The organism is Corynebacterium appendicis CIP 107643 (assembly GCF_030408415.1).
GTDB lineage: Bacteria > Actinomycetota > Actinomycetes > Mycobacteriales > Mycobacteriaceae > Corynebacterium > Corynebacterium appendicis.
Map to the genome: position 1 here is coordinate 960,220 of NZ_CP046976.1, position 114,644 is coordinate 1,074,863.

At 65.2% G+C, this 114,644-nt stretch carries 103 protein-coding genes, 3 tRNA genes and 3 pseudogenes (2 of these 109 only partly in view); 76 read left to right on the forward strand and 33 right to left on the reverse strand.

What is annotated here, in order from left to right; all coding sequences use genetic code 11:
• Window positions 1-946: the 5' portion of a long-chain fatty-acid--CoA ligase gene (locus CAPP_RS04810; protein ID WP_076598377.1), read on the reverse strand. Its footprint begins 827 nt before the window's first position; 946 of the gene's 1,773 nt are visible here — the first part of the coding sequence; it begins with the start codon at window positions 944-946; the stop codon falls past the left edge of the window.
• A 270-nt stretch (window positions 947-1,216) separates the two neighbouring features.
• Between CAPP_RS04810 and rho the strand changes: the two genes are divergently transcribed.
• The 17 genes from rho to CAPP_RS04895 all read left to right on the forward strand — a co-directional run bounded on the left by rho (window position 1,217) and on the right by CAPP_RS04895 (window position 16,579).
• The gene (rho, locus tag CAPP_RS04815) at window positions 1,217-3,088 is read left to right on the forward strand and encodes a transcription termination factor Rho (RefSeq protein ID WP_076598378.1); all 1,872 of its coding nucleotides are present in this window, start codon (window positions 1,217-1,219) and stop codon (window positions 3,086-3,088) included.
• Complete coding sequence (prfA, locus tag CAPP_RS04820; protein WP_076598379.1) at window positions 3,088-4,167, forward strand: peptide chain release factor 1; 1,080 nt, start codon at window positions 3,088-3,090, stop codon at window positions 4,165-4,167. The genes rho and prfA overlap by 1 nt, the downstream gene beginning before the upstream one ends.
• Window positions 4,154-5,008: a N5-glutamine methyltransferase family protein gene (locus CAPP_RS04825; protein ID WP_076598380.1), complete on the forward strand. Its 855-nt coding sequence runs from the start codon at window positions 4,154-4,156 to the stop codon at window positions 5,006-5,008. The genes prfA and CAPP_RS04825 overlap by 14 nt, the downstream gene beginning before the upstream one ends.
• 28 nt (window positions 5,009-5,036) lie before the next feature.
• Window positions 5,037-5,702: an L-threonylcarbamoyladenylate synthase gene (locus tag CAPP_RS04830; RefSeq protein ID WP_076598381.1), complete on the forward strand. Its 666-nt coding sequence runs from the start codon at window positions 5,037-5,039 to the stop codon at window positions 5,700-5,702.
• 7 nt (window positions 5,703-5,709) lie between these two features.
• The gene (locus CAPP_RS04835; protein WP_076598382.1) at window positions 5,710-6,849 is read left to right on the forward strand and encodes a glycosyltransferase family 4 protein; all 1,140 of its coding nucleotides are present in this window, start codon (window positions 5,710-5,712) and stop codon (window positions 6,847-6,849) included.
• An 8-nt stretch (window positions 6,850-6,857) separates the two neighbouring features.
• Window positions 6,858-7,289, forward strand: coding sequence for a Cg1360 family ATP-synthase-associated protein (locus CAPP_RS04840; protein WP_076598383.1), 432 nt, complete (start codon window positions 6,858-6,860; stop codon window positions 7,287-7,289).
• 341 nt (window positions 7,290-7,630) lie between these two features.
• Window positions 7,631-8,428 carry a F0F1 ATP synthase subunit A gene (gene atpB / locus CAPP_RS04845; RefSeq protein WP_076598384.1) on the forward strand — a complete coding sequence of 266 codons (798 nt, stop codon included), beginning with the start codon at window positions 7,631-7,633 and terminating at the stop codon, window positions 8,426-8,428.
• A 100-nt stretch (window positions 8,429-8,528) separates the two neighbouring features.
• Window positions 8,529-8,771: an ATP synthase F0 subunit C gene (locus CAPP_RS04850; RefSeq protein ID WP_076598385.1), complete on the forward strand. Its 243-nt coding sequence runs from the start codon at window positions 8,529-8,531 to the stop codon at window positions 8,769-8,771.
• A 47-nt stretch (window positions 8,772-8,818) separates the two neighbouring features.
• Window positions 8,819-9,400: a F0F1 ATP synthase subunit B gene (locus tag CAPP_RS04855; protein WP_076598386.1), complete on the forward strand. Its 582-nt coding sequence runs from the start codon at window positions 8,819-8,821 to the stop codon at window positions 9,398-9,400.
• A gap of 8 nt (window positions 9,401-9,408) precedes the next feature.
• Complete coding sequence (locus CAPP_RS04860; protein ID WP_076598387.1) at window positions 9,409-10,242, forward strand: F0F1 ATP synthase subunit delta; 834 nt, start codon at window positions 9,409-9,411, stop codon at window positions 10,240-10,242.
• 9 nt (window positions 10,243-10,251) lie between these two features.
• Entirely contained in the window at window positions 10,252-11,931 is a 1,680-nt protein-coding gene (gene atpA, locus CAPP_RS04865; RefSeq protein WP_076598388.1) for a F0F1 ATP synthase subunit alpha, read from the forward strand.
• Between the two features lie 70 nt (window positions 11,932-12,001).
• Window positions 12,002-12,976 carry a F0F1 ATP synthase subunit gamma gene (locus tag CAPP_RS04870; RefSeq protein ID WP_076598389.1) on the forward strand — a complete coding sequence of 325 codons (975 nt, stop codon included), beginning with the start codon at window positions 12,002-12,004 and terminating at the stop codon, window positions 12,974-12,976.
• Window positions 12,977-12,979: 3 nt separating this feature from the next.
• On the forward strand, window positions 12,980-14,530 hold the full coding sequence (gene atpD, locus CAPP_RS04875; protein WP_234958702.1) for a F0F1 ATP synthase subunit beta: 1,551 nt from the start codon (window positions 12,980-12,982) through the stop codon (window positions 14,528-14,530).
• A gap of 9 nt (window positions 14,531-14,539) precedes the next feature.
• Entirely contained in the window at window positions 14,540-14,902 is a 363-nt protein-coding gene (locus tag CAPP_RS04880; RefSeq protein ID WP_076598390.1) for a F0F1 ATP synthase subunit epsilon, read from the forward strand.
• A 177-nt stretch (window positions 14,903-15,079) separates the two neighbouring features.
• Window positions 15,080-15,547: a DUF2550 domain-containing protein gene (locus tag CAPP_RS04885; RefSeq protein ID WP_076598603.1), complete on the forward strand. Its 468-nt coding sequence runs from the start codon at window positions 15,080-15,082 to the stop codon at window positions 15,545-15,547.
• Window positions 15,548-15,600: 53 nt separating this feature from the next.
• Window positions 15,601-16,293, forward strand: coding sequence for an endonuclease NucS (gene nucS, locus CAPP_RS04890; protein ID WP_076598391.1), 693 nt, complete (start codon window positions 15,601-15,603; stop codon window positions 16,291-16,293).
• 10 nt (window positions 16,294-16,303) lie between these two features.
• Complete coding sequence (locus CAPP_RS04895) at window positions 16,304-16,579, forward strand: Rv1322 family protein (protein ID WP_076598392.1); 276 nt, start codon at window positions 16,304-16,306, stop codon at window positions 16,577-16,579.
• On the opposite strand, the gene CAPP_RS04900 is transcribed toward CAPP_RS04895, so the two are convergent.
• From CAPP_RS04900 to CAPP_RS04910, 3 genes are all read right to left on the reverse strand, one after another.
• Window positions 16,576-17,649, reverse strand: coding sequence for an HNH endonuclease signature motif containing protein (locus CAPP_RS04900; RefSeq protein ID WP_234958703.1), 1,074 nt, complete (start codon window positions 17,647-17,649; stop codon window positions 16,576-16,578). The two genes, CAPP_RS04895 and CAPP_RS04900, sit on opposite strands and share 4 nt — an antisense overlap.
• A gap of 316 nt (window positions 17,650-17,965) precedes the next feature.
• On the reverse strand, window positions 17,966-20,182 hold the full coding sequence (gene glgB / locus CAPP_RS04905) for a 1,4-alpha-glucan branching protein GlgB (RefSeq protein ID WP_076598394.1): 2,217 nt from the start codon (window positions 20,180-20,182) through the stop codon (window positions 17,966-17,968).
• Between the two features lie 106 nt (window positions 20,183-20,288).
• Window positions 20,289-22,316: a maltotransferase domain-containing protein gene (locus tag CAPP_RS04910; RefSeq protein ID WP_076598395.1), complete on the reverse strand. Its 2,028-nt coding sequence runs from the start codon at window positions 22,314-22,316 to the stop codon at window positions 20,289-20,291.
• Between the two features lie 152 nt (window positions 22,317-22,468).
• Between CAPP_RS04910 and CAPP_RS04915 the strand changes: the two genes are divergently transcribed.
• From CAPP_RS04915 to CAPP_RS04945, 7 genes are read left to right on the forward strand one after another with little or no spacing between them, the layout of a single operon-like run.
• Window positions 22,469-23,320 (forward strand): ABC transporter ATP-binding protein, encoded by an 852-nt coding sequence (locus CAPP_RS04915; protein ID WP_076598396.1) that lies wholly within the window; start codon window positions 22,469-22,471, stop codon window positions 23,318-23,320.
• Between the two features lie 18 nt (window positions 23,321-23,338).
• On the forward strand, window positions 23,339-24,166 hold the full coding sequence (locus CAPP_RS04920) for an NUDIX hydrolase (RefSeq protein ID WP_076598397.1): 828 nt from the start codon (window positions 23,339-23,341) through the stop codon (window positions 24,164-24,166).
• Window positions 24,156-25,469 carry a THUMP-like domain-containing protein gene (locus tag CAPP_RS04925; RefSeq protein ID WP_076598398.1) on the forward strand — a complete coding sequence of 438 codons (1,314 nt, stop codon included), beginning with the start codon at window positions 24,156-24,158 and terminating at the stop codon, window positions 25,467-25,469. The genes CAPP_RS04920 and CAPP_RS04925 overlap by 11 nt, the downstream gene beginning before the upstream one ends.
• A gap of 40 nt (window positions 25,470-25,509) precedes the next feature.
• Window positions 25,510-26,301: an electron transfer flavoprotein subunit beta/FixA family protein gene (locus tag CAPP_RS04930; protein WP_076598399.1), complete on the forward strand. Its 792-nt coding sequence runs from the start codon at window positions 25,510-25,512 to the stop codon at window positions 26,299-26,301.
• Window positions 26,302-26,312: 11 nt separating this feature from the next.
• Window positions 26,313-27,263 (forward strand): electron transfer flavoprotein subunit alpha/FixB family protein, encoded by a 951-nt coding sequence (locus tag CAPP_RS04935; RefSeq protein ID WP_076598604.1) that lies wholly within the window; start codon window positions 26,313-26,315, stop codon window positions 27,261-27,263.
• Window positions 27,260-28,405 (forward strand): cysteine desulfurase family protein, encoded by a 1,146-nt coding sequence (locus CAPP_RS04940; protein ID WP_268753087.1) that lies wholly within the window; start codon window positions 27,260-27,262, stop codon window positions 28,403-28,405. Before CAPP_RS04935 ends, CAPP_RS04940 begins: the two co-directional genes overlap by 4 nt.
• A 48-nt stretch (window positions 28,406-28,453) precedes the next feature.
• Window positions 28,454-29,545, forward strand: a complete 1,092-nt coding sequence (locus tag CAPP_RS04945; protein ID WP_076598401.1) for a glycoside hydrolase family 25 protein — start codon at window positions 28,454-28,456, stop codon at window positions 29,543-29,545.
• A gap of 3 nt (window positions 29,546-29,548) precedes the next feature.
• Here the strand turns inward: CAPP_RS04945 and CAPP_RS04950 are convergent, their stop codons facing one another.
• The gene (locus CAPP_RS04950; RefSeq protein WP_076598402.1) at window positions 29,549-30,370 is read right to left on the reverse strand and encodes a spermidine synthase; all 822 of its coding nucleotides are present in this window, start codon (window positions 30,368-30,370) and stop codon (window positions 29,549-29,551) included.
• A gap of 20 nt (window positions 30,371-30,390) precedes the next feature.
• Here CAPP_RS04950 and mnmA point away from each other — a divergent pair, with 20 nt between their 5' ends.
• Window positions 30,391-31,503 (forward strand): tRNA 2-thiouridine(34) synthase MnmA, encoded by a 1,113-nt coding sequence (gene mnmA / locus CAPP_RS04955; RefSeq protein WP_076598403.1) that lies wholly within the window; start codon window positions 30,391-30,393, stop codon window positions 31,501-31,503.
• A gap of 29 nt (window positions 31,504-31,532) precedes the next feature.
• On the opposite strand, the gene CAPP_RS04960 is transcribed toward mnmA, so the two are convergent.
• A complete protein-coding gene (locus CAPP_RS04960; RefSeq protein WP_076598605.1) occupies window positions 31,533-31,904 on the reverse strand; it encodes a PH domain-containing protein in 372 nt (123 codons plus the stop codon).
• A gap of 50 nt (window positions 31,905-31,954) precedes the next feature.
• Here CAPP_RS04960 and CAPP_RS04965 point away from each other — a divergent pair, with 50 nt between their 5' ends.
• The gene (locus tag CAPP_RS04965; RefSeq protein ID WP_084560490.1) at window positions 31,955-32,857 is read left to right on the forward strand and encodes a uroporphyrinogen decarboxylase/cobalamine-independent methonine synthase family protein; all 903 of its coding nucleotides are present in this window, start codon (window positions 31,955-31,957) and stop codon (window positions 32,855-32,857) included.
• A gap of 30 nt (window positions 32,858-32,887) precedes the next feature.
• Entirely contained in the window at window positions 32,888-33,058 is a 171-nt protein-coding gene (locus CAPP_RS04970; RefSeq protein WP_159437722.1) for a hypothetical protein, read from the forward strand.
• Here the strand turns inward: CAPP_RS04970 and CAPP_RS04975 are convergent.
• Window positions 33,055-33,732: a 3'-5' exonuclease gene (locus CAPP_RS04975; RefSeq protein ID WP_076598607.1), complete on the reverse strand. Its 678-nt coding sequence runs from the start codon at window positions 33,730-33,732 to the stop codon at window positions 33,055-33,057. The genes CAPP_RS04970 and CAPP_RS04975 overlap by 4 nt on opposite strands.
• Window positions 33,733-33,814: 82 nt before the next feature.
• Between CAPP_RS04975 and CAPP_RS04980 the strand changes: the two genes are divergently transcribed.
• Window positions 33,815-34,576 (forward strand): MerR family transcriptional regulator, encoded by a 762-nt coding sequence (locus CAPP_RS04980; protein ID WP_076598608.1) that lies wholly within the window; start codon window positions 33,815-33,817, stop codon window positions 34,574-34,576.
• Between the two features lie 22 nt (window positions 34,577-34,598).
• Window positions 34,599-36,644, forward strand: coding sequence for an NAD-dependent DNA ligase LigA (gene ligA / locus CAPP_RS04985; RefSeq protein ID WP_412459483.1), 2,046 nt, complete (start codon window positions 34,599-34,601; stop codon window positions 36,642-36,644).
• On the opposite strand, the gene CAPP_RS04990 is transcribed toward ligA, so the two are convergent.
• The 4 genes from CAPP_RS04990 to CAPP_RS05005 all read right to left on the reverse strand — a co-directional run bounded on the left by CAPP_RS04990 (window position 36,641) and on the right by CAPP_RS05005 (window position 39,194).
• Entirely contained in the window at window positions 36,641-36,883 is a 243-nt protein-coding gene (locus CAPP_RS04990; protein WP_076598404.1) for a hypothetical protein, read from the reverse strand. The genes ligA and CAPP_RS04990 overlap by 4 nt on opposite strands.
• Window positions 36,884-36,885: 2 nt before the next feature.
• Window positions 36,886-37,902: a serine hydrolase domain-containing protein gene (locus CAPP_RS04995; RefSeq protein ID WP_076598405.1), complete on the reverse strand. Its 1,017-nt coding sequence runs from the start codon at window positions 37,900-37,902 to the stop codon at window positions 36,886-36,888.
• Window positions 37,902-38,429: an ArsR/SmtB family transcription factor gene (locus CAPP_RS05000; RefSeq protein ID WP_076598406.1), complete on the reverse strand. Its 528-nt coding sequence runs from the start codon at window positions 38,427-38,429 to the stop codon at window positions 37,902-37,904. The genes CAPP_RS04995 and CAPP_RS05000 overlap by 1 nt, the downstream gene beginning before the upstream one ends.
• 90 nt (window positions 38,430-38,519) lie before the next feature.
• On the reverse strand, window positions 38,520-39,194 hold the full coding sequence (locus CAPP_RS05005) for an ACT domain-containing protein (protein ID WP_076598407.1): 675 nt from the start codon (window positions 39,192-39,194) through the stop codon (window positions 38,520-38,522).
• An 83-nt stretch (window positions 39,195-39,277) separates the two neighbouring features.
• On the opposite strand from CAPP_RS05005, the gene CAPP_RS05010 reads away from it, so the two are divergent.
• The 7 genes from CAPP_RS05010 (at window position 39,278) to CAPP_RS05040 (ending at window position 46,190) form a co-directional block, all read left to right on the forward strand.
• Window positions 39,278-40,417 carry a cytochrome P450 gene (locus CAPP_RS05010; protein ID WP_076598408.1) on the forward strand — a complete coding sequence of 380 codons (1,140 nt, stop codon included), beginning with the start codon at window positions 39,278-39,280 and terminating at the stop codon, window positions 40,415-40,417.
• 68 nt (window positions 40,418-40,485) lie between these two features.
• Window positions 40,486-40,794, forward strand: coding sequence for an Asp-tRNA(Asn)/Glu-tRNA(Gln) amidotransferase subunit GatC (gatC, locus tag CAPP_RS05015; RefSeq protein ID WP_076598409.1), 309 nt, complete (start codon window positions 40,486-40,488; stop codon window positions 40,792-40,794).
• The gene (gatA, locus tag CAPP_RS05020; RefSeq protein ID WP_076598410.1) at window positions 40,794-42,275 is read left to right on the forward strand and encodes an Asp-tRNA(Asn)/Glu-tRNA(Gln) amidotransferase subunit GatA; all 1,482 of its coding nucleotides are present in this window, start codon (window positions 40,794-40,796) and stop codon (window positions 42,273-42,275) included. Before gatC ends, gatA begins: the two co-directional genes overlap by 1 nt.
• Window positions 42,229-43,599 carry an MFS transporter gene (locus CAPP_RS05025; protein WP_076598411.1) on the forward strand — a complete coding sequence of 457 codons (1,371 nt, stop codon included), beginning with the start codon at window positions 42,229-42,231 and terminating at the stop codon, window positions 43,597-43,599. The genes gatA and CAPP_RS05025 overlap by 47 nt, the downstream gene beginning before the upstream one ends.
• A gap of 19 nt (window positions 43,600-43,618) precedes the next feature.
• Complete coding sequence (locus CAPP_RS05030; RefSeq protein WP_076598412.1) at window positions 43,619-44,650, forward strand: 6-phosphofructokinase; 1,032 nt, start codon at window positions 43,619-43,621, stop codon at window positions 44,648-44,650.
• 20 nt (window positions 44,651-44,670) lie between these two features.
• Window positions 44,671-45,600: an NAD-dependent epimerase/dehydratase family protein gene (locus CAPP_RS05035; RefSeq protein WP_076598413.1), complete on the forward strand. Its 930-nt coding sequence runs from the start codon at window positions 44,671-44,673 to the stop codon at window positions 45,598-45,600.
• Window positions 45,597-46,190: a GNAT family N-acetyltransferase gene (locus tag CAPP_RS05040; RefSeq protein WP_076598414.1), complete on the forward strand. Its 594-nt coding sequence runs from the start codon at window positions 45,597-45,599 to the stop codon at window positions 46,188-46,190. Before CAPP_RS05035 ends, CAPP_RS05040 begins: the two co-directional genes overlap by 4 nt.
• On the opposite strand, the gene CAPP_RS05045 is transcribed toward CAPP_RS05040, so the two are convergent.
• Genes CAPP_RS05045 through nadA form a run of 4 tightly spaced genes read right to left on the reverse strand, consistent with a single transcriptional unit; the run spans window position 46,187 to window position 49,508 of the window.
• Entirely contained in the window at window positions 46,187-47,101 is a 915-nt protein-coding gene (locus tag CAPP_RS05045; RefSeq protein WP_076598415.1) for a PrsW family glutamic-type intramembrane protease, read from the reverse strand. The genes CAPP_RS05040 and CAPP_RS05045 overlap by 4 nt on opposite strands.
• A complete protein-coding gene (locus tag CAPP_RS05050; RefSeq protein WP_143313820.1) occupies window positions 47,101-47,661 on the reverse strand; it encodes a hypothetical protein in 561 nt (186 codons plus the stop codon). The genes CAPP_RS05045 and CAPP_RS05050 overlap by 1 nt, the downstream gene beginning before the upstream one ends.
• Before the next feature lie 30 nt (window positions 47,662-47,691).
• Window positions 47,692-48,549, reverse strand: a complete 858-nt coding sequence (gene nadC / locus CAPP_RS05055) for a carboxylating nicotinate-nucleotide diphosphorylase (RefSeq protein ID WP_076598417.1) — start codon at window positions 48,547-48,549, stop codon at window positions 47,692-47,694.
• A gap of 5 nt (window positions 48,550-48,554) precedes the next feature.
• A complete protein-coding gene (gene nadA / locus CAPP_RS05060) occupies window positions 48,555-49,508 on the reverse strand; it encodes a quinolinate synthase NadA (RefSeq protein WP_143313821.1) in 954 nt (317 codons plus the stop codon).
• 62 nt (window positions 49,509-49,570) lie between these two features.
• Between nadA and CAPP_RS05065 the strand changes: the two genes are divergently transcribed.
• The 3 genes from CAPP_RS05065 to gatB are packed head-to-tail and all read left to right on the forward strand — an operon-like array spanning window position 49,571 to window position 52,675.
• Window positions 49,571-50,083 carry a mismatch-specific DNA-glycosylase gene (locus CAPP_RS05065; protein ID WP_084560468.1) on the forward strand — a complete coding sequence of 171 codons (513 nt, stop codon included), beginning with the start codon at window positions 49,571-49,573 and terminating at the stop codon, window positions 50,081-50,083.
• A 44-nt stretch (window positions 50,084-50,127) separates the two neighbouring features.
• Window positions 50,128-51,123, forward strand: coding sequence for a bile acid:sodium symporter family protein (locus CAPP_RS05070; RefSeq protein ID WP_076598420.1), 996 nt, complete (start codon window positions 50,128-50,130; stop codon window positions 51,121-51,123).
• Window positions 51,124-51,172: 49 nt separating this feature from the next.
• On the forward strand, window positions 51,173-52,675 hold the full coding sequence (gatB, locus tag CAPP_RS05075) for an Asp-tRNA(Asn)/Glu-tRNA(Gln) amidotransferase subunit GatB (protein WP_076598610.1): 1,503 nt from the start codon (window positions 51,173-51,175) through the stop codon (window positions 52,673-52,675).
• A 74-nt stretch (window positions 52,676-52,749) separates the two neighbouring features.
• On the opposite strand, the gene CAPP_RS05080 is transcribed toward gatB, so the two are convergent.
• The gene (locus CAPP_RS05080) at window positions 52,750-54,150 is read right to left on the reverse strand and encodes a YkvI family membrane protein (protein WP_076598421.1); all 1,401 of its coding nucleotides are present in this window, start codon (window positions 54,148-54,150) and stop codon (window positions 52,750-52,752) included.
• A 79-nt stretch (window positions 54,151-54,229) separates the two neighbouring features.
• Here CAPP_RS05080 and CAPP_RS05085 point away from each other — a divergent pair, with 79 nt between their 5' ends.
• Together CAPP_RS05085 and CAPP_RS05090 are read left to right on the forward strand one after the other, a co-directional pair.
• Complete coding sequence (locus CAPP_RS05085; protein ID WP_076598422.1) at window positions 54,230-55,306, forward strand: aldo/keto reductase; 1,077 nt, start codon at window positions 54,230-54,232, stop codon at window positions 55,304-55,306.
• Between the two features lie 84 nt (window positions 55,307-55,390).
• Window positions 55,391-56,299, forward strand: coding sequence for a DoxX family protein (locus CAPP_RS05090; RefSeq protein WP_084560469.1), 909 nt, complete (start codon window positions 55,391-55,393; stop codon window positions 56,297-56,299).
• A 294-nt stretch (window positions 56,300-56,593) separates the two neighbouring features.
• Here CAPP_RS05090 and CAPP_RS05095 read toward each other — a convergent pair.
• The 4 genes and pseudogenes from CAPP_RS05095 to CAPP_RS05110 all read right to left on the reverse strand — a co-directional run.
• Window positions 56,594-57,430: pseudogene (locus CAPP_RS05095) on the reverse strand (glycosyltransferase 87 family protein); the annotation flags it as partial.
• Between the two features lie 44 nt (window positions 57,431-57,474).
• The gene (gene ilvD / locus CAPP_RS05100; protein ID WP_076598424.1) at window positions 57,475-59,328 is read right to left on the reverse strand and encodes a dihydroxy-acid dehydratase; all 1,854 of its coding nucleotides are present in this window, start codon (window positions 59,326-59,328) and stop codon (window positions 57,475-57,477) included.
• Window positions 59,329-59,334: 6 nt separating this feature from the next.
• Window positions 59,335-59,868 carry a PH domain-containing protein gene (locus CAPP_RS05105; protein WP_076598425.1) on the reverse strand — a complete coding sequence of 178 codons (534 nt, stop codon included), beginning with the start codon at window positions 59,866-59,868 and terminating at the stop codon, window positions 59,335-59,337.
• 4 nt (window positions 59,869-59,872) lie between these two features.
• Window positions 59,873-61,498: a mechanosensitive ion channel family protein gene (locus CAPP_RS05110; RefSeq protein WP_076598426.1), complete on the reverse strand. Its 1,626-nt coding sequence runs from the start codon at window positions 61,496-61,498 to the stop codon at window positions 59,873-59,875.
• A gap of 233 nt (window positions 61,499-61,731) precedes the next feature.
• On the opposite strand from CAPP_RS05110, the gene CAPP_RS05115 reads away from it, so the two are divergent.
• From CAPP_RS05115 to ilvC, 3 genes are all read left to right on the forward strand, one after another.
• Window positions 61,732-63,591: an acetolactate synthase large subunit gene (locus CAPP_RS05115; protein ID WP_076598427.1), complete on the forward strand. Its 1,860-nt coding sequence runs from the start codon at window positions 61,732-61,734 to the stop codon at window positions 63,589-63,591.
• A gap of 2 nt (window positions 63,592-63,593) precedes the next feature.
• Complete coding sequence (ilvN, locus tag CAPP_RS05120; RefSeq protein WP_076598612.1) at window positions 63,594-64,121, forward strand: acetolactate synthase small subunit; 528 nt, start codon at window positions 63,594-63,596, stop codon at window positions 64,119-64,121.
• Between the two features lie 154 nt (window positions 64,122-64,275).
• A complete protein-coding gene (ilvC, locus tag CAPP_RS05125; RefSeq protein ID WP_076598428.1) occupies window positions 64,276-65,292 on the forward strand; it encodes a ketol-acid reductoisomerase in 1,017 nt (338 codons plus the stop codon).
• Between the two features lie 551 nt (window positions 65,293-65,843).
• Here ilvC and CAPP_RS05130 read toward each other — a convergent pair.
• Entirely contained in the window at window positions 65,844-66,446 is a 603-nt protein-coding gene (locus tag CAPP_RS05130) for a hypothetical protein (protein WP_076598429.1), read from the reverse strand.
• A gap of 235 nt (window positions 66,447-66,681) precedes the next feature.
• On the opposite strand from CAPP_RS05130, the gene CAPP_RS05135 reads away from it, so the two are divergent.
• The 9 genes from CAPP_RS05135 (at window position 66,682) to CAPP_RS05175 (ending at window position 78,200) form a co-directional block, all read left to right on the forward strand.
• Window positions 66,682-67,680 (forward strand): cation diffusion facilitator family transporter, encoded by a 999-nt coding sequence (locus tag CAPP_RS05135; RefSeq protein WP_084560470.1) that lies wholly within the window; start codon window positions 66,682-66,684, stop codon window positions 67,678-67,680.
• A gap of 15 nt (window positions 67,681-67,695) precedes the next feature.
• On the forward strand, window positions 67,696-69,468 hold the full coding sequence (locus CAPP_RS05140; protein ID WP_076598430.1) for a DUF262 domain-containing protein: 1,773 nt from the start codon (window positions 67,696-67,698) through the stop codon (window positions 69,466-69,468).
• Entirely contained in the window at window positions 69,465-70,403 is a 939-nt protein-coding gene (locus CAPP_RS05145; RefSeq protein ID WP_076598431.1) for a hypothetical protein, read from the forward strand. The genes CAPP_RS05140 and CAPP_RS05145 overlap by 4 nt, the downstream gene beginning before the upstream one ends.
• 45 nt (window positions 70,404-70,448) lie before the next feature.
• Window positions 70,449-72,065: a phosphoglycerate dehydrogenase gene (gene serA, locus CAPP_RS05150; RefSeq protein ID WP_076598432.1), complete on the forward strand. Its 1,617-nt coding sequence runs from the start codon at window positions 70,449-70,451 to the stop codon at window positions 72,063-72,065.
• A 212-nt stretch (window positions 72,066-72,277) separates the two neighbouring features.
• On the forward strand, window positions 72,278-74,533 hold the full coding sequence (locus tag CAPP_RS05155; RefSeq protein ID WP_412459486.1) for a carbon starvation CstA family protein: 2,256 nt from the start codon (window positions 72,278-72,280) through the stop codon (window positions 74,531-74,533).
• Window positions 74,533-74,736, forward strand: a complete 204-nt coding sequence (locus CAPP_RS05160; protein ID WP_076598434.1) for a YbdD/YjiX family protein — start codon at window positions 74,533-74,535, stop codon at window positions 74,734-74,736. Before CAPP_RS05155 ends, CAPP_RS05160 begins: the two co-directional genes overlap by 1 nt.
• 10 nt (window positions 74,737-74,746) lie before the next feature.
• Complete coding sequence (locus CAPP_RS05165) at window positions 74,747-75,796, forward strand: 3-isopropylmalate dehydrogenase (protein WP_076598435.1); 1,050 nt, start codon at window positions 74,747-74,749, stop codon at window positions 75,794-75,796.
• A 10-nt stretch (window positions 75,797-75,806) separates the two neighbouring features.
• Window positions 75,807-77,348, forward strand: a complete 1,542-nt coding sequence (locus CAPP_RS05170) for a cell wall-binding repeat 2 family protein (RefSeq protein WP_076598436.1) — start codon at window positions 75,807-75,809, stop codon at window positions 77,346-77,348.
• 60 nt (window positions 77,349-77,408) lie between these two features.
• Window positions 77,409-78,200, forward strand: a complete 792-nt coding sequence (locus CAPP_RS05175) for a fumarylacetoacetate hydrolase family protein (RefSeq protein WP_076598614.1) — start codon at window positions 77,409-77,411, stop codon at window positions 78,198-78,200.
• A gap of 15 nt (window positions 78,201-78,215) precedes the next feature.
• Here the strand turns inward: CAPP_RS05175 and CAPP_RS05180 are convergent, their stop codons facing one another.
• A complete protein-coding gene (locus CAPP_RS05180) occupies window positions 78,216-79,331 on the reverse strand; it encodes an isochorismate synthase (protein ID WP_076598437.1) in 1,116 nt (371 codons plus the stop codon).
• Window positions 79,332-79,557: 226 nt separating this feature from the next.
• On the opposite strand from CAPP_RS05180, the gene CAPP_RS05185 reads away from it, so the two are divergent.
• The 9 genes from CAPP_RS05185 (at window position 79,558) to CAPP_RS05225 (ending at window position 87,237) form a co-directional block, all read left to right on the forward strand.
• Window positions 79,558-80,661, forward strand: a complete 1,104-nt coding sequence (locus CAPP_RS05185) for a CE1 family esterase (RefSeq protein WP_084560471.1) — start codon at window positions 79,558-79,560, stop codon at window positions 80,659-80,661.
• A 45-nt stretch (window positions 80,662-80,706) separates the two neighbouring features.
• Window positions 80,707-82,200, forward strand: a complete 1,494-nt coding sequence (gene gltX, locus CAPP_RS05190; RefSeq protein WP_076598438.1) for a glutamate--tRNA ligase — start codon at window positions 80,707-80,709, stop codon at window positions 82,198-82,200.
• Window positions 82,201-82,367: 167 nt separating this feature from the next.
• Window positions 82,368-82,439: transfer RNA gene (locus tag CAPP_RS05195), tRNA-Gln, on the forward strand.
• 53 nt (window positions 82,440-82,492) lie between these two features.
• Window positions 82,493-82,565: transfer RNA gene (locus CAPP_RS05200), tRNA-Glu, on the forward strand.
• A gap of 76 nt (window positions 82,566-82,641) precedes the next feature.
• A complete protein-coding gene (locus CAPP_RS05205) occupies window positions 82,642-83,199 on the forward strand; it encodes an LURP-one-related/scramblase family protein (protein ID WP_159437723.1) in 558 nt (185 codons plus the stop codon).
• Between the two features lie 92 nt (window positions 83,200-83,291).
• A complete protein-coding gene (locus CAPP_RS05210) occupies window positions 83,292-84,350 on the forward strand; it encodes an ABC transporter substrate-binding protein (protein WP_076598440.1) in 1,059 nt (352 codons plus the stop codon).
• Window positions 84,351-84,512: 162 nt separating this feature from the next.
• Window positions 84,513-86,036 carry an ABC transporter permease gene (locus CAPP_RS05215; RefSeq protein WP_234958721.1) on the forward strand — a complete coding sequence of 508 codons (1,524 nt, stop codon included), beginning with the start codon at window positions 84,513-84,515 and terminating at the stop codon, window positions 86,034-86,036.
• Window positions 86,036-87,088 carry an ABC transporter ATP-binding protein gene (locus tag CAPP_RS05220; RefSeq protein WP_076598442.1) on the forward strand — a complete coding sequence of 351 codons (1,053 nt, stop codon included), beginning with the start codon at window positions 86,036-86,038 and terminating at the stop codon, window positions 87,086-87,088. Before CAPP_RS05215 ends, CAPP_RS05220 begins: the two co-directional genes overlap by 1 nt.
• Before the next feature lie 76 nt (window positions 87,089-87,164).
• Window positions 87,165-87,237, forward strand: a tRNA-Glu gene (locus tag CAPP_RS05225).
• A 147-nt stretch (window positions 87,238-87,384) separates the two neighbouring features.
• Here CAPP_RS05225 and CAPP_RS05230 read toward each other — a convergent pair.
• From CAPP_RS05230 to CAPP_RS11290, 3 genes and pseudogenes are all read right to left on the reverse strand, one after another.
• Window positions 87,385-87,777: a hypothetical protein gene (locus CAPP_RS05230; RefSeq protein ID WP_076598443.1), complete on the reverse strand. Its 393-nt coding sequence runs from the start codon at window positions 87,775-87,777 to the stop codon at window positions 87,385-87,387.
• Complete coding sequence (locus CAPP_RS05235; RefSeq protein WP_234958709.1) at window positions 87,704-88,099, reverse strand: hypothetical protein; 396 nt, start codon at window positions 88,097-88,099, stop codon at window positions 87,704-87,706. The genes CAPP_RS05230 and CAPP_RS05235 overlap by 74 nt, the downstream gene beginning before the upstream one ends.
• A gap of 2 nt (window positions 88,100-88,101) precedes the next feature.
• Window positions 88,102-88,176: pseudogene (locus CAPP_RS11290) on the reverse strand (hypothetical protein); the annotation flags it as partial.
• A gap of 59 nt (window positions 88,177-88,235) precedes the next feature.
• On the opposite strand from CAPP_RS11290, the pseudogene CAPP_RS05245 reads away from it, so the two are divergent.
• Window positions 88,236-88,803: pseudogene (locus tag CAPP_RS05245) on the forward strand (oleate hydratase); the annotation flags it as partial.
• 322 nt (window positions 88,804-89,125) lie between these two features.
• Here the strand turns inward: CAPP_RS05245 and CAPP_RS05250 are convergent.
• Complete coding sequence (locus CAPP_RS05250; RefSeq protein ID WP_076598446.1) at window positions 89,126-91,315, reverse strand: YhgE/Pip domain-containing protein; 2,190 nt, start codon at window positions 91,313-91,315, stop codon at window positions 89,126-89,128.
• Window positions 91,312-93,903, reverse strand: a complete 2,592-nt coding sequence (locus tag CAPP_RS05255; RefSeq protein WP_084560472.1) for a YhgE/Pip domain-containing protein — start codon at window positions 93,901-93,903, stop codon at window positions 91,312-91,314. Before CAPP_RS05255 ends, CAPP_RS05250 begins: the two co-directional genes overlap by 4 nt.
• A gap of 82 nt (window positions 93,904-93,985) precedes the next feature.
• On the opposite strand from CAPP_RS05255, the gene CAPP_RS05260 reads away from it, so the two are divergent.
• Complete coding sequence (locus CAPP_RS05260; protein ID WP_076598447.1) at window positions 93,986-94,936, forward strand: pyridoxal-phosphate dependent enzyme; 951 nt, start codon at window positions 93,986-93,988, stop codon at window positions 94,934-94,936.
• A complete protein-coding gene (locus tag CAPP_RS05265) occupies window positions 94,936-97,689 on the forward strand; it encodes an FAD/NAD(P)-binding protein (RefSeq protein ID WP_076598448.1) in 2,754 nt (917 codons plus the stop codon). The genes CAPP_RS05260 and CAPP_RS05265 overlap by 1 nt, the downstream gene beginning before the upstream one ends.
• Here the strand turns inward: CAPP_RS05265 and CAPP_RS05270 are convergent.
• Window positions 97,686-98,399, reverse strand: a complete 714-nt coding sequence (locus CAPP_RS05270; RefSeq protein ID WP_076598449.1) for an IclR family transcriptional regulator — start codon at window positions 98,397-98,399, stop codon at window positions 97,686-97,688. The genes CAPP_RS05265 and CAPP_RS05270 overlap by 4 nt on opposite strands.
• Window positions 98,400-98,435: 36 nt before the next feature.
• Between CAPP_RS05270 and leuC the strand changes: the two genes are divergently transcribed.
• Together leuC and leuD are read left to right on the forward strand one after the other, a co-directional pair.
• Window positions 98,436-99,857 (forward strand): 3-isopropylmalate dehydratase large subunit, encoded by a 1,422-nt coding sequence (gene leuC, locus CAPP_RS05275; RefSeq protein ID WP_076598450.1) that lies wholly within the window; start codon window positions 98,436-98,438, stop codon window positions 99,855-99,857.
• A 25-nt stretch (window positions 99,858-99,882) separates the two neighbouring features.
• Window positions 99,883-100,473, forward strand: a complete 591-nt coding sequence (leuD, locus tag CAPP_RS05280) for a 3-isopropylmalate dehydratase small subunit (RefSeq protein WP_076598451.1) — start codon at window positions 99,883-99,885, stop codon at window positions 100,471-100,473.
• 53 nt (window positions 100,474-100,526) lie between these two features.
• Here leuD and CAPP_RS05285 read toward each other — a convergent pair whose 3' ends face one another.
• Entirely contained in the window at window positions 100,527-101,534 is a 1,008-nt protein-coding gene (locus CAPP_RS05285) for an NUDIX hydrolase (protein ID WP_076598452.1), read from the reverse strand.
• A gap of 157 nt (window positions 101,535-101,691) precedes the next feature.
• On the opposite strand from CAPP_RS05285, the gene CAPP_RS05290 reads away from it, so the two are divergent.
• Window positions 101,692-102,690 (forward strand): NAD(P)H-dependent glycerol-3-phosphate dehydrogenase, encoded by a 999-nt coding sequence (locus tag CAPP_RS05290; RefSeq protein ID WP_076598453.1) that lies wholly within the window; start codon window positions 101,692-101,694, stop codon window positions 102,688-102,690.
• A 20-nt stretch (window positions 102,691-102,710) separates the two neighbouring features.
• Window positions 102,711-103,775 (forward strand): D-alanine--D-alanine ligase family protein, encoded by a 1,065-nt coding sequence (locus tag CAPP_RS05295; protein ID WP_076598617.1) that lies wholly within the window; start codon window positions 102,711-102,713, stop codon window positions 103,773-103,775.
• Here CAPP_RS05295 and CAPP_RS05300 read toward each other — a convergent pair.
• On the reverse strand, window positions 103,747-104,742 hold the full coding sequence (locus tag CAPP_RS05300; RefSeq protein WP_234958710.1) for a DUF3515 domain-containing protein: 996 nt from the start codon (window positions 104,740-104,742) through the stop codon (window positions 103,747-103,749). The two genes, CAPP_RS05295 and CAPP_RS05300, sit on opposite strands and share 29 nt — an antisense overlap.
• Window positions 104,743-104,822: 80 nt before the next feature.
• Between CAPP_RS05300 and CAPP_RS05305 the strand changes: the two genes are divergently transcribed.
• The 7 genes from CAPP_RS05305 to CAPP_RS05335 are packed head-to-tail and all read left to right on the forward strand — an operon-like array spanning window position 104,823 to window position 111,996.
• Window positions 104,823-105,803 (forward strand): thiamine-phosphate kinase, encoded by a 981-nt coding sequence (locus CAPP_RS05305; protein ID WP_076598454.1) that lies wholly within the window; start codon window positions 104,823-104,825, stop codon window positions 105,801-105,803.
• Complete coding sequence (locus tag CAPP_RS05310; protein ID WP_076598455.1) at window positions 105,800-106,444, forward strand: uracil-DNA glycosylase; 645 nt, start codon at window positions 105,800-105,802, stop codon at window positions 106,442-106,444. The genes CAPP_RS05305 and CAPP_RS05310 overlap by 4 nt, the downstream gene beginning before the upstream one ends.
• Before the next feature lie 11 nt (window positions 106,445-106,455).
• Window positions 106,456-108,018, forward strand: a complete 1,563-nt coding sequence (locus CAPP_RS05315; RefSeq protein ID WP_084560473.1) for a DAK2 domain-containing protein — start codon at window positions 106,456-106,458, stop codon at window positions 108,016-108,018.
• A gap of 3 nt (window positions 108,019-108,021) precedes the next feature.
• On the forward strand, window positions 108,022-110,151 hold the full coding sequence (locus CAPP_RS05320; protein ID WP_076598456.1) for an ATP-dependent DNA helicase RecG: 2,130 nt from the start codon (window positions 108,022-108,024) through the stop codon (window positions 110,149-110,151).
• Window positions 110,152-110,177: 26 nt separating this feature from the next.
• Complete coding sequence (locus CAPP_RS05325) at window positions 110,178-110,762, forward strand: RsmD family RNA methyltransferase (RefSeq protein ID WP_076598457.1); 585 nt, start codon at window positions 110,178-110,180, stop codon at window positions 110,760-110,762.
• Between the two features lie 2 nt (window positions 110,763-110,764).
• Window positions 110,765-111,244 (forward strand): pantetheine-phosphate adenylyltransferase, encoded by a 480-nt coding sequence (coaD, locus tag CAPP_RS05330; RefSeq protein WP_076598458.1) that lies wholly within the window; start codon window positions 110,765-110,767, stop codon window positions 111,242-111,244.
• Window positions 111,241-111,996, forward strand: a complete 756-nt coding sequence (locus CAPP_RS05335) for a sulfite exporter TauE/SafE family protein (RefSeq protein ID WP_076598459.1) — start codon at window positions 111,241-111,243, stop codon at window positions 111,994-111,996. Before coaD ends, CAPP_RS05335 begins: the two co-directional genes overlap by 4 nt.
• A gap of 48 nt (window positions 111,997-112,044) precedes the next feature.
• Here CAPP_RS05335 and CAPP_RS05340 read toward each other — a convergent pair whose 3' ends face one another.
• The 3 genes in view from CAPP_RS05340 to CAPP_RS05350 are tightly spaced (at most 2 nt apart) and all read right to left on the reverse strand, a layout consistent with a single transcriptional unit that may run on beyond the window.
• On the reverse strand, window positions 112,045-112,830 hold the full coding sequence (locus CAPP_RS05340; protein ID WP_076598460.1) for an amino acid ABC transporter ATP-binding protein: 786 nt from the start codon (window positions 112,828-112,830) through the stop codon (window positions 112,045-112,047).
• 2 nt (window positions 112,831-112,832) lie between these two features.
• The gene (locus CAPP_RS05345) at window positions 112,833-113,771 is read right to left on the reverse strand and encodes an amino acid ABC transporter permease (protein ID WP_076598461.1); all 939 of its coding nucleotides are present in this window, start codon (window positions 113,769-113,771) and stop codon (window positions 112,833-112,835) included.
• A gap of 2 nt (window positions 113,772-113,773) precedes the next feature.
• Window positions 113,774-114,644, reverse strand: the 3' portion of a protein-coding gene (locus CAPP_RS05350) for an ABC transporter substrate-binding protein (protein WP_076598620.1). The gene runs 29 nt beyond the window's last position; 871 of the gene's 900 nt are visible here — the last part of the coding sequence; the start codon falls outside the window, past its right edge; its stop codon occupies window positions 113,774-113,776.

Sequence of the window (114,644 nt, forward strand, 5' to 3'; positions counted from 1 at the left end):
TGATCAGCGCAGGCGGGGCGGGGGAGCCGCCGACGTAGATCTCCGTCAGCGACATGCGCTCCGGCGGATTGTGCAGGTAGTGCACCATCAGCTGGATCCACAAGGTGGGCACGCCGTGCGCCACGCGCGGGTGGGTGCCGGCGATCAGCTTCGCCAGGGTCGGCGCGGACACGTCCGAATCCGGCAGCACTAGGGGAGTGCCCGCCAAAAACGCGCTGAACGGCACGTTCCAGCTCAGCACGTGGTAGATCGGGATGCAGCACAGAAACGACTCGCCGTGCGTGATCGCCAGCGAGTCCGTGGCGCGCAGACTCATCGCCGTCAACCACAGCGACCGGTGAGAGTACGCGATGCCCTTCGGCGGGCCGCTCGTCGCGGTGGAATAGCAGATCGCCGCGGCAGTGTTCTCGGGGAGCTCGGGCCAGGGGTAGAGGGTGGACGAGCCGTCGAGAAGCGACTCGTACGAGAAAACCTCGACCTCGTCCGGGACCGCGGCGCGCTCGGCGCTCAAATCTGTCAGCCCCGTGAAACACACGGCACGCACCGTCGGGCACGACTGCACAATGCGGCCCACCTTCGGTGCGAGACGCGGATCCGCGATGAGCACCTCGACTTCCGCGTGGTTCACGATGTAGGCGATCTGGTCCTCCATCAACTGCAGGTTCAGCGGCACGAATACCGAGCCCTTCGCCGACGCCGCGAACATCACCTCGAGGTGCTCCGCGCAGTTGTACATCAACGTGCCCACGCGCTGGTCCCCGTCGATGCCCAGGTGGTCCTCCAACGCATGCGCGAACGCCGCCGCGCGTGCACCGACCGCCGCGAACGTCGTCTCCTCCGCCTCGCCGTTGCGCCACGTGGTCACCTTCGTGGTCCCGTGCACCGACGCCCCGTACTCGAGAATGCGGCCGACCGAAAACGGCACTTCCTGCATGGTGGAAAGCATGCAGCTCACTCTACCGTGGGCTGTTTCGTGCGGGTTGGTGAACCGCATTGTGCGCCCGTCCGCTACACTGTCGGACAAGATCGTGAGCTGAGGCGCTTCTCGCCTCCAGATTCCGCCCATGCCTTTAGATTTTCAGCATGCAGCGCGACTCCGATCTAGCGTGCACCACCTCCGCCCCTTCAATATTGCGGGCTTTGAGCGCCTGTCGGCCGAGAGTGGGGACAACCGCGTGAAAACACAGCGTCGCACGAATATGACGAAAGGACATCCGTGACCGAAACGGGTAACGCCACGAGCCAGGACCTCGCATCGCTGAAGCTTCCGGAGCTGCGCAAGATCGCCGCCGAAAAAGGCCTGCGCGGCACGTCCGCCCTGCGCAAGGGCGAGCTGATCCAAGCCATCACCACGGGCACCGTCCCGCAGCGCGCACGTCAGCGCGCCAGCGAGCAAGCAGCCGTCGAAAACGCCGGTGCCGAGAACGCCGGTGCCGAGTCCTCCAAGGGCGACGAGAAGAAGAGCGAAAAGAAGGACGACAACACAGGCGACGAGCAGCGCTACGAGTCCCGCTCGGCCGCCCGCCGCGCGCGCCGCAACCGCGCCAAGCACGAACAGAAGCTTGACGACGCCTCCGCTGGCCCCGACAACCGCGACGACCAGTCCGGCCGCGGCAGCGACGACAAGGGCGAGCGCGGCGACAACCGCGACGAGCGGGACGACCGCGACGGGGACGACCGCAACAATGACCGCGGCGACCGCAACAACCGCGACGACCGCAACAACCGTGGCGGCAACCGCGGCAACCGCGGCGGCGGAAACAACCGCGACAACAACCATGACAGCGGAAACGGAAACGGCGGCGGGGGCCGTCGCGGGCGCCGCAACCGCCGGAACCGCCGCAACCGCGACAACCACAACGGCGGCGGCAACAACCAGAACAACCACAACAACGGCCAGGACCTGGATCCGGAGGAGCTGCAGGAGGTCGCGGGCATCGTCGACATCGTCGATAACAACGCGGCGTTCGTACGCACGACGGGGTACCGGGCGAACCAGGCGGACGTGTTCATCAACAACAACCTGGTGCGCCGCTGCGGCCTGCGCTCGGGCGACGCGGTGATCGGCCAGGTCCGCGCGAACGGCCAGGGTCACACGCACGGCAACGGCCGCAACCGCCACCGCTACAACCAGTTGGTACGCGTGGACACGGTCAACGGGATGACGGTGGACGAGGCGAAGCAGCGCGCGGAATTCCACAAGCTCACCCCGCTGTACCCGAACCAGCGCCTGCGCCTGGAAACGGAGCCGAATATCCTGACCACGCGCGTGATCGACCTGGTCATGCCGATCGGCAAGGGCCAGCGCGCGCTGATCGTCTCCCCGCCGAAGGCAGGCAAGACGACGATCCTGCAGAACATCGCCAACGCGATCGCGCACAATAACCCGGAGTGCTACCTCATGGTCGTGCTTGTCGACGAGCGCCCAGAGGAAGTCACCGACATGCAGCGCTCCGTCAAGGGTGAGGTCATCGCCTCCACCTTCGACCGTCCGCCGAGCGAGCACACAGCCGTGGCGGAGCTGGCGATCGAGCGTGCGAAGCGCCTCGTCGAGATGGGCCAGGACGTTGTGGTCCTGCTCGATTCCATCACCCGTCTCGGCCGCGCGTACAACAACTCCTCGCCGGCGTCGGGCCGCATCCTGTCCGGCGGCGTCGACTCCAACGCGCTGTACCCGCCGAAGCGCTTCCTGGGAGCCGCCCGCAATATCGAGGAGGGCGGCTCGCTGACCATCATCGCGACCGCCATGGTGGAGACCGGTTCGGCCGGTGACACCGTCATCTTCGAGGAGTTCAAGGGCACCGGCAACGCCGAACTCAAGCTCGACCGCAAGATCGCGGAGCGCCGCGTCTTCCCGGCCGTGGACGTCAACCCGTCCGGCACTCGCAAGGACGAGCTGCTCATGAGCCCGGAGGAGACCCGCATCATGCACAAGCTGCGCCGCATCCTCTCCGCGCTCGATCCGCAGCAGTCAATCGACATGCTCATCAAGCAGCTGAAGAAGACGAAGAACAACGGCGAATTCCTCGTTGGCGTGGCGCAATCCGCACCGATGGCGGCAGACCAGGAGACGGAGGACTACCAGTAATGACAGAGAAATCGCAGGTTTCGCTTGTCGACGACTACGTCTCCGAGTACCAGGGCATCCAAGCCCAGATGAGTGACCCGGAAGTGGTCGGCGACCAGGATCTGTTCCGCAAGCTGTCGAAGCGCTACGCGCAACTGCAGCCGATCATCAACGTCAATAACGACCTGAACCAGGCGCGCGAGGACCACGAGGCAGCAGCTGAGATGGCAAGCGAGGACAAGGAATTCGCGGAAGAGGCCACGCGCCTCGAAGGCGAGATCGTCCGTCTGGAAGAAGAGCTCGCCGACCTGCTCGCCCCGCGCGACGAGCACGATGCCGACGACGTGATCATGGAAATCAAGGCCGGTGCCGGCGGCGAGGAAGCCGCGCTGTTCGCCGGCGACCTGGCCCGCATGTACCAGAAGTACGCCGAAAAGCACGGTCTCGGCTGGGACATCCTCGACGTCGCCGAGTCGGACCTGGGCGGCGTCAAGGACATGACGGTGTCGGTCACCATGAAGAACCCGTCGCGCGACGGCGCGTGGTCGATGCTCAAATTCGAGGGCGGAGTCCACCGCGTGCAGCGCATTCCGGTGACGGAATCGCAGGGCCGCATCCAGACGTCGGCAGCTGGCGTGTACGTCTTCCCGGAGACCGAGGAAGTCGGCGATGTCGAGATCGACGAGAAGGACATCCGCGTCGACGTGTACCGCTCCTCGGGCAAGGGCGGCCAGGGCGTCAACACGACGGACTCGGCCGTGCGCATCACGCACCTTCCCACCGGCATCATCGTGACCTGCCAGAAGGAGCGTTCGCAGATCCAGAACCGCGCGCGTGCGATGCAGGTTCTCCAGGCGCGCCTCGAGCAGATCGAGCGCGAAAAGGCCGAAGCGGAGGCCGCGGAGGGCCGCGCGTCCCAGGTCCGCACGATGGACCGTTCCGAGCGAATCCGCACCTACAACTGGCCGGAGAACCGCATCTCGGATCACCGCATCGGGTTCAAGGCGAACAACCTCGATTCGGTGCTTGACGGCAACATGGACGACCTGATCACGGCGCTCCAGGCCCACGAGCGCCAGGAGCGACTTGAAGCAGAGTAGCCTGCGCGCGGCAATCGCGGACGCAACGCAATCGCTTATCGACGCCGGCGTTGCCTCCCCCCGCGTCGACTCCCGCCTCATCGCCGCCCACCTTCTCGGCGTGCCCCCGACCCAGCTCGTTCTGGCTGAGCCGGGGGTGGGATTCTTCGACGACTACGCAGCACTTATTGCCCGCCGAGCACAGCGCGAGCCGCTGCAGCACATCATCGGGACCGCTCCGTTCGGCGCCCACGACCTGAAAGTCGGCCCGGGTGTGTTCATTCCGCGCCCGGAAACCGAGGTGCTCGCCGAGTGGGCGGTGGGGCAGAAGCCGACCGGCACCGTCGTTGACCTGGGTACCGGTTCCGGCGCGTTGGCCGTCTACATTGCCGAGCGCGCGAAGCTCGAACTCGTCATCGGTGTGGAGAAATCCCACGTCGCCGCAGCGGCTGCCCGCGACAACGCAGCAGCGTTCCCGAATGTGCGGATCATTGAGGGCGACATGACCGACCCGGACCTGCTTGCCGATCTCTCCGGCACCGTCGACCTCATCGTCGCCAACCCTCCCTACGTCCCGTTCGTTCCGGAGGAGTCCGGCGAGCTCGAGCCGGAGGTCTACCGCGATCCCCTCGACGCAGTCTTTTCCGGCGACGACGGCATGGATGCCATCCGCGGCCTCATTCCCGTCGTCGCGCGGCTTCTGGCACCGGGCGGAAAACTCGGCATCGAGCACGACGATTCCACCGCCGTGCTCACCCGAGAACTGGTCGAAGCGAACGGATCATTCACCGATGTCGGCAACATGCCCGACCTGACGGGACGCGACCGTTTTGTCACGGCGAGTAAGATTTCGAGCAACTGACCGCGTCAATCATTGAAGGAGCATCTCGATGCCTAGCAGAATCTACGACTGCCTCGACCCCCAGGGGCGCACAGACGGCATTGACGCTGCCGCGAAGGCTGTCCGGGCGGGGCAGTGCGTGGTGATGCCGACCGACACGGTCTACGGGATCGGGGCGGACGCGTTCAATCCGGATGCCGTCGCAAAGCTTCTTGCCACGAAGCGGCGTGGTCCGGACATGCCCGTTCCTGTGCTCGTGGGATCGTGGACTACGATCCAGGGGCTCGTGCGCGAGTTCACCGATACCGCGAAGACCCTCGTGGAGGCGTTCTGGCCCGGCGGGCTGTCGCTCGTCGTGCCCGAGGCGCCGTCGCTGCCGTGGAACCTCGGCGACACCCGCGGCACCGTCCTGTTGCGCATGCCGCTGCAGTCCGTGGCGATCGAGCTGCTCCGCGAGGTCGGCCCGATGGCTGTCTCCAGCGCCAATATCTCCGGGCAGGCGCCGCCCGTGTCCGCTGTCGGCGCGCGCGACCAGTTTGGTGAAGCGGTGCAGACCTACCTCGACGGGGGGACGTCCCAGGTGGGCACCCCGTCGACCATCCTGGACATTTCCGGGCCTACGCCGGTGATTCTGCGCGAAGGCGCCGTCACGCCGCAGCAGATTGGTGAGGTCTTGAACCTTGACCCCGAAGAACTGAGGCGGAAAGACAGGTAGATCCACCATGACCGGATCAGGTGTTCCGCTCCGGGAGCTGGGGCTGGTCATCCTCGTTGCCGCGGTTCTGAGCTATCTCGCGACAGGCCCCATCCGCTCCCTGCTCGTGCGCACCGGCCGCATCGCCGAAATCCGCGAGCGCGACGTGCACACCCAGCCGACCCCGAGCCTCGGCGGCGTCGCCATGTTCACCGGCTTCCTGTCCGCCGTGTATCTCGCAATGCAGCTGCCAGCGCTCACCCGCGGCTTCGCCCCCGTCACTCCAGAGATGACGGCCGTGGTGATCGGGGCGTTCCTCATCGTCGTCGTCGGCATTATCGACGACCTTTACGAGCTCGGCGCCCTCTCCAAGTTCTTCGGCCAAGTCGTCGCGGCCGTGACCATGTCAGTCATGGGCCTGACCTTCAACGTCTTCTATCTTCCGTTCGACGGCGGGACGACACTGGTCCTTGACCAGACACAGGGCATTGTGGTGTCGTCGCTGATCATTGTGATGCTCATCAACGCCTTCAACTTTGTCGACGGCATCGACGGGCTCGCCGCCGGGCTCGGCATGATCTCGGGCGCCGCGATCCTGGTGTTCTCCCTGACCGTGCTCCACGACCAGGGCGGCGCCGTCTCGGCGTACCCGCCCGCGATCATTTGCGCGGCGGTGGTAGGCATGTGCGCCGGCTTCCTCCCGCACAATTACGAGCCCGCGCGCATCTTCATGGGGGATTCGGGCGCCATGCTAATCGGGCTGTTGCTGGCTGCCGCGTCGATCTCCGCGTCCGGCAAGATCAATATGTCGCTCTACGGCACCGCCGACTTCGTGGCGTTGATCAGCCCCTTCATCGTCGTCGTGGCGGCGGTGGCGCTCCCGGTGGTCGACCTCGTCATGGCCGTTTTCCGCCGCGTTTCCCAGGGCAAGAGCCCGTTCGCCGCCGACCGGCAGCACATCCATCACCGGTTGCTTGCGCTCGGGCACACACACCGGCGCACCGTGCTGGTGCTGTACATATGGGTCTCCGCGATCGCGTTCGGCGCAGTGAGCTTCTCCGTCATCCCGCCGCGCTACGCCGCGGGCCTGCTCATCGCCGCGATCCTCCTCGCGGCCGGGGCCACCGCTGTGCCCGCGATGAAGGGGAAGATCGGGCCCGCCCGGTAGCATGAGCGATTGTGAATGCAGAAGCTAAAGACGTCCCCGAGTACGAAGACCCCCAAGCGCCGCTCAAGCGCGCCCTGAAACTGGGCACCGGGGCGCTTGTCGCCCTCACGATCGTCTCCCTTGCAGCCTGGGGCGCCGCGCGCGATCTGCCCGGCATCTGGGGGGTGCTCCTCGGCGCCGCCATCGGCGGCAGCTTCGTCCTTCTTACCGTCGTCTCGGTGCTGGCCACGGCGAACACCACGCCGTCAACGACCATGGCCGTCGTGCTCGGTAGCTGGCTGGTCAAGCTATTAGTCTTGATTGGCCTTCTCATGTGGCTGCGCACCATGGATTTCTACGACACGCCAGCCCTCGCGGTCACCATGATCGCCGCACTCGTCGTGGTGCTCGCCACCGAAGTGTGGGGAATCATGACGACGCAGGCGATGTACGTGGGGTAGCAGGGGAGACGTCGATAAGCGTGCCTTGCCCCCTGTGACTCAGCTAACAGGCCCCTGAATGGTGCCCGCACCTGCTCATACGCGGATCCTGAATAAACCCCCGCGACAACCTCCCCCCAACGTGCCCGATTCGGCACATCTGCTGATAGGCTGTTCGCGGGTTAGAAGAGGAGAGCTACGCCATATTTGGGGTAACCACCTCTATAAGTCCCCTGCACCGCGGTAGCTGATGTGCGACGGAGTCCGCCGCGGAAGGCAGAAATGAAGACGTCCATCGCACCGCACTTCCAAAAAGTGCGGCCCGAGAACGGGAGAGAACGCTGAGCGTTACAACTTTGGCCATGAGGGGCAGCTTCCACGCACCCGAATTGGACCCAGAATTTTTCCCGGGGCAATACTACGGCCACATCATCGGGGAAGACTTCCTCGGTGGTTGGTTCGCGCTGGATCGCATCATGATCGTCCGCCTGTTCATGGCGGCCGTCCTGATCATCCTTTTCCTGCTGGCCTTCCGGAAACCGCAGCTGGTTCCCAAGGGTCTGCAGAACTTCGGTGAGCTCGCAGTGGACTTCGTCCGGGTGCAGATCGCCGAAGACATCTTGGGCAAGAAAGAAGGCCGCCGATTCTTGCCGGTAATCGCGACCATCTTCTTCACGGTCCTCTTCATGAACGTTGCCACGATCATTCCGGGGTTGAACATCTCGCCGAGCTCGCGAATCGGTCTTCCGATCGTGCTCGCGCTGGTGGGCTACATCACGATGATCTACGCAGGCGCATCGCGCTACGGATTCGGCAAATACGTGAAGCACTCGCTCGTGATCCCCAACTTGCCACCCGTGCTCCACCTCCTGGTGGTGCCGATCGAGTTCTTCTCGACATTCATTCTGCGTCCGGTCACCCTGGCTCTTCGTCTCATGGCGAACTTCCTGGCCGGCCACATCATTCTCGTCCTGCTGTACTCCGCCACGAACTTCTTCTTCTGGCAGCTCAACGGCTGGACGGCGATGAGCGGTCTCACACTGGTCGCAGCGGTCCTGTTCACCCTGTACGAGTTGATTGTCATCTTCCTGCAGGCGTACATCTTCGCCCTTCTGGTCGCGGTGTACATCGAACTGTCGCTGCACGCAGATTCGCACTAGTCAGGCGCGAACTGACAAATGGTCAACTGAATAACCCCACTCACCTCGTCATCGCCCGGGCCGCAGACGGCACGGGCACCAAGAAAGGGAACGACTTTCCATGAACGACATCATCCTTGCGCAGGCAGCAGAAGCTACTGAGTACACCGGTCTCGGCGCCATCGGCTACGGCATCGCCACCATCGGCCCGGGCCTGGGCATCGGCATCCTCGTCGGCAAGACCGTCGAGGGCATGGCACGTCAGCCGGAGATGGCTGGCCAGCTGCGCACCACGATGTTCCTTGGTATCGCCTTCGTTGAGGCTCTTGCCCTGATCGGCCTCGTCGCCGGCTTCCTGTTCTAAAAGAACACGCACATTAACTCGTAAACCTTTTAGTACAGGAGCAACCAATGACGAACGTCATCTACCTACTTGCGGCCGAGGAGGCCGAGGACTTTCCGCTCGAGGGCGGAAACTCCATCCTCCTGCCCAAGAACTACGACCTCGTCTGGTCCCTCGTTGTCTTCATCATCATCTTCCTGCTCTTCTGGAAGTTCGTTCTTCCGAAGTTCCAGGAAGTCCTCGCAGAGCGCGAAGACAGGATCAAGGGCGGCATTGAGCGCGCCGAGTCCGCTCAAGCACAGGCCAAGGCTGCTCTTGAGAAGAACAACGCACAGCTCGCTGAAGCACGCGCCGAAGCCGCCGAGATCCGCGAAGCAGCCCGCCAGAAGGGCAAGGAGATCGAGGCAGAAGCCCGCGCCAACGCAGAGGCAGAGTCCCGCCGCATCGTCGAAAACGGCGAGAAGCAGCTCCAGGCCTCCCGCGAGCAGGTCATCGCCGAACTGCGCAACGATCTGGGCCAGAACTCCATCACGCTGGCAGAGGAACTCCTCGGTGAAGAGCTGTCGGACACCACCCGACGCTCCAACACCATCGATTCTTTCCTGAGCCAGCTGGATACCGTCTCCGCCCGCTCGGCGACGCGGAAGTGAGGTAGTCCATGAGAGCAGCTAGCCGCGAATCCCAGACTCGGGTTGCCGAGAAACTGGACGCATTTCTGCGCAACGTCGGCGACACCGTCTCCATCGCCGCGCAGGTGGGCACCGAACTGTTCCTCGTTGTGGACCAGCTCGAAGACCACCGTCCTCTGCGCGTCGCAGTGGCAGACACCTCCCTCAAGCCGGAGCAGCGCTCGGGCATGATCAGCGACGTCTTCGGCGGCAAGGTGGCCGACGCCACGCTCACCGTCCTGAAGCAGGCCGCTGAGCAGGACTGGTCGACCCCGCGCGAATTCCGCGAGGGCCTCGTCCACCTGGGTCGCCGGGCACTCCTTCGTGGCGCCGAGAGCGAGAACAAGCTTGAGCTCGTTGAAAACGAGCTCTTCGCGCTGTCCCGCCTTCTCGAGCGCGAAGGTGAGCTGACCCAGCTGCTGTCCGACCGCCGCGCAACCGCAGACCAGAAGCGCCAGCTTCTGGCGAGTGTCCTGTACGGCAAGGTGACCATGTACACCGAGGCGCTCGCGCTGCAGGTGATTGGCCGCCCCGAGCACAACCCGGTCGACGACATCGCCGCAGTCTCGCGCGAGTCCGCCGAGCTGACGGGAAAGACGGTTGCGGAGGTCGCATCCGCGACAGAGCTGACCGATGCGCAGCGTGACGCACTGGCAGACAAGCTAGGCAAGATTTACGGCCGCGAGATGGCCATCCACTCCGAGGTTGACCCCAGCCTCCTCGGCGGTGTGACCATCCGCGTTGGCGACGAGCTTATCGACGGCTCCACGCGCGGCAAACTGCAGCGCCTGCGTGCCGACATGGCCGCCAACACGGCTTACTAACGACGAACAATGCTGGAACAATCTACCGAGAGCAGGAAGAACATGGCGGAGCTGACGATCTCCTCCGATGAGATCCGTAGCGCGATAGCGAACTACACCTCGAGCTACTCCGCGGAGGCCTCCCGTGAGGAGGTCGGCGTGGTGACGTCGGCTGCAGATGGCATTGCCCAGGTTTCCGGGCTGCCGGGCTGCATGACCAACGAGCTGCTTGAGTTCCCGAACGGCGTCATCGGCGTCGCACAGAACCTCGACACCGACACGATCGGCGTGGTGGTCCTGGGTAATTTCGAGACCCTCACCGAGGGCGACAAAGTTGTACGGACCGGAGAGGTCCTGTCCATTCCGGTCGGGGAACAGTTCCTCGGCCGCGTGATCAATCCCCTGGGTCAGCCCATCGACGGCCTGGGCCCGATCGAGGCTGAAGAAGAGCGCGTGCTCGAGCTTCAGGCCGCGAGTGTCCTCGACCGCCAGCCGGTCGAGGAGCCGATGCAGACGGGCATCAAGGCGATCGACGCAATGACGCCGATCGGCCGTGGTCAGCGCCAGCTGATCATTGGTGACCGCAAGACCGGTAAGACCGCGGTCTGCATCGACACCATCCTCAACCAGAAGGCCTACTGGGAGACGGGCGACAAGACGAAGCAGGTCCGCTGCATCTACGTCGCCATCGGCCAGAAGGGCTCGACCATCGCAGGTGTGCGCCGCACCCTCGAGGAGAACGGTGCCCTGGAGTACACCACCATCGTGGCTGCTCCGGCTTCCGACTCCGCGGGCTTCAAGTGGCTCGCTCCGTTCGCTGGCGCCGCGCTCGGTCAGCATTGGATGTACCAGGGCAACCACGTCTTGGTCATCTACGACGATCTGACCAAGCAGGCTGAGGCCTACCGCGCGATTTCCCTTCTGCTCCGCCGCCCGCCGGGCCGCGAGGCATACCCGGGCGACGTGTTCTACCTGCACTCCCGCCTGCTCGAGCGCGCAGCCAAGCTTAACGACGAGCTCGGCGCCGGCTCCCTGACCGCTCTCCCGATCATTGAGACGAAGGCGAACGACGTGGGCGCCTTCATTCCGACGAACGTCATCTCGATTACCGACGGTCAGTGCTTCCTGCAGTCCGACCTGTTCAACCAGGGCGTCCGCCCGGCTATCGACGTCGGTATCTCCGTGTCCCGTGTCGGTGGCGCAGCGCAGACCAAGGGCATGAAAAAGGTCGCCGGTAACCTCCGTCTGGACCTGGCCGCGTACCGCGACCTCGAGTCCTTCGCGGCTTTCGCCTCCGACCTGGACGACGCTTCCAAGCGCCAGCTCGAGCGCGGCCAGCGCCTCGTCGAGCTGCTGAAGCAGTCCGAGAACTCGCCGCAGCCGGTCGAATACCAGATCATCTCGATCTACCTCGCCAACGAAGGTGCCTTCGACTCCGTTCCCGTCGAAGACGTCCGCCGTTACGAGGCAGAGCTGCACGAGACGGTCCGCGCCGAGGCCCCGGAGGTCTACGACCAGATTGAAGGCGGTGTCGCGCTTTCCGACGAGTCCAAGGAGACTCTCAAGTCGGTCAACGAGCGTTTCGCCCGCGCCTTCCAGCCGACCGATGAGGAGCACGTCGTCCGCGAGCCGGAGGCGAAGCCCCTCGACGAGTCGGATGTGTCGAAGCACCAGATCAACGTTTCTCGTAAGTCGCAGAAGCGCGACTAGTTCAAAAATCAACGGACTAGACGAGCGAATACGACTCACTACGACTTAAGAGAAAGGAGGAGCACACACCATGGCTACACTTCGCGAACTGCGCGACCGAATCAGGTCAGTCAATTCCACGAAGAAAATCACCAAGGCCCAGGAGCTGATCGCGACATCGCGCATCACCAAAGCCCAGCAGCGCGTTGAGGCGGCGCAGCCGTACGCCAACGAGATGCAGGACATGATGGAGCGTCTCGTGTCCGCGACAAACCTGGACCACCCGATGCTTCGTGAACGCGAAAACGGCAAGGTGGCGGCGATGCTCGTGGTCACGTCCGACCGTGGCATGGCCGGTGGCTACAACCACAACGTGCTCAAAAAGGCTGGCGAACTGGAGCGCATGCTCCGGGACAACGGCTACGACGTGGTCCGCTATATCACCGGCGGCAAAGGCGTCAGTCACTACGACTTCCGCGATCAGGAGATCGCGGGAGAGTGGACCGGCTGGTCCCAGGACCCGTCGTGGGAGTCCACCCACGACGTACGCCAGCACATGATCCAGGGCTTCGAAGCCAGCTCCGACGGTGAAGCGAAATGGCGTGACGGCCTACGCGGCACCGAGGGGCAGGCGGTCCGGGGCTTTGACCAGGTGCACGTTGTGTACACAGAGTTCGTGTCCATGCTGTCGCAGGAGGCGACTGTTCACCAGTTGCTCCCCATCGAGCCCGTCTTCGAAGATGTCGAGTTCGAGCAGCAGGATCTGCTGAACACGTCGGGCAACGCGTTGCCGGACATGGATTTCGAGCCGGATGCAGATTCCCTGATGGATAAGCTGCTTCCCGCGTACGTCTCCAGGTCGCTCTACTCGATCTTCCTGGAGGCGTCGGCAGCGGAGTCCGCGTCTCGACGCACCGCGATGAAGAACGCGACGGACAACGCAACCGAACTGGCCGGCGAGCTTTCGCGTGAAGCGAACCAGCTCCGTCAGGCGAAGATTACCCAGGAAATCACCGAGATTATCGGCGGCGCTGGCGCGTTGTCCGGTAGCGGAGAAAGTGACTAGAACATGACTACAGCTCAATCTTTTGATGGGCGTAACGACGAGCCGACCGGGGCTGAGGACAACGTCGCAGCCTCCGGTGCCGTCGAGAACGCCGCTGATAATGCCACCCAGGCTCGTAGCGCTGAGAGCACGCAGAACCCGCAGGGTTCCGAGAACGGCCGCGTCGTGCGCGTCATCGGCGCCGTCGTTGACGTGGAGTTCCCGCGCGGCGAGCTGCCGGAGCTCTACAACGCTCTGCACACCAGCATCGAGCTCGAGGCAGTGGCTAAGACCATTACGCTCGAGGTAGCTCAGTTCCTGAGCGACGGCCTCGTCCGCACCATCGCCATGGCTCCGACTGACGGCTTGGTCCGCGGCGCCAAGGTCGTCGACTCCGGCAACCCGATCTCGGTGCCGGTCGGCGACCAGGTCAAGGGCCACGTCTTCAACGCGCTGGGCGACTGCCTGGACGACCCGTCGGTTGGCCAGGACGGCGAGCGCTGGGGCATCCACCGCGAGCCCCCGGCCTTCAAGGACCTCGAGGGCAAGACCGAGATTCTCGAGACCGGTATCAAGGTCATCGACCTCCTCACCCCGTACGTCAAGGGCGGCAAGATCGGCTTGTTCGGCGGCGCTGGTGTGGGCAAGACCGTTCTCATCCAGGAGATGATCACCCGTATCGCCCGCGAGTTCTCCGGTACGTCGGTCTTCGCCGGCGTCGGCGAGCGCACGCGTGAGGGTACGGACCTCTTCCTCGAGATGGAGGACATGGGCGTTCTTCCCGATACCGCCCTTGTCTTCGGCCAGATGGACGAGCCGCCCGGGGTCCGTATGCGTGTAGCCCTGTCCGGCCTGACCATGGCGGAGTACTTCCGCGATGTCCAGAACCAGGACGTGCTGCTGTTCATCGACAACATCTTCCGTTTCACCCAGGCAGGTTCTGAGGTGTCCACGCTGCTCGGCCGCATGCCGTCCGCTGTGGGTTACCAGCCGACCCTGGCTGACGAGATGGGTGTCCTCCAGGAGCGCATTACCTCGACCAAGGGCCGTTCGATTACGTCTCTGCAGGCCGTCTACGTGCCGGCGGACGACTACACCGACCCGGCCCCGGCCACGACCTTCGCCCACCTGGATGCGACCACCGAGCTCTCCCGTTCCATTGCCTCGAAGGGTATTTACCCGGCTGTGGATCCGTTGACCTCGACCTCCCGCATCCTGGAGCCGGGCATCGTCGGCGAGCGCCACTACGCGGTCGCTCAGAAGGTGATCAACATCCTGCAGAAGAACAAGGAGCTGCAGGACATCATCGCCATCCTCGGTATGGACGAGCTGTCCGAAGAGGACAAGATCACCGTCATGCGCGCCCGTAAGATCCAGCGCTTCTTGGGCCAGAACTTCTTCGTCGCGAAGAAGTTCACGGGTGACGAGGGTTCCTACGTGCCGCTCGAGGAGACGATCGACGCATTCGACCGTCTCGCGTCCGGCGAGTTCGACCACTACCCGGAGCAGGCCTTCAACAACCTCGGCGGTCTGGACGACGTCGAGGCTGCGTACAAGAAGCTGCAAGAGAAGTAGGAGTAGCTCATGGCTGAAATCACCGCGCACCTCGTTTCGGTTGAGCGCATGTTGTGGTCTGGCGAGGCGAAGATCGTCACCGCCCAGACCTCCGAAGGTGAGATCGGCGTGCTGCCCGGCCACGAGCCGTTCTTGGGCCAGCTCAAGGAAAACGGTGTCGTGACCATCACCCCGGTCGACGGCGACAAGATCGTCGCGGCCGTTCAGGGTGGGTTCGTCTCGGTGACTGGCGATAAGGTCACCATCTTGGCGGATTACGCAATTTTCGCCGATGAGGTCGATTCCAATCAGGAGTTCGACGAGGAGGATCCCACGTCGAAGGCACGCCACGACGCAGAGCAAGCAGCTTTGCGACGAAGCGGCAACGCCTAGTTCTCCCTTTCCGCCCGGACTATGCCATTGGCTGGTCCGGGCGGTTTCTTTGTGTCCGTTTGCCCCGGCGCCCAACACCCGATTCGCGAGCCGTCGCGGACACTCATGAACCGTCTGGGGGGGAGTAGAACTTTCGACGGTTAAATGAGCCTGGGGAACCATCTAGACTGGCTCGTTATGAAGCTTCTCGGGTTCCTCTTCGGCGCGGTACTGATAGTGCTGATCGCCGGTGCGCTGTGGAGGTTCCTGACGGTCCGCAACAACGGCACTCCAGCGCTGCTTCGCAAGTTGCCGGCGACCGGCACACACGGTTGGCGCCACGGAATCGCCGCGTACAAAGGCGAAACCGTGCGCTTTTTCAAGTTGCGCTCGTTTTCGTTTTCGGCGGATATGGAGCTGAACCGCTCCATACTGTCGATCACTGGCAATAGGCAGGCCACTGAGACGGAACGGCATTTCATGCCGGGCGTCGAGGTGGTCGTTTCGTTTTCTTCAGCAGGCGAGGATTATGAGTTCGCCACTGACCGCCATGCCGGCATGGCGCTGGTGTCGTGGGTGGAGTCAGCCCCGGACAGGCGGAAGGTGCGCCCGGATATGCACAGGCTCCGCAGCCGGGTCTTCAAAGGCGGTCTGGGGAGTTTGTAACGGCATTGGGGCTGTGATCCGACTTCCTCGGGCCGACGCTAGGGTAGTGGACTATGCGTCTTGTTATCGCTCGTTGCTCAGTGGACTACGTCGGCCGACTGGATGCGCATCTGCCGCTCGCGGACCGGCTGATCATGGTCAAGGCCGACGGCTCGCTGTCGGTTCACGCGGACGATCGCGCGTATAAGCCGTTGAACTGGATGACGCCGCCGTGCACAATCGCCGAGGAGCCGATCCTGGACGTCGACGGCGACGAGACAGGAGCGCAACTGTGGGTCGTGGAGAACCCGAAGGGGGAGCAGCTGCGCGTCACCATCGAGGAGATTCACTCGGATGTGTCCTTCGACCTGGGAGTCGACCCGGGACTGATCAAGGACGGCGTGGAGGCGCACCTGCAGGAACTTCTGGCGGAGCACATCACGGTCCTCGGGGAGGGTTACACGCTCGTGCGCCGCGAGTACCCGACGCCGCTGGGGCCAGTGGACATCATGGCGAAAGATCCGAACGGCGCGGCTGTGGCGGTGGAGGTCAAACGCCGTGGCAATATCGACGGCGTCGAGCAGCTCACCCGCTACGTGGAGATGCTGAGCCGCGATTCCCTCCTCGGCGAAGTCAAGGGCGTGTTCGCGGCCCAGGAGATCAAGCCGCAGGCGCGCACGCTCGCGGAGGACCGCGGAATCACGTGCGTCACGCTCGACTACGACGAGCTGCGAGGAATCGAGAGCAACGAGCTCCGGTTGTTCTAGGGAGGCGAATATGCCGCGGAGGAATCGTCGTCACGCGCAGCAGTTGCGCCCGTTACCGCGCGACGGCGGGGCGTATTTCGGCACGCGCGAGGAGGTCGGCCCCCACGGAGACATCTACCTGGTGCGGCAGATGGGGTCAGCGTCGGCGCAGAAGTTCTACGTGTGCCCGCGGTGTAACCAGAATATTCCGCCCGGTGTCGCGCACATTGTAGCGTGGCCGCGGGACACCGGCGGGCGCGGCGAGGATCGGAGGCACTGGCACAGGCACTGCTGGGAGCGTCGTTAAGCGAAAAGCGCGTGCATCGCGCCGTGCTGTTTGGGCACGATGCGCCCCCGCGGTGAACGCCACACGGGCGTGCCCGCGACATTGGCGATGCGCCCGCGCTTGGCTCGCCGCGGGTCGTCGTCGTTGACGCGGTTGTGGTAGCGGCACAGCGGCGCGAGGTTGGCCATGTTTGTCTCGCCGCCGTGCTTCCAGGCGGTGATGTGGTGGATTTCGCACGCGTCGGCGCTGTGGCGGCAGTCGGGCACGGGGCACGCGGGGCTCGTTGCGCGCGCGAGGACGCGCTGCTTCTCATTCGCTAATCGACGCCCGCGGTACAGGTTCACCGCCCCCACCTCCGGGTGGAACGTGGCCGCCGCTAGATGGTTTTCTGCTGTCGCGTAGTACTGGTTAAGGAATTCGGCACCTGTTATCGATGTGCCGTCCGTTAAGTGCAGTATCGTTTCGTTGCCCTTGCCCTGGTGGATTTCGACCCAATCAGGGAGCGGGATGAGCAGCAGTGGTCGGGGGACGGCGTGCGGTACGCCGTTTGGGGCGCTGCCGTCTGCTTCAGCTCCCTTCCCGTTGTAGCCGCGCATGAGCCTCAGGAAATTCTCTAGCATTTGCGGTGCGATGGGCCTGGACGTGTCCGTGCCGCGCATGAGCGCGTGCTCGAGGTCGGCCATGTCGCGCTCGTCGGCGGTGACGGTCATGGTGCGCCGGTTGCGCTTGGAGCGGCTGAACGTGACCTGCTTGCGCGGGGGCTCCCCCTTGCCTGGGACGAGCCGCCTGGCGAGGCGGGCGAGCGCCTTGTAGTTGCCCGTCGCGTCAAGGAGCAAGAGGCGGAGTTTGGTGCGCGTGCGATTCGACTTGATCTTCTTGATCCGCCGCTCGATGAGCGCCAGCTGGTCGAGCGAGAAACCCTTCCGCTGCGCCTTCTCGCGCGCGAGACGCTGCTTCTGCTGAGAGGTCGTCGGCCCGAAATAAACCTCGTGGAGTCCGTCCCACGCGTTGACGCGGTTCGGGTCTATTCCCGCGTCGAGTGCTGCTTCTTTATCGAAGTCGGCCAGGACGTCTATCGCCGCCTCCGACATTGCTTGTATGAGAGTTCTAAATGAGTTCATGCTCTGAACGCTAGCGTCTCTCCGTACCCCGGTAAAGGGATAAATGTGCACTATAATGCGCATTTTTGAGGGAACCTGGCGGGCCGCGGTGGTGCCGGAGTGGCGCGTGCTGAGCCCCGCTTCCCTGCGTGGCTGGTGGGGCGACGGCCGCGCGCTCGGTGGCCACGGTTAGCGCGGCAGCCACGGTTACGGCCGTAACCGCAGTCGCAGTCGCAGCCGCACGCAATCATGGCGGGCGGGCACAGCTGGCTGTGCTTCCCAAGGCCACCCGCCGAACCAGACGCAGCTAGCGGAACCGGTAGAACTGCGCGCTCATTGCCGGCATGTGGAACGAAGCAGACTGCTCGAAGCTGTCCCAGGGCTGGGGGGAGGTGGAGACGGCGTCGGCAAGCGGATTGCCTGCGCCGCTGTAGCGCGCGTCGTCGGTGTTGAGAATGAGCTCCCACTCGCCGGCCCGCGGAAGGCCGAGGCGGTAGTCGGGCTGGGACGCGCCGGACAGGTTGATCACGGCGAGGACGGGAGTGCCGTCGGCGCCCCAGCGGATGTAGGCGAGGATATTGTGCTGCGAATCGTCGCCCTTGATCCACTGGAAGCCCATCGGCGTGTTGTCCTGGCTGTACAGGGCAGGAGTATCGCGGTACAGGTGGTTCAGGTCGCGGACGAGGGTGCGGATGCCGTGGTGGTATTCGCTGTCCCAGCCCTCGAGGTCGTCCCAGTTGACGGAGCCTGCCTCGGCCCACTCGGTGGTCTGGCCGAACTCGCATCCCATGAACATGAGCTGCTTGCCCGGGTGGGAGAACATGTACGCGAACAGGTTGCGCACGCCAGCGGCCTTTTTCCAGGCATCGCCGGGCATGCGCTCCCACAGCGAACCCTTGCCGTGGACGACTTCGTCGTGGCTGAACGGCAGGACGTAGCGCTCGGAGAAGGCGTACACGAGGGAGAACGTGATCTCGTGGTGGTGGTAGGAGCGGTGGATGGGGTCGAGGGAGAAGTACTCGAGGGTGTCATTCATCCAGCCCATGTTCCACTTCAGGGAGAACCCTAGGCCGTCGGCGGAGGTCTGGGCGGTCACGCCCGGCCAGGCGGTGGATTCTTCGGCGATGGTGAGCACGCCCGGGTGGGTGCGGTGCACGGTGCCGTTGACTTCCTGGAGGAATTGGACGGCGTCGAGGTTCTCGCGGCCGCCGAATTGGTTCGGCAGCCATTCGCCGGGGTTGCGGGAGTAGTCGAGGTAGAGCATGGAGGCGACGGCGTCGACGCGGATGCCGTCGAGGTGGTATTCCTCGAACCAGTAGAGGGCGTTGGCGACGAGGAAGTTGCGAACCTCGTTGCGGCCGAAGTCGAAGACGTAGGTGCCCCAGTCCTTTTGTTCGCCGCGGCGCCAGTCGGGGTGCTCGTAGAGGGGGGTGCCGTCGAAACGCGCGAGCGCCCATTCGTCTTTGGGGAAGTGCGCGGGAACCCAGTCGACGATCACGCCGATGCCAGCGCCGTGCAGCTTATCGACGAGATACTTGAAGTCCTCCGGCGACCCCCACCTTGCTGTCGGGGAGTAGTACCCGGAGACTTGGTAGCCCCAGGAGCCGCCGAAGGGGTGCTCGGCGACGGGCAGGAATTCGACGTGCGTGTAGCCGTTGTCGACGAGGTAGGGGACGAGCTCGCGGGCGAGTTCGCGGTAGCCGTAGCCGACGCGCCAGGAGCCGATGTGGACTTCGTAGACGCTCATGGGGGTGTTGGTCGCGTCGTTACCCGGACGGGCGGCCATCCACTCGTGGTCGGTCCACGCGTACTCGTCGATGTCGGCGACCACGGAGACGGTCTCAGGCGGAGTCTTTGTTTGCTTCGCCATCGGGTCCGCCTTATCGACGGCCCGTCCGTCCGCCCCCTGCACCGTGAACTTGTATTCGGCGCCCGGCTTGATGCCCGGGATGAAGATCTCCCAGATGCCGGTCGAGCCGAGGGTGCGCATCGGGTACTGGTTCGGGTTCCAGTTGCAGAACTCGCCGATGACCGCGACGCCCTGCGCGTTCGGTGCCCACAACGCGAACGAGGTGCCCTGGACTTCGCCCATGGAGGTGTTGTAGGTGTGCTGGTTCGCGCCGAGGACCTCCCACAGGCGCTCGTGGCGTCCTTCACCGATGAGGTGCAGGTCGAAGGAACTCAAGGTGGGCAGGAAGTGGTACGGGTCCGCGATGATGACGGGCGCGGCGTCCGGGTAGGTGACCTGGAAGCGGTAGTCGGGGGCGAGTTCGTCCTCGAGGGGCAGCACCCAGATGTCATCGCCGATCGGCGTCATGGGCAGGCCCTGGTTGTGGATGAGCACCTCCACATGCGTCGCGCCGAGCAGACGGGCGCGGATCACAGAACCCTTCGATGTCGCGTGCCACCCGTAGAAGTCGTGCGGTGCGTGGTGCTTGCATTCGAGGAGTCGGCGCCGATCCTCGTCGGGGATGTGGTGCGCCGGTTCCAGCTGGGCGGGGGTGTCGTCGTAGCCGGAGGTCATGATGTGTCTTGCGGTCCTTTGAACTGGTCGGTGTGTGTGGGGATGTAGGTGGTGCGCAGTGCCGCAGTGCCGCGGTGCCGGGCGGACGCCCGTTCCCAGCCTTATCCTACGGGCGATAATCCTCGTCGGGGATGTGGCGGAAGGCGAGGCGGGTGCGGGCGGGTTCGTCGATAAGCGGCAAGCGGAAGATGTGCGCGACGTTTTCCACGGGGCTCAAGCGCACGTAATTGCGCATCGTCCATTCGTAGCTGGCGCCGGTGACCTCGTCGTCGACGGTGAATGCCGCGCCGGGCGCGAGGCCGAGATCATCCATGTTGAGTGTGACGGTGGCTTCCTGCGTGTACGTCGGGTCGAGGTTGACCACGACGAGCACGCTGTCGCCGGTGGCCGCGTCGAACTTCGAGAAAACGAGGATGTTGTCGTTGTCCGCGTCGTGGAAGTGCAGGTTTCGCAGCTGCTGGAATGCGGGGTGCTCGCGGCGGATGGTGTTGAGCATCGTGATGTACGGCTCGAGCGAATCGCCGCGATCGCGCGCGGCCTCGAAATCGCGGGGGCGAAGCTCGTACTTCTCGGAGTTGAGGTACTCCTCGCTGCCGGGGGCGACGGGCTCGTGCTCGTAGAGCTCGAAGCCGGAGTACATGCCCCACAGCGGGCTGAGCGTGGCCGCGAGTGTGGCGCGGATGGCGAAGGCCGCTCGGTTCCCCGTCTGGATGAACGCGTGGAGGATGTCCGGCGTGTTCACCCAGAACGACGGCCGCGAGATGTCCGCGAACCGCACGCAGTCCTGGGCAAAGCCAGTGATCTCCTTCTTCGTGGTCTTCCACGGGAAATAGGTGTAGGACTGCGAGAACCCGGCCTTGCCCAGGCCGAGCAGGCGCGGCGGGCGGGTGAAGGCCTCGGCGAGAAAGATCACGTCGGGGTGCGTCTCGTGGACCTTGGCGATGATCCAGTGCCAGAAATCCACCGGCTTCGTGTGCGGGTTGTCGACGCGGAAGGTCGTGATGCCGAGTTCCACCCACACCATGAGTGCGCGGTAGATCTCCTCGTAGATGCCGTCGGTGTCGTTGTCGAAGTTGATGGGGTAGATGTCCTGGTATTTCTTCGGCGGGTTCTCGGCGTACGCGATGGTGCCGTCGGCGAGCACCGTGAAGAACTCCGGGTGCGTTTTCGCCCATGGGTGGTCCGGCGCGGCCTGGAGAGCGAAGTCGAGGGCGACCTCGAGGCCGAGCTCTTCCGCGCGGGCCAGGAGTTTGCGCAGGTCCTTTTCTGTGCCCAGCTCGGGGTGGATGGCATCGTGGCCGCCGTCTGTCGAGCCGATGGCCCACGGGGAGCCGACATCGCCGTCTTCGGCGACGAGCGTGTTGTTCGGCCCCTTGCGGTTGATGTGCCCGATCGGGTGGATGGGCGGGAAGTAAACGGTGTCGAAGCCCATCGCGGCGACGCGCGGCAGGGCCTCCATGGTGGTTTTGAACGTGCCGTGGACGGGGTGCCCCTCGGCGTCCCAGCCGCCGGTGGAGCGCGGGAAGAGCTCGTACCAGGAGCTGAACAGGGCCTTTTTGCGTTCGACGAGGATCTGGCAGGTCGGGCCTTGCGTGACGAGGTCGCGGACAGGGCGACCGGAGAGAACCTCGGCCACCTGGTCCGACAGCGCCGGCTCCAGGCGTTCGCGCAGCGGGGCATCCGACTCGAGGGCGCTGGCGGCTTCGCGCAGGACATCGCTGCCGGCTGCGTGCGCGCCCGCCTCGGAGGCGGCACGGCGAAGCAGCTCGGCGCCGTGGGTGAGATCGTTGACCATCTCGGCGGCGGATTGGCCGGCGGCGGACTTCTTGGTCACGGCGTTGCGCCACGTGGACACCGGGTCGGACCACGCCTCGACGCGGAAGGTCCACAGGCCGGGCTCGTCTGGGGCGAACAGGGCGTGGCAGTAGTCGGGGCGGTGCTGCTCGGCGGTCATGGGGACGGTGTATTCGCGGCCCTCTGGGTCGGTGACCACCACGGTGGCGGCGATCGCGTCGTGGCCCTCGCGCCACACCAGGGCGGAGATCGGGACGACTTCGCCGACAACCGCCTTCGTGGGCAGGGCACCGTCGGCGGTGCGGGGGCGGACATCGTCGATTCCAAGTCGGCCGATCACAGGGCTCACGTCGATTCACCTCGTCGAATGGAAGGGAGAATTGAATTGAAGGAGAACGCGGGCGGTAGGCAGCACAGGCCAGCGCACCGCACATGCCCCCAGAGTAGCGAAGTTGCGCGTCAGTGAGCCGTCGCGAAGCAAAATGCGCCACAATGGGAAGCGTGAGTGACGTGAATGCCGAAATTGAACCGACTAACCCCGACCTTCTGCTGGATTTCCGTGGCGTGGAATTCCGTCGCGGCGGAAACACGCTGGTGGGCCCCATCGATTGGCAGGTGGAGCTGGACGAGCGTTGGGTCGTCATCGGCCCGAACGGCGCCGGCAAGACGTCGCTGATCCGGATGGCGGCGGCGCAGGAATTCCCGTCGGCGGGCACAGCGTTCGTGCTGGGCGAGCAGATTGGCAAGACCGACATGCGCGACCTGCGCGCGATGATCGGCATGACGACCTCGGAGCTGGGCAACCGGGTGCCCGTCGACGAGCGCGTGGAAGACCTCGTGCTCTCCGGCGGCTACGCGGTGGTGGGCCGCTGGCGCGAGGAATACGAAGAGCAGGACTACGAGCAGGTCCACGACGCGCTGGACCAGGTGGGCGCGTTCCACTTGCTCGGCCGGCGCTGGGGAACGCTGTCGGACGGCGAGAAGAAGCGCGTGCTCATTGCCCGCGCGATCATGGTCAATCCGGAGCTGCTCATCATGGACGAGCCCGGCGCGGGACTCGACCTGGGCGGCCGCGAGGACCTCGTCGCGTACCTGGGCGACCTCGCGCTCGACCCGGACGCGCCGGCGATCGTGATGATCACGCACCATGTCGAGGAGATCCCGTTCGGTTTCACCCACGCACTGCTGCTCGACGAGGGAGACGTCGTCGCGCAGGGCCTCATCGACGACGTGCTCACCTGCGAGAATTTGACGAAAGCGTACCACCAGCCGATCAAGCTCACGAAGGAAGACGACCGTTTCTTCGCGAGGAGGGAGCGGCGGGGCGGGGCGCACCGTCGATAAGCGAGCGGAAGGTTTCTCATGCCCACGCGCGACGAACAGGACATGCTGGGGATCAACTACGGGCGCCTGGCCGCGACCGTGATCCTCGTGCGCGACGGTGCGGCAGGCCTCGAGGTGTGGATGCAGGAACGCGTCCTCACGATGCGCAATTACCCGGGAATGACCGTGTTCCCGGGCGGCGGGGTGGATATCCGCGATTTCCCGCCGACGCGCGAGGACGCGAAGGAGCTGTGGTCGGGCCGTTCCGCGTCGGATCTGGCGAAGCAGCTCGACGTCAAGCCGCGCCAGGCGCACGCGCTGATGTTCGCCGCCGTGCGCGAGCTCTTCGAGGAGACAGGCACGCTTTTGCTTGTCGACGACACCGGCGCCCTCCTCCGCGACGCCCGCCCCTTCCACCGCGAGCGTAGGCGGCTGGAAAGCCACGAGCTGTCGCTGACGGAGCTGCTCGGAGAAACCGGCCTCGATGTCGACGCGACCCTGCTCAAGCCGTCCGGCCGCTGGGTGGGCAAATCAGAGAAGGGGCAGTGGTTCGACACGTTCACGTTTGTCGCGGAATTGCCCGCCGGCCAGGCGCCCGATGTCACGACCGGCGAGGCCAGTGACGCGAACTGGTTCCCGCCGAGCTTGCTGATCGACGGCTGGCGCGAAGGCCTCGTCCGCTTCGCCCCCTCCACGTGGGCGCAGGTGTACGACATGGTTGAGTTCGACTCTGTCGCCGAGGTCATGTCGCATGTGAAAGGCCTGGAAATCGAAGCTATTGTCGGCGACCCCGTGGATATCGAGCGCTACTCCGAGCTTTTCGACCGCCAGCCCGTCAACCGGATGGGAAAGAAATTTGAGCTTTAGCCCCGAGGAAGTCCGGTTCCTCGCCGCCCGCCGCGACGAGATCGCCCGTGTTGCCGCCTCCGGGGAGGTGGAGCTGACCAAGAAATCCGCCATCGCCGACCGCACTGCGCTGTCGAAGGTGTTCGGCGACAACGCCCGCGCGGTGATGGAGTTGCTGCAGGCCCGGCAGACGCTGGCCCCGAAACTGGCTGCCCCCGCCTCTTCCGCAGTTGCGTCTGCGTCCGCCGGGACCGAATTCGAAAACCCCAGTTCGTTGTGGCTGGCAGACAGCGATTCAGCCCAGCAGGCCACCCCGCTCGCGGTGTCGCAGGTGCGCGCCGGGCGCATCGCAGAGGCGGGGGCGTCGCTGGTGCACGACGTGACGTGCTCGATCGGAACGGAAGCACCGGCGGTCACGGCGGCGGGGCTGGACTGGCTCGGCTCGGACCTCGACTATTCGCGGCTGCTGATGGCCCGGGAGAACGTGAGTGCCTGCGGCGCTGCACATGCGGGTGCCGGCGGTGCCGGCGGCGCTGCGGCTGGCCGTGCGTGGGTCGCGCAGGCCGACGCACTCGTGCCGGTCACTACGCCGGCGAGCAGTCCCGGGCACCGAATCCGGGCGTGCTCGGGCACAGGCTCGCGTCCGGGCCGGGTGATCGTGGCGGACCCCGCGCGCCGGGCGGACGGCCGCCGCATCACGGTCCCGGCCAAGCTCGTCCCGCCGCTGCCGGACCTCATCGCGGCGTACCCGGGGACAGCCATGGCGGTGAAATGCGCACCGGGGATCGACTACTCGGACTGGCACGGCCTGGTCAGCGTGGTCAGCGTGAACGGGGGAGTGAAAGAGGTGTGCCTGTACACGCCAGACCTCGCCGACCCGGGGCACACGCGGGAAGCAGTGGTCATCCGGGAGGGCTTCACGGAGAGGGTGCGTGACGGAGGGGAAGGGGTGGACGTCGATAAGCCCAAAAGCTTCATCGTCGAGCCGGACGGCGCCGTGATCCGCGCGGGGATCGTCCAGCAGTGGGCCGCGCGCCACGATCTGTCGATGCTGGACCCGCACATCGCGTTCCTCACGGGCGAGCGGGTGCCCGACGGGTACTCCGGATTTCCATTCATCGAGGCCGTCCCCTTGAAGAAGCTGCGCCCTGCGCTGCAGGCGCACGGCGCGGGATCGCTGGAGATCCTCGTGCGCGGCGTCGACGTCGACCCTGACCAGCTGCGCGGCAAGCTGAAGCTCAAGGGCGACCGGCCGATGGCTGTCGCAATCGCGCGGATCGGGGACCACGCGACAGCGTTCATTTGCGATGCGCGCGTGCGCTAGGCTCGTGAGAGCGAAACTGACAGATGGAAGGTGAAAATTCATGCCCACCATTGCTGTGCTGGTGAAAAACGTCCCGGACACGTGGTCGACGAAGTCGCTCGAGGCGGACAACACGCTCGACCGCGCGAACGCCGATAACGTCATTGACGAGATCAACGAGTACGCCGTCGAGGCGGCGCTGCGTCTGCGCGACGCGGGCGATTACCGCGTCGTCGCCGTCACGATGGGCCCCGAGGGGTGCGGGGAAGCGCTGCGCAAGGCACTCGCGATGGGCGCGGACGACGCTATTTCGCTTATCGACGACACCCTTGCCGGCTCCGACGCCATCTCCACCGCGTGGGCCCTTCACAACGTCCTGAACACTATCGATGACCTGGCGCTGGTGGTGGCGGGCAACCAGTCGTCTGACGGCGGCACGGGCACTCTTGCTGGGCTGCTCGCTGAGTACCGCCAGGTCCCGGCTGTGACGCAGGCGCACAACCTGCGCATCGATGGCGGCGAGATTCTGGCCACCCGCGAGGACGAGCGTGGCACGTGGGAGCTCGCGGCGCCGCTGCCGGCTGTTGTGGCCGTGACCGAACAGTCCGACAAGCCGCGCTTCCCGAATTTCAAGGGCATGAAGGCTGCGAAGAAGCACGAGATCACGCGGCTCACCATCGCCGATATCGGTGTCGACGCCGGCCAGGTCGGCTTGGGCAATTCGGCGACGAACGTCACCAGCTCCTCCGAGGTCCCGCCGCGCGCCGCCGGCGAGCTGCTCGAAGGTCCGGCCGACGACGTCGCCGCCCAGGTCGTCGAGCAGCTGGCCGCCCGAAACCTTCTCAACAACTAAGGAGCCGATTACTGATGCACGTATATGTACTGGCAGAGCACACCGGCTCTGAACTGAGCCCGATCACCGGCGAGCTGATCACCGCGGCACGGGGGCTGGGGGTGGTGTCGGCGGTGGTCGTCGGCAAGCCTGGCGATGCTGAAGCTCTTGCACCGCAGCTCGCGTCGCTGGGTGCTGCCCAGGTCATCGACGCGTCCGCCGAGGATTACGGCGAGCGCCTCATTCTTCCCGAGGTCGACGCGCTGCAGGCGCTGGGGGCTGCGAACCCGGCCCCGATCGTCATCGCCGCAACCGTGACCGGCAACGAGATCGCGGGCCGCCTCGCCGCGCGCCTGGGTTCGGGTGTGCTCACGAATGTCGTAGGCATCGAGGACAACCGCGCCGCCCACCACGAGATCTTCGGCGGCAGCTACACCACCACCGCGATCGCGGGCGGTGAGTGCCCGATCTACACCCTGCGCCCCGGCTCCGTGAAGGCCGAGCCGCAGGAAGCCGCGGGCGAGCTCGCTCCCATGCCGCTGCCCGCTGCCACCGAGCGCGACGTGCGCGTCGCGTCGTTCACCCCGAAGGTGCGCGCCGACCGCCCCGAGCTCACCCAGGCCGCCACGGTCGTCTCCGGCGGCCGCGGCGTCGGGTCCGAGGACGGCTACAAGGAGTACGTGGAGCAGCTTGCCGACGTCCTGGACGCCGCCACCGGCTCCACCCGCGACATCGTCGACCTGGGTTGGGCTGAGCCCGAGACCCAGGTCGGTCAGACCGGCGCGACCGTGTCTCCGGACTTGTACATCGCGCTCGGCATCTCCGGTGCGATCCAGCACACCTCGGGCATGCAGACGTCCGGCACCATCGTCGCTGTCAACCAGGACCGCGACGAGCCGATCTTCTCCATCGCCGACATCGGTGTTGTCGCCGACATCGAAGAATTCGTGCCCGAGCTGATCAAGGCACTCAAGAACCGGTGACGGTAAGCGCGCCCCGCTATTTCGACCACGCGGCGACCACTCCAATGCGGCAGGTCGCCGTCGACACGTGGGCCGAGCATGCGCACCTGCTCAACCCCGGCGGGCAATACGCGTCTGGCCGTGCAGCGAATGCGGTGCTGGCCCAGGCGCGCGAGACCGTCGCGGAGATCCTCGGGGCTGATCCCGTCGAGGTGATCTTCACGGCCTCCGGCACAGAGGCGGACAATGTGGCGCTCCGGGGTTTTGCGGGTGAGCCGGGCGCGCGCGTTATCTCGACACCGATTGAGCACCCTGCGGTGCGCGAGACCGTCGCTAACCTGGGGAAGCGCGGTGCCACGGTCGCAATGCTGCCTGTCGGTGAAGACGGTGTCGTGGACATCACGGACGAGCTCGACGAGCCGGCGTCTGTGATGACGTGCATGTGGGCGAATAACGAGACCGGAGCGATCCAGCCGGTCGCCGAAATCGTCGCGCGGGCGAATGGTGTGGGCACGCCTGTTCACGTCGACGCGGTGCAGGTTGTCGGCCACCTCCCGGTGGATTTCCACGCGCTCGGCGCGACGACGCTCGCCGCCTCCGCCCACAAATTCGGCGGGCCGCGCGGGGCGGGAATCCTGCTCGCGAAGCGGTCGCCGGTGCCGACGCCCGTGTTGACGGGCGGGGGACAACAGCGAGGGATCCGGCCGGGCACAGTCGACGTCGCAACGGCAGCGGCGACGGCGGCAGCGCTGAAAGAAGCGGCCGGCGAGATGGACGCGGAAGCGGCGCGGCTCACACAGCTTCGCGACGAGCTCGTCGACGGCATTCTCTCCACCATCCCCGACACCCGCGCGACGGTGCTCGGCAGGGAAGGCGTGGACGTCCTCCCGGGGCATGCGCACCTGCTGTTCCCGGGGGCGAACGGCGACGCGATGATCATGCTGCTCGACAGCTTTGGCATCGAGGCGTCGACGGGGTCAGCGTGCAATAACGGCGTCAACCAGCGCAGCCACGTTCTCGAGGCGATGGGTCTGCCGGACGATCATGTGGACGGCGCGCTCCGATTCACATTGGGACGGACGACGACGGATGAGGACGTGCAGTTCCTCCTCGGCAGGCTGCCGGAGGTGATTGGGAAGGCGCGGGACGTCGCAAAGCTGTAGGCGTGTCGGGTGTGGCGCGTGTGACTAATGTGAGTTACGGTGCGTACCATGATTCGATCTTTGCGCCCTGCTGCTCTTTTCGCGTCCGCGGCCATCGCCTTCGGCGGCATCATGGCTGCCGGAACAGTCAACGCCGATAGCCGTGCCGACTGGGTCAACGGCGTCGACGTCTCCCACCACCAGGACACCGGCGGCAACGCCATCGAGTGGAATTCGGTGCGCGACGACAACCACCGCTTCGCCATCATCAAGGCGACCGAAGGCACCGACTACACCGACGACGCGTACGCCAAGTTCGCGCAAGGCGCACTCGATGCCGGCATGACCGTCGGCGCGTACCACTACGCGCGCCCGGGCAACGACCCGGTGGCGCAGGCCGACAACTTCGCCAACGTGCTCAACACCGGCCCGGCGACGACCCTGCCGCCGGTGCTCGACCTCGAGGTCGACGAGGGCCTGAGCCCGGAGGAACTTCGTGACTGGACCCGCACCTTCCTCACCGAACTGGAGAACAAGACCGGCCGCCGCCCGATGGTCTACACCTACCGCTACTTCTGGCTCGAGCAGATGGGCAACACCGGCGAGTTCGCCGACTACCCGCTGTGGCTCGCCGCGTACCAGAACAAGGCGCCGGGGCCGGTCGGCGGCTGGGACACAGTCGATATCTGGCAGCGCTCGGAGTCGGGCCGTGTCGCGGGCATCAACACCCCGGTCGATTTGAACCTGTTCAACGGCAACCAGGGCCAGTGGGGCCGCTTCGTCGCCGGCGACCACAACGCGACCGGCGGCCTGCTCGAGCAGTTCCAGGACAACGAGATCGAATCCGGCATCTCCGATTCGCTCGCGGTTCTCGAACAGTCGAACTCGGCGCTCGCCGCCGCGATCCTCGGCCTCGCGTCCGGCCTGCTCGCCCCGGAGCAGGTTGAAAGCGCCGCCCAGACCTTCGGCTTCGACGCGGGCGACGCGCACAACATCGCGGACACCGCACGCACTCAGGTGGAAAACGGCACACTGCCTATCGACGACCTCAACAACATGATGGTCGGCGACGACTACTCCGTCGGTGACCTGCTCATCTTGCTGGACAACGCCGGTAAGCAAGGCGGAGACGCCGAGGCTGGCGCAGGCTCCAGCGAATAGGAGTTACGAGTCCTGCTGGTCTGGCTCGTCCTCGCGGGGCGAGGCGGAGGCGGCCATATCACGGGCCCATGCATCGCCCTTGAAATGCGCGGGCACTCCGCCCCCTAGCAACCTCCGGGTCAGCTGGGGGGTGTCGCGTATTTCGGCCCGGGAGCCGAGCAGGATTATGTTGCCGTAGCGGCGCCCCTTGAGCATTGGCGGATCAGCGATCACCGCCAGGTGAGGGAAGACTTCCGCCATGCCGGCGAGCTCCTCGCGGGCCTCCTTCAAATCGCCGCGGGAGCCGCAGTTGGCGACGTACAGGCCGTCTGACGAGAGGGAATGAAGGCAGGAGCGGTAGAAGGGGAGCGTCGTCAAGCTGCGCGGCGTTATCGCTGACTCGAAGACGTCGCGGATGATCACATCGCGCGAGGCCTCCACGAAGCCGTCGGTGACCTCGCGCGCGTCGCCCACGCGGATCTTGACCAGCGGCGAGCGCGGGATGTCGAATTTCTCGCGCGCGAGCTGCGCCAAGTCCATATCCCACTCGACGACCGTGTTGCGTGAATGCGGCCAGACGTGCGCGAAATAGCGCGGCAGCGAGCATCCTGCGCCCCCGAGATGCGTCAGGCGGGGCTTCTCCCACGAACGCGTTTCTTCGACCGCCGCCGCGATCCAGCGCATGTACTCGAAGTCGAGCCGCTCCGGCTCTCCCGGCACAATGTGCGAGCTGGGCACGCCGTTGACAAGTAGGAGCATCGACCCGTCCGGCTCGTGGATGATCTCCGCGATGCCGGTGTCGATCTCGTAGAGCTCGTTTTCGTCCTGTTTTCGTGACACGAGCATGCAGGGTACACTCACGCCACGTGCGAGTACTGGCAGCAATGAGTGGTGGCGTCGATTCCTCCGTGGCGGCGGCGCGGCTTGTCGACGCCGGGCACGACGTCGTCGGCGTCCACCTCGCCCTGAGCAAGGACGCGCAGCAGACCCGCGAATCCGCGCGAGGCTGCTGCTCGCTCGAGGATTCCGCCGACGCGCGCCGCGTGTGTGACAAGCTGGGCATCCCGTTCTACGTGTGGGATTTTTCCGACCGCTTCAAAGAAGACGTCATCGACGATTTCGTCGACAGCTATGCGCGCGGCGAGACCCCCAATCCGTGCTTGCGCTGCAACGAGAAGATCAAGTTCGCAGCCTTGCTCGAGCGGGCGGTCACGCTCGGCTTCGACGCGATCGCGACAGGGCACTACGCGCTTATCGACGACGCCGGCAACCTCCGCCGCAGCACTGACGCGCAGAAAGATCAGTCCTATGTCCTCGGTGTGATGACCCGCGACGAGCTGGACCGCTGCATTTTCCCGGTCGGCGACACCGAAAAGCCGCAGATCCGCGAGGAAGCCGCGGCGCATGGTTTCTCCACTGCCTCCAAGCCGGACTCTTACGACATTTGCTTCATCCCGGACGGCAACACCCAAGCGTTCCTGGGCACGTCGATCGGCATGCGTCCCGGCATGATCGTCGACCAAGACGGCGAGGAGCTCAAGGAGCACGACGGCGCGTTCCAGTACACCATTGGGCAGCGCAAGGGCTTGAATATCCGCGTTCCCGCCGCCGATGGCCAGCCGCGCTATGTCACCGACATCGACGCCGCGACCGGCACCGTGACCGTCGGCCCGCGGGCTGCCCTCGACGTGACCACGATTTACGCTGACCGTCTCAAGGTCCTGCACTCCGCGATGTCCGAAACCTCCGAGAGCGGAAAGCCCCTCTCCGCTCTCGTGCAGATCCGCGCCCACGGCGGCGTCGTCCCGTGCCGCGCCCACGTTGACCTGGATGCCGACACCATGACTTTGGCTCTCACCGAACCGCTCTCCGGCGTCGCCCGCGGCCAGGCTGCCGTTCTCTACCTGCCGGACCCGGATGGGCAGGGCGATATCGTGCTGGGCTCCGGCACGATCTGCGGGACGGAGTCTGCTAGTTAGTGAAAGGCAGTCACGGAGGAGTCGAGGCCCTAAGCGCTCAAAACGCAGCTCGCGATGAGCCGGTCGATTGCCCGGATATCGATTCCCTTGGAGAGATTGATTTTGATGTGACCAGCTTTGGTCCACATTTCTAATTCGGCATTCCAGTCGAGCATCTTTCCTGCATTTTCAGTCGACCACATTGTTACGTTCTTGAAGGGGATGGAGTACATCTCGACTTTCTTGCCCGACAGGCCTTGTGAATCTCTCACAATAAGCCGTTTGTTTGTGAAGATTGCCGAGTCACGTACTGTTTTGAACGCCTGAAGTGGTTGCTCGCCAGGGGCCATCAACTCATGTACATCGTTCGGAATCGGGCAGGGAGAAATGAATGTCCACCCGGAGAATTGTTCAAGTGCCATGGGGAGCATATTAACCGGGCACCGTAATCTATAGAATTTTTCGTGTGAATATGTCTCCGGTTTCGCGCCCCGAAATGACAGCCTTCGGTCTCGGCCCGCTGCCCGGCACTGATCTGGTTCACGCCGCGGATGTGGTGCTGTCGGAGACCCCGACGCCTCACATCCCTCAGTTGCCCGCGCGCGGGGTCGGCTCTGATGCGGTCGGCCGCACTGCCGCGATATTGCCCCTGAGCCTCGATATCGGCCCCCGCTCGTGGCGGGTCACGCGCCGCCCGCAAATCGCCACCATGCGTGCCCGGGACCAATTTGAGCGCGACCTCGATCTGCTGGAGGAACTCTGGGCTGGCAAACTCGCGGCGGATGGAGCGATCAAGGTGCAGCTCGTCGGGCCGTGGACTCTCGCTACCCAGATCGAGATGGCTCACGGCCACCAGATGATCACCGATCGCGGCGCGACGCGGGATATCGCCGAAGCGCTGCTGCATGGGGTGGGGGAGCATAGGAGGGACGTCGAAAAGCGGTTCGGTGTGCGTACGCTGCTGCAACTTGACGAGCCGATGCTCGGGCGCGTCCGACGCGGTGCGGTCACAGGCGCGACCAACTATGAGGAGATTCCTGCGGTGCCGGACGAGCGCGTGATGGATGTGCTCGGGCAATTCGGCGAGTACCTGCTGCACGCCCCGGAGCCGCTGTATGGGGCGGACTGGTTCACCGTCGACCTTGCAGGCGATGTAGACCTCGACGGGTTGGCCGGCGCGCTGGACCGCGGCGCGCGGATCGCGGTGCCCGTGATGGAGCCGCGCGAGGTGTTCCGTATCTTCGACCGCCTGCAGATCGACCCGGCGTTGAGCCCGATCGACGTGTACGCGGAGCCGGGGCCGACGCTGCATGCGACCGCCGCGAACTACCGCGCGGCCACCGAGATGGCGGAAGCAGTCGCGATGGCGGACTAGGTCGTCATCCAAAAGTATTAAAATGGAGGCGTGCGCGATGGCGAGCTGAAGGGGGAGACTAAGGAGCGGCATCTGGGGCTGTCTTTCGGCGCGGCAGTGGGACTCGCGATCTGCTTCGGCCTGCTTTTCGACGAGGTCGTGCCGGCCTCGCCAATTTCGTCGAACGCGAATATCCGCTGTAGCCGGCGCGTAGTCGGCTAGCTGATCATCGGCCAGCTGGTCGAGATGCCGGAGGTGTCGCGGCCGCGGGACTCGCAGTATTTGCGGAAGTCGGTCTGGATCTCGAAATGCTTGACGGCCTGGAATACCATGAGTTCGTCGAACTCCTTAGCGGACAGCTCCGGCCAGACTTTGTTGACCTGCTTCCACGCGATGCGCGCGGCGGCCATGGCGTCGGACGTCGCCTCGTGGGCGTTTTCGAGGGGGACGCCGTAGAAATCAGACAGGGCACCAAGGTTGCGCTTGCCGCCCTTGCGGTAGCGGTCCATGGCGCGGTCGATGAGCAGCGGGTCGTACACCGGCCCGGTCACGGTGAAGTCGCCCGTGAGCGCGCGCAGCACCGTCAGGTCGTACGGTGCGTTGAAGACGATCAAGGTGAAGCCATCGTCCCACGCCTGCTTGATGGTCTCGACGGTCTCGCGCAGGACGTCGTCATGCGGGCGCCCCTCGGCGCGCGCCTTTTCCGTGGAGATGCCGTGGATCGCGGCTGCTTGCTCTGGGATCTCGACGCCGGGGTCGGCGAGGTGCTCAGTGGCGGTGACATCGCGGCCGTCGATACGCACGAGCGCCGAGGTCACGATGCGCGCCTTCCGCGGGTTCGCCGACGTCGTCTCCAGGTCGAACGAGAGCATCCGCGAGGCGTCGAAAGTAGGCATGCGCTTCATTCTAATGAGCGGGCCGACGCCTTTTGCGCAATGTGCTTGACCTTGTCCCGACGGCAACGTTCACACTGTGCGCATGGGTGATTACACGATCGGAGAGGCCGCTGCGATGCTCGGCGTGACCACGAAAGCGTTGCGGCATTGGGAGACGCTCGGACTGCTCGAACCGGAGCGGACCTCGACGCGCTACCGCATGTACAGCGACGCCGATATCGAGCGCGGGGCGGCGGTCGCGCTGTACCGCGGCGTGGGCGTCCCGCTCGAGACCATCGCGCAGCTTATCGACGCCCCCTCCCACACCCTCCGTTCCGCCCTCACCCGTCACCGCGCCGAACTGGCGGCGCAGCTCGAAGCTATGGCCGAGCAGCTCGACGCGGTGGACGACTTGATCGAACAGACTGAGAAAGGACACATCGACATGGATGCGATGAAGAAATACCTCGGCGAGAAGATGCCGGAATACCAGGCAGAAGCCGAAGAACGCTGGGGCGACACCGCCGAGTGGGTGCAGTCCCAGGAGAAGCTGGCGCAGATGGGGGAGGACGACTTCGCCCGGTTGCAGCGCGAGCAGGACGCCTTCGCTGCTGACCTCGTCGCCGCGCGCGACGCCGGTGTCGAGGCCGAATCGGAGGAAGCCGAGGCGCTCGTTGCACGCCACCGCGAGATGGTCGGACAGTGGTACGACGTCACCCCGGCCCGCCAGCTCATCCTGGCCCGCATGTACGTCGGGGACGAGCGTTTCCACGAGGCGTACCGGGGGACGCAGGACTACCTGCTGGGGCTCGTCGAGAAGCATGCTGCGGCTCAGGGCGTGGATACGGCCAACCCGCAGTGGTGAAAGACCTCTAAACTTGGGGCCTGTGACTGAGAACAACGCCCCTGCGACCGACGGCACTGTGGACAAGGACCTGCTGCGTAAGTGGACGGACTTGGCCAAGGAGGTCCGGCACCACCGGGACCTGTACTACAACGGCGACCCGGTGATCACCGACGCGGAATTCGACGAGATGTTCCGCGCGCTGCAGAAACTCGAGGAGGAACATCCGGAGCTGGCGGTGCCGGATTCGCCGACCAAAGAAGTGGGCGCACCGACGGAAAATACAGCGTTCGCGGACGTGGAGCACCTCGAGCCGATGACGAGCTTGGATAACGTGTTCTCAGCCGAAGAGCTCGCGGAATGGTTAGCGAAGACGCCGGGGCCGTACCTGACGGAGCTGAAGATCGACGGGCTGTCTATCGACCTCGTGTACGAGAACGGCGCACTCGTGCGTGCCGCGACTCGCGGCGACGGCCGCGTGGGCGAGGACATCACGGCCAACGCGAAGGTCATCGAGGACATCCCGCACGAGCTGACAGGCGACGTACCTGCTCTCGTGGAGGTCCGCGGCGAAGTGTTCATCCGCCCGGAGGACTTCCCGGAGCTCAACGAGCTGCGCCAAAAAGAGGGCGGCAGACCGTTCGCGAACCCGCGCAACACGGCCGCCGGCGGGTTGCGGCAGAAGGACCCGGAGGCCGTGCGCAAGCGCAAGCTGCGCATGATCTGCCACGGCATCGGCGCGCGTGAGGGAGTCGAGTTCGACTCGCAGCACGACGCGTACGAGAAGCTCGCCTCGTGGGGCCTGCCGGTCAGCGAATACACGAAGCGCGCAGAGACCGCCGAAGAGGTCCAGGACGCGGTGAGCTACTGGGCGGACCACCGCCACGACGCCATCCACGAGATGGACGGCGTGGTTATCAAGGTCGACGACATCGCGGAGCAGCGCCAGCTCGGCTTCACCTCGCGTGCGCCACGTTGGGCGATTGCGTACAAGTACCCGCCGGAGGAAGTGACCACGAAGCTGCTGGATATCGAGGTCTCCATCGGGCGCACGGGCCGCGCGACGCCGTATGCGGTCATGGAGCCGGTGTTCGTCTCCGGTTCGACGGTCTCGATGGCCACGCTCCACAACCAGACGGAGGTCAAGCGCAAGGGCGTGCTCATCGGTGACACGGTCGTTGTGCGCAAGGCCGGCGAGATCATCCCGGAGGTGCTGGGCCCCGTCGCGGATCTGCGCGACGGCACCGAGCGCGAATTCGTCTTCCCGAAGGACTGCCCGGCGTGCGGCACGGAGCTCGCACCCGCGAAGGAAGGCGACGCGGACTGGCGTTGCCCGAACACCCGCTCGTGTCCGGCGCAGCTCGGCGCGCGGCTGGAGTACATCGCCTCGCGCGGCGCATTCGACATCGAAGCACTCGGTGAAAAGGGCGCGCACGACCTCATCGCTTCAGGCGTGCTTATCGACGAATCCACCCTTTTCTCGCTGTCCTCCGACGACTTAGAAAAGTCGTCTACGTACACGAGAAAAGACGGGCAGATCAATGCGTCGGGCAAGAAGCTGCTGAATAACTTGCAGGAGCGCAAAGCTACCGACTTGTGGCGGGTGCTCGTCGCGTTGTCCATCCGCCACGTGGGTCCCACCGCAGCCCGCGCGTTGGCTGCGCGCTACACATCCATGGACGCGCTACGCGCAGCCTCAGTGGAGGAACTGGCAGAGACCGACGGTGTGGGCACGATCATCGCAGAGTCCTTCAAGGACTGGTTCGAGGTCGACTGGCACGTGGAGATCGTCGACAAGTGGGCCGCTGCCGGCGTGACCATGGAGGATTCCGCGGAAGACGCGGCACCCCAAACGCTTGAGGGCCTGACCGTCGTGGTCACCGGCACGCTGGAGAACTTCTCCCGCGACAGCGCCAAGGAAGCGATCCTGTCGCGCGGCGGAAAGGCGTCGGGTTCAGTGTCGAAAAAGACCGACTACGTCGTCGTCGGCGAGAATGCCGGTTCCAAGGAACAAAAGGCGCGCGACCTAGGCATCACGATTTTGGACGAGGCCCAGTTCGAGCAGCTTCTGGAAACCGGCGAGGCTTAGCCTGTTTTAGCGAGCAAGCGTGAAGTCTGGATGCCCACAAGGGCAGCGGCCCATGCGGCCAGCAACCACCAGACAAAGACTGGAAGTCCGTCATTCCAGCTCATTGCGCGTGCGACAAGAACGACGATGAGGGCGGAGAAGGCGGCGTCGACAAGCCCGAGCACACGGCTGGTCTTCGGGCGAAACGCTACATAGGTGCCGCAGGCGAGAATGACGACGAGGATAAATAGACTAATCATGCTTAGACTCCCTTCACAAGCTCGACGCCGAGATCGTCGACGGACGCTTCGCTTGAATTAGCGACGAATGCGGCGCGGGGCTTTTCCGAATCTGGGTCCCAGACGAGCATGGTGCTGTACCCGCCCGTGCCGCCGTTGTGGAAGGTGTACGTGGTGCCGTCTTCCTCGAAGTTGGACCAGGCCAGATCTGGGCCGCCGTGTTCGGCTACCCAGTCCACATATTTGGCCATGTCGTGAGGAGTGGAACGGATCGCGCCGGCGGGAGCCCAGCCCATCATGTCCCAGCGTTCGGCTGGGCGGCCTGACAAAGTGAGTCCCCGTGGGTGACCGTTGACGGTGCGTGGTGTGGCGAGAAAGGTCGACTCCATTCCGGCGGGCTTGAGGATGCGTGCGCGCAGCAGGTTCTCGTATGACATATCGTCGTTCACTGCGAGCAGCTGCCCGAGAAGGGCGGCGCCGAAATTCGAGTAGTTTCTTTCACCGCGGTCTTTCAGCTCGGCGGTTCTAGCGATGTCGAAGATGACCTCGTCAGTGTCCTTGCGGTACGGGTTGCCGCCGTCGCGGAAATTCGTGAAGATCGCGCGGCCGAAACCGATGCCCTCCAACCGGGAGAGGCCGGAGGTGTGGTTGAGAAGTTCCTCGATGGTGACATCGGCGACGGGGGTGCCGTCGGCGTCGATAATCTCCTGAACTTGAGTGTCGAGCTGCAGCAAGCCTTCTTCGATCTGCTGGCGTGCGAGCTCTCCATTGAAGGTCTTGGTGAGAGAGCCGATTTCGAATTCGGTGTTCTCGTCGGCGCCCAGGCCGCCGAAGCGGACTTCGCCGCCGTCGTAGATGAATCCGGCAATTTCGTTGTACCCGTTAGGGGCGTGGGTTTCGAGTATCGAGGCGACCTCATCGTCGCCGGTGTGAAAAGTCGCGGAAGCGATGGGGCGGGGGCCGAAATAGAGCAGCAGCGCGAGCGTCGCCAGGGCGGCGACGACACCTACCGCGGTGCGGAGAATATTCTGCTGGCGCATTAATGGTCCTCTCCAGAAGCGATGATGGTCAACAGGGGAATGACACGGGAAGGTCGGATTTCGTATCGGCCGTCGAGTTTGCTGATCCACCCTGCGTCGTGCAGTGCGCCGATGTGGTGGTAACCGGTGCCGGTGGAACTGACGACAGATTCTTCGACCAGCTCCGCCACCGTTGTAGGCGCGGACAGGAGCCGACGCAGGATCGCCGCGCGCACGGGGTGGGCGATCGCGGCGATGCGGTCGATGTACTCGTCCCACTCACGGCCGGCGAGGAACTCGGTGCTGCGCTCCCACTGGTACGCATACTCGCGGCCGCCGAGCGTCACAGCACCACCGAACGCGACGGAGCCCTGGTCCGTGCCGGACTGGAAAGAGTTCGCGGACTTGATGTGGTCGACGACCCAGAAATCGCCCGAAGTTGACGTGGCGTGGGTGGATTCGAGGGCGGCGACCCGGGCTTCGAGATCCTCCAAACGTTCTTTGAAAGCTGAAGCAGTTTCAGTACGTGTGGAATGGTGCTGGGTCATAACTCTAGAAATACAGAATTATTCGAGTTCTGTCGAGCGGACAAAAGAAAAAGCGCGCCGAAGCGCGCGGGGTGCGGGGATTGGAAGGATCTAGCTGACGAGGGCGCCAACGATAGCGCCGAGATCGCCAATGTGGGCGACTTCGGAGGCGAGGAAATCGGGGCCTCCAGTGCGGCCGACCACCATGTACAGGCCGGTCGTGCCCAGGGGAGTGACGGTCAAGGTGGAATCGAGGAGCCACCAGGATTCGGGCACCCACGTGTCGGTGTCGTCGCGGAGGATGCGGGCTTGGGAGACGTCGATAAGCACGGGCGCGGAACCGTCATCTCCCGGTGCTGCCTGGGACGCGGCGACACGCTCGCTGCCGTGGCCCGTTTCGCGGAGGACAACGGCCCACGAGGAGGTCAAGGCGAGCGGCATGACGGAGACGAGCTCCTGCATCGCGGAGGGGAGGTCGTGGACTTGGTGGGCGACGCGGGCGAGCATCTGGACCTGTTCTCGGCGGTCGACGCGGCCGGTGAACGGGCGGATCGAATCGACCTCGACGCCGTCGACGGAGGCGGCAGCGGTGATGAGCGAATCGGCCATGGTGCCGGAGGGCAGCTCGACCACGATGTCGTCGGTGACCACCGCCTTTTCGTCGGCGAACGTGCTTTCGACGATGTCGACGGACTTGATGTTCGCGTCAACCATGCCGAAGGCCTCGGCGAGCTCGCCGAGGCTGCCGGGGGTGTCGGGGAGGACGACGCGGATCAGGTAGGACATGGCCTTATTTATAGCAATTCGAGGTGTCCGAGCGGGCGTAACATGGGGAAACGAACCGAATGAAATTCGACAGGAGGTATCGCATGCGCACTGAAGAACTACAGAACGCCGCGCTCGCAGGAACTGAACCCCGCACATACGGAGACAGCCTCCTCCGCGACGGAGCGAAGGTGGCGAAAGACGGCGACGAGGTCGTTGTCGCCGGCCACGACCTCGCCCGCGAAGTCGCGGAAGACCCGCGGCGTTACTCGTCCGCAGTGTCGCGATTCATGCAGCTGCCCAACGGGCTCGACGGTGAGGAGCACGCGAAGGTCCGCGCGATGATCGAGCGCTACCTCGACGCGCCGGCAGTCGAACATTTGGAGCCGGACTTCCGTGAGCTGGCCCGCGAGATCGTCCGTGACGCGGCTGCGAAAGAGACCGTTGACGCGGTCGGCGACATCGGCGCGCAGTACGCCGTGCGCGCGATGACGGCATGGCTGGGCTGGCCGGAAGACATCAACGACGAGCTCGTTGCCTGGGTCGCGGACAATAACGCGGCGTCGCGTTCCGGACAGCTTGAGCGCACAGCTGCGGTCGCGGAGCGTTTTGACGACATCATCCGCTCTGTCGTCGCGCCGTTGCTCGTAAACCCCGATGATTCGGTCACGTCGCGCCTCGTGCGCGACGAAAGTCTCGGCCGCCCGCTGGAATTCGAAGAGATTGTCTCCGTGCTGCGCAACTGGACGGCCGGAGATCTGAGCTCCATGGCGTACTGCATCGGCGTCATTATCGACGCGCTGATCGAGCACCCGGAGCTGAAGGACCGTTTGGCCCAGGGAGTCTCCCGTGCCGAGTTCACGGCGATCGCCGACGAGATCCTGCGCGCGGACTCCCCGTTCGTGAGCAACCGCCGAGTGACCACGTGCCCAGTCTCCCTCGGTGATGTCGAGCTGCCGGAGGGCCAGAAGGTGCGCATCCACTGGACGGCCGCCAACCGCGACCCGGACACCTTCGCCGACATCGACGGCTTCGATCCGGAGGCCAACGCTACGGACAATCTGGTGTGGGGCGCCGGCCCGCACGCCTGCCCGGGCAAGGAATTGTCGGTGATTGAGCTGCAGGCGTTCACGGAAGAATTGTGCGCTGCCGTGGATCTGTCCCGCGCCGGCGAGGGCGAGCGCGAGGTCTATCCGGTGGGTGGCTGGGCGTCTCTGCCGGTGCGCCTTACCGCTCGCGGGTGAGTCTCGTGGCGTGACGTAAGATAAGGCCCGTTAACCGGAACCCAAGGATTTTAAGAAGGTGGGACAACGTGGCTGAAGCCTCAGGAATCTCCCGCGAGGAGGTCGCAGGCATCGCGCGGTTGGCGCGCATCGCCGTCAGCGACGAGGAGCTGGACCAGCTGGCAGGACAGCTGGACACCATCGTGGAGGCCGTCTCCGCAGTGCAGGCAGTGGACACCGAAGGCGTTGAGCCGATGAGTCACCCGCACAGCGTGGAAGCGGCAATGCGTGACGATGTCGAGCGCACCACCCTCACCCAGGCGCAGGCCCTCGACCAGGCGCCTGAGGTGGAGGACGACCGCTTCATGGTTCCGCAGATCCTGGGGGAGGAAGACTAATGGCCGACTACACCATTCCCGCAGAAGGGCTTACCAGCCTGCCGGCCCACGTGCTGGCGGAGAAAATTCAGGCCGGCGAGGTGACCTCCCGCGAGGTCACGCAGGCATTCCTGGACCGTATCGCGGAGATCGACGAGACCATCGGCGCCTTCCTACACGTCGGTGCGGAGGAAGCACTGAAGACGGCTGACGAGGTCGACGCCGCCGTGAAGGCTGGCGAGGCCCCGGCGTCCCCGCTAGCCGGCGTGCCGCTGGCGCTGAAGGATCTCTTCGTCACCACCGACGCGCCGACCACGGCAGCGTCGAAGATGCTCGAGGGCTACATGAGCCCGTACGACGCGACGATCGTGACCAAGATCCGTGAGGCGGGCATCCCGATTCTGGGCAAGACGAACCTGGACGAGTTCGCCATGGGTTCGTCAACGGAGAACTCCGCTTACAAGGTCACCCGCAACCCGCACGACCTGGACCGCACCCCGGGCGGTTCGGGCGGCGGCACCGCGGCGGCGCTTGCCGCGGGTCAGGCTCCCTTGGGTATTGGCACCGACACGGGCGGCTCGATTCGCGAGCCGGCGTCGCTGACCGGCACCGTCGGTGTGAAGCCCACCTACGGCGCGGTCTCCCGCTACGGCATGATCGCCAACGCGTCCTCGCTCGACCAGTGCGGCCCGTGCGCGAATAACGTGCTGGACACCGCGCTGCTCCACGAGGTTATCGCCGGCCACGACGAATTCGACGCGACCAGCGTCGACCGCGAGGTCAGCTCGGTTGTCGAGGCTGCGAAGCAGGGCGCGTCCGGCGACCTCACCGGCGTCAAGGTCGGCCGAGTGAAGCAGTTCGGCGGCGAGGGAACTCAGGCTGGGGTGGCGGAGGCCGTCGATAAGGCGATCGCTCAGCTCGAATCCCAGGGCGCGGAGATCGTCGAGGTCGATTGCCCTAATTTCGCGCACGTCATGGGCGCGTACTACCTGATCCAGACCTCCGAGGTCAGCTCGAACCTCGCGCGTTTCGACGGCATGCGGTACGGCCAGCGCGTCGGCGACGACGGAAAGCACTCCGCCGAGGAGGTCATGGCTCTGACCCGCGGCGAGGGCTTCGGCGACGAGGTCAAGCGTCGCGTCATTCTGGGCACCTACGCCCTGTCCGTCGGCTACTACGACGCGTATTACCTGCAGGCGCAGCGTATCCGCACGCTCGTGGCGCAGGACTTCGGCAAGGCCTTCGAGCAGGTCGACATTATTGCCGGTCCGGCTACTCCGACCACGGCGTTCAAGCTGGGGGACAAGGTCGACGACCCGCTGGCGATGTACAACTTCGACCTGTTCACGCTGCCGCTGAACCTGGCTGGCCTGCCGGGCATGTCCGTTCCGGCGGGCACCGCGGCCGACACCGGTCTGCCCGTCGGACTGCAGCTCATCGCACCGGCATTCGCCGATGAGCGCCTCTACCGCGTGGCCGCAGCTTTTGAAGCCCGCCGTTAATCCCTGGAATACCCTCGCAGCGCTCGCTGCGGGGTATTTTCTGGTTCTGATCGACCAGGGCTTCATGCCCGTGATCACCCCGCTGTTGCCGTTCGACGTGGGCAACGCGGTGTGGCTCACGAGCGTGTACTTGCTGTGCACCGTCGCGCCCATGCCGGCAACGGGCCGGCTGGGCGACGCCTACGGCCAGCGTTGCGTCTTTCTGGTTGGACTCGCGATCTATGTCGCAGCTCTCGTCTTCGCGGGAACGTCATGGTCGTTCGGCTCGCTCGTCGTTGCGCGCGGTCTGCAGGGCTTCGGTGCCGCGGTCTTTTTGCCCCAGGCGTTCGGGCTCATCCCGCGTGTCTTCAGCGAGGACACCCAAGGCCGCGCATTCGCGGTGTGGGGCGTGATTGGGTCGGTCGCCTCGCTCATCGGCCCCGTCGCCGGCGGCGCGATCGCTGAGTTCTCCGGGTGGCGCACTGCATTCTTCGTGCAGGCTGGGCTCGGTGGGGCGGCGCTGATTGCGGGACTGTTCGCACTACCGAAGCTCCCGGCGGGGGAGCAGCGCCTCTACCTGCTTCCTGTGCTGCTGTCGTTCGGCGGGCTCGGCTGCCTAGTCTACGGCATCCAGTTCGGCCAGTGGCTCGCGCTCGTGCTGGGCATAGTGCTGCTCGCTTCGCTCGTCGTGGCCGCGCACAACGGTGAGGACCACGGATTCTTGCCGGTGGAGCTCATGCGCGACCGGTCGTTCGCCCTCGGTGCCGTTGGGGTGGCGGCGATGGGCTTCACCGTCGCGTCGATGTTCATTCCGCTGATGTACTGGCTGCAAACAGTCGCGGGCGCGTCCCCAACCGCCTCGGGTGTGATTACTGCGCCGATGTCAGTGTTCGCGCTCGTGCTCACCCCGGTCGCCGGGTACCTGACGGACCGGCGCGACCCGGGCAAGCTTTGCGTCGCCGGATTCACGGTCTGCGCGGCGGGCCTGGGACTCGCGATCGCGCTGATTGAAGCCTCAGCCGGAGTGTGGTGGTTCATGGGCGTCACGTCGCTGCTCGGCATCGGCGGGGCATTCGTGTGGGCGCCGAACGCGGCGGTGACCATGCGCGGCATCGCGGAGCACCAGACCGGCGCCGCCTCGGGGCTCTACAACACGGCGCGGCAGGTGGGCAGCGTGCTCGGTGTCGCGCTGGTCGGCTTGGTGCTGGCGGGAGGAGAGATCGAGGACACCGCCGGGTGGGCGATCGCGCTCCCAACCGTAGCGATGCTCGTCGGCGCCGCGGCGTCGGTGCCGCTGCGCGCCCGCAATCACGCCTCGTCCGGAGCGTCGGACAGCAACGTTTAATCGCGCTAGTCTGGGACACATGCGTCTTGCCACTCTCACCTCCGGCGGCGACTGCCCCGGACTCAATGCTGTCATCCGCGCCATCGTCCGCACCGCTAGCTCGGAATTCGGGTCCACGGTCGTCGGTTACCAGGACGGTTGGGTGGGGCTCATGGACGACCTGCGCACGGACCTGTACGACGACGCGTTCATCGATTCGATCCTGCTGCGCGGCGGCACCATCTTGGGCACGGGCCGTTTGCACCCAGACAAGTTCAAGGCGGGCCTCGACCAGATCAAGGCGAACCTCGACGACGCGGGCATCGACGCGCTGATCCCGATCGGCGGCGAGGGCACGCTCAAGGGCGCGAAATGGCTCTCCGATAACGGCATCCCGGTGGTGGGCGTGCCGAAGACGATCGACAACGACGTCAACGCAACGGACTACACCTTCGGTTTCGACACCGCAGTGTCGGTGGCCACCGACGCGATCGACCGTCTCCACACCACGGCGGAATCGCACAACCGCATCCTCATCGTCGAGGTGATGGGCCGCCACGTCGGCTGGATCGCCCTACACGCCGGCATGGCCGGCGGCGCCCACTACACGGTGATTCCGGAGGATCCCTTCGACATCGAGGACATCTGCAAGGCGATGGAGCGCCGCTTCCAGATGGGGGAGAAGTACGGCATCATCGTGGTCGCCGAGGGCGCCGTGCCGAAGGAAGGCACGATGGACGCAGGCTTGGGCGAAGAGGACGAATTCGGCCACAAGACGTTCACGGGCATGGGCCAGATCATCGGCGACGAGATTCACCGCCGCCTGGGCTATGACGTGCGCACGACGGTGCTGGGCCACACGCAGCGCGGCGGCACGCCGACGGCGTACGACCGGGTGCTGGCGACCCGTTACGGCGTGCACGCGGCGCGCGCGGCGCACGAGGGCAACTTCGGCACGACGGTTGCGTTGCGCGGCGAGGACATCACGCTCGTCCCGCTCGGCGACGCGGTGGAGAACCTGAAGCGCGTGCCGGAGCGCCGCATCCGCACGGCGCGGTCCATGTTCGGATAGCCGTCGGTTAGAATCACCGCGTGCGAACTCTCGTCACCGGCGGTGCCGGCTTCATCGGATCCCATCTCGTCGATCTCCTCATCGGGGAAGGGCACGACGTCGCGGTCGTGGACGATTTGTCGAGCGGCCGCTCGGACAACCTCGTCCACCAGCCGACGGTGGAGCTCGTCGAGGGGGATGTGAGGAGCGGGGAGCTCGAGGGGATCGTCGATAAGCTCGCCCCTGAGGTGATCTTTCACCTTGCCGCGCAGATCGACGTGCGCAAGTCCGTCGAGGACCCGGTGTTCGACGCGCAAACGAATATCGTGGGCACGATCAATGTCGCAGAGGCCGCGCGGAGAGCGGGCGTGCGCAAGGTCGTGCACACCACCTCGGGCGGCTCGATTTACGGAATGCCCAGCGAGTTTCCCGTCGATGAGTCCTTCCCGGTCGACCCGCACTCGCCGTACGCCGCGTCCAAGCTGGCGGGCGAGCAGTACCTGGGCATCTACCGCCACTTGTACGGCCTGGAGGCGAGCTACATCGCGCCCGCGAACGTGTACGGGCCGCGCCAGAACCCGCACGGAGAGGCAGGCGTCGTCGCGATTTTCTCGGAGAACCTCTTGAACGGACGCCCGACGAAGATCTTCGGCGGCGGCACAAACACGCGCGACTATGTGTACGTCGGCGACGTCGCGCGCGCATTCGCGCTGGCCGCGGGGGAGCGCGGCGACGGGATGCGCTTCAATATCGGCACGTCTGTGGAGACGACCGACCGCGAGTTGCACAGCCTTGTCGCGAAGCATGCCGGCGCGCCCGATGCGCCTCAGGATTTCCCGCCACGGCTTGGCGACGTCCCCCGCTCCGCCTTGTCTTATGCCCGTGCACGGGAGGTTCTCGGGTGGGAGCCCACCGTCAGCCTCGACGAAGGCGTGGCGCGCACTGTCGAGTTCTTTAGGAGCCAGCGATGAAGACGAAAGCGAAGTTTTCCGACAACCCGGTCTTGTCCAACCAGTGGGTCACTCTGGAGCCGCTGAGTCTCGAGCATGCGGAGGCTCTCGCGGAGTGCGTCGGGGACCTGTCGGACCTGTGGTACCAAGACCACATTCCCACGGCTGACGGTGTCCCGGCTTATATCGAGGACTACCTCGCAGAACACGAACGAGGTGAGCGCGCTCCGTGGGCGATCGTCGACCCGGCCGGCAGCGCCATTGGCGTGACCACGTTCTTCCACCCGGATCCTGCGAACCGCAGCATCGAGATCGGGTCGACGTGGATCACCAAAGACGCCCAAGGCGCCCCGTTCAATAAGGCCACGAAATTGCTCTTGCTCCAGCGCGCTTTCGAGGACCTCGGGTGCCTGCGCGTCGAGATCCGCACGCATTTCATGAACCGGCAGTCGCGTGCCGCGATCGAGAGCCTCGGCGCTAAGCTCGACGGAGTGCTGCGACGCCATAAGATCCTTAAAAGCGGCCTCGTCCGCGACACCTGCGTCTACTCCATCCTGGACACCGAGTGGCCCGAGGTGAAGACCGCGCTCGAGGCGCGGCTGCGAGCTTAAGACCGCTGCCTGGCTTCTCGGGCTGAAGCTTCCTCAACAGTCGGTGCGGAAGCTCCATGCGAGGCGACTTCAGTCCCCTCAGTCGTCTCCGCGATGTCTCGGCGGCCGATCTTGCGGGTGCGTAGGTAGAGCCAGATTCCGCCGATCCAGGTGAACGCAATGACCGCGATCAACGCCACCAGCGGGGCGATCTCGCCGGGTAGCTCGGTTGAAGCGTTGAAGATCGAGTGAATGGCGAATCCGAGGAAGTACCAGATGACCAGTTGGCCGATGCGCCAGCCGAGGGATTTGTCCGTGCGGCACAAAAAGACGCCGAGGCCCCATGCCGAGAGACCGAGGTAGAGCGAGTGGCCCCATGGTCCAGGGACGGTCCGGGCGGCATACCCCATGAGCGAGCCCTCGACATCGGAGTCGAGGTTATCGAGCGCCGCTTTCAAGATGTAGGTGGCGTTCTCCAGCGCCGCGAAGCCGAAACCGACGGCAATCGCGATGGTCACGGCCTCAATGGGGCGGCGGATGCGGAAGATCATGGTGCTCAGGATGAACACCGTGGCGAATTTGAATAACTCCTCGGCTGTGGGGGTCAGCAGAGTGAATCCCAAACTGCCCAAGCCCAGCCAGTCCTTGAAGGCGATGATGGATTCATTCGTGGTCACTGAAGGGGCGCACAGAGCCATACCTGAGACGAACCCCGCGAAGATGAAGGCGGGAGAGGAATGAACAGGGCGACCCGGGTGGTTGCGCAGCAGAAGCCACGCCAGCAGTAACCACAGCGCCGCGTGCAATGCGCTCATTGCCGCGGTCGTTGCGTTGAAGGGGAGCTGGCTGAAGTAGATAGCCGACCAGACAGCGGAGGCGAGGAGGATCAGCATTCCTGCGATGCGGAGGATGAGGTTCATTTTGTCGGTCACTAGTCGCCCTCCGTTTCCTCGGAATCGTCAGCGGAACTATCAGTGTTCACGTCAGCGGAGTCGATCAAACGCTGGGCGAGCTCTTCTGCGTCGTCCCCGCCGAAAGAGAAGTAGCGGGTGGTCTGCCCGTCGGCAATGGAGACCGCCACGAGATTGCGTTCGGCGTCTGCCTCGGTGCGCTTCACATGCACGCCTTCACGCGGGGACTCGACGTTGCCGGTTTCCACGTTCCGGTCGAGTGTCACTCTGCGGTAGAAGCGGGCGAGGGCTTTCTCTGCGTTGTTGGGTGCCGGTTCGGAGCGGCCAAGAATGCGCGTCGAATCGCAATCCCACGTCTTCGTGCTTTCCGCGAAGCCCAACGGGTTGCTGCACACAAGCTGCCCGCCGTTCTCGTCGGGCACGCCAATGCTGCCCAACTCCACAGGGTTGTCGGGCACCTGGGACTCTTCGGGTGTCGTGGTGGCGTCGACAACGCGCGGAAAGACCAGCGCGGCGGCGACGAGGAATAAAAGAATAAGCCCGAGCACAACGGGTGCTCGGGAGGATTTCAAATCATTCATAACGCCGATCACGATACATGACGGCGGCTATCACTGCTGTACGGCGTCCAGTCCGATGTCGAGGATGGCAACCGAGTGCGTGAGCGCGCCGACCGCCAGGAAGTCGACGCCGGTCTCCGCATAGGTGCGGGCGCGGTCGAGCGTGAGGCCGCCCGAGGACTCTAGCTTCGTCCCGGGAGACAGGGCATTGCGCTTATCGACGGCCTCCCGCGTCGCCTCCACCCCGAAATTATCCAGCATGACCAGATCGGGGGAGAACGCGAGGACCTCTTCGAGCTGAACGAGGTCGTCTACTTCGATCTCGGTGGGGAGAGCGGGGAAGGCGGCGGTGGTGCGTCGATAAGCTTCTGTGACGGTTCCGACGCTGGCGACATGGTTGTCTTTGATCAGCACGGCGTCTCCCAGGCTCATCCGGTGGTTGACTCCGCCACCGCACCGCACCGCGTATTTGGCTAGGTCGCGGTACCCGGGCAAGGTCTTCCGCGAGTCGCGGACTTTAGCGCGTGTCCCGGCGAGTTCGTGGGTCCACTCGTGCGTGTGGGTGGCGATGCCACTGGCGTAGGTGAGCAGATTCAACGCCGTGCGTTCCGCCGACAGGACCGCACGCGCCGGGCCGGTGACTGTGCCGAGACGCTCGCCCGGTGCGACCTGGTCGCCGTCGGATGCGTGGACTTCCACCTGGATGTCGGGGGAGACCTCGTGCATGGTCCACGCGACCGTGTCGAGGCCCGCGACCACGCCGGGTTGGCGTGGGACTAGGTGAGCTGTGAGGTGGGCGTCGGCGTCGACGGTCGCCTGCGTCGTGGCATCGGGGCCGTGCGCGAAATCTTCCTCGAGGCCGAGGCGGATGAGACGCAGCGTGGTGTCCTTATTCAGCGGTGGATTCACTGGTTTCACTCACCGCTGCCCGGGTTGCCGATGGCGATCATGCGCTCCAGCGACTGGCGTGCCTTCGCGGCGATGTCCTCGGGCACGGTGACTTCGTCGCGCATGTCCCGGAGACTAGCCACGAGCTTCTCCGGGGTGATCATCTTCATGTATTTGCAGGAGGCCTGGGGGTTGACAGGTTGGAAGTCTGCCAGCGGGGACTTTTTCTGCAGTTGGTGCAGCATCCCGACCTCGGTGGCGACGAGAACAGTTCCCTGCGTGTCGTGATCCGCCTGGTCGAGCATGCCGCCAGTGGAGAGCATGTGCACGCGATCAGGAGCAATGACCCCTTCGCCAGCCAGATAGATCGCGGAATTCGCGCACCCGCACTCCGGGTGGATGTACAGCGGAGCGTCCGGGTGGGCGGCTGCTTGGTCGGCGAGCTCCTTGCCGTTGATACCGGCGTGAACGTGGCACTCGCCGGCCCAGATCCGGATGTTCTCGCGGCCGGTCTCGCGTTTGACGTGGGCGCCGAGGAATTGATCGGGAGAGAAGAGGATCTCCGTGTCCGGGTCGATGGAGTTCACCACGTCGACGGCGTTGGAAGACGTGCAGCAGATATCGGTCAGCGCCTTCACATCCGCCGTGGTGTTGACGTAGCTGACCACGACAGCGTCCGGGTGCTCGGCCTTCCACTCACGCAGCTGCTCGGCGGTGATTGAATCAGCTAGGGAACAACCGGCGGCCTCATCCGGAATGAGCACTGTCTTATCCGGGCTGAGAATCTTCGCGCTCTCCGCCATGAAGTGCACGCCGCAGAAGACAATGACGTCTGCGTCCGTGCCAGCGGCAATGCGGGACAGCGCTAGGGAGTCGCCGGTGAAGTCCGCGATGTCCTGGATCTCCGGGATCTGGTAGTTATGCGCCAGAATGACAGCGTTTCGTTCCTGCTTGAGCTGTTGCACTTCATCAGTCCACATATGTTCAATGTAGCGCTCATGACCGCAGTGAAATGACGGAATGCCGCGCTAAGGTCGGAAAAATGCACGACCGAATTCCTGACCCTTGCCGTCTGCTCATCGTGGGCATCAATCCCGGAGCTCTGTCCGAGGAAGTCGACGCGCCGTTCGCGCACCCGGGCAACCGATTCTGGCCAGCGCTCGAAAAAGCGGGCATCACCCCGTACCGGGTGAATGCGAGCGGAGGATTGTCGGAGCAGGACGCAGTAATGCTCGCAGAGCGGGGGATCGGCTTCACCAACCTCGTTGCCCGGATGACGCCGAAGGCCTCTGATCTGACAAAGGATGAGCTGATAGAGGGAGGGGAGAGACTGAAGCGTGTCGTCGATAAGCATCGCCCTGGGGCCGTGATGTTCGCGGGCGTCGGTGCGTACCGCGACGCATTCGGGAGGAGGAAAGCGCAGCGCGGGCTGCAAAGCGAGACGATCGCGGGCGCGCCCGTGTGGGTGGTGGGCAATCCGAGCGGATTGAACGCGCACGAGACGGTTGACTCGTTGGCTGCAAGCTACCGGGAGGTGTGGGCGTCGACTGAGTAGACCCCGCTTATGTGTCTCATGGTATGGGCGCTATAGTCCGCACTATGGAATCTACGAATCTTGCCCAGAGCCGTCGTGCGGAAGAGCGCTCGGCGTTCATCGCAACCCTCGGCTTCCCCTTGCTGGTGATTGCTGGCGGCGTGATCGGCTTTGCCGCGCCGGGCGTCGTGGAGCCGATCTCTGGCTGGACGACGTGGCTGCTCGGCATCGTGATGTTCGGTATGGGGCTCACCCTCACGGGCAAGGACTTCGTGTATGTGGCGAAGAAGCCGCTGCCGGTCCTGGTGGGCGTCGTCGCGCAGTTCGTGATGATGCCTCTTGCCGCCGTGCTGCTCACGTGGGCGCTTCGCCTGCCGCCGGAGATTGCTGCCGGCGTGATCCTGGTCGGATGTGCGCCCGGTGGTACCTCATCGAATGTCGTCTCCTACCTGGCGCGCGGCGACGTCGCTTTGTCGGTGACCATGACCTCGGTGTCCACACTGCTCGCCCCGATTCTCACTCCCTTGCTCACCCTGTGGTTGGCGGGCCAGCATATGGATGTCAGTGCAGGACCGATGGCATGGTCGATCGTGAAGATGGTCATTTTGCCGATCGGCCTCGGCCTGCTGGTGCGTCTGCTTGCTCCGCGCTTTGTCGCGGCGCTGCTGCCGGCACTGCCATGGGTTTCGGTTCTCGCGATTGCCGCCATTGTCGCGATCGTTGTGGCCGGCTCCCGCGACAAGCTTGCCCAGGCGGGTTTGATTGTTCTGCTCGCCGTCGCGTTGCACAACCTCATCGGCTACACGCTTGGCTACGTCACCGGCAAGGTGACCGGCCAACCGGAGGCCGCTTCGCGCACAATGGCAGTGGAAGTGGGCATGCAGAACTCCGGAATGGCCGCCACTTTGGCCGCGAGCTACCTCAGTCCGCTGGCTGCGCTGCCCGGTGCTGTGTTCTCTGTCTGGCACAACCTCTCCGGTGCCGTTCTCGCCCTGATCTTCCGCGCAAAGGACAAGAAGGCGCAGTCCGGACAGCCGGACAAGACGCAGGTGGAAGCGTAAGCGGAGCTATCGTTCCAGCGGGGGACTCGGGGCACTACACTTGGCAACCATGACTGCGTACGACCTGATGGATTACAGCGATGTCCTGGAAAAGTACGACCCGGTGATGGGTCTCGAGGTGCACGTGGAGCTGTCCACGGAGACCAAGATGTTCTCCACCTCTTCGGCCCACTTCGGGGCGGAGCCGAACACCAACATCGACCCGGTGTCGCTCGGCCTGCCGGGCGCGCTTCCGGTGGTCAACGCCAAGGGCGTGGAATGGGCCATCAAGATCGGTCTCGCGCTGAACTGCAAAATCGCCGAGGCGTCCCGCTTCGCACGCAAGAACTACTTCTACCCGGACCAGCCGAAGAACTATCAGATCTCGCAGTACGACGAGCCGATCGCGTACGACGGTTACCTCGATGTCGTCCTCGACGACGGCACCGAGTGGCGCGTCGAGATTGAGCGCGCCCACATGGAGGAAGACACCGGCAAGCTGACCCATCTGGGTTCTGCGTCCGGCCGCATCTCCGGCGCGACGGCGTCCCTGGTGGACTGCAACCGTGCCGGGATCCCGCTGATCGAGATCGTGACCAAGCCGATCGAGGGCGCCGGCGAGCGCGCCCCCGAGGTCGCCCGTGCTTACGTCGGTGCGCTGCGCGAGCTGGTCAAGGCGCTCGGTGTGTCCGACGCACGCATGGACCAGGGCTCGATGCGGTGCGACGCGAATGTCTCGCTGCGCCCCAAGGGCCAGGAAAAGTTCGGCACCCGCACTGAGACCAAGAACATCAACTCGCTGAAGTCCGTCGAGCAGGCCGTGCGCTACGAGATGCAGCGCCACGCAGGCGTCCTCGAGGCCGGCGGCGAGATCGTCCAGGAGACCCGCCACTACCAGGAGGCCGACGGCACCACTTCCAAGGGCCGCCCGAAAGAAGAGGCGAGCGAGTACCGCTACTTCAACGACCCCGACCTGCCGCCCGTCATCGCGAAGCCCGAGTGGGTCGAAGAGATCCGCGCGACCCTGCCGGAGCTGCCGTGGGTGCGCCGCGCCCGCATTCAGGAGGAGTGGCAGCTACCGGAAAAGGAATTCCGTGACCTGGTCAACGCCGGCGCTCTCGACCTCATCGTCGACACCGTCGAAGCCGGCACCACGCCGGACGAGGCCCGCGCATGGTGGGTCTCCTACATCGCCGGCAAGGGTAACGAGCTGGGCAAGGACCTCGACGCGCTCGGCGTCACCCCGGCCGATGTCGCCCGCGTGGTCGAGCTGGTCAAGGATGGCAAGCTGACCACCAAGCTCGGCCGCCAGGCGATCGACGGAGTCATCGAGGGCGAAGGCAACGTCGACGAGGTCGTCGAAAAGCGCGGCCTCGAGGTGGTGCGTGACGACGGCGCGATCGAGGCAGCCGTCGACGAAGCCTTGGCGGCGAACCCGGACATCGTGGAGAAGTACAAGGCCGGCAATACCAAGGTCACCGGCGCAATCGTCGGTGCGGTGATGAAGGCGACGCAGGGCAAGGCCGACCCGAAGGCGATCAACGAGATCATCGCGAAGAAGCTCGCGGACTAGCTACAGAAAAAGAACTGCCCCGGTTCGCTGAACGGAAATCGTTCGGCGTCCGGGGCAGTTTGTGCGTCGATAAGCTACGGCTTGTTGTTCACGGCGGGGAACTCGCCGGTCTCGTACATCTCCTCGTAGGACTTCCAGTCGATCGAGTCGCCCTTCGATTCGGGCGCGCCGCCGTAGGAGTCGGACTCCGGGTCGAGGGCGGGGACATTTTCCAAGCTGAAGTCGTTGGAATCGTCGGCGTCGAGGTCCGCGGCAACCTCCTCCTGGACCGAGTGCCAGAGGTTCTGGTCGCCGATATTCGAATCCTTGGTCAGGTCGTCGACCTCGTGGCGCTCCTCGGCGGACAGGTTGTCGGATTCGGGGTGCAGCTGCGATTCGGCGAGCTCGGCGAGACGCGCGCGGCGGCCGGTCTCCTCCTTGATGTTCTGGCGGTCGCGGAACCACGCGACAGCCATGATCACGCCGAGGATGAGGCCCAAGTAGCCCAGCAGCGGGTAGACCCAGCCGACAAGGTCGGCGAACCCGATGAACGACAGCGCGAAGCCGACCGCGACCACGATGAAGTAGTAGCGGCGGAATTTCTCCGGCTTGTCGTGGCTGAGGCGGCGGCCCAGAGCGTAGAAGAGGCCGACGGCGGTGTTGTAGATCATCAGGTAGATCACGATGGACACCGCCGTGCCGATCGCCGGGTGCATGGTGTCGAAGACCTTGAGCAGAGGCATGTCCGCGTCCAGGATGTGCTCCATGTTGAAGAACAGGATGAACACCAGGATCATCAGCAGGACTGCGAAGATGATGCCGCCGAGAAGGCCGCCCTTGCCGGTCTGCGCCGGGTTGATGTGGGAGCCGGCGAAGACGAGCATCATGGAGCAGTCCATGATCATCACCAGGGTCGCGTAGTTCATCGCGGTGATGAACCAGTTGCCGAATGTGCCCTGCGCGTGCGGGGTGGTCTGGGCGAGCTCGTTGAGTTCACCAAGGTTGTCCGGCATGTTCATCAGCGTGATGATGAACGCGCCGATGATGCAGACAATCAGCAGCGGCGTGATCATCGAGATGACGTTGCTGAGCTTGTCCACGTCCAGAAAGCCCGACAGGACCAGCAGCACGACCATGATCGCGGAGCCGATCCAGGTTTGGAACCCGAATTGCTGCTCCATATTGGCGCCTGCGCCTGCCACCATGACAAAGCCGATGCAGAACAGCGTGAACATGGTGGTGTAATCCATGTACTTGGCCAGCAGCGGCCTGGAAACGCTCTCGAATACCACGCTGTGGTTGTCGGCGAGGTAGTAGGAGCCGAGCTGGTAGACGAATGCGCTGAGCACCGCGATGGTGAGGCCGGCGACGGCGGCACCGATGATGCCCCAGTAGCCGAAGGAGAGGAAGTATTGCAGCACTTCTTGGCCGGAGGCGAAGCCGGCGCCGACTGTGAGGCCGACGAGCGCCATGGCCACTTTCAGGGTTTTCTTCACTGAAGAACCTTTGTTTGGAAGAATTAGGAAAAATTATGAACGGAGTGAGAGTAACAGAGATGTGGCACAATGGGCGCCCATGAACGCCTACACCGCAGCTGACAACCGTTACGACCGCAATGGGGACAACTGGTTTCGCCGGGTGGGCAATTCCGGTCTGAAGCTGCCGGCCGTTTCGCTTGGATTTTGGCACAATTTCGGCGACGACAAGCCGCTGGAGAACCAGCGCGCGATCATGCGCCGCGCGTTCGACCGGGGAGTGACGCACTTCGACCTAGCCAACAACTACGGCCCGCCGGCGGGCTCCGCGGAGATCAACGCTGGCCGCATTCTCGCCGAGGATTTCGCCGCGCACCGCGACGAGCTCATCATTTCCTCGAAGGCCGGCTGGCACATGCACGACGGTCCGTACGGCTTCGGCGGTTCCCGTAAATACCTAGTTTCGTCGCTCGACGCGTCGCTGAAGCGCCTCGGGCTCGACTACGTGGATATTTTCTACCACCACCGCCCAGACCCGGACACGCCGCTAGAGGAAACGATGTACGCGCTGCGCGACATCGTCGCATCGGGCAAGGCGCTCTATGTCGGCATTTCCTCCTACGGCCCGGAGCTCACCGCCGAGGCGGCCGAGATCACGGCGGGGGAGGGCTGCCCCCTGCTCATCCACCAGCCGAGCTATTCCATCGTCAACCGCTGGGTCGAAGAGCCGGGCGAGGACAATGTCTCCCTGCTCCAGTCCGCCGCGGAGAGCGGCCTCGGCGTCATCGCGTTCTCCCCGCTGGCCCAGGGTCTGCTCACCGACCGCTACCTGGACGGCATTCCGGCCGATTCCCGCGCCGCTGCCGGCAAGTCCTTGAGTGAAGGAATGCTCAGCGAGGACAATATCGCCATGGCGCGCAAGCTCAACGACATTGCCACCAAGCGCGGCCAGTCGCTCGCCCAGATGGCCATCGCCTGGGTCCTGCGCGACCAGGCCGAGCGCACCGTGACCAGCGCGCTCATCGGAGCCTCCAGTGTCGAGCAGCTCGACGCGAACCTCGACGCCGTGGACAACCTGGACTTCAGCGACGAAGAGCTTTCGCTTATTGACGACATCGCCCACGACGCCGGCATCAACATCTGGGCCGGGGCGACCGCGTCCCGCACTCGCGGCTGACTGCGAATACGGAGAACCGCAACGTAGCAGACACCCCTGCGTGGCAGCCCGATAGCGGTGTTTTCCTGCCTTAAGTTTGAAGGCATGACTGATAAAGGCAGCAAGAAGCCCGCAAGCTCGTCCGTGAACAGCTCCGCCGACAGGGCGCGGAAGCTCGAGGACGTCACTGATCTGGACCACCTCGACAACCTGGATGAGGTGCCCACCACTAACGTTTACACACGTACCGGCAAGGCCGCACCAACTGAGGTCTTGCCGTCTGCGCCGAAGGCTGACAAGACGGAACAGCGCAAGCCGGTGGACATCACCGTGGACCGCGTCGACGAGCCTGGTGCCAAGGCAGTGACCTCGTCCGCAGCAGACACCGCAGCGGAGCCGGTGGCAGCCAGTACAGTCAGTACCGCGGGCGCGTTGCACACGACGGAGGGAGCGGAGAACCTGGCGTCGGAAAGCGCAGCTCTTAAGGCAGATACCGCCGGCGAGCCGCAGCCGCCGATCGGCCGTGGGACGATCGACGTCGGTCTGCTCATTCTGCGTCTCGTGCTCGGCGGTGTGCTGATCCTCACGTCGATTGCAGTCCTGTTCCAGCTGGGCGGCAACGCTGGGCTGGCTGGTCTCGAAGACGAGCTCGCCTCGTATAACTACCCGCGCGCACTCGCCATCGCGTTGCCGACGATGGGCTTGGCATCCGGCGTGTTCCTCGTGCTGGGCCTTTTGACCCCGATCGCGTCGCTGGTCGCCGTCGCGGCGACTGGCTTCACTGCGATCGAGACCATCACTTCTTCCGAGGCCACCTCGGACATCTTCGCGTGGGAGCCGTCGGTTTGGCTTGCTGTCGCACTCGCAGGGATGGCGCTAGCGGTTCAATTCACCGGCCCGGGAATCTTCGGCATCGACTTCGGCCGCAGCTGGACGCGTCGCCCGATGGTCAGTTCGTGGCTCTGCGCCGCCATCGGCATCGCCGCCGCGGTTCTGCTCTGGGTCTTCGCCTAGGAAATCTGCGCTGAAACGACCGCCGATGGCGAAGATCAGGTACGCCACGAAGATGGCCAGGCCCAGTAGCCCGATGATGTTGCTGTTGAACCAGAGCGGCCACGCGAACGCCTGAGCGTCCTCCTCGGGCACAAGTTCGTAGCCCGGCACGATCCACGCGCCCGCGGCGACCGCGAGCAGGAAGCGTAAGCCTTGCTCGCGGACCGCGAAAATGAGCGGAAGGACCAGGACAATGCCCGCCCAGTGGTGGGAGACAGCGAACGGCCCGCCGAGGGAAATCCCCAACACGACCACGAGGAGCGCCTCGACACTGCGGCCGTGCTGCTCCAACCGGTATGCGATGAAAATCGTCGCTGCGGCGAAGACCAGCAAGAAGACGGGCGAGAGCTTCGCGACGACTGCCACATCCACCAGCCCCCTCGACAGCATTCCGCCGAGACCCTGGTTGGGCGGGTAGAAGACATCGCCGCCGCGGTCGGTGGCGAAGAATTCCTCTGTCCAGAAATAGATCGACTCGCGCGGGCGGAACGCGACGCCGATGAGTGCGGTGAGCAGGAAGAATCCGGCCGACCGTGCGACCGACCACCAGTCCTTGCGCGCGAGGAAGATCACGCCGTACGCGGCAGGTGTCAGCTTGATTCCGGCAGCGATGCCGATGCCTAAGCCGCGAACCGCCTTGGGCGTGTAGCCGAGCACGTCGGCCGTGACCAGGAAGACGAGGAAGATATTGATCTGCCCGTAGCACAGGTTCGAGGACACCGTGTCGAGACAGGTGGCGAAGCCGGTCAACGCCGCCGCCCACGCCCACCACGGGCGCAGGCCGAGGCGGTGGCAGGCCATCGCCATGATGCCGAAGAGCGCAGCGATGATGGAGGAATTCCAGATGATGTCCATCGCCACTTCAGGCACCCATGTCAAAGGCACGAAGAGCAACGCCGCGAACGGCGGGTAGATGAACGCGAAACCACTGCGGGAGGGGAAGCCCTCGTACAGCGGAGCGCCGCTGATGAAGGCGGCGCCGGCGTCGCGGAACACGCCGACGTCGAGAAGCGTCTCGTTGACGGCGAGGTGAAAGCTCTGGCCGAGGTTGACCGCGCCGAGCACGACGCCGAGCAGTAGAAGAAGCGGCATGTCCTCATCCTGGTTCGATCACATAAATGGGTCGAACCAGAACTTTAGTCGACGCGGCGCACAGCGCCCTTATCGGCCGAAGTAGCCATCTTGGAGTACGCGCGCAGTGCCTTCGTCACGTGGCGCGTGCGGTTCGGGGTGAACGGGGTGTCCCGCTGCTCCATTTCCGCGCGGCGGCGGTCGAGCACATCGTCGTCGACCTCAAGCTGCAACTTGCGGTCTCGGACCGAGATACGGATCGTGTCGCCGTTCTCGATCAGACCGATCAAGCCGCCTTGGGCCGCCTCGGGGGAGATGTGGCCAATGGACAATCCCGACGTGCCGCCGGAGAAGCGGCCGTCGGTGATCAAGGCGCACACCTTGCCCAAGCCGGCACCTTTGAGGAAGGACGTCGGATGCAGCATTTCCTGCATGCCCGGTCCGCCTGCGGGGCCCTCGTAGCGGATGACCACCACGTCGCCCGGCTGAACCTCGCGCGCCAGAATCATGGAGACAGCTTGCTCTTGCGAATCAACGACGCGGGCGGGGCCGGAGAACTCCCATAAGTCTTCCTCGACACCGGCGGTCTTCAGGATCGCGCCGTCCTCGGCCAAGTTGCCGCGCAGGACGACCAGACCGCCGTCGGAAGTAAACGGGTGGTCGAAGTCGTGGATGACGCCGCCCACCGGGTCCGTGTCCAGCTCGTCCCAGCGGTTGGACTGGGAGAACGCCTCGGACGACCGCACGCCGCCGGGGGCGGCGTGGAAGAGCTCGATCGCTTCGTCAGTAGCTTTCCCACCGCGGATATCCCAGTCGTCGAGCCAGTCCTGCAAGTTCGAGTAGGCCACGGAATGAACATCGGTGTTGAGCAGACCGGCGCGGTTCAGCTCGCCGAGGATGCGGGGAATGCCGCCGGCGCGGTGCACGTCCTCGATATGGGCGTCGCCGTTCGGGGCGACCTTGGAGATGCAGGCGATCTCGTGGGAAAGCTCGTCGATGTCCTTCAAGTCGAAGTTGACCTCGCCTTCTTGGGCGGCGGCGAGCGTGTGCAGGATCGTGTTGGACGATCCGCCCATGGCCATATCCAGCGCCATCGCGTTGCGGAAAGCCTCGCGGGTGGCGATGCTACGCGGCAGCACCGACTCATCGCCCTCGCCGTAGTAGCGGCGGGCGATCTCCATGACGGCTTCGCCGGCGCGCTCGAACAGGCGGCGTCGGGCGGTGTGGGTGGCCAGGGTGGTCCCGTTGCCGGGCAACGACAGGCCGAGCGCCTCGGTCAGGCAGTTCATCGAGTTCGCCGTGAACATGCCGGAGCAGGAGCCGCAGGTGGGGCAGGCGGATTCGACGATGCGGTCCAGGTCGGCGTCGGAAATCGCGTCGTTGGCGGAGCTGGACATCGCGTCGACGAGGTTCGTCTTCGTGCCCGTTTGCGCGACGCCGTCGATGACGACTGCCTTGCCGGCCTCCATCGGGCCGCCGGAGACGAACACTGCCGGGATATTCAGACGCATCGCCGCGTTCAGCATGCCCGGGGTGATCTTGTCGCAGTTGGAGATGCACACCATCGCGTCGACGGTGTGGGCGTTGACCATGTATTCGACCGAGTCGGAGATGATCTCGCGGCTGGGCAGGGAGTACAGCATGCCGCCGTGACCCATCGCGATGCCGTCGTCGACCGCGATCGTGTTGAATTCCTTCGGAATGCCGCCTGCTTCCCTAACGGCTTCAGCGACGATGTCGCCGACATTCTTCAGGTGGACGTGGCCGGGCACAAACTGGGTGTAGGAGTTGACGATAGCCACGATCGGACGGCCGAACTCGTTGTCCTTTGTGCCGGTTGCCTTCCACAGTGCACGCGCGCCGGCTGCTTGGCGGCCGACGGTGGTGACTCGGGAACGAAGCGGGATTGCGTTTGGCATGTGGTCTTACTCCTCGTCTTCTTTACTGTTCTTGTAGCTGCCCTCGTTATCGCCCTCACCGGGCATCGAGAGCTTTTCGCCGGCGGCGGTGCGCTCCTCGTACTCTTCGGGGGTGACCAGAATGGAATTGCCCTCCTGGTCAGTGACCTCCATCATTCCGTCCGCGGCCTCGGAGGCCTGCGTGATCACGTCGGCGATGCGGCCCGAGGACGCTTCCGCGAGATCCGGCAATGAATTGAACGTTACTCCGGGCAGCGTGTACTCCTGGCCGTCTACGGTCGCCACTTTCGCGCTGGAGCCCTCGAAGCCGATGCCGCGCAGCTGGTCCCACGGGAGATGCACGTTCTTCTTGAACAGGTAAGACACGGCGATGCCGCTATCATCCACCCGGGTCTTCGCGGTGAGCACCCACACGATGAAAATAATCGGGAAAATCAGTAGCCAGCCGAGCTTCAGCGGGGCCCAAGAGATTCCGATGAGCGCGATGCCTGCCATGAGCACCGCCGCGAAAATGTGGGTGCGGTCTGGGGTGAATGTCATGGTGTCATGCTATCGGGCTTGGGCTCGCGTTATCCCTCGGGGTGGACGCGGGCGCGCTGCCGCTCTCGCGCGTCGGTTCGCCAGTCGGCCTGGTGGGGCTGGTGGTTTCCGCGGTCTGCTCGCCGGAGCGCTGCTGCTCGTTGTTCTGGTTGCCCGGTGCCGGGGCAGGGGCAGGTGCAGTCGCGTTTTCGCTGCCGGTCTGCCCGGTGGCAGTCGAGTCGTCCTCCGGAGCACTCGTGCTCGTCGGCTCGTCCTTGGTCCCGGTGCCGCGGGTCGATGTGTCGGGCGCCTCCGATGTGGCCGTCGAGGAACGCGGCGGGGCGAGAATTCCGCCTCGGGCCTCGCTCGAGTCTCCGCCATCGAGCGTCATGCCGCGGAGGATGAGCAGACCGAGGAAGATCGCGATGAGCAGACCCGTGGATGCGCGGACGCGTCCGCCGAAGGTGCCCAGGGCGTGGTGCTTCTTCTTGGTGTCAGCCGCCGCTGGGTCTTCTTCAGCCGCGACTTCTTCGTGGTCGCTCAGCTCGGGATCGGGGTTGACACCGGCCCGCGAGGTCACCTCTGCGTCGCCAGCGCTTTCAGTGCCCGGCACCGGAGAGATCACAGCCGTGCTGCCAGTGTCGGCCGTAGCGTTAGCGGCGGGGAGCTCCGTGGTCGCGGCGGCGGCGCGGCTCGTAGATCCGGCTTCAGCCGCCTCGGAATAGTCCTCGCTCCAACCGGACTTGTACCGGCCGGTGGAAACGGCGGGGAAGGACTGCGTGGCGTCGTCGTCAAGCGGTTGCGTTTTCGTCTGCGAACCGTATTCGTCGAAGAATTCCTCGAGGATGTGGACGCGGAGAGCACGCTCGACAGGGAACTGGTCGCCCGGTGCGCAGCGCACCATGAAGCGGATGTCCAGGGTCCACGGCATGCCGACCGTGTTCGGCGGGTTGATCTCAATGCCCGGCTGGGAGAGGAGTTCGCCGCGGATCAGCGGGGCGATCTCCGGGTTGGCCAGCGCCTTGCGCGCGGCGCGCTCGGCGCGGGCGATGACTTCGTCCACGTCGCGGGAGCGTGCGAGCGGAACAGGCACGACGACCAGTGCGCGCGACCAGATATTGGAGTTGTTGATGCACACCTGCGCCGTCGAGTTCGGGATGGTCACCGTGTTCTGCTCGAGTGTGCGGATCTGCGTGGCGCGCATCGTGATCTGGATGACGTCGCCCGTGACCTCTGTGCCGCTGATCTGGAAAGTGACAAGGTCACCCACGCCGTACTGCTTCTCCGAAAGAATGAAAAAGCCCGCGACGAAATCCGCAATAATATTCTGCGCGCCGAAACCGACTGCGGCGGAGACGACGGTGGCGGGGATGGCGGCACCGGCGAGCGAGAATCCGATCTGCTGGAGGAAGAAGACCAGGATCAAAAAATACGCCAGCAGTTGGACGATGTAAATGACCACGCCGGCGATAGCGAGAGAGGATTTGCCCTCGTGGGCGTCCTTTATGTCGGCGAGTTGGCGTTCGGCATAGCGGTTGGCGAGGCGGCCCGCGCGCGGCACGAGCATCGCCAAAACGATGAGCAAGGCGAGGTTGATGCCGGTGTCGGCCAACCAGCGCCAAGCGTGTTCGAGAATAAGTGTGAATGGCATAGCGACTCTAGATTATCCTCATTTTCCCTATGAGTTCCTTGGAGCTGTGTATGATCTAGGCATGATCTTCATCGACCTAGTAGCAGTGATTCGCGCGGCGCTTGTCCCTCGCGCGACGTACTCGTCTACGTAGCCGTCGAACGATAAGCGCCCCCGCCTCAGGTTGTAGAGCGGGGGCGTTTGTCGTAGATCACCCAGAGTGCTGACAACTCACCAAAGGAGTTCGGAGAATAGTGGCAGCGTCACAGAAGAAAAAGGTGGAGCGGATAACAGGCGCGGAAGCCATCGTCCGCAGCCTCGAGGAGCTGGGCACCGAGTTCGTCTTCGGCATTCCAGGGGGTGCGGTCCTTCCGCTTTACGACGCCCTGTTTGCCGCCAAAAAGCTGCGCCACGTTCTGGTGCGCCACGAGCAGGGCGGCGGCCACGCCGCTGAGGGCTATGCTCTGGCGTCCGGCAAGGTCGGCGTGTGCGTCGCGACCTCGGGGCCCGGTGCGACCAACCTGGTCACCGCACTGGCCGATGCGTACCTCGACTCGGTGCCGATCGTGGCCATTACCGGCCAGGTGGGCACCCCGCTGCTGGGTACGGACGCATTCCAGGAGGCCGATATCCGCGGCATCACGATGCCGATCACCAAGCACAGCATCATGGTGACCGACGTCGGGGAGATCCCGCAGGCTCTCGCCGAGGCCTTCCACCTCGCGAGCACCGGCCGCCCGGGCCCGGTCCTCGTGGACTTCCCGAAGGACGTTCAGAACGCCGAGATCGATTTCGAGTGGCCGCCGGTCATCGATTTGCCGGGTTACAAGCCGACGACGAACCCGCACGGCCGCCAGATCACGTCCGCCGCGAAGATGATTGCCAAGGCGGAGCGCCCGGTGATCTACGCCGGCGGCGGCATCATCAAGGCCAATGCGTCGAAGGAGCTGCTCAAGTTCGCTGAGGCCACCGGTGTCCCGGTCGTGACCACCCTCATGGCGCTCGGCGCGTTTCCGACGCACCACCCGCTGAACATGGGCATGCCGGGCATGCACGGCACCGTCCCCGCCGTCGCCGCACTGCAGAAGGCCGATCTCCTCATCACCATCGGCGCGCGCTTCGATGACCGCGTCACCGGCGACCCCGAGCACTTCGCCCCCGATGCCAAGGTGATCCACGCCGATGTCGACCCCGCCGAGATCGGCAAGATCCGCCCGGTGGACGTCCCGATCGTCGGCGACGCCAAGGAAGTCTTGATCCAGCTCACCGAGCCCTTCAAGAAGGGCAAGAAGGTCTCCGCTCCGAAGATCGGGGAGTGGAAGGACTACTTGGGCGACATGAAGGAGCGCTTCCCGCGCGGCTACCAGAAGAACGAGGACGGCTCCCTGTCGCCGCAGTTCGTCATCGAGACGCTGTCCAAGGAAGTCGGCCCGGAGGCCATCTATGTCGCGGGCGTCGGCCAGCACCAGATGTGGTCCGCGCAGTTCCTCGACTTCGAGCACCCGCGCACCTGGCTCAACTCCGGCGGCCTGGGCACCATGGGTTATTCCATCCCGGCCGCGCTCGGCGCCAAAGCCGCCTGCCCGGACAAGGAAGTCTGGGCCATCGACGGCGACGGCTGCTTCCAGATGACCAACCAGGAGATCACCACCGCCGCTGTCGAGGGCTTCCCGTTCAAGATCGCCCTGATCAACAACGGCAACCTGGGCATGGTCCGACAGTGGCAGACGCTGTTCTACGACGGCCACTATTCCCACACCAAGCTGCACCAGGACGAGACGTACATCCCGGACTTTCTCGGTCTGGCCAGCGCACTCGGCGCCGAAGCCATCCGCGTCACCACCGAGGAAGAAGTGCTGCCCGCCATCAAGCGCGCCCGCGAGATCAACGACCGTCCGGTCCTCATCGACTTCGTTGTCGGCGAGGACTCCCAGGTGTGGCCGATGATTTCCGCCGGCAGCTCCAATTCCGAGATCCAGTATGCGCGCGATCTGCGCCCGCTTTTCGACGAAGACATGTCCGCCGGCGAAACTCCCGCCGACATCCACGAGACCGTGGCCGAATCCAAGACCGAATCTGGTGCCGACGCTCAGGCAGATGCGGAGGAGAAATAATGATGAACAACAACCCGATCTATGACGATGTCACACGCAGTGTCGTGTCGGTGCTGGTGCAGGATGTCGAAGGCATCATCACCCGCGTGACCGCCATGTTCACCCGCCGCGGCTTCAACCTTGTCTCGCTCACTTCCGCCAAAACGGAGACCGAGGGCATCAACCGCCTGACCGTCGTGGTGGACGCCTCCGAGCACGCCATCGAGCAGCTGACCAAGCAGCTGAACAAGCTTATCCAGGTGATCAAGGTCGTGCGCCTGGACGAGGACAACACCATCGGGCGTTCGTTGATGCTGGTGAAAGTCAGCGCCAACAACAGCAACCGCCCGCAGGTTGTCGACGCCGCCAATATCTTCCGTGCCCGCATTGTGGACGTCGCCCCGGATTCCGTGGTGATCGAAGCGACCGGCACCTCGAGCAAGCTCCGTGCCTTCCTCGAGGTCTTGGAACCGTTCGGTGTGCGCGAGCTGGTCCAGTCCGGTCGTGTCGCATTGAACCGCGGCCCGAAGACCATGGCTTCTTCCAAATAAGGCCATAAACAATAGGGCTCGATCCCACACAGATCGCCCCGTGTCCCGTATAGTGAAACATGTCGCCCAATATGCGGGACACGTTCTTGAGGAAATCAGAATGTGCAGAGCGCTTCGGCGCATAACAAAGAACAGAAAGGTGAGTGCTTCGCTCATGGCAATTGAAGTCTTCTACGACGACGACGCTGATCTCTCCATCATTCAGGGCCGTAAGGTCGCCGTCATCGGCTACGGATCCCAGGGCCATGCCCACGCCCAGAACCTGCGCGAGTCCGGCGTCGAGGTGGTCATCGGTCTGCGCGACGGTTCCAAGTCCGCAGAGAAAGCGCGCGAGGCCGGCTTCGAGGTCAAGACCAACGCAGAGGCCGCTAAGTGGGCCGACGTCATCATGCTGCTCGCCCCGGACACCTCCCAGGCAGAGATCTTCGCCAACGACATCGAGCCGAACCTGAACGAGGGCGACGCCCTGTTCTTCGGCCACGGCCTGAACATCCACTTCAAGCTCATCGACCCGGCCGACAACATCACCGTCGCCATGGTCGCCCCGAAGGGTCCGGGCCACCTGGTCCGCCGCACCTTCGCCGACGGCAAGGGCGTTCCCTGCCTGATCGCCGTCGAGCAGGATCCGACCGGGAACGGCCAGGCGCTCGCCCTGTCCTACGCCGCAGCAATCGGTGGCGCCCGCGCCGGCGTCATCCCGACCACCTTCGAGGCTGAGACCGTTACCGACCTCTTCGGCGAGCAGGCAGTTCTCTGCGGTGGCCTGGAAGAGCTGATCAAGAACGGTTTCGACGTCCTCACTGAAGCCGGCTACGAGCCGGAGATGGCCTACTTCGAGTGCCTCCACGAAATGAAGCTCATCGTCGACCTCATCTACGAGGGCGGCCTGGCCAACATGAACTACTCCATCTCCGACACGGCTGAGTTCGGCGGCTACCTGTCTGGTCCCCGCATCGTCGACGAGGGCGCTAAGGATCGCATGCGCGATGTTCTCAAGGACATTCAGTCCGGTGACTTCACCAAGCGCCTCATCGCCAACGTTGAGGGCGACAATAAGGAACTCGAGGGCCTGCGCGAGAAGATCTCCCAGCACCCGATCGAAAAGACCGGTGCTCAGCTCCGCGACATGATGACCTGGGTTCAGAATCCTCTGAACGACACCGCTCGCTAAACCACTGGTAGCCGCCCTGTGCGGCAGGGGCTCACCGCCCGGGATCCCGCATGGATCTCTCGGGCGGTTTTTCTATGCCTATATATAGGTGCGGACGTCGGCTTGAAACGCGCTATCCATAGCTGGCGAATGCTCTGGTGAACGACTTGCGCCCTGCGTGTGGTCGTCTTTGAAGTCGGAACGCTGCTACCTTCTCTAATAAATCCCTGCACATATGGGGCCGGTCAAATCGTTCACCGGCAGGTGTGCGCCAGGCGCTGTGTGATTGCGGGACGATGAGGGAGTGTCAGGAATACAGGCAGCGAACCCCAGTGAATCTGTTTACATCTCAATCATTCACGATTCGTCTCGAAAGCTGCCTGCCTGGTCTTATATCGTTTTGGGCTCAAGCGAGATTTAAACAGATTCACTGGCCGATGTGCGGCTGTCTTATCTGAAGGCGGGTGCGGGCACGAATGAACCCCGCGTCCCTGGTGCGGGAATCGCGGGGTTGGGGGGCACCGCGTTGAGGCGGCCCGCGGTGGATGCCGGACAGAACCGGCTGACCGTGCTTAGTTGGTGGCGTCGCCGGCTGCGTCGCCGACGGCATCGGTAGCGTCGCCGGCTGCATCGCCAGCAGCGTCACCGGCATCGCTAGCTGCATCGCCAGCGCCCTCGGCTGCGTCGCCAGCCGTGCCGGTCGCGTCACCGGCAGCATCGCCAGCGGTCTCGCCTGCGCCCTCAGCGGCACCAGCGGTAGTGGTCTCCTCGACGGTGGTGGTTCCGGTGACGGAAGTGGCGGGCTCGTCGGACTCGTCGTCGCCACCGCCGACCAGGGACCAGATCAGCAGGCCGAGCAGGATCAGGGCCAGCAGGCCGAGCAGCCACTTCCACCAGCCGCTGCCGCCCTCGGACTCCTCGACAGCGGTGGAACCGCCGGTCGTGGTGGCCGGGCGGGAGTCAGTGCGGACCTCGCGATTTGCGGTTGTCTCCGACGGCTTGATGCGTTCTTCGTTGACGCGGGTCTCGTTCAGGTTGTCGCCGGCGCGAGTCTGGTCGATCCTGTCGTGGACGCGGGTCTCATCGACGTTGTCGGTGATCTTCTCGCCGCGGCCGAGACGGTCGGCGGCTTCCTTCGGGAGGTTGTTCGGGTCGTTCGGGTTCTTGTTGGTCACGGTGCGACCACCTTTCTAATTAAGGTTTTCTAACTAACAGACCGCTTGAACAGTCAGCGCCCCACAGTAACAACATTTTCGGTCCGCTGACGTGTTCTGGATCACATTGTTCCTGGAGTCGGAAATGTGTGCAGGTGCATACATCACGGTCTACGCAGGTGAGGTACAGGATTCCGCGTTTTGAGTGTTTTCAGTAGCTTGTCATTAAGCGTCAAACTGTCATAGAGTGGTGACCATGACGGAACACCGGCACGACGGAGACGGTCGCCGACGCGGGACCGCTGGTAGCGGGGCACGCGGGAGCGGGCATGACCACCGCGCCCACGACCACGGCGTCAGCGATGCGCCGTTGTGGGCGCTGGGCACGGCACTCGGCATCACGGGGATCGTGTTCTTCGCCGAGCTCATCGGTGGCTGGTTATCGGGCTCGATGGCGCTCATGGCGGATGCGATGCACATGCTCTCCGACGCGACGGGCCTGATGATTGCGCTCATCGCGGTAGCGGTGGGGCGCAAGCCGGCGTCGCGCTACGCCACATTCGGCTACCGGCGCGTGGAGGTCCTGGCCGCGGCGGTGAATGCCGTGACGGTGGCGGTGATCTCGGTGTGGATCGTCGTTGAGGCGGTGCAGCGGATCGGAAGCCCGGAGGGGATCCAGACGCGGGCGATGATCATCGTCGCGGTCATCGGTCTTGTCGCGAATGCGGTGTCTGCGCTGCTGCTGAAGTCGCAGCGGAAACAGTCGGTGAATATCGAGGGCGCGTTCCTCCACGTGATCGTGGACTTGCTCGGCTCCATCGCGGTGATCGTCGCCGGAGTGGTTATCGCGGTGACAGGATTCACCGGGGCAGATGTCGTGGCCTCGCTCGTCATCGCCGGGCTGGTGTTGCCGAGGGCGTGGGGGTTGCTGAAGACGTCGATAAGCGTGCTGCTCGAACGCGTCCCCGAGGGGATCGATCCCGACGACGTGGGGGACGCGCTGGTCGCGCTCGAAGGTGTGGAGGCGATTCACGACCTGCATTTGTGGTCGTCGGGCGGCAGCGATGTGCTGTGCACGGTGCACCTTATTGCTAGGGCGGATCACGGGATTGCTAGGGCGGATCACGGGAAGCTGCTCGACCGTGCGCAGGCGCGGTTGCGGGAGCTCGGGATCGAACACGCGACGATACAGATTGAAGGCCCCGGGCACTACGAGCACGAGGTATATTGCGCCCCTCACGGCGACGGCGAGTGATCTAGAGTTGGGGCCATGGGGTTTACCACGCCGAGCTACTCCTTGACCGACCTGTTCGCGCGCGCTGAGCGGGGCGAACTGCAAACGCCGGATTTCCAGCAGACGTACCTGTGGGACGTTGACCGCACTCGCACCCTGTTGGCGTCGGTGTTGCGCGGATATCCGGTGGGCACGCTGCTGGCACTGGACACGCGCAACGAGCCCATGCGGTTCCGTCCTCGCCCCCTGCCGGGCGTGCCGGAGACCAGTGAAGCGCCGGGTTTGCTCCTGCTCGACGGGCAGCAGCGCCTGTCGTCGTTGTACCTGTCCATGCAGGGTGACGGCAGGATCGAGGTCCTGGACTTCCGCGGGCGCCGGATTTTCCGCCGCTTTTTCGTCGACGTGCGAGCGGCGGTGGCCGGCGACCCGATGCCGACGGAAGCTGTATTCGAGGTCGACGACGACGGGGGCGTGCGCTCGCACTTCGGCCCGCTTATCGACGGAGGAGTGACCGACCGCCAGACCATGGTCGACAACTTCATCGTGCCAGTTTCCGCGCTGCTGTGGGAAGAAGGCAACGATTTGCTCTTCGATATGGCCGCCAGCACCGACGACCCGGCTGTGCGGGAGGACGTCAAAGAATTCCACCGGCGCATCCTGCGCCCGCTCGCCGCGTACGACCTGCCAATGACTCGCCTGGACCGCGACACCTCCCAGATTGGTGTGGGGCAGATCTTCGCGCAGGCGAATTCCCAGGGCGTGTCCATGGACGTCTTCGAACTGCTCACTGCCGTTTTCGCGCTGGAGGACCCGGAATTCTCTCTCGCTGCACACTGGAATGAATGCGAGAATGTGCTGCGCGCGCATCCGGCACTCGACGAAATCGACCGCGTGCGCTTCCTGCGCGGAGTCTCGCTGTTGGTCACAAGCACGGCGGGTGCTGCCCGCGGGCACCGTGGCGATATTTTGAACCTCAGCCTGCACGACTACCTCTGGGCCTCGAGCGATCTGCTCGCGGCTTTCGAGCGTGCGGCGGAATTTCTCTCCGATAGGTGCATCTTTTCCGTCGACCAAGTTCCGTACTCCCACCAGCTCGTGCCGTTGGCCGTGATCTTGGCGCGCCTGTCCTGGGAGGAGGGCTGCCTGGAACAGCCGAGCACCTGGGACCGCATCAACAAGTGGTACTGGAACGGTGTGTTCGGCGAGCTCTATGGCGCGCACGCTTCGTCGATCCGGGCCGGCTCCGATGTCGATCAGGTGACCCCGTGGGCGAAGGGGGAGACCGATCAGGTGCCGAAGACGGTGGAGGACGCCTTTTTCAGCGAGTCCCGCCTGATCAGTGCCCGCGCCGATTCCGGGGTGTACCGCGGCATGTTCGCGCTACTGATGGCCCGCGGCGCCCGAGATTGGCGCACGGGCAAGACGTTCACCGCAGAGACGGTCGAGGAGCTGCGCCCCGGCTTCCACCAGGTGTTCCCGGACGGTTTCTGCCGGAGCCACGGCGTGGACAGCGACCTGGCCCAGTCGGTGCTCAACCGCACTCCGTTGGGCAGGCGGACCGAAGCGATCATGGAGGACGCGGACCCGAAGCGTTACTTGTCGCGCCTGCAGTCCAAGGCGATCATGGAGGACGAGGAATTCGATGCGGTCCTCGCCACCCACGAGCTGGAGCCGGATTATCTGTTCACCTCCAACTGGCAGGCCTATTTCATCGACCGCCGGGACCGCTTGGTGGGCATCATCGAGTACGCGATGGACAAGAGCGTCGTGCGCGACCTCGACGGGAATGAAAGCGCCGGCGACGAATGATCCGAGCGAGAAAACACCGCCGCGCACGCGCCGCGGCGGTCATCGTCGCGAGTGCATCTCTGCTTCTGACCAGCTGCGCCGGTGAGATCGAGGAGCAGGATCCGCAAGCAGACCGTGTGCTGCAAGAGGCCCGCACGGTGAACCAGTCGCGGCACGTCGCCGAGCGGTTTGAACCGCACCCGGTGGTGATGGACGACCCGGACGGATTCGCCACCAGTGAGCTCTTCTATCCGTCGTCCGAAGTCCTCATCCTGGCGGACGACACGCCCGCAGCACAGCTCCGCGCGGCATCGTTGGCTGTGGCCGTCCACGCACCCATGCTGATCTACCGCAGCGAGCGCCACGCGGACGTGATCCGGGAGATCGAGCGCATGTCCACCCACACGGTCTATGCGGTGGGAAATGTGCCGGTACTGGGCTACACCGACAAACTGACCGTGATCAAGGATCCGGGTGGTCATGTAGCGTTGGAAAAGGCGACTGCACTCCGTTTCACGGAGCAGGAGGTAGCTGCCGAGCAAGACGCCGCCGCAGCGGTGGCTGGCCTGGCTGACGGGGAGCCGACGTGGTTGCGGGCCGGCTACGGACCGCAGCAGCATGTCGCCGACGATGCGGAACCCGGCGTGGTGCCCGTTCGTTCCCGGCAGGATGCGGAGATGGCGCCGCAGGTGATCGCGCTACCGGAGAGCTCGCTCGCCGCGGTCGCCACGGCGCGGGCGTTCGGCGCGAATGTCTATCTGGCGGACAAGCCCGACCCGCGGGAGAGCCACCTGACGCTTGTTCTCACCGCCGGGCTGTCGGAGCTGCCTCTTGTGGCGTTGGGCAAGGCATTCGGCACAAGCGGCGAGCTCGCGCAGCGGATCCGGGAAGCAGAGGAAAATACTCAGCCGGGTGATTTAAATAATATTTCCTCGCTTCCGCAGTCGCCGGATTAAGGTTTAATGAATCAATATCCATTGACAGCTACAACGTCGTAGGAGATGAGCACCGTGACCGCATCTGTGTCCAACCCTGAAGCAAAGCCCGTCGTTCTCATTGCGGATAAGCTCGCGCAATCCACCGTGGACGCGTTGGGCGACTCCGTCGAGGTGCGCTGGGTGGACGGCCCGAACCGCGAGGAGCTGCTCGCGGCGGTGCCGGAGGCGCAGGCCCTGCTCGTTCGTTCCGCCACCACAGTGGACAAGGAAGTGCTCGAGGCCGCGCCGGACCTGCGCATCGTGGGCCGTGCGGGTGTCGGTCTGGACAACGTCGACGTGGACACCGCCACCGAACGCGGCGTAATGGTGGTCAACGCTCCGACTTCGAATATCCACTCCGCGTGCGAGCACGCGATCGCCCTGCTGCTGTCCACCGCGCGCCAGATCCCGGCCGCGGACAAGACGCTGCGCGACGGCGAGTGGAAGCGCTCGTCCTTCAAGGGAGTGGAGATCTACGGCAAGACCGTCGGCATCGTGGGCTTCGGCCATATCGGCCAGCTGTTCGCCCAGCGCCTCGCCGCATTCGAGACCGAGATCATCGCCTACGACCCGTACGCGAACCCGTCGCGCGCAGCACAGCTCGGCGTCGAGCTCGTGGAGCTGGAGGAGCTCATCTCCCGCGCCGACTTCGTCACCATCCACCTTCCCAAGACCAAGGAAACGCAGGGCATGTTCAATGCCGAGCTCTTGGCGAAGGCGAAGGAAGGCCAGATCATCATCAACGCCGCGCGCGGAGGGCTCGTCGATGAGCAGGCGCTTGCCGACGCCATCGTGAACGGCCCCATCCGCGGCGCAGGTTTCGACGTGTACTCGACGGAGCCCTGCACGGATTCTCCATTGTTCGCCCTCGACGAAGTCGTGGTCACGCCGCACCTGGGGGCGTCGACAAGCGAGGCGCAGGACCGCGCGGGTACCGATGTCGCGGGCTCTGTGCTGAAAGCGCTGGCCGGCGAGTTCGTGCCGGACGCCGTCAACGTCGTCGGTGGCGCCGTGGGCGAGGAGGTCGCTTTGTGGCTCGAGCTCGCGCGCAAACTCGGCCTGCTTGCGGGCAAGCTTCTCGACGACGCACCGGCGTCCCTCCGCGTCACTGCCCGCGGTGAGCTGTCCACCGAGGACCCGTCGACTCTCGGCCTGTCCGCCGTGCGCGGCCTCTTCTCCGGCATCGTCGAGGAGCAGGTGACCTTCGTCAACGCTCCTGCCATCGCCGAGTCCCGTGGCCTGGACGTCGAGTCCGGTGTGGCGAACGAGTCCCGCGACCACCGCTCCGCACTCGAGGTGCAGGTCGTCTCCGCGGGCGGTGAGACCGCGACTGTCGAGGGCGCGCTGACCGGTCTTGAGCGCGTGGAGAAGATCGTGCGCATCAACGGCCGCGGCGTGGATATGCGTGCTCAGGGCCGCAACCTGTTCCTGTCCTACACCGACAAGCCGGGCGCCCTCGGCCACGTCGGTGCTCAGCTCGGCGAGCAGGGGATCAATATCGAGGCCGCTGCTCTCACTCAGTCCGCGAAGGGCGACGGCGCGTTCCTCATTCTCCGCGTCGAGTCCGAGGTTCCGGCGGACCTCGAGGCATCTGTCGCGAAATCCATTGAAGCCGACTGCTTCCAGCTCGTGCTCGACTAGCGTGTGCGCGTAAATATTCGTCGCTGATTTTCACGTCTAGCAGGGACTATACGCCCCAGCGAAAGAAATTTATCCCGGATGTGAATTAATCCGGGATTTTTCTGCGCCCGCCCCCGCGCATATGCGAATATTGACGCACTTGTTTTCACGGCCTAATTAAAGGGGCGACTTTGACCACAGCAGTTGAACGCGACGAGTCTGGCGCGGGCGCAGTGCCGCGCGACAGGCTCGAAATCACCACGACACCCGACGGCAAAGAGCACGTCGTCGGCGTGAAGCCGAAGAAAGTGATCGGCACCGTCGAGCGCATCGTGATCGGTCTTGCGGCGGTGCTCGCCGCACTCGGTTGGGGCGCCATCGCGCTGCACCGCGGCGAGACCATCAACTCGGTGTGGCTCGTGTTGGCGGCCATCGGCACCTACATCATCGGGTTCAGCCTGTATGCCCGTCTCGTCGAATACAAGGTGGTCAAGCCGCGGAACACCCGGGCGACGCCGGCGGAGTACGTCAACGACGGCTCCGATTTCGTTCCCACCGACCGCCGCGTGCTCTTCGGCCACCACTTCGCGGCGATCGCCGGTGCCGGCCCCCTCGTGGGCCCGGTCATGGCCGCGCAGATGGGTTACCTGCCCAGCACGCTGTGGATCATCATCGGCGTCGTGCTCGCCGGGGCGGTGCAGGACTACCTCGTCCTCGCGGTGTCCCAGCGCCGCCGCGGGCGCTCCCTGGGGCAGATGCTCAAGGAAGAAGTGGGCCGGATCGGCGGTGTAGCCGGCAGCATTGCCACCATGGTCATCATGGTGATCATCATCGCCGTGCTGGGCCTGGTCGTGGTCAACGCCCTGGCGGAGTCCCCGTGGGGCGTGTTCTCCATCGCGATGACAATTCCGATTGCTTTGTTCATGGGTGTCTACGGCCGCTTCTTGCGTCCGGGCCGCGTCGCGGAAGTCTCCGCGATCGGCGTGGTGCTGCTTATGGCGGCGATTCTCGGCGGCGGGTACGTCGCGGAGACCTCTTGGGGTGCGGAGCTGTTCACCCTGTCTAAGTCCACGCTCGCTGTCTGCATCCTCATCTACGGCGTGATCGCTTCCGTCCTGCCTGTGTGGCTGCTGCTCGCCCCGCGCGACTACCTGTCCACCTTCATGAAGATCGGCGTGATCGTCATGCTGGCGCTGGCGATCCTAATCGACCGCCCTGAAGTGCACATGCCGGCGATCACCTCCTTCGGTCTCGAGGGCGGCGGACCGGTCTTCTCCGGCAACCTGTTCCCGTTCCTATTCATCACCATCGCCTGCGGCGCGCTGTCGGGCTTCCACGCTCTGATCTCCTCCGGCACCACCCCGAAACTGCTGGAGAAAGAGACGCACGCCCGCGCCATCGGCTACGGCGGCATGCTCATGGAGTCCTTCGTGGCCATCATGGCGCTGATCACAGCTGTCGTGCTCGACCGGCACATCTACTTCGCCATCAACTCCCCGAAGGCGAAGACCGGTGGCGAGGAAGCGACCGCGGCTGAATTCGTCAACGGCCTGAACATCCCTGGCGAGGGAGTCTCCGCGGAGCAGCTGACGGCGCTGGCCGAGGCGGTGGGGGAGCCGAGCATTGTGTCCCGCACCGGCGGCGCGCCGACATTCGCCATCGGTATGTCGGAGATCATGACTAATATCGTCGGCCACCCGGGCATGCAGGCATTCTGGTACCACTTCGCCATCATGTTTGAGGGCCTATTCATCCTCACTGCGATCGACGCGGGCACCCGCGTCGCCCGCTTCATGATGGGCGACATGATCGGCAATATCTCCGGCCTGGAGAAGTTCAAGGATCCGTCCTGGCGCGTGGGCAGCTGGGTCTCCACTGTTCTGGTCTGCGGCATGTGGGGCGCGATCCTCGTCATGGGAGTCACCGACCCGCTCGGCGGCATCAACGTGCTCTTCCCGCTCTTCGGCATCGCCAACCAGTTGCTGGCGGCGATCGCACTCTGCCTTGTCACCGCGATCGTGTTCAAGAAGGGGCTGTTCAAGTGGGTGTGGATCCCGGTGGTCCCGCTCGTGTGGGACCTGATCATCACGATGACGGCGAGCTGGCAGAAGATCTTCAGCAGCGATCCGGCGATCGGCTATTTCGCGCAGCATGCCAAGTACAAGGACGCGCGCAACCAGGGTCTGGAGACATTCCAGGCCGCGGGCAGCCCGGAGGAGATTGACATTGTCGTGCGCAACACGATGATTCAGGGCATCTTGTCTGTCTTCTTCGCAGCCCTCGTCATCGTCGTTGTGGTGGCGACGGTGGTGGTGTGCGTGCGCGCGGTGCAGGCGCACACGCGCGGCGGGGAGATCGAGACCAACGAAGAGCCGGACGTGCCGTCCACCTTATTCAGCCAGCGCGGAATGTTCGCCACGGCGGAAGAGAAAGCGGTGGCGAAGGAGTACAGCATCGAATTGAATTCACCGGCGGGAGCGGGGTACTAATGGGCGCGATCGCACACGGCGCCGTCGCGGCGTTCAAGTGGACGAATTGGTATATCAAGGAGCTGATGGGGGATAACGACTACGCGAAGTACTGCGCCCATCAGCGCGCGCACCATCCGGATGCGGAACTGATGACGGAACGGGAGTTCTGGAAGGCACGGTGGGCTCACCAAGAGGCCAATCCGGGCAGCCGTTGTTGTTAAGCTGAAGCGCATGAAAATTGCGGTTATTGCAGGGGACGGCATCGGCCCCGAGGTGATGGAAGAAGGCCTCAAGGTTCTGCGCGCGGTGCGCGGGGACGTGGAGCTCACCGAGTACGACCTCGGCGCGCGCCGCTATCTGAGCAACGGCGAGCTGCTGACCGACGAGGACTTGGCCAGCCTGCGCGAGCACGACGCGATTCTGCTCGGTGCGATCGGCGACCCGGAGCGTGTCCCGGCCGGCGTGCTGGAGCGTGGCCTGCTGCTTCCGCTGCGCTTCAAGCTGGACCACTACGTGAACTTGCGCCCGTCGAAGCTGTACCCGACCGCAGTGAGCCCGCTGGCCAACCCGGGCGAGATCGACTTCGTGGTCGTCCGCGAGGGCACTGAGGGCCTCTACGCCGGCAACGGCGGCACCCTGCGCCAGGGCACTCCTGCGGAGGTCGCGTGCGAGGTGTCCCAGAACACCCGTTACGGCGTTGAGCGCCTGGTCCGCCACGGTTTCGAGACCGCGATGGCTCGCCGCAAGAAGCTCACGCTGGTGCACAAGACTAACGTGCTCACCAATGCTGGTGCACTGTGGCAGAATACCGTCGATGAGGTGGCCAAGGAGTACCCGGAGGTCGCCGTCGACTACAACCACATCGACGCCGCGACGATCTACCTGGTCACCGACCCGGGCCGCTACGACGTGATCGTCACCGACAACCTCTTCGGCGACATCCTCACCGACTTGGCTGGCGCGGTCGCCGGCGGCGTGGGTCTGGCGTGCTCCGGCAATATTGACGCCTCCCGCACCAACCCGTCGATGTTCGAGCCGGTCCACGGTTCCGCGCCGGATATCGCGGGTAAAGGGCTTGCGGACCCGACCGCGATGATCCTGTCCGTGGCTATGATGCTCCGCTGGCTTGACGACGAAGCGTCTGCCGTCCGCATCGAAGATGCCGTCGCAGCGGATGTCTCAGCCCGGAAGGATGCCGCACGGGATGCTGGCGATAATGATAGGGAAACTGGGAGCTTCACTGAAAGGGTGGGAACCCGCATCGCGGAATTCCTGAAGTAGGGTCTTTCTCATGCGTTTCACTTCCCGTTTGACCACGACTGCCGCGATCGCGGCGACCACGACGATGCTGCTCGCCGGATGCTCCGCAATCGGTGGCGACGGAAGCGGGGGATCCGATTCCTCGGCCGCCTCGGACAGCGATAGCTTCGCGGCGTCCCTGGTCAAAGACGGCTCTTCCGTTATTGCCGACCCGGACGGCACCGGCGCGGAGGTCTCCCAGAAATTCTTCTCTGAATCAGATACCGTCGTCGTCTCCGACGGTGAGCGGGAGAACCAGCTGAAGGCTGCCGCGATCGCAGTCGAGCTCGGCGCGCCGATGCTCACCCGTTACAGCTCCGAAAAGGCCGCGGCCACAGTCGACGCGGAAATCGAGCGCCTCGGCGCCGACCGCGTCATCAACGTGGGGGAGAAGGCCGGCGAAGAGACCGATGACGAAGACACGAAGCTCATCGCCGACACCCAGCCGGTGAACGCGGAGACGGACGCGGAGATTCAGGCGATCGCCGATCAGGCCGGTGCACAAGACGGCGAAGAGAAGCCGGAGGAAGTCCCGATCTTCGCGACTGAGCAGACCTCGTTCGCCGCCGCGGCGACCGCGGCAGCGACCAAACTTCCGGTCACCGTGTTGTCATATGCCGACCCACGCGTGACCAAGGAGTCGATGGACCAGGTCGACGGCAAAAAGGCAGTGGCCCTCGGCCAGCAGTTCGGCAGCTCGGAGCGTTTCCAATCCACGATCGACTTAGCTAAGAACGGCGAATTGCCGGGCGGCGGCGGGCTGGTGTTCCCGGGGCGCCGCATGATCGCCACCTACGGTCACCCGTCCGGCCCCGCATTGGGCCAAATGGGTGAGCAGCCGCCGGCTGAGGCAGTGGGCGTGGTCAAGGACTGGGTGAGCCAGTACCAGGAGCTCACCGACGAGAAGATTATCCCGGCATTCGAGGTGATCGCCACCGTGGCGTCTTCCGATCCGGGCGACGACGGCAATTTCACCAACGAGTCGGACCCAGAAGAACTCGTCCCGTACATCGACGCGATCACCGAGGCAGGCGGTTACGCCGTGATCGATCTGCAGCCGGGCCTGACCACGTTCAAGGAACAGGCGGTGCTCTACGAAGAACTGCTCAAGCGGCCGAATGTCGGCTTGGCGCTCGATGCCGAGTGGAAGCTCCAGCCGGGACAGCAACCGGCGGCGCAAGTCGGTTCGGCCTCCGCGGCCGAGATCAATGAGGCCACGGAATGGCTGGCCGAGCTGACGCGCGAAAATGATCTCCCGCAGAAAGCGCTAATCGTCCACCAGTTCCAGATCGCGATGCTGCCGGACCGTGAGAATATCGACACGTCCGCACCGGAGCTGTCCTTCATCCTGCACGCTGACGGCCATGGCTTGCCGGAGCAGAAATTCGAGACCTGGAATGTCATGCGTCAGGACTTGCAGCCGCAGTTCTTCATGGCGTGGAAGAACTTCATCGACGAAGACATGCCGATGTTCACCCCAGACCAGACGTATAACACGGTCGATCCGCGCCCATGGTTTGTCAGCTATCAATAAACCGGAATTGAAAGGGTAACCCTAAGCGGTGAGGGCACGCGGTGGCGTATGCTCATGGGCATGCGTTTTGGACGAATTGCCACACCTGAGGGAATGACCTTCGCGGTCATCGACGATGACGCGACCACTGCGAAGCAGATCAAAGCTACTCCGTTCACCGAACCCGAGTACACGGGCAAGGAGTGGAAGCTCGACGATGTGCGGTTGCTAGCGCCGATGCTTCCCAGCAAGGTGGTGGCGATCGGCCGCAACTACGCCGACCACGTCGCCGAGGTCTTCAAGCAGTCGTCCGAGCACCTGCCTCCGACGCTGTTCCTCAAGCCGCCGACAGCGGTCATCGGCCCCGAAGCGCCGATCAAGATCCCGGACTTTGCCACCCGCGTCGAGTTCGAAGGCGAGCTGGCTCTCGTGATTGGCCGTCCGTGCAAGAATGTCAAGGCTGAAGACTGGAAGTCTGTCGTTCGCGGTGTGACCATCGTCAACGACGTCTCGTCACGCGACCTTCAATTCAGCGACGGCCAGTGGGCGCGCGCCAAGGGCATCGATACATTCTGCCCACTGGGCCCGTGGATCGAGACCGATCTGGACAAATTCGACTTCGACAACCTGCCGATCAAAGCGCACCTGACTCACGACGGTGCGACGGAGACGAAGCAGGACTCGAATTCTAACCAGATGATCTGGAAGCTCGGCACGATCATCGAGTTCATCACTTCGGCCTATACTCTGCTGCCGGGCGACGTCATCTGCACCGGGTCGCCAGCGGGCACCGCGGAAATGGTCCCGGGCGACACCATCGAGGTGGAGATCGGGGGAATCGGCAAACTCCGTAACCCGGTTGAGCGCGCCTAATAGAAGAGCAGCGAGTTAAAGCCCGAGCGCGCGCTGGATGGTGCGCAGCTTCGCGGTAGTCTCGGCGAGCTCAGCCTCGGGGTCCGATGCGGCGACGAGCCCGCCGCCAGCCCAGGCGCGTGCGGCGGTGCCGTCGCCGCTGACCTCGGCGCAGCGGATGGACACCATGAACTCGCCGTCGCCGTTGTCGTCGCACCAGCCGACTGTGCCTGCATAGAAGGACCGGTCGGATTCGGCTGTGGTGATGAGGGCCTCGGCGGCATGCTGCGGGGTACCGCAGACTGCGGGGGTGGGGTAGAGGCGAGCCGCCAAGTCCAGCGCGTTCGGGGCGGGGGTGCGCAGAGTACCGGTGATCGGGGTGGCCAGATGCCACATCTCGTTCGTCTTGGTCAGAACAGGCCGGGAGGGGATAGACAAGTCGTCGCAAAGCGGCGCGAGGATTTCCCGAATGTGCTCGACGACGAATGCGTGCTCGTCGAGATCCTTTTGTGAGTTCGCCAGAGCTTGCCCAGCAGCTTCATCGGCCGCCGGGTCGCCGGCAACGCGCGCGGCGGAACCGGCAAGCGGATACGAGGTAACCTTCAAGCCTTCACGCTTGACCAGTTGCTCTGGGGAGGAGCCGGCGATCATGTGCCCGTGCTTGCCGGCGGGGGTGAGATCGGCGATGAAACCGTCGCGCGTGCGCGACAAGTCAATCAGGCGCGCGGCGACGGTGCGGGGGTCGACGGGCGGGTTGAAAGCGATGTCCACCGCCCGGGCGAGCACCACTTTGTCCAGCAGGGAATCGTTGATCGTGGCCACCGCAGCTTCGATTCGGCGCAGGTGCTCGTGCGGTTCTGGGTCGTAGCCGGTCACGCGGGCCGACAGTGCGGCGCCTTCGCCAGTGCGGTAGTAGGCATGCGGCTCGAGCGTACCCGGTTCTCTGATGATGCTCTCGGGCACGGTCAGCGCGGCGGGAGCGTCGCGGTCGAAGGGGAGTGCGCCGACGACCATGGGGACCTCGCCTCGGTCGAGGGCAGTGGCGGCGTCCCATGCATCGATAAAGCTCCTTACCGACCCTTGTGTGCGCACGGAACCGTCCGCGCGCGACAACAGGAAATCGGGCGCGGAGTCCGGTTTGCGGGAAGACATGTGGCCCAATTCTAGTCTGGGACGATCCCACGTTCGGGGTGGGGTCCGGCACGGTCACGACTAGGTATTCAGGGTATTTCAGGTAAATTCAAGTTTCTTGCATAGTTCCGTTGAGGATCGGGAGATCTGCAACTACTGTTACGCGCGTGACTGTTGGGGTTTAGACGTTCTGCCCTCGCCTCGACGGCCTATTTTCTGCCTCAAATCTTTTCCCGAAAGGCCGCACATGAAATCCCCACGTTCTTGGCGCCGCCGAATTGTGGGCGCCACTGCCAGCATGCTCATGGCAGTGGGTGTTCTCGCCGCTCCCGCGCAGGCACAAAGCATTCCCAATGTCGACCAGCTGACAGCCGGCTCCAGCAATGCGGCGAATGCTGTTGAGCGGGCGGCTAATGGCGCAGCGAACAATGCCAACCGTGCGTGGAACGACATGGCCCGCCAAGTCAACGGTGCCATCCCGAAGGAAGCGGGCTCCTCGGTGCCGTACAACCCGATCCCGGCACCGGCTCAGAACCCTGCGCCGGCACCGCGCCAGGCGGCAGGCCCGTGGCGCCCGGCCGCCGGTCAGCCGGTGGCGCCGGGCCATAACGGTGAGATCCGCGTGGGCAACCGCTCCTACCTGATCTGGGTTCCGCGCGGCTACAACGCTTCCCGTCCGACCCCTGTGATGGTGGGGTACTCCGCGTACCAGGATTCCACGGAGAATTTCCGCAACTACTCGCGCCTGCGCGAGTCCAATGTCGGCCGTGACGCGATCATTGTTTACCCGCGCGCGATCGGAACATCGTGGGAAGGCTCTGCCACCTCTGCGACCCGCCCGGGCGAGGACATCCGATTCGTCCGCGCGATGATCAACGATGTGCAGCGCTACTACAACATCGACCGCCGCCGCATCTACGCCACCGGAATGTCCACCGGCGGCGGCATGGCCGCTGTGTCCGCCTGTCACATGGCGGATCTGTTCGCCGGCGTCGCCGGCGTGTCGGGCGCGTACTACTGGCCGGTGAATTCCAACTGCCAGAATATCCCGGTCGCATTCCTCGCCTACCACGGCACGAACGACACTCTCACCAACTACCACGGCGGTGTTCGCCGCGGCACCCGTTACCTGGGTGTGCCTGACCTGTTCAGCTCCTACGAGCGCCGCAACGGCTGCAATATCGGCCGCATCAGCAAGACCCCGCTGAGCAACAACGCCACCCGCATCTCCGCGACCGGATGCAAGAAGCCGGTGCAGGCCATCAAGGTCCACGGCTCCAACCACTTCTGGTGGTACAACCCGTCCACCGCGAACGATATGTGGGCCGTGCTGTCCCGCGTGAGCAAGTAGCTGCCCACGTAAGCGGTTATCCGCTAGCGCGCTACAGTTGGGTGCATGACTGACGCACCTGTACGAGTACGTTTCTGCCCGTCGCCGACCGGAACGCCCCACGTGGGGATGGTCCGGACGGCGCTTTTCAATTGGGCGCAAGCTAGACACACCGGCGGAACGCTGGTATTCCGCATCGAGGACACTGACGTCGCCCGCGACTCCGAGGAGTCTTATCAGGCCATCATCGATTCGCTGACGTGGCTCGGCATGGAATGGGATGAAGGTGTGATCAAGGGCGGCCCGCACGAGCCGTACCGCCAGTCCCAGCGCATGGATATCTATAAGGAAATCCTGGACAAGCTGATCGAGGCCGGCGAAGTCTACCCGGCGTACTCGACGGCGGACGAGGTCAGGGAGCGCCACATCGCCGCAGGCCGCGACCCGCAGCTCGGCTACGACAATTTCGACCGCGACCTTTCCGACGAGCAGGTCGCCGCGTTCAAGGCCGAGGGGCGCGAGCCGGTGTGGCGCCTGCGCATGCCGGAGAAGGACTGGAAGTGGCGCGACCTGGTCCGCGGTGACGTGGAGTTCAAAGCTTCCACCCAGCCTGATTACGTGGTCGCCCGTTCCAACGGCGCGCCACTGTACACCTTGGTCAACCCGGTCGACGATGCGCTCATGGGCATCACGCACGTGCTGCGCGGCGAGGACCTGCTCTCGTCCACCCCGCGCCAGCTGGCGCTGTACGAGGCTCTCCAGCGCATCGGCGTCACCGATTTCACCCCGGAATTCGGCCACCTTCCGTTCGTGATGGGCCAGGGCAACAAGAAGCTGTCCAAGCGCGATCCGGAGTCGAACCTGTTCAACCACCGCGACAACGGCATCATCCCCGAGGGCATGATCAACTACCTCGCGCTCCTCGGGTGGTCGCTCTCGGCGGACCAGGATATCTTCAGCGTCGACGAATTCGTCGAGGCATTCGACATCAGCGACGTGCTGGGCAACCCCGCGCGCTTCGACCAGAAGAAGCTCGAAGCCATCAACGCCGACCACATCCGCCTGCTCGAGCCGGAGGACTTCAAGAACCGCCTGCGCGAGTACCTGACGGAATACACGGACTTCCCAGCCGATTACCCGGAGGACAAATTCGCTGTCGCCGCGGACCTCGTGCAGACGCGCATCAAGATGCTCGGCGACGCATACGGCCTGCTGAAATTCTTGGTCACCCCGGATGCGGAACTCACGCTCGACGAGAAGGCGGCGAAGAAGAACCTCAAGGAAGACGCTGCCGAGCCGCTCGATGCGGGCATCGCCGCGCTGGAAAGCGTGGGGGAGTGGACCACCGAGAATATCGAGAACGCGCTCAGCGGCGCGCTTATCGACGATCTCGGCCTCAAGCCCCGCAAGGCCTACGGCGCACTCCGCGTGGCTGTGTCGGGCGCGGCTGTGTCCCCGCCGCTGTTCGAGTCCATGGAGCTTCTCGGCCGCGAATCCACGCTGGCCCGCTTGCGTTCGGCACGTGAGCAGACGCCCTACGTGTCCGCTGCCGGCGAGTAGGGGATCACGTGGGGCATATGGCCCGCAGAATTAATCACACCGGCGTGATTCCAAGGGTCGTTCTCAGTGCGGTGACCAGCTGATTTGGTCCCGTATCGCCGGTGTGGTTATAGTAATCGTCGTTGTTCAGAGCAACTCGCACAACGCGGGAAGCGCTGAAGGAACGATGGCCTATGGTGTAATTGGCAACACTACGGTTTCTGGTACCGTCATTCTAGGTTCGAGTCCTGGTAGGCCAGCTGCAGTTCAGTTGAGGTGAAGCTCGACAGGATTGCTGGACATGAAGTCCTTTGCCCCGTTCGTCTAGTGGCCTAGGACGTCGCCCTCTCACGGCGGTAACACGGGTTCAAATCCCGTACGGGGTACAAAGTAGAATTACGTGGACCTCCGGTCGGCTTCACTACAGAAGCGGGCCGGAGGTTTTTCGTTATGCTGGCCGCCATGCTGCAAGCGAATCAACTCATCATCTCCCAGTCCAAGGCGATCGGCCGCGACGAGTTTTCCATCGCCGACGCACGGGGCACACAGCTCGGAATGGCGCGCCAGACTCGGAAACTCAGCGATTTGTTCAAAGCTTCCCGCGGAGTCGAAGTATTCGATGCGGTTGGTGCACTGGTGCTGGCGGTTGAGGACCCGGTGAATCTCATCCGCGACCGGTACACCGTGTACCGCGCCGACCTCCAGACCGGTGGCCACGCGGAACTCGCGCACATCACCAAGCGGTTCGCCTGGATCGGCGCGAAATACGACGTGGATATCGCGGGCTACCCGCAGGTGGAGATCAAGGGAGAGGTCTTCCAGCTCAACTACGCGCTGACGAGCCAGGGGCACCCGATCGCACGGGTCGACGCAGAATTCTCCGGCGTTGGCAGGGCGCTGATGGGCAAGACGACGTACCGCATTGCTTTTGAGCCGGGCCTCGACCAGAACGTCCACGCGGCCGTGATCGGCATCGCGCTCGCGCTAGATATGCGGAGGGAGAAGATGCGCGAGGGCTAGTCTGAGAGACCTGGGTCTCTTGCCGAGCGGGGTGGGGCAGGCGGTGCTACGGTGAGCGACGTCTGAGAACTATCTGAGAGGACGACACTGTCATGCGCATTTCCCGTAAGCCCCTGTCCCTGATCGCCGTGTGTGGCGCCGCCGCGCTCGCACTGGCCGGCTGCTCTGAGCCGAGCACCGATGATTCTGCAGCAGGCGGTAACGGCGACAGCACCGCCGAACAGTCCGGCGAGAAGACCGTCATTACCGTCTACACCTCCGAGCCGGAGGAGAAGGTCGACGAGATCAACCAGGCGTTCACTGAGGAGAACCCAGATGTTGAGGTCGAGGTTTACCGTGCCGGCACCGGCGATTTGAAGGCGCGCATTGACGCGGAGAAGTCCTCCGGCAAGGTCGAGGGCGACATCATCTGGGCCGCTGACGCACCGACCTTCGAGGGCTTCAAGTCCGAGGACCTGCTGACCAAATTCGATGACGTGAAGACGGACGATGTGCTCGAGGAGGTCGTCGACGCCGACGGCTTCTACGTGGGCACCCGCCTCATCCCGACAGTCATCGCGTACAACACCGACGTCATCGACCAGGGTGACGCACCGGCCTCCTGGGCAGACCTGACGGACGAGAAGTTCATGGACAAGGTCGTCATGCCCGACCCGGCTGTCTCCGGCGCGGCTGCCTTCAACGCGACAGTGTGGATGAACAACCAGAAGCTCGGCGAGACCTGGGTGGAAGACCTGGGCAAGAACAAGCCGATGATCGCCGCTTCCAACGGCCCGACCTCCCAGGAGATCGCTGGCGGCGGCCATCCGGTCGGCGTCGTTGTGGACTACCTGGTGCGCGACCTGGCGGCGAAGGGCTCTCCGATCAAGGAGGTCTACGCCACCGAGGGCTCCCCGTACATCACCGAGCCGATCGCCGTGTTCAAGGATTCGGAGAAGAAGGAAGCGGCCCAGCGCTACATCAACTTCATCCTGTCGGAGAAGGCGCAGAAGATCGCTGTCGAGCAGAACTACCTGCCGGTCGTCGACTCCGTGGGCACCCCGGGCGACGCACCGAAGCTCGAGGAGATCGAACTCATGACTGTCGACGATGAGACTCTGTCGAACGACCGCGAGCGTTCCGTCGAGTTCTTGCAGGACGCAGTCAAGTAAAATAGCGGGACGACCGTCCCCGGCCTTCCCGTACATCTGTCACGGTCACTCAAACGGACGAGTCGAGACATAGTGGGCACACGTTTTTCTTCCGGCGGCGTCGCTTTGGCGCGGCTGGGCATCTGGCTGCTGGCGGCAGCGATCTTCATCGCGCCGCTGGCAATGGTCATCTCACTCGCGCTCGGTGGCAACCAGTTCCCAGTCTTGGTGGAGCGGGGCCTTGCCGCGGCGACGTGGAATTCGGTGTACACGACACTAGCGTCGTCGATAAGCGCCGTGGTCGTTGGAACCGCTGTCGCGATCCTGCTGGAACGAACCGATATTGCGGGCGCGGGCACGCTGCGGCTGTTTCTGCTTTCGCCGCTGCTCGTGCCGCCGTTCGTTGGCGCGATCTCGTGGCTGCAGCTCTTCGGGCGCAACCAGGGCCTCAACGCGGTCTTCGGACGCCCACTGTGGGACATGTACGGCGCGGACGGCGTCATTTTCCTGATGATGCTGCACTCGTACCCGCTGGTGTACGTGATCGTGGCGGCGGCGCTGCGGTCGATTCCCTCCGACTTGGAGCTCGCCGCCCGCGTCGGCGGGGCGGGCACCTGGACGGTCCTGCGCACGGTGACGATTCCTCTGCTGGGCCCGGCGCTGCTGAGCTCGTTCACGTTGACGGCGGTTGCGAACCTGGCGGATTTCGGCATTCCGTCGATTCTCGGTTCGCCCGTGCGCTTCGAGACGCTGGCCACGATGGTCTACCGCTTCATGGAATCCGGGACGGTGAGCAATCCGCTGCAGGTCGTCTCCACGGTGGGCGCTGTGCTCATGCTGTTGGGAATCGGCGCGGTCGTGGCGGATTACCTGGTCTCCCGCCGCGGCTCGTCGACGGTGAGCGGCGGCGGGTCGATGAAGCTCTCGCTCGGCGGCGCTAAATGGCCTGTGACGGTGGCGACGTGGGTCATAGCGCTGGCGATCACGCTGGGTCCGGTGCTGGGGCTTGCGCGCCGCGCGTTCCTTCCCGCCCCGGGCGTGCCGCTGACGTGGGAGACGATCTCCCTCGACAATTTCGCGCGGACGCTGTCGAATCCGCGTGTGCAGGAAGGCTTCATCAACTCGGTGACCCTCGCGGCCGGCGCGGCGGTTCTGTGCGGCCTCTTCGGTTGGGCGATCGGGCTGCTGGTCACCCGCACGCAGGCCCGCTCGAATACGGTTTTGAGTTTGCTCACCCTGCTGCCGTCGGCGCTTCCCGGCCTGATCATCGGCGTCGGCTGGGTGATCGTCTCGCGCTACACGGACATGTACAACACCCGCTGGGTGATTCTGTTCGCCTATGTTTGCGCCTTCACATCGATGGTGCTGCAGGCGGTGCGCGCGCCGCTGCGGAAGATTCCCGTGGCGGTGGAAGAAGCCGCGCAGATCTCCGGCGCCGGCCGTCTGCGCGCCCTGTGGGACACGAGCGGCCGCATGGCGCTGCCCGCCGTGGCCTCGGGAGCAGTGCTCGTGGCTGTGACAGCCGTGCGGGAGTTGACCATTTCAATTCTGCTCGTGGCCCCTGGCACCACGACTATCGGCGTGCAGCTGTTCAATTTGCAGCAGTCCGGTAACTACAACCAAGCCTCCGCACTGGCACTCATGTTCGTGGTGATCGGTATCGCCGCGCTTGCCCTGACCGTGCGCAACCCCGCGAAGGAGTCCTGATGAGCGACATCGACATCGACAACCTGGGCGTGACGTTCCCCGACGGGACAGCAGGACTTAGCGGCATCACCTTGCGTATTCCCAGCGGGGAATTCGTGGCGCTCGTCGGGCCATCGGGATCGGGCAAGACGACGTTGCTGCGCACCATCGCCGGATTCATTGAACCGTCGGAAGGTGCCATCGCGCTCGGCGGGGAGGATGTGTCGGACACACCGCCGGAGAAGCGCCAAATGGGCATGGTTTTTCAGCAGCATGCCGTGTGGCCCCACATGAGCGTCGCGGACAACGTCGCCTACCCGCTCCGCCGTTCCGGAGTGAAAGGCTCGGATGTGAAAAGCAGAGTGGAGGAGACCCTGGCTACCGTCGGGCTGGAGGGCTACGCCGACAGGAAACCAGGGACCTTGTCCGGCGGCCAACGCCAACGCGTCGCTTTGGCCCGCGCCATCGTCGCACATCCGCGAGTGCTGCTTCTCGACGAAGCCTTGTCCGCCCTCGATGAGCCTCTGCGCGATTCGCTGCGCCGTGAAATTGTCTCCCTGACCCGCCAGCATGACCTCACCACGGTTCATGTCACGCACGACCGCAAGGAAGCGGTTGCCGTTGCGGATCGCATCGCCGTGCTTCACGGTGGCCAGCTCGAGCAATTTGACACACCGCACGCTGTGGTCACACGCCCAGCGACAGCGTGGGCCGCGTCCTTCATCGCGGACGCCACGCTTCTCGACGGCACCGTGCGCGGCTCCGAAATCGTCGTCAACAACCCCTCGCTGCGTTGGCCGCGTTCCGAGGTCAACGAGGGCGGCAGCGACGGCCTGTCTGACGGGGCACGAGTGACGGTGGCGGTGCTGCCCGATGCAGTCCAGGTGGGTCCGGCGTTTTCTGCGGGTGTGCAAGCGACGGTCACGTCCGTGCTGTTCGAGGTGACCAGCTACTCGGTGAACCTTGAATCCAACGGTGTCGAGTTCCGCGCTCGCATGGCGGCGGACCCGAAGCCCGCGGTGGGGGACACCGTCCGCCTGAGCGTGAACGCGCCGCTCATCTATCCCGCATAAGGTGGCGGCAACCAGTCGATTTGGTTCTTGGCGCAGGGTCATTTACTGTTAGCGAGTCGCATTCAAAAGCGAACGCGCCCCGTTCGTCTAGCGGCCTAGGACGTCGCCCTCTCACGGCGGTAACACGGGTTCAAATCCCGTACGGGGTACAAGGCGAAGCGGCCGGTGGAAAACATTCACCGGCCGCTTTTTCGCGCGTGGGCCAATTGCTCGTTAGTTGAGTGGGGCACGTCGTCCGGCGCCCACCTTCTCGACTAACACGCATTCACTAACGAGCATCTGCGACGGCAGCACGGTCACCGTATTCCCTGCACATCACCCCTCGTCGTGCGCCCCCACGCCCACGGTGCGCCAGGGCTCCGGGCCGGGCAGCGGCCCGCGCAGGAGCGTGTCCAGCAGCGAGTCGGCGGCGTCGGGGGAGAGGTGGGCGCGCGGGCGAGCAGCAGGCGTCGCCGCTGGCCCGAAGACAGCGAGTCCGCGCCGTTGGCCAGCGGAAAGTCCAGCGGGAAGTCGAAGCCGACGGCGGCGAGGACGGCGGTTGCGGTGGCCTCGCCAAGCGAGGGCGCGGCGACGCGCAGGTTGTCGCGCGCCGTGGTGGCGAAGACCCACGCGTCCTCAGCGAAAAGGCGGGTGCTGGAGGACGCTAGGGCCTGGACGGAGGCGGGGGCGCGCAGCCCCCGGGCCTCCACGGCCCGCCCGTGCCCGCCGCGACGGGTGGCGGCGCAGGCGCGCGGCAGATTCGGCGGCGTCGCGGGCGTGGACCGCAGCATCCGGCAGCGCGGCGTGCGACTCGAAGGCGGCGAGGGGGAGCATCACCAGCATGCCCAGCCAGACCGGGGAACCGGGGTAGGCGGTGACGCCAATCAGCGCAATCGCCAGCGTGGCCGCTCCCGTCGCCCACGCCTGGACGGCGTCGGCAGTCGCGAGGGGCCGTTGCGCGTCGACGACTCGCAGTTGTTCAGAGTGGAAGTCGTCAGGATGGAAAAAGCCGGGTCGGTCTCGGTGCGGCACAGCGCCTCGGCGGAGGCCATCTTCGTCGGCTGCTGGAGGAACATGAGCTTGGCCAGAAAGTCGCCGGTGAGAAACACACCGGCGGTGGCAACGAGGATGACCCACGCCCCGAAGCGCGTGCACGTGCGCTAGATGCCACCACCGCCCGGCCACGCTCAAGGAGGGGCCGGCCCCGGCATGGGACCTATGGCGCAAGATCGCGGCGAAGGACGAGTCCTTCGGCCACCCGGATGTCTTCGGCTCGCACATCCCCGAGACGAAGTGGGAGTCCTGCACCGTGACGACGCTGGACGAGCGCATCCCCCGCTACATCGAGAAGATCGCCAAGCGCGACCCTTTCTCCGGGCGCGAAGAACTTCGCCTTCATCGGCCAGTTCGCCGAGTCGGCGCAGCGCGACTGCATCTTCACCACCGAGTACTCCGTGCGGACCCCGATGGAGGCCGTCTACACGCTCATGGACATCGAGCGCGGCGTGCCTGAGGTGTTCAACTCCACCTTCGACGTGCGCACGCTTCTCGACGCCACCGTTCAGCTCCGCGACGGCAAGCCCCTCGCCACCACCGTTCAGCTCCGCGACGGCAAGCCCCTCGCCACCTCGCCGGACCACCGGGCCGGTCACTTCAAGCGCAAACACTTCTTCGACAAGCTCGAGGACTGCGAGATCGGCGAACTGCTGCACGAGTACGGCCTGATCCAGGCCGCGAAGGGGGACGTCGACAAGCTCCGCTCCCTCGAGTTTTCGAGAGGAGGGGACAAGGTCGGCTTCGTGGCGCTCACGGGCGGGGCCGAGCCGTGGTGCGAGGTGCGCGCGTTCACCACCGACCGCGAGGACCCGGTCACCGGATGCCTCAACGGCGCCCTCGCCCAGTGGCTGCGCGCCCGCTCGCTGGCGCCGGAGAGCTACGTGGCGGACCAGGGGCGGCACGTCGGGCGCGCGGGGCGCGTCGAGATCACCGACGACGGCCGCGGCATCTGGGTGGGCGGTCACCGCCCGCGTGCGCGGCACCATCGACCTGTAGGCGCGGCTAGGTCATCATCACCTTGGTCTGCGCAACCGCCTCGTCCATGCGGCTGATCGCGTGGTGCAGCCGGTGGCGCAGCCAGAGGCCGAGGAAGAGGAAGGGCAGCGCGAAGAGGACGAGGATGCCGAGGGCTCGCCAGAAGTCCCAGCCGTAGGTGCCGAAGACCGCGGCGCGCATAGCGCGGATCGAGTAGGTCGCGGGCAGCCAGGGGCTGGTCGCCTGCGCCCAGCCCGGCAGCAGCTGCAGCGGGTAGGCGCCGCCCGCCGCCGAGACCTGGAGCACCAGGATGAGCACGCCCACGGCCTTGCCGGCGTTGCTCAGGGAGAGCACCAGCGTGTAGCAGATCAGGTGGAAGACCAGGCTCGAGACCCACCCCGCCACGAAGAGGAGGAAGGGGTGCGCGGGCTCGATGCCCACGTAGACGATGAGCCCTGCCATGAGGAGCGTGGATTGGGCCAGGCCGGTGGTCACGAACGTCAGGTAGCGGCCGAAGTACTTCTGGCCCGCGGTGACGCGGCCGGGATCGACCACGTTCTGTTCGATGGAGCGGTCGTCCGTGCGCACGGCCACCGACGTCAACAGGGCGCCTACCCACAGGGCGAGCACCGTGTAGAGCGGGGCCATGCCGGCGCCGAAGCTGACGCGGGGGAAGACCTCCTTGCGCTCCACCTTGACTGGGTCGACGAGGGCGCCGGCGAGCTCCTCCGGGTGGCTGGAGACGAGGTCGGCCAGCTTCGTCAGGTCCCCGCTCGAGCGCGCCTGCGCGATCGACTGCTGCGCCTCCTGCATCCTCGCCGCGTTGGCGCGCAGAGATTCCGCCGTGTCGCGCAGGTCCGCACCGGAGGCTGCGAGGGTATCGCGCAGCGAGCCGGGCCGGTTGGCCAGGGCAGAGGAGACGCCGTCCATGTCCGAGCGGGCCTCGTCGACGTTCGCCCGGACGTTGTCCAGCGAGCCCGACAGCGCCTCGAGGCGCGGGCGGATCCCGGTTTCGTAGGAATTCTTGGCCGAGTCCATCGCCTCGCGGGCCCGGGCGATCGAGTCCTTGATCTCCTGCCGGTCCGCGTTCTTCCCGTCCCGGCTGCCCTGCTCGGCGGTGAGGCGCGCGGCGGTGTCGTTGAGTCGGTCGCGCACGGCCGTCTGGCGGGCGATGGCGTCGTTGAGGTCGCCGACCACCGCGCGCACCCCCGGCTGGGCGTCGGGGGGAAGCGCCGGGGCGACTTCGCCGTTGATGGTGTCGCGCAGGGCCGTGTACTGCTTCACCTGGACATCGATGCGCGCGGCGATGTCCGTCAGGCTCGCGGCGGTGGCCTGGGAGGTGGCGGAAGAGTCCGCCATCAGCTGGTCGACGCGGTCGCTTACGGCGGCAAAGCTTTCCGACGTCGCCCCCAGCGCCGCCGCAAGCGCCGCGCCGTCTCCGCCGAGGCCCGCCCCGGTGGCCCCGAGGTCGACGGGGCGGACCTGCCCGAGGGAGTCGCCCAGCGCCCCGGAGATCCGCTCGGCGCTGTCGAGGAGCGGCACGCTCGACTCGGTGAGCGAGGCGAGCGCGTCCACGGTGCTGGCGCTGGATAGCAGCTGGTCGCGGGCGCTGGCGGTGCGCGTCTCGATGGAGTCGAGTGCCTGCTTGGTCTCCGCCTCGTTGAAGAAGTCCGAGGTCGTCTCGATCAACCCGAAGGACACCTCGGCGAGGGCTCTAGTGAACGACGCGCTGATCTGGGCGCTGACGCCCTGCGTGCCGCTGGAGATGAGCAGCGGGGAGATGGGGTTCTTCTTCTCGTTGACGTAGAGGTCGATGCGGCTGGGTTCGGCGTTTCCGGCGTAGAAGGTGAACATGTCGTCGCTCAGCGTGGGCGGCAGGACGATGGCGGCGTAATACTCGCCAGACTTCGCGCCCTCGATGGCGTCGTCGGCGTCGGTGATGACCCAGTCCATCGAGTCGTCGCGGTAGAGCTGGGAGAGCACCATGTCGCCGACGTTGACGGCCAGCGGGGTGAGGTCGCTCGTGTGGCCGCGGTCGGTGTTGGCCACCGCCACCTCGAGGCGCTCCGTGTTGGCGAAGGGGTTCCACGTGGCCAGCACGTTGAACCAGGCGAAGAGGCAGGGGATGGCGATGAGGCCGACCATGACGATGCCCGCCATGACGTTGGTGTAGAGCCGGCGCAGGTCGTTGTAGGCGATGGAGAAGACGGTTCTCACTTGGTGTCCTCGCTTTCGGCATCCGCGGGCCCGATGGTCACGCTGGTGCCGGCGGAGTCGTGGCGGTGGATCACGGCGTCGCGCAGCTCGGCCTCGCCGAGGCGCGAGACCTGTTCGGCGTCGACGAGGCTCTGCGTGAAGTACTCCACCGCGCCGAGGTAGAGGATGACCAGCAGCGACCAGGCGACGACGATGGCCAGCATGATCGTCTTGTCGGTGGGCAGGAGCATGGTGAGCAGGGTGATGATGGCGATGCCGACAACGCCCGCGCCGATCCCGCCGAAGATGAGGGTGCGGTAGTTCTCCCGCAGCATCCGCGCCCGCTTCTCGACGCCCCCGCGGAACTCATCCCGGTCCGACAGGGCGGCCATGATGTCGGACGCGCGGTAGGGCGAGCCCATGACCTCCACCTTCTCGTTGGTGATCAGGTTCGTGCGCGCGAGCTGGCGGTTGAACAGGAGGTTGGCGTGCGAGGAGGTGAGTCGGAACAGCCACCCCAGGGCGAAGGCCGCGGCGGACATGGCGAGAAGCGTCGCCAAAAAGCGGAGGTAGTGATGGCCGTAGAACCCGGCGATGGTCTCGCGCATCGCGTCGATGCCGTAGCGGAAGGGGAGGAAGGGGTAGATGCGGCGGAAGAAGTCGGGCATGAGCTCGATGGGGTAGAGGCCCGACGCGCCCGGGATCTGGATGACGACGAGGAAGACGGCGATGCCGCGGCCAATGTGGCCGAGCGCGGAGACGATGGAGTAGATGATCCCCGTGTAGGCGACCCCGATGGCGATTGCGGTGGCGAGAAAGGCCGTGACGGACTGCATCTGCACCCCGAAGGCCACGTTGCCGAGCGTGACCACGACGGCCTGGAGCACCGAGAGCGTGGCGAAGAGGAGGAAGCGGCCGAGGTAGGCCTGGCTGACGGTGAGGCGGCGGAAGCCCTCGGTGTCGACCTCGACGCGGAAGATGATCGTCAGCACGAACGCGCCGATCCACAGGGCCAGGTTGGTGAAGAAGGAGGCCATGGAGCTGCCGTAGTTCTCGGTGGGGAAGACGGCCTGCTGCTCGACGGTCACGGGTGAGGAGATGTACTCGCCGATCTTCGCCGAGTTGAGGTTCGTCACCGTGTTGAGGGTCTCCGAGTCGGAGGTGGCCAGGAGAGCGTTGATGTCGGCCTGGGCGGAGCGAACGCCGTCGGCAAGCGTGCCGAGATTGCCCGAGACCTCGTCGAGGATGCCGAGGCTGGCCGCAAGCTGGTTGTCCACCCCGGCGAGGAGGGAGGTTGTCTCCTCACGCAGGGCACGCTGGCTGCTCAGCGCGCCGCGCACGGAGGCAACGCTGCCGGAGGCCTGGGCGAGCGAGGCGTTGATCGCGGGCACGGACTCGCCGAGCTGCGTGCTTGCGGCGCGCGCCGCAGCGTTGGAGTCGGCGGTCGCGGCCTCGAGGGAGTCGCCGAGCTCGCCTATCGACGCCAACGCAGCGCCCGTGCGGCGGTCCACGTTGTTCAGGCCGTCGAGGATGGTGCGGGAGGCGGCGGTGCGCTCCTCCAGCGCGCCGGCCGCGGCGTCGAGCTGAGCGCGGACCTCGGGCGACAGGGCCGCCCCGGCCGACAGGGCGCGCAGCTGCGCGGCGGCGGACTCGCCCTGCTTGACCACGCCGTCGACCTCGCCGACGGCGGAGCGCACCCGCCCCTGGGCGGTGCCGAGCTGGTCCGTCGCCCCCGCGATGGAGGCGTTGGCGGAGGCGGCGCCGAGGCTGAGCGCGTTGGTGGACTCGACGAGCGCGGTGGAGGTGTCCGCGCTGAACTCGGCGGAGGACTTCTGGAGCTCGGCGATGATCCCTTCGACCTCCTCGAGGGAGGAGTCCACGGACCCGAGGGTGTCGTCGACGGAGCCGACGAGGGTGTTCAGCTCGGCGACGACCGGGCGCGCCCCGCTGATGCTCTGGTTCATCGTGTCCACCCGCCCCTGGGCGGCGTCGAGGTCGGCGGCGACCTGGGCGAAGCTCCCGGAGGTCTTGCCGCGGGCCTCCTCGGCGCCGTCGCGGAGGGTGTAGCCCGTGCTACGCAGCTCGGTCGCCGCAGCCTCGCCGACCTTCTTCTTAAAGGCCTCGGACACGGCTGCGTCGACAGCGGAGGCGCCCGCGTCGGTGATCGAGGGGGCGACGCCGTTGCTCTTCTCGTTGACGTAGTACTCCAGCACCGGCTGCGTGTAGGTGCCGCTGACCAGGCTCAGCAGGTCCTCGCTGAATTCGGGCGGGATGAGGAACATGGCGTAGTAGTCGCCGCGCATGAGCCCGTCGCGGGCCTCGTCCTCGGGGAGGAACACCCACCCGATCTTGTCGTTGCCCTTGAGCTGCTCGGTGATCTGCTCGCCGATGTCAACCTCGCCGACGCGCTCGGCGGAGGCACCGCGGTCGTTGTTGACCACCGCAATGCGGATGTTCTGGGTGTGGGCGTAGGGGTCCCAGAAGGCGTTGATGTTGAACCACGCGTAGAGCGCGGGGGTGATAAGCACGCCGACGATGATGATGAAGGCCCGGGGAACGCGCAACAGGCGACGAATGTCCCGTTCAAGAATCTGCCCGCTTTTTCTCACGTGGCGAGCGTACCCTCAAATGGAGCGTTAGTGAAACGCTCCGCGGCGGCCCCGCTGGCCCGGAACGCATAAGCTGGCGTTCATGCTTTTCGAATCATCCCCCGGCCTGCTCGCCGCTGTCGGCGGCACGCCGCTCGTTTCCCTTCCCGAACTCGGCGGCGGGAATGCCCGGGTCTGGGCCAAACTCGAGTCCTTCAACCCCGGCGGCAGCGCCAAGGACCGCACCGCCCGCGCCCTCGTCGCCGACGCCCGCGAGCGCGGCGTGCTCGGTCCGGGCAGCGTCGTCGTGGAGTCGAGCTCCGGAAACCTAGGCGTGGCTCTGGCCCGGGAGGCGGCCGTCGGCGGCTGGGAGTTCCACTGCGTCGTCGACCCGCGCACCAACCAGGCCACGCTAGCCCACATGCGCGCCCTCGGCGCGCACATCCACCCGGTCGAGGAGCCCGACCCTGAGACGGGGGACTGGCTCACCGCGCGACGCGCGTTGGTGGGGCGCCTCGTCGACGAGCTCGGCGGCCTCAACCTCGACCAGTACTCCAATCGCGCGGCCTTCCGCGCCCACAGCGAGGGGACGATGCGCGAGATCGTCGAGCAGCTCGGCCACGCCCCCGACATCCTCGTCGTCGCCGTGAGCACCACCGGCACCATCGGCGGGTGCGCCCGCCACATCCGCAACAGCGGTCTGCCCACCCGGGCCGTCGCAGTCGACGCCGACGGCTCCGTCCTCTTCGGTGGCGCCCGGGGCGAGCGCATCCTCCCCGGCTACGGGGCGGGCGTCGTCACCGAGCTGTCGCGCGAGACCGTGCCCGACGAGGTGATCCGGGTCAGCGCGCGCGACGCGGTGGCGGCGGCACGGCGCTGCGCCCGGGCGACGGGCTTCCTGCCCGGCGCCTCGGGCGGGGCGGTGTGCGTGGGCGTCGAGAAGCTCGCGCGCGAGAACGAGGGGGCGGAGATGGTGGCGGTCTTTCACGACGACGGCCGCGCGTACCTGGATACGATCTACAACGACGAATGGGTGGAAAGGAACGTGAACTGATGAGGGTAGCGATCATCGGGGCCGGCCCGCGCGGGCTCTGGGCCGCGGAGGAGCTCATGGCCAGGGCGCGCGAGCGCGGCGCGGCGATCGAGCTAGACGTCTACAACGACGGCCCCGTCAGCGGTGCGAGCGGCCCCGGAGCCTACCAGCCCGGCCTGCCCGCCCAGTGGCTGCTCAACGTCCCCTCCGCGGTCGTGGAGACGCACCTCGGGACGTTCAACGACTGGCGCGGGGCGGGCGACGCCTTCCCGCCGCGCCGCGAGGTCGGCCGCTTCCTCGCCGCCTCTTGGGCAGCGCTCGCAGCGCACGTGCCGCTCTCGTGCTCGCTGAGGTTCGTGGATGCGCGGGTCCGCGAGGTCGCACCCGTCGGGGAGAGGGTCGAGGTCGAGGGCACGCTTTACGACGAAGCGCTGCTCACCACCGGCCACGCCCACGACTGGCCCGGCGCCCTGACCCACGGCGGGGTCGAGGGCGTGGACAAGGTGCTCAGCGCCTTTGCTCCCGGCGACCTAGACGCGGTGACCGAGGCGGATACCGCGATAGTCAGGGGTGCTGCCTTGACCTTCATCGACGTCGTGCGCCACGCCAGGGCCGGGGTGTTCTACCCGCTGACCCGGGGCGGGCGCTTCATGGACGTCAAGGCCTACCTGCCCGACGACGCCGCGGCGCAGCTCGGCCCGGCGCTGGCGCTCGCGCGGGAGCGGATTCGCACCGCGGAGGGTCTCGAGGACGCGTACGATGCCCTCGTCGAGCTCTCCGGAGAGGTCCTCGCCGCGGGCGGGGCCGGCCCAGACGAGGGCGGTGTTCGCGCGGTGCTGGACGGCAAGGACGGCGCGGACCCCGTCGAGGATCTGCGCGCCTCCCTCCGGGTCGCACTCGGCGAGTGCGCCTGGACGCCCGCGGCGGCGGTGGGCTACGCCTTCCGCGCCGCCTACGACGCGGTGATCGAGCGCTCCTCCTTCGGCGGCCGCGACTCCCTCGGCGGCGAGCGCTTCGGCAGGCTCACCCGCACCCTCGAGCGCGTCGCCTTCGGCCCGCCGGCCGCCACGGCGGGGGAGGTGCTCGCCCTCATCGACTCAGGGCGCATCCGCACGGACCTACTCGGGCGCGGGGACGAGGACTTGTCACATCTCGCACGGGAGGTCGGCGCCACCGCCGTCGTCGACGCCGTCAACGCCCCGCCCGGCCTTGTCGAGGGCACCCTCGAGGCGGAGCTGGTGCGCCGCGGCATCGGCCGGGAGCACCCGGAGACCGGCTCGCTCAGGGTCGAACTTGACGGCACCCTCGCGGGCCAGCGCCACATCGCCGCCGCGGGCAGAGTGAGCGAGGGGTGGATCCTCGGGCACGACACGCTGCGCCGCGGCGAGCACGAGGTCATCCCCGCGTGGGCGCGTCGCGTAACACGTGCCGCGCTCGCCGACCCGGAGCGGGTCCACGGCCTGCCGCCACTGGAGGCCCGCCTGGAGCCCTGGGCCCGGGAGCTCGTGGGCAATGGGGAGGCCGCCCAGGGGCTCCTCGACGCCTACTCCAGCCCCGTCAACGTCCTCGACGCCGCGCCCATGCTGCGCAACGTCGACGAGCTCGTCGACGCCGCGGCGGGCGAGGGCGTGGAGCTCAGGGTCTTCTACGCCCGAAAGGCCAACAAGGCGCTGACCTTCGTGGACACCGTCCGCGACGCCGGCCACGGTGTCGACGTCGCCAGCGAGAACGAGCTGCGCCAGGTGCTCGCCCGCGGTGTGCCCGGCGAGCGCATCATCCTCTCGGCGGCGGTGAAGACCGACGCGCTGCTGCGGCTCGCCGTCGACAGCGGCGTGGTCATCTCCGCCGACAGCCGGGACGAGTACGACCGCATCGCCGCGCTGGCGGCCGGCGCGCCCGCGCTCGTGGCGCCGCGCCTGGCCCCGGACCCGGAGACGATGCCGCCGACCCGCTTCGGCGAGCGCTTCGCCGCGTGGGCCGAGCACCTCGACCAGCCGGTGAACAACGTCCGCGTGGTCGGCGTCCACGTCCACCTGCACGGCTACGCGGCCGCGGACCGGCGCGCTGCGCTGGCCGAGGCGATCGCCCTGACCGACGCGCTGCGCCACGCGGGGCATGCGCCGGAGTTCATTGACCTCGGCGGCGGGGTGCCGATGAGCTACTTGGTCAGTGAGGAGCAGTGGCGCGCCTGGGTCGAGGCCATCGCCACGCAGCGCGAGGGCTACGGCGAGCCGTTCACCTGGAAAGCGGACCCGCTGCGAATCACCTACCCCTACTGGCAGCACCCGACGCGAGGGAAGTGGCTGCGCGAGGTCCTCGCCGACGGTCCCGGTGACGCACTCACCTCCCGCGGCCTGCGGCTCCACCTCGAGCCGGGGCGCTCGCTTCTCGACGGCTGCGGGCTCATCCTGGCGCAGGTCGCCTTCGTCAAGGAGCGCAGCGACGGGGTGCCGCTCGTTGGCCTGCACATGAACCGCACGCAGTGCCGCACCACCTCCGACGACTACCTCGTTGACCCGCTGCTCATCCAGCGCAGCGCGCCCTCGGCGGAGCTGGAGGCCTTCCTCGTCGGCGCCTACTGCATCGAGGACGAGCTCATCCTGCGCCGCAAGGTGCGCTTCCCCCGCGGCGTGGCGGCGGGGGACATCATCGCGATCCCGAACACGGCGGGCTACTTCATGCACATCCTGGAGTCCGCCTCGCACCAGATCCCCCTGGCCAAGAACGTGGTGTGGCCGGGCGGCGAGCTCGACGCAATCGATCGGCCGGTCTAGAGCGCCGAGCTCAACGCAGCGGCGGCCTCACCGAGCTGCGCGCCCCACTTCTCGGCCGGGCTCGGGCTGAGACGCTCGACGGGCCCGGAGATGGACAGCACCGCCACCACCGCGCCGTCGGTGTCCGTGATGGGGGCCGAGACGCTGGCCAGGCCGACCTCGCGCTCGTCGACGGACTCGGCGAGGCCGCTCTCGCGGACCGCCTCGAGCTCTCCGGCGGGGAAGGGGAGGGCGTCGATAAGCCCGAATGCGGCGTAGACGCGCGCGGCCGAACCGGCGGAGAGGGAGAGCTGCGAGCCGACGGGCACCGTGTGCGTCAGGCCGCTGGCCGGTTCCTCGGCCGCGATGCATGTGCGGGTGTTGCCGGTGAGCTGGTAGAGCTGCACGGACTCGCCCGTCGCCGTGACGAGACCGCGCATGATCGGCTCGGCGGCGGAGAGCAGCTGCGGCGGAGTCTGGGTGGCGTAGCTGGCCAGGGCCGTGCCCACGGTCCACTCACCGGCGGGGGTGCGGGAGAGGATGTGGTGAGTCTCGAGCGCTGTGGCGATGCGGTGGGTGGTCGCCCGGGGCAGGCCGGTGTCGGCGCTGAGCGCCGCGAGGGTCTTGTCGCCGGCCGCGACGGCGCGCACGATCGCAATTGCGCGATCGAGGACTTTAATCCCGGAATCTCCGCTATACTGTCTCACGAAATGGATTCTAACATCCCGCATTATGGGAATGTGCGGGGAACCGTGAGGAGGAACGCGATGGCTGACAAGCCCCTGACGCTAGCTGAGAAGGTCTGGCGCGACCACGTGGTCACGCCCGGTGAGAATGGCAACCCCGATCTCATCTACATCGACTTCCAGCTCCTCCACGAGGTCACCTCCCCGCAGGCCTTCGACGGGCTGCGCATGTCCGGGCGCACCATCCGCCACCCCGAGCTGCACCTGGCCACTGAGGACCATAACGTGCCCACTATCGGCATCTCCTCCGGCAACCTCCTGGAAATCGCGGAGCCGACCTCGCGCACCCAGGTGGAGACGCTGCGCAAGAACTGCGCGGAGTTCGGGGTGAAGCTGCACTCCATGGGCGACGTCAAGCAGGGCATCGTCCACACCGTCGGGCCCCAGCTGGGCATCACCCAGCCCGGCATGACCATTGTCTGCGGCGACTCCCACACCTCCACCCACGGTGCGTTCGGGTCCATCGGCATGGGCATCGGCACCTCCGAGGTGGAGCACGTCATGGCTACCCAGACGCTGCCGCTGAAGCCGTTCAAGACTATGGCTGTGGAGGTCTCGGGCGAATTGCAGCCGGGTGTCACGGCCAAGGACTTGATCTTGGCCATCATCGCCAAGATCGGCACCAACGGCGGTGCCGGCCACATCATCGAGTACCGCGGTGAGGCCATTGAGAAACTGTCCATGGAAGCCCGCATGACCATCTGCAACATGTCCATTGAGGGCGGCGCACGCGCCGGCATGGTCGCGCCGGACGAGAAGACCTTCGAGTACGTCAAGGGCCGCGAGTTCGCGCCGAAGGGCAAGGACTGGGATGACGCTGTCGCCTACTGGAAGACGCTGCCCACTGACGAAGGAGCGGAATTCGACACCGTCGTGGAGATCGACGGCTCCGCCCTCACCCCGTTTGTCACCTGGGGCACCAACCCGGGGCAGGGCCTGCCGCTGGCGGAGTCCGTTCCGGACCCAGAGTCTTTCGGCGACGACACCTTGAAGGCTGCCGCCGAGAAGGCGCTGAAGTACATGGACCTCGAGCCGGGCACTCCGCTGCGCGACATCAAGATCGACACGGTCTTCCTGGGCTCGTGCACCAACGCCCGCATCGAGGATCTGCGCGCTGCAGCTGGGGTGATCAAGGGTAAGAGGATCCACCCGGAGACCCGCATGATGGTCGTGCCGTCCTCCGCCATGGTGAAGCAGCAGGCTGAGGAGGAGGGGCTGGACCAGATCTTCCGCGATTTCGGCGCGGACTGGCGCACCGCCGGCTGCTCCATGTGCCTGGGCATGAACCCGGACCAGTTGAAGCCGGGGGAGCGCTCCGCATCCACGTCGAACCGTAACTTCGAGGGCCGTCAGGGCCCGGGCGGACGCACTCACCTTGTCTCACCGCTCGTTGCCGCCGCCACGGCGATCACCGGCCACTTGTCCAGCCCCGCGGACCTCTAAGCACGTAAAGGAAGGGCTTGAAATCATGGAGAAATTCACCACGCACACCGGTGTCGGCGTGCCGCTGACCCGCTCCAATGTGGATACTGACCAGATCATTCCCGCCGTCTACCTCAAGCGTGTCTCCCGCATGGGATTCGAAGACGGTCTGTTTTCCAACTGGCGCAACAATGAGCCGGACTTCGTCCTCAACCAAGAGGCGTACAAGAACGGTTCCGTGCTCTTCGCCGGCCCCGACTTCGGCACCGGCTCCTCCCGTGAGCACGCCGTGTGGGCGCTGATGGACTACGGCTTCAAGGCTGTGTTCAGCCCGCGCTTCGCCGATATCTTCCGCGGCAACACCTCCAAGGCAGGGTTGCTCGCCGGGCAAATGTCGGAGGCGGATATCCAGTTGATCTGGAAACAGCTCGAGCAGGAGCCCGGTCTCGAGGTCACTGTCTCACTCGAGGACCGCACTGTAACCGTCGGGGAGAACACCTACGCGTTCGAGATCGACGACTACATCCGCTGGCGCCTCATGGAGGGTCTGGACGACATCGGCCTGACCCTGCGCGACGAAAAGGCCATCGAGCGCTTTGAGGGTGCTCGTCCCGCGTTCAAGCCGGCGATCTCGTAAGCGGCCGATCTTACCGCCCGATCTGAAATGCCCCGGGAGTGCCCCCGGGGCACTTAACGCGCCGGCAGGGCTGACGGTAGGTAGTCAGCCCCGGTGAGACGGCCGTCATTGAAGGAGAGCACCCACACGGAGCCCTTCTTGGACTTGATCTCCCCGTCAATAGGCAGTCGGCCCGTGGCAGACAGCCACGCGAGCATGTGGGGGATCACGTCGCCCTGGGCGCAGACGACGCTCACGCCGCCCTGGTTCACGACGTCCATGAGCGCCTTCTGGGCGCCGACCATGTCTTCCAGCCACGCGTCGTCGCCGAAGCGCCGGTCAACCTCGACGGGGAGATTCAACTCGTCGGCAAGCGGTGCAACGGTGGACTGGCAGCGGTCCGGAACAGCCGAGTAAATGCGGTCGGGGTGGAACGGCGCGAGCATGGGCACGAGCATCTCCGACTGGCGGCGGCCCTTCTTGTCCAGCGGGCGCAGGTTGTCGTCGCCCGACCACTTCTCGCGGTCGTGGGCGCGGGCGTGCCGCACGTAGAGGATGCGCGCCGTGGCGGGCACGCCGAAGCGTTTCTCCGCCTTCGCCAGCACCTGGCGGTCTAGGTCGTAGGACATGAGGTCCTTGGCTTCCTTAATGGACAGCCAACGGATCTCGTCGACTTCGCCGTTGGCCTCGAATTCGCCGCCGGTGACCTCACCCGTCCAGTAGTAGACGACCTTGGTGCTGCCTTTGATCGGGTAGATGGTCTTGCCCAGCAGCTTGCCCAGGCGTATGTCGTAGCCGGTCTCTTCCTTGATTTCGCGGACAGCGGTGGTCACGAGGGATTCTCCCGGGTCGACCTTGCCCTTGGCGAGCGACCAGTCGTCGTAATGTGGGCGGTGAATGCACGCGACCTCGATAGAGCTGGGATCGCTGGGGTCTCCGCGCCACAGGACTGCGCCCGCGGCCAGCGTGGTGTGCTTGAATTCATCGGCCGGTTTCGACGGAATTTCCTGGTGGCGGCCGGTGAGGAACATTTCGCCCTCGAGGTCTTTGTCCTCTTCGTGCATCTTCGACTTCTTGCCCATAGTGAACATTGTCCCGTATCTGGGGCGGGCGCGCATAACCCTGAATTTACTTAGGCGGTGCTCTACACTGACACGGGCACAAAACCGCCCGGCCCCGTGCGGTGCGGGGGCTCGTGGCGGGGTCGTCGAAAAGCTGAACAAGAAAGGTGGCGCGCGCATGGTCAAGGTCGCGGTCCTCGGCGCTGGTTCGTGGGGCACGTCGCTGGCGAAAGTCTTTGCCGACGCCGGCAATTCCGTCAGCCTGTGGGCGCGCCGCACGGAGCTCGCGAACGCCATCCAGACCACGCGGATCAACGCGGACTACCTCGACGGAATCACGCTGCCGGAGGCGATCGAGGCGACCGACGACGCCGCGGCGGCGATCGAGAATGCGCAGATCGTCGTGCCCGCCGTGCCCAGCCAGACAATGCGGGAGAACCTCGCTTCCTGGGCGCCGCACATTCCCAGCGAATCGACTGTGGTGTCCATCTCCAAGGGCATCGAGGCGGGCACGTACAAGCGCATGAGCGAGGTGATCGCCGAAGTCACCGGCATCGACGAATCCCGCATTGCCGTGCTGACCGGCCCGAATTTGGCCCGCGAGGTCGCCGACGAGCAGCCCGCCGCCACAGTCATCGCGTGCTCCGACCTGAACCGGGCGAAGCTCGTGCAAGCTGCATGCGCCACCTCTTATGTTCGGCCGTACACCAATGTCGACGTCGTCGGCTGCGAGATCGGCGGCGCCTGCAAGAACGTCATTGCTCTCGCTTGCGGCATGGCGGCCGGCAAGGAGATGGGGGAGAACACCCAGGCCACGTTGATCACCCGAGGCCTGGCGGAGATCACACGCTTGGGCATGCAGCTCGGCGCGGACCAGCGCACCTTCGCCGGCCTGGCGGGCCTGGGCGACCTAGTGGCCACGTGCGGTTCAAAGCTGTCGCGCAACCGCACCTTCGGCGAGCGCCTCGGGCGCGGTATGACGCTGGATGAGGCCCGCAAGGCCACGAACGGCCAGGTGGCGGAAGGCGTGACCAGCTCGCAGAGCATCTACGAGCTCGCCCTCGACAGCGGTGTGGACATGCCGCTGACCGAGGCGGTGTTCTCCGTGTGCCACAAGGATCTGCGCGTCGACGACATGATCGCCGCGCTGATGGGGCGCTCCAAGAAATCCGAATAACGGCTTGTAGTGTGGTCACCATGATCACACTCGCCGTCATTTACGGTGGAATGTCTTCCGAGCATTCCATTTCCTGCATCTCCGCCGGCGCCATCATGGCTGAACTGCCGGCGGAGAAATACGAGATCTTCCCCGTGGGGATCACGAAAGACGGCACCTGGGTGGCGGGCTCGACCGACCCGGTCGGCGGCTCCACGCTGCCCAGCGTCGACGGCGGGCGCGAGGTCGCTGTGTCCGTGAACCCCGCACGCCGCGGAGAGTTCTACGATCCGGCTACCGGGGAGGTACTGGCCACCGTCGACGTGGTCTTCCCGGTCCTGCACGGCACCTACGGTGAGGACGGGACGATCCAGGGCCTGCTCGACCTAGCGGGCGTTCCGTACGTCGGCCCGGGAGTGCTGGCCTCGGCGTGCTCCATGGACAAGGAGTTCACCAAGACCATCGTGCGTTCCGCCGGCGTGCCTGTTACCCGCGAATTCGTTCTCCACGAGGAGAAGAGCACCGCCGACGTCGACGAGAAAGCGCGCGAGTACTTGGGCCTTCCGGTTTTCGTGAAGCCGGCCCGCGGGGGATCCTCCATCGGCATCACCAAGGTCACGGCGTGGGACGACCTCGATCGCGCCGTGCGCGCCGCGCGGGAGTACGACACCAAGGTCATCATCGAAGCCGAGCTCGTCGGCGACGAGGTGGAGGTTGGCGTGCTCGAGCGCCCGGACGGCGAACTAGTGGCGTCCCCGCCCGCCAAGCTCAACGGCACAGCCGATTCGGACGAGGGCTTCTACGGCTTCGAGACCAAGTACCTCGACAACGTCGTCACCGCGACCATTCCCGCGGGCTACGACGACGAGCTCAACCAGCAGCTCGCGGAGCTTGCGCTCACCACGTTCCGCGCGCTGAGCTGCGAGGGCCTGGCCCGCGTCGACTTCTTCGTCACCGAGAACGGGCCGGTTCTCAACGAGGTCAACACCATGCCGGGCTTCACGTCGATCTCGATGTACCCGCAGGTGTTTCGCGCCGCTGGCATGACGTACGGCGAGCTACTGGAAACGCTGATCTCTACTGCGCTGGAGCGTTCTGCGAAATAGCGTCGGAGATTCTGGTCAGCGCGCCTTCGCCCGCACCCACCGGCAGGGACACAGCGATGTCCGTCGCACGCCCCAGCGCGTACAGCACAGTCGCCTGCGACGCGTCGTCAGGCCTGGTCTCCTCGAACCACGGCACATCGTTGATCTGCGTCAACTGCGCGCCCGCCTCATAGCTCGGTGGCGGGGCGATGCCGCATTTCAGCACCACGGGGTCTAGCCCGTCCGCGCCCCATGCGGCGGCGTTCTCGCCGAGTCCGTCCACGCTCGTGACATCGAGGCGCCGATAGCCGCCGGCGAGCTCATCGGGCAACGCGGCAATCAACTCGCGGCAGACATCGTCGGAGCCTTCGCTTATCGACGCCTCCAGCTCCGCCAACGGCGCCTTTCCCGGCGAGGGAGCTGTTTCGGACAGGGCGCTCAGATCCAGTTCGGCCACTGGTTGTGAATCCTCGCCGCCGAGGGCAGCCCCGTCAGCGGTGACAGCGACGACGGGGGAGCGGTCTACCGTGAACCACGTGGTCAGAGCGGCCCCCGGAGCCGGATCGGTGATCTTCATCCACTCCGCGCCACCGATCTCTTCCGTGGGGGTGAGCTCCGTGAACTGCAGCGGGGCGTCCACGCCGCAACGCAGCGTCACGCGTTCGGCCGACGATGTCTGCCACACAGCGGCACCCGCCGGGGCGGGATCCGCGAGAGTGGCGCGCTCGTGGCCGGCGAGCGTGTCCGGTAGCGTACCTACCAGTGCGGAGCATTCGGGGGATTCCGCCTCAGGCGACGGCAACTCCGTCAACGCCACCGGCTGGTTGTTAAGCTGCTTCAGGTACAGCTTGGAGCCGACCAATACACCGGCGACGAGAAACAGGGCGAGCCCGAGGCTGAGCAGGATCAGCGGGCGCCGCATGACGACGCCGTGTTCCTGGTCGCTGTGGTCGGCGGGCTGGTCCGGTGGCGTCACGCTGGTGGTCATAGCGGTTCATTGTATTAGCGGCCCGCACCAGACGGACCCACGCATCAGGCGGTTGACGGACAGAAAGGTGCTCACAGACCGTGATCCAGACTGGTATCCCCACAAAAGGCCCCACGCTCGGGGATGTCGGTGAGCGCTCCGTCATTCAGTCCATCGTCGATGTCACCCCGTCGTCCATCAACGGCGACGACGCGGCGGTGTTGCACCGGTCGTCGCCGAATTCGCGGGCCGTGGTCACCACGGACATGCTGGTGGAGGGTCGCCATTTCCGGTGGGACGTGACCACGCCACGGCAAGTCGGCAGAAAAGCGATCGTGCAGAATTTCGCCGATATCGAGGCGATGGGCGCACGCCCGGTGGCCGCGCTGTTGTCATTGTCCGCGCCGAAGGATCTGCCCGTCGCCGTTGTCACCGAGCTGGCCCGTGGCATCGGCGACGAGGTTGGCAAATACGCCGCGGAGCTCGTCGGCGGCGATGTGACTTCCGGCGACAGCCTCGTCATGTCGGTCACGGCGATTGGCTCGCTGGGCGGCAACCGCTGGGCGCTCACGCTGGACGGCGCGCGCGGAGGCCAGAACCTCGTCGCGCACGGCCGCATCGGTTATTCGGCAGCAGGCTTGGCGCTGCTCGAATCCGGCCGCGAGATCCCGGAGGAACTCACCTCGCTCGTTCAGGCCTACCAGGCGCCGGAGATCACGCCGGGCAGCGGTGTCATCGCGCGCTCGGCGGGCGCGACGAGCATGACGGATAATTCCGACGGGCTGCTCCACGACCTGAAACTTCTTGCGCTGCGTTCCGGCGTGAACATGGACATCGACTCGTCCACGATCGCGCCCGACGACCGGCTGCGCGCCGCAGGCGAATTCTTAGACCATGACCCGTGGCAGTGGGTGTGCGAAGGCGGGGAGGACCACACTTTGTTGGGCACTATCAGCGGCGATGCCCCGGTCGGCTTCCGCACGATCGGCGGCACCGCGAAGCCGGGCACCGGCGAGGAACCCGTGGTGACCATCGACGGCGGGGCCACCACCTACGGCGGCGGATGGGAGAGCTTCGCATGAGCCTGCCCGTGCACCCGTCCTGGGAAGCGCCTTTGGCGCCCGTGGAGGACCAGATCCACCGGCTCGGCGATTTCCTGCGTGCCCAGCCGGGCTATCTACCGGCCGGCAACGACATTCTCCGTGCCTTTCAGGACCCGTTCGACGATGTCCGCGTGCTCATCGTCGGCCAGGACCCGTACCCGACGCCGGGCCACCCGATGGGCTTGAGCTTTTCCACGCAACCTGATGTCGCCCCACCCCGCTCGCTGGTGAATATTTACTCGGAGCTCCAGGACGACCTCGGCATTCCGCCGCGCCGCGACGGCGACCTGTCGTCCTGGGCGGGCCAAGGCATTCTGCTGCTCAACCGCGTGCTGACCGTCGCACCGGGGCAACCCGGCTCCCACCGCGGCAAGGGCTGGGAGCAGGTCACGGAGACCGCGATCCGCGCGCTCGCTGAGCGCGGCACCCCTCTGGTGGCGATTCTGTGGGGCAGGGACGCGCAGACCGCGAAGCGATTCCTGGGAGACACTCCCTGTATCGAGTCTGCCCACCCTTCGCCGTTGTCGGCCCGCCGTGGATTCTTCGGCTCCCGTCCGTTCTCCCGTGCCAATGAGGCGCTGCGCGCGCAGGGCGCGGACGGTGTGGACTGGGCACTGTAAAGTAAGGCCCCATGACTAATCCCGCGGTGATCGATGGTGCGCGACTGCTGTCGTGGGCGCGCCGTGCCGCGCGCCTGTTGGAAGCCCACCGCGAGGAGATCAACAGCCTCAACGTCTTCCCGGTGCCGGATTCGGACACCGGCTCGAATATGGCCCACACCATGTCGGCCGCCGTCGAACAAGCTGAAACACTTGACTCAGCTGCGAGCTGCGCCGATATCGCTTCCGCTTTGGCGGTGGGCAGCATCAAGGGTGCCCGCGGAAATTCGGGCGTGGTGCTCTCACAGGTGCTGCGCGGCGTCGCTCAGGCTGCAGCCGAAGGCGACCTGGACGGCGAGAGTGTTGCCGATGCTCTCACCAACGCCGTCTCCTACGTCGAGCGTGCCATCAACGATCCGGTGGAAGGCACCATCGTCACCGTCCTGCGCCACGCTGCCGAAGCCGGACGCGGCGCCCTGGACGCATCCGGCGGCTCGGCGCTTACCCAGGTGACGGCGGCAGCCGTCGACGCGGCGGAAGAAGCCCTCGAGCAAACCCCGTCACAGCTCGCCGAGCTGCGTGAGGTCGGCGTTGTCGACGCCGGCGGCCGCGGACTCGTGCTGCTGCTCACGGCACTGCGCGACGAAGTGGCCGGCACTCCCGCGGCGGTCACCGGAGCTGGCAGTTCTACCGCGCAACCATCTACGTCCGCCGGCGCCTCGTCTAGCACCGAATCGCACGGCCACACCGGCTGGCTGGAGATCATGTTCTTCTTCACCGGACCCGTTGACGAGCTGCAAACGGCTCTCGCGGCAATGGGAACCAGCCTCGTGATTGCCCGCGCATCCGATACCGAGGCGAAAGTTCACATCCATTCCGTGGACGCCGGCGCGGTGATCGAGCGCGCTTATGAGCTGGGCTCCGTTTCCGACCTGTGCTTGGAGATCCTGCCTGATGCCGCACCCGCCGACGAAACGCCGTCGACCAGCCGCCTCATCATCGCGCTGACCCCCCAGGGCTCGGTGACAGAACTCTACCTCCAAGCTGGTGCCGTGCCGGTGAACCCAGATGACGGGCTTGAAAACGAGATTCAGTCCGCCATCACCGGTGTCGGCGCGAGCGAGCTCGTCGTTCTGCCGAACGGGCTCGCCGGACCCGACGAGCTGGAGCAGATCGCCGGGGCGGTCAAGGACGCAGGCGCACAGGTCGCCGTTCTGTCCACTACTCGTCTCGTCGGGGGCATCGCGGCCCTCGCCGTGCACGATCCGCGCCTGCCGCTCGAAGCAGCCGCCGCGCACATGGGTGAGGCCGCCGACGACATGCGCGCCGCCGACATCGTGGCTACTGCGGGAGGAAAGATCACGGTAGTCGCGCCCGTTGACGGGGTGCTGGCGGAAGAGGAAACAGTGCAACGCGCCGTCGATAAGGCGTGCCGCGTGATGCTTGAATCCGGCGGCGAACTGGTCACCTTGTTGCTGGAATCGTCTCTAGCCGCGGAACTGGACGCCGACGTTCTCGAGGACGCGCTCGAAGCGGAAGTGCTCGTGTACCCGGCTGACGGGCTGGGCACGCTCGGCCAAATCGGGGTGGAATAATCCGTGCTGGGGATCAACTACACCACGCCGCTGAACCTGATCATTCCCACGCGCCCCGCCCGCGCGATCGCGAAGGCCTTCGGAATCGAGACCGCCGAGGGCTTGCTCGAGCACTATCCGCGCAAGTACCTGCGCTACGGCAACGGCAGTGCGCTGGAAGGGGCCCTGCCCGACGACCGGATCACCTTCATCGGCACCGTCGTGTCCACGCGGACGATCCGCGGCAAGAAGCCGATCTTCAAAGTGGAGATCTCCGACGGCTTCGACACCATTCACGCAACCTTCTTCAGTGTGCGCTACGCCCCGCGCGTCCTGTTCGGCGGGGTGCGCGCGATGTTCACCGGCAAGCTGAGCTATTTCAACGGCCAGCCGCAACTCCAGCACCCCGACTTCCTCATCCTCGACGCGCCGAAATTCCGCGAGGACGTGGGGGAGCGGCCGTCGCCGAAGGGCGGGGCGACCGGTTCGATGAAGCAGCTGGCCGTCTTCGGCGACCCGGACGAGATTTTAAAAGGCCGCGAATGGCTGCCGGTGTACAAAGCGACGAAGAACTTGTCCACGTGGACGATCATGGGCGCGGTCAATGCGGTGCTGGACACACTGCCACCTGTGAAAGAACCGCTCGGTTTCACCCCGGACGGATTCATTTCGCTCGACGAGGCGATCCGCCAGATCCACAATCCCGGATCCTCAGGCCCGGACGCCGCCCGTGAGAGGCTGAAGTACAACGAAGCCCTGCGCGTCGCGCTCATCATGGCGCTGCGCCGCGCGGATTCCAGCCACCGCACGGCCGCGGCCTTGCCGCGCGTGGAAGGGGCCTCGCAGGACCACATGCTGGACAACCTCCCGTTCGCGTTCACCGACGGGCAAAAGCAGGTGTTCGATGAAATCTCCGCCGACCTCGACAGCACCACGCCGATGAGCCGGTTGCTGCAGGGCGAGGTCGGCTCCGGCAAGACCATCGTCGCGCTCGCCGCGATGCTCCAGGCAGTGGACAACGGCATGCAGTGCGCGCTGCTGGCACCGACGGAGGTGCTCACGCTCCAGCACGAAAAATCCCTGCGGAAAACACTCATGCGCACCGGCGTCCATGCCCGCGTGGTCGCGTTGACCGGGTCGATGTCGACGGTGCAGAAACAGGAAGCGTTATTGGCCATCATGAACGGTGACGCGGACATTGTGGTGGGAACGCACGCGATCATTCAAGACAATGTGGACTTCTTCAAACTCGGCTTCGTTGTCGTCGACGAGCAGCACCGCTTCGGCGTCGAGCAGCGCGACCGTCTGCGCGATAAAGCGGGGGAGACCACGCCGCACCTGCTGGTCATGACGGCGACGCCGATTCCGCGCACCATCGCGATCACCGTCTTCGGCGACCTTGCGGTGTCCACCCTGCGCGAGCTGCCCGGCGGCCGCAAGCCGATCCAGTCCTCGATCGTGCCCGAATTCATGGACACGTGGATTGAACGCGCATGGCAGAAAATCAAGGAGGAAGTCGCCGACGGACACCAGGCGTACATTGTCTGCCCGCGTATCGACGGTCCCGGCGGCGTCCACGAGATCGCCCATCTGCTCGGGCGGACCCACTTTCGGGGCATGAGAATCGGCGTTCTCCACGGCCGCATGAAAGGGGAGGAGAAGGACGACGTCATGTCCGCCTTCGCCGCCGGTGATATCGATGTGCTGGTCTCCACGACCGTGATCGAGGTCGGCGTCGACGTGCCCAATGCCACCGTGATGATGGTGCGCGAATCGGAGCATTTCGGTGTCTCCCAGCTGCACCAGCTGCGCGGCCGCGTGGGCCGCGGCGGCCACCAGTCCCTGTGCCTGTTTCACACCTTCGCCGAAGCGGACACCCCGCAGTTTGAGCGCGTCCGGCAGATTGCCGATATCTCCGACGGCTTCCAGCTCGCGGAGCTCGATCTGCAGAACCGCCAGGAAGGCGACGTTTTGGGCACCCACCAATCCGGCAACGAGCGCCAATTGAAGTTGCTCAACCTCGTCGAGGACTACGAGATCATCCAGCGCGCCTACGACGATGCCGAAGCAGTGGTGGCCACCGACCCGGATCTGGCGCGCACCGTCACCGACACGGAGATTCTCGAGGAATTCGAGTACCTGGAAAAGAGCTAGTGCCACTGCGCGTTACAGTTGAGCGCATGAGCCGAATCATTTCGGGCGAAGCCCGCGGACGCACGATCAAAATTCCTCCCGAGGGAACGCGGCCGACCTCCGACCGCGCACGCGAAGGTCTGTTTTCTTCCCTGCAAGTCCGCTTCGGCTTCGCGGGGCAGCGAGTTCTCGACCTATTCGCCGGTTCCGGCGCGCTCGGCCTGGAAGCCGCGTCCCGCGGTGCCGACGAGGTCGTGCTCGTCGAATCTAACCCGCACGCAGTGGAGATCATCCGCCACAACATGAAGGTGGTCGGCCACCCGCGCGTAACCGTCGAACAGGCCAAGGTCTCCGACTACGTTCCGCGCGCGCCCAAGGAACACTTCAGCATGGTGCTCGCCGACCCGCCGTACGATTTACCGGATGAGGATGTCGCCGAGATGCTCAATGCGCTCGTGCCGTTGCTTACCCACGACGCCGCTGTCGTGGTGGAGCGGCACCGTGAGAGCCCGGAGACCGATTGGCCCGACGGATTCACCCCGACGGGGCAGAAGTTGAAGAAACGCCTGTACGGTATAGCTCGTATGGACATGGCGACGTTCAGCCGTGCAGAGCGAGATGTGAAAGCATAACGATGACGAGAGCGGTTTGCCCCGGTTCTTTCGACCCGGTGACCAATGGACACCTGGACATTTTCACGCGCGCGGCGCGCAGCTTCGAGGAAGTGATCGTTCTTGTCACCGCGAACCCGAATAAGCAGACAGGGTTGTTCTCCATTGAGGAGCGCATGGGCTTCATCCGTGAAGTGACCAGCGACCTGCCGAATGTCACTGTGGACACCTGGGGCGGTCTGCTGGTGGATTACACCACCGCCCACAAGGTCGGTGCTCTGGTCAAGGGTCTGCGTTCCTCGCTCGACTACGACTACGAGCTGCCCATGGCGCAGATGAACCGTCGCCTGTCTGGCGTGGACACCTTCTTCCTCATGACGGACGAGAAATACGGCTACATTTCCTCCTCGCTCTGCAAAGAGGTGGCCAAATACGGCGGCGATGTCAGCGGACTGGTGCCCGACTGTGTCGTCGCGGCAATGAAGAACAAATACAAGGGATGAGCGCGGGACTGACCGTCTTCGTCGTCTTCCTCTCCGTCGGTATCGGCGCATGCTTTCAGCGCATCGCCGGCATGGGCGTGGGCTTGCTCGCCGGGCCGGTGCTCTCGCTCATTCTGGGACCCGTCGAGGGCATTCTCGTGGTCAATGTCTTAGCGGCCACAAATGCGCTGATCACCAGCATCAATGTGCGCGAGGACATCGACTGGACCAAATTCTGGCTCATCGCGCCGGCGCTCATTTTCGGTGCTGTCCCCGGTGCGCTGCTCATCCGGGCAGTGAAACCCGACGTGGTGCTCGTTCTCGTGGGCGCCTTGCTCTTGTTGGCGCTGGCGCTCGTGACTTTCGGCCGGCGCTTCGTGCCCGAGCCGCACGGCCGCATTCCTGCGGTGACCTCGGGCGTCGTCGGCGGATTCATGAACACGCTTGCCGGGATCGCCGGGCCCGCGATCACGGTCTACGCTCAGGCGGCGCGCTGGGAACAGCGGGTCTATGCCGCGACGTTGCAGCCCATCTTCTTCGTCAGCGGAATCATCTCGTTCGCCATCAAGGAGTTCGCCGGCGCCGCTGAGCTCGGCGGAGTCAACGGTTGGATCTGGGGCGCCGGCGCTGCCGGCATGGTCTTGGGGATCTACACCGGCGTGAAGCTGTCCCCGCGCATCTCCCGCACAGCCGCCCACCGCATTGCGTTGCTGCTTGCAGCTCTCGGCGGGGCGACCGCGCTGCTGCGTGGCGCTGCCGGGCTGCTTGACTGAACGGCTGTAATCCTGTTCGGCTAACTAGCTGACCTGCTGACCAGCTAGTTAGAAAATCGAGGACAAGAATTCCTTGGTGCGCTCGTGCTGGGGATTGTCCAGGACCTGCTGCGGGGTTCCCTTCTCCACGATGGTGCCCTCGGACATGAACGCGACGGTGTCGGCGACCTCGTGGGCGAACGCTATCTCGTGGGTCACCACGATCATGGTCATGCCGCTGGCGGCCAGATCTTTCATCACTCGGAGAACCTCCCCGACGAGCTCGGGGTCGAGGGCGGAAGTGGGCTCGTCGAAAAGCATGAGCTTGGGGTCCATGGCGACGGCGCGCGCGATGGCGACGCGCTGCTGCTGTCCGCCCGAAAGCTGGACGGGGAAAGCCTCCGCTTTGTGGGCGAGGCCGACCTGCTCGAGGAGCTCCATGGCCTTCTTCTTCGCGTCCTCGGGCTTCTCGCCCTTGACGTGGACGGGTGCCTCGATGATGTTCTCGAGCACAGTGCGGTGGCCGAAGAGGTTGAAGGACTGGAAGACCATGCCGATCTCCCGGCGCTGCACCGCGGCGTCCTTGGCGGAAATCTCGTGGAGCACGCCGTCTTTTTCGCGGTAGCCAATGAGATCGCCGTCGACGTAGAGGCGGCCCGCAGTGACCTTCTCGAGGTGGTTCACGCAGCGCAGGAAAGTCGACTTGCCGGAGCCGGACGGGCCGATCAAACAGGTGACTTCACCGGGCTGGACCTCAAGATTGATGCCCTTGAGAACATCGAGGGAGCCGAAGGACTTCCACACGTCCACCGCCTGGACCATGGGTGTAGCGGCAGTAGCAGAGGAGCGAGTCATGGTTAACGGTTCCTTTCCACGACGGTGACGTTGTTCGGTGCTTTGCCTTCGGCGTCAGTCAGCGCGGCGAGCTGGCGGGCAGTGAGCTCGCGGTTTACGCCGCGGTCGAAATAGCGCTCGAGGTAGAACTGGGCGACCATGAGGATCGAGGTGATCACCAGGTACCAGGTGGCGGCGACAAGAAGCATCGGCACCGGCTCGAACAGTGCGGCCGCGATGTCCTGCGAACGGCCGTAGAGCTCCAGCGAGTAGGGGACCGCGACCACGAGCGAAGAGGTCTTGAGCAGGGAGATGAACTCGTTGCCCGTTGGCGGAATGATGATGCGCATCGCCTGCGGTAGCACCGTGCGGCGCATAGTCATGCCCCAGCCCATGCCGAGCGCCTTCGACGCCTCGATCTGGCCTTCGGGCACGGAGTTGATGCCGGAGCGGACGATTTCCGCCATATAACCGGCCTCGTTGAGACCCAGACCGATGACGGCAAGGGCGAAGGCGGAGGACGTCAGGGCATCGAGAGACACTTCGGTAAAGCCAAGGTTGATCGATTGGTAGATCGAGCCGACCAAGCCCCAGAAGACGAGCTGCACATAGATCGGGGTGCCGCGGAAGATCCACAGGTACAGCCACGCGATCGACTTGAACACTGGGTTCGGCGACATGCGCATCACTGCCAGCAGCACGCCGAGGACGACGCCGATGATCATGGACAGCACCGTGATCGCCAGGGTGTGGCCGGCGGCGACGAGAATGCGCGTGTCGAAGAGGTAGGCCCAGTAGGTGCCCCAGCCGTACGCTTCGCGGCGCGCTGCGTCGACGACGAACAAGGCGAACAAGACCAGCAGGATCGCGGCGGTGATCCACCGGCCCGGGTGGCGCAGCGGCTTGGCCTCAATGCGCTCAGGTTTCCGGCGCGAGGTCTTTTTCGGAACTGTGGTGCTCATTCTCACTGCCCTCCTACAGGCTGTTCGTTGATCTGCGCCTGCTCCAGCAAGCCTGTCTCCACACCCCACTGGGCGAGGATGCGTTCATAATCGCCGGTGTCGATGAGGTGCTGCATTGCAGCAGCCATCGCCGGGCCGAGCGGGGAATCCTTCGGCACCGCGAACCCGTAGGGGGCGGCGTCGAACATCTCGCCGATCAATTCCAACTGCCCGTCGGAACGGTTGACTGCCCACGCGGTGACGGGGGAGTCCGCGCTCAAGGCGTCGGCGCGCCCGACGAGCGCGGCGAGCGCCGCGTTATCGGACGTGTCGTAGGACAAGATGGTGATCGGGTTGCCTTCTTCCTCGCACTTTTCGGCCTTAGGCCGGACATCGTCGGTCTCCGAGACGGTCGTGCGCTGGACCGCGACGGTCAGGCCACACGGATTCGACGGATCGACATCGGATCCTGGCTGCGCGGCCCACTGGATCCCGGCGTTGAGGAAATTGACGAAGTCGAAGTTCTCCCGGCGTTCCTCCGAGTCGGTGAACCCTGACATGCCGGTATCCAGCGTGCCCGCTTGGACGGCGGGGAGAATCATGGCGAAGTCCTGCTCCTGCGGGGCGAACTCCAAGCCCATGACGCTGGCGACGGCGCGGCCGAGATCCATCTCCATTCCAATGAGGTTGCCTTCCGAGTCCTTGAATTCGAATGGCGCGAACGGCGGGTTGGCGCCGGCGGTGAGACGGCCGGATGCCTGAATATCTTCCGGCACCATCGCCGCGATCTCGGGCACTGCGGCTGGGGCGATTTCTTCCCAGCTGTCGGGATTTCCGCCCTCGGTATTAGTCACGCAGCCAGCGAGCATAGCCACGGAGAGGAGGCTGGCGCAC

Bases quoted from the DNA above. Each gene is read 5' to 3' on its own strand.
- CAPP_RS04990 (WP_076598404.1), bottom strand. From the start codon at position 36,883: ATGATTAGTCTATTTATCCTCGTCGTCATTCTCGCCTGCGGCACCTAT.
- CAPP_RS04930 (WP_076598399.1), top strand. From the start codon at position 25,510: ATGCCCACCATTGCTGTGCTGGTGAAAAACGTCCCGGACACGTGGTCG.
- atpD (WP_234958702.1), top strand. From the start codon at position 12,980: ATGACTACAGCTCAATCTTTTGATGGGCGTAACGACGAGCCGACCGGG.
- CAPP_RS05335 (WP_076598459.1), top strand. From the start codon at position 111,241: ATGAGCGCGGGACTGACCGTCTTCGTCGTCTTCCTCTCCGTCGGTATC.
- ilvD (WP_076598424.1), bottom strand. From the start codon at position 59,328: ATGCCAAACGCAATCCCGCTTCGTTCCCGAGTCACCACCGTCGGCCGC.
- CAPP_RS05110 (WP_076598426.1), bottom strand. From the start codon at position 61,498: ATGCCATTCACACTTATTCTCGAACACGCTTGGCGCTGGTTGGCCGAC.
- leuD (WP_076598451.1), top strand. From the start codon at position 99,883: ATGGAGAAATTCACCACGCACACCGGTGTCGGCGTGCCGCTGACCCGC.
- CAPP_RS05010 (WP_076598408.1), top strand. From the start codon at position 39,278: ATGCGCACTGAAGAACTACAGAACGCCGCGCTCGCAGGAACTGAACCC.
- CAPP_RS04920 (WP_076598397.1), top strand. From the start codon at position 23,339: ATGCCCACGCGCGACGAACAGGACATGCTGGGGATCAACTACGGGCGC.
- CAPP_RS04855 (WP_076598386.1), top strand. From the start codon at position 8,819: ATGACGAACGTCATCTACCTACTTGCGGCCGAGGAGGCCGAGGACTTT.
- CAPP_RS05165 (WP_076598435.1), top strand. From the start codon at position 74,747: ATGAAAATTGCGGTTATTGCAGGGGACGGCATCGGCCCCGAGGTGATG.
- CAPP_RS05025 (WP_076598411.1), top strand. From the start codon at position 42,229: ATGAGCGCCTCTACCGCGTGGCCGCAGCTTTTGAAGCCCGCCGTTAAT.
- CAPP_RS05050 (WP_143313820.1), bottom strand. From the start codon at position 47,661: ATGAATGATTTGAAATCCTCCCGAGCACCCGTTGTGCTCGGGCTTATT.
- CAPP_RS05005 (WP_076598407.1), bottom strand. From the start codon at position 39,194: ATGTCCTACCTGATCCGCGTCGTCCTCCCCGACACCCCCGGCAGCCTC.
- leuC (WP_076598450.1), top strand. From the start codon at position 98,436: ATGGCTGACAAGCCCCTGACGCTAGCTGAGAAGGTCTGGCGCGACCAC.
- CAPP_RS05070 (WP_076598420.1), top strand. From the start codon at position 50,128: ATGGAATCTACGAATCTTGCCCAGAGCCGTCGTGCGGAAGAGCGCTCG.
- CAPP_RS04895 (WP_076598392.1), top strand. From the start codon at position 16,304: ATGCCGCGGAGGAATCGTCGTCACGCGCAGCAGTTGCGCCCGTTACCG.
- ilvC (WP_076598428.1), top strand. From the start codon at position 64,276: ATGGCAATTGAAGTCTTCTACGACGACGACGCTGATCTCTCCATCATT.
- nadA (WP_143313821.1), bottom strand. From the start codon at position 49,508: ATGTGGACTGATGAAGTGCAACAGCTCAAGCAGGAACGAAACGCTGTC.
- CAPP_RS05170 (WP_076598436.1), top strand. From the start codon at position 75,807: ATGCGTTTCACTTCCCGTTTGACCACGACTGCCGCGATCGCGGCGACC.
- glgB (WP_076598394.1), bottom strand. From the start codon at position 20,182: ATGACCTCCGGCTACGACGACACCCCCGCCCAGCTGGAACCGGCGCAC.
- CAPP_RS05135 (WP_084560470.1), top strand. From the start codon at position 66,682: ATGACGGAACACCGGCACGACGGAGACGGTCGCCGACGCGGGACCGCT.
- gatB (WP_076598610.1), top strand. From the start codon at position 51,173: ATGACTGCGTACGACCTGATGGATTACAGCGATGTCCTGGAAAAGTAC.
- CAPP_RS04950 (WP_076598402.1), bottom strand. From the start codon at position 30,370: ATGCTCGTGTCACGAAAACAGGACGAAAACGAGCTCTACGAGATCGAC.
- CAPP_RS05210 (WP_076598440.1), top strand. From the start codon at position 83,292: ATGCGCATTTCCCGTAAGCCCCTGTCCCTGATCGCCGTGTGTGGCGCC.
- CAPP_RS05030 (WP_076598412.1), top strand. From the start codon at position 43,619: ATGCGTCTTGCCACTCTCACCTCCGGCGGCGACTGCCCCGGACTCAAT.
- CAPP_RS05185 (WP_084560471.1), top strand. From the start codon at position 79,558: ATGAAATCCCCACGTTCTTGGCGCCGCCGAATTGTGGGCGCCACTGCC.
- CAPP_RS05090 (WP_084560469.1), top strand. From the start codon at position 55,391: ATGACTGATAAAGGCAGCAAGAAGCCCGCAAGCTCGTCCGTGAACAGC.
- CAPP_RS04915 (WP_076598396.1), top strand. From the start codon at position 22,469: ATGGGAAGCGTGAGTGACGTGAATGCCGAAATTGAACCGACTAACCCC.
- CAPP_RS05000 (WP_076598406.1), bottom strand. From the start codon at position 38,429: ATGACCCAGCACCATTCCACACGTACTGAAACTGCTTCAGCTTTCAAA.
- gatA (WP_076598410.1), top strand. From the start codon at position 40,794: ATGGCCGACTACACCATTCCCGCAGAAGGGCTTACCAGCCTGCCGGCC.
- CAPP_RS05345 (WP_076598461.1), bottom strand. From the start codon at position 113,771: ATGAGCACCACAGTTCCGAAAAAGACCTCGCGCCGGAAACCTGAGCGC.
- CAPP_RS05340 (WP_076598460.1), bottom strand. From the start codon at position 112,830: ATGACTCGCTCCTCTGCTACTGCCGCTACACCCATGGTCCAGGCGGTG.
- CAPP_RS04995 (WP_076598405.1), bottom strand. From the start codon at position 37,902: ATGCGCCAGCAGAATATTCTCCGCACCGCGGTAGGTGTCGTCGCCGCC.
- CAPP_RS05310 (WP_076598455.1), top strand. From the start codon at position 105,800: ATGAGCCTGCCCGTGCACCCGTCCTGGGAAGCGCCTTTGGCGCCCGTG.
- CAPP_RS05300 (WP_234958710.1), bottom strand. From the start codon at position 104,742: ATGACCACCAGCGTGACGCCACCGGACCAGCCCGCCGACCACAGCGAC.
- CAPP_RS04900 (WP_234958703.1), bottom strand. From the start codon at position 17,649: ATGTCGGAGGCGGCGATAGACGTCCTGGCCGACTTCGATAAAGAAGCA.
- CAPP_RS04980 (WP_076598608.1), top strand. From the start codon at position 33,815: ATGGGTGATTACACGATCGGAGAGGCCGCTGCGATGCTCGGCGTGACC.
- CAPP_RS05085 (WP_076598422.1), top strand. From the start codon at position 54,230: ATGAACGCCTACACCGCAGCTGACAACCGTTACGACCGCAATGGGGAC.
- CAPP_RS05315 (WP_084560473.1), top strand. From the start codon at position 106,456: ATGACTAATCCCGCGGTGATCGATGGTGCGCGACTGCTGTCGTGGGCG.
- atpA (WP_076598388.1), top strand. From the start codon at position 10,252: ATGCTGGAACAATCTACCGAGAGCAGGAAGAACATGGCGGAGCTGACG.
- CAPP_RS04945 (WP_076598401.1), top strand. From the start codon at position 28,454: ATGATTCGATCTTTGCGCCCTGCTGCTCTTTTCGCGTCCGCGGCCATC.
- CAPP_RS05105 (WP_076598425.1), bottom strand. From the start codon at position 59,868: ATGACATTCACCCCAGACCGCACCCACATTTTCGCGGCGGTGCTCATG.
- CAPP_RS04860 (WP_076598387.1), top strand. From the start codon at position 9,409: ATGAGAGCAGCTAGCCGCGAATCCCAGACTCGGGTTGCCGAGAAACTG.
- CAPP_RS04850 (WP_076598385.1), top strand. From the start codon at position 8,529: ATGAACGACATCATCCTTGCGCAGGCAGCAGAAGCTACTGAGTACACC.
- CAPP_RS04835 (WP_076598382.1), top strand. From the start codon at position 5,710: ATGACCGGATCAGGTGTTCCGCTCCGGGAGCTGGGGCTGGTCATCCTC.
- CAPP_RS04830 (WP_076598381.1), top strand. From the start codon at position 5,037: ATGCCTAGCAGAATCTACGACTGCCTCGACCCCCAGGGGCGCACAGAC.
- CAPP_RS04870 (WP_076598389.1), top strand. From the start codon at position 12,002: ATGGCTACACTTCGCGAACTGCGCGACCGAATCAGGTCAGTCAATTCC.
- CAPP_RS04880 (WP_076598390.1), top strand. From the start codon at position 14,540: ATGGCTGAAATCACCGCGCACCTCGTTTCGGTTGAGCGCATGTTGTGG.
- coaD (WP_076598458.1), top strand. From the start codon at position 110,765: ATGACGAGAGCGGTTTGCCCCGGTTCTTTCGACCCGGTGACCAATGGA.
- CAPP_RS05265 (WP_076598448.1), top strand. From the start codon at position 94,936: ATGAGGGTAGCGATCATCGGGGCCGGCCCGCGCGGGCTCTGGGCCGCG.
- CAPP_RS05180 (WP_076598437.1), bottom strand. From the start codon at position 79,331: ATGTCTTCCCGCAAACCGGACTCCGCGCCCGATTTCCTGTTGTCGCGC.
- CAPP_RS04965 (WP_084560490.1), top strand. From the start codon at position 31,955: ATGTCTCCGGTTTCGCGCCCCGAAATGACAGCCTTCGGTCTCGGCCCG.
- CAPP_RS05205 (WP_159437723.1), top strand. From the start codon at position 82,642: ATGCTGCAAGCGAATCAACTCATCATCTCCCAGTCCAAGGCGATCGGC.
- nucS (WP_076598391.1), top strand. From the start codon at position 15,601: ATGCGTCTTGTTATCGCTCGTTGCTCAGTGGACTACGTCGGCCGACTG.
- CAPP_RS05325 (WP_076598457.1), top strand. From the start codon at position 110,178: ATGAGCCGAATCATTTCGGGCGAAGCCCGCGGACGCACGATCAAAATT.
- CAPP_RS05260 (WP_076598447.1), top strand. From the start codon at position 93,986: ATGCTTTTCGAATCATCCCCCGGCCTGCTCGCCGCTGTCGGCGGCACG.
- CAPP_RS05270 (WP_076598449.1), bottom strand. From the start codon at position 98,399: ATGCGGGATGTTAGAATCCATTTCGTGAGACAGTATAGCGGAGATTCC.
- CAPP_RS05175 (WP_076598614.1), top strand. From the start codon at position 77,409: ATGCGTTTTGGACGAATTGCCACACCTGAGGGAATGACCTTCGCGGTC.
- CAPP_RS05160 (WP_076598434.1), top strand. From the start codon at position 74,533: ATGGGCGCGATCGCACACGGCGCCGTCGCGGCGTTCAAGTGGACGAAT.
- CAPP_RS05145 (WP_076598431.1), top strand. From the start codon at position 69,465: ATGATCCGAGCGAGAAAACACCGCCGCGCACGCGCCGCGGCGGTCATC.
- CAPP_RS05040 (WP_076598414.1), top strand. From the start codon at position 45,597: ATGAAGACGAAAGCGAAGTTTTCCGACAACCCGGTCTTGTCCAACCAG.
- CAPP_RS05220 (WP_076598442.1), top strand. From the start codon at position 86,036: ATGAGCGACATCGACATCGACAACCTGGGCGTGACGTTCCCCGACGGG.
- CAPP_RS05285 (WP_076598452.1), bottom strand. From the start codon at position 101,534: ATGGGCAAGAAGTCGAAGATGCACGAAGAGGACAAAGACCTCGAGGGC.
- serA (WP_076598432.1), top strand. From the start codon at position 70,449: ATGAGCACCGTGACCGCATCTGTGTCCAACCCTGAAGCAAAGCCCGTC.
- CAPP_RS05215 (WP_234958721.1), top strand. From the start codon at position 84,513: ATGGTCATCTCACTCGCGCTCGGTGGCAACCAGTTCCCAGTCTTGGTG.
- CAPP_RS04975 (WP_076598607.1), bottom strand. From the start codon at position 33,732: ATGCCTACTTTCGACGCCTCGCGGATGCTCTCGTTCGACCTGGAGACG.
- prfA (WP_076598379.1), top strand. From the start codon at position 3,088: ATGACAGAGAAATCGCAGGTTTCGCTTGTCGACGACTACGTCTCCGAG.
- CAPP_RS04885 (WP_076598603.1), top strand. From the start codon at position 15,080: ATGAAGCTTCTCGGGTTCCTCTTCGGCGCGGTACTGATAGTGCTGATC.
- CAPP_RS04960 (WP_076598605.1), bottom strand. From the start codon at position 31,904: ATGGCACTTGAACAATTCTCCGGGTGGACATTCATTTCTCCCTGCCCG.
- CAPP_RS05295 (WP_076598617.1), top strand. From the start codon at position 102,711: ATGATCACACTCGCCGTCATTTACGGTGGAATGTCTTCCGAGCATTCC.
- CAPP_RS05290 (WP_076598453.1), top strand. From the start codon at position 101,692: ATGGTCAAGGTCGCGGTCCTCGGCGCTGGTTCGTGGGGCACGTCGCTG.
- atpB (WP_076598384.1), top strand. From the start codon at position 7,631: ATGAGGGGCAGCTTCCACGCACCCGAATTGGACCCAGAATTTTTCCCG.
- CAPP_RS05065 (WP_084560468.1), top strand. From the start codon at position 49,571: ATGCACGACCGAATTCCTGACCCTTGCCGTCTGCTCATCGTGGGCATC.
- CAPP_RS05140 (WP_076598430.1), top strand. From the start codon at position 67,696: ATGGGGTTTACCACGCCGAGCTACTCCTTGACCGACCTGTTCGCGCGC.
- ilvN (WP_076598612.1), top strand. From the start codon at position 63,594: ATGAACAACAACCCGATCTATGACGATGTCACACGCAGTGTCGTGTCG.
- gltX (WP_076598438.1), top strand. From the start codon at position 80,707: ATGACTGACGCACCTGTACGAGTACGTTTCTGCCCGTCGCCGACCGGA.